Consider the following 115,343-nt stretch of genomic DNA (forward strand, 5'->3'; position numbering starts at 1 on the left):
GGATTTCGCAGCTAAAGGTCGGCAGATTTTGCCAGCTGATTTCCTGCGCCTGTCCCGAGGTGAACTCGACTTTCGCTCCTGCCGGTTCCGCCACGAAATTCAGGGTTTGCGCCTCTTTTGCCAGCTGGTTGTCGTAATCACCACTGCCCAGATCAAACAGCAATTGGTTGGTATCCGGCAAAACGTCCAGAATTTTGCTGATAAATTGCCCGCGCCCGTGGGACACCATGACCAGCGTGTTGTTCTTCTTCAAATCACGCAGGACGGCCAAAATACCCAACTTATTGCGACGGACAAACTGCTCTTTAGATGCTTCGTTCACCAGCGATACCCCACCTGACAGTTTTTATGATTGTAATGGTTTTAATTTGACTTAAAGGATGTGCATAACGGTTATCGGCAGGCCTGATGGAAGCTTGATGCTTTTTTCTCTTTATTGCGAAATCGCCGCCAATACAAAAATCGAAAAAAATTTCTAAAACCATCGAATAAAAATCACCACTCAAGTGTTTACTGACAAATCGGACACTTATGGGCCTTTCTTTATGCAAAACACTTCAGCTCCAACGCTGCGCCGTCGCTATGACGGCCTGACGATCACTCTGCACTGGGCCACCGCGCTCATTGTTATCTTCATGTTTGCCAGCGCGCATATTTGGGAATTGCTGGATCGCGGCACCCCGTTGCGCAAAGGGCTGCAATCCGTGCATATCTCCGTGGGCATCCTGCTGGCGGTGATCATTATCGGACGTTTGCTGTGGCGCTTATTCACCGTGAGCACCGGCCGCAGCAAGCAGGAACCTATTGCCATGCCGACGGCGATGAAAGCCGCGTCGCACCTGACCCATCTGGTGCTCTATCTGCTGCTGATTTCGCAAATAGTGCTCGGCTTTTTATTCCGCTGGGCGCAGGCCGAGCCGTTCTACTTCTTCGGTTTATTCCCGATCCCCGACGTTTTCGATTTCGACAGCGTGATGCCGCGCACCTTCGGCATGCTGCATAACAACGTGGCGTGGGCATTAATCATTGTGGCCGGGGTGCATGCTCTGGCGGCGCTATTCCACCATTACGTCTTACGCGACGGCACGCTGCGTCGCATGCTACCGGGCAGCCACGGACGCCCATAAAAAACAAAGCCAACACCTTGCTACTCAGGACCCTACAATGAAAAAAAATAATAATCTCACCACGCTCTCCGCCCTGTGCCTGTGCGCGGGCCTGTCGATGTTCTCAATCGCGGCCCACGCCATGGGCGATGACTCGGAGAAAACGCCGGACTGCCCGAAAGGTCAGGTTTATGACAGTAAAACCAAAAGCTGTATGGTAGAAAAAGGCAGTAAGATTTCCGATCAGGATAAGACCCAATATGCTTATCATCTGGCCAAAACCGGTCGCTTCCAGGAAGCCTTAAATCTGCTCGATACGCTGCAACAGCCCAACACCCGCGAAGCCTGGAATTATCGCGGCTATGCCACGCGTAAATTGGGGCGCACGGATGAAGGGATCGGCTATTATCAGCGTTCCATCACGCTCGACGGGCATTACGCCAAAGTGCGTGAATACCTTGGCGAAGCGTACATGATCAAAGGCCGTCCGGACTTGGCTAAGGCGCAGCTCGCCACGATTAAAGGGATTTGCGGCACCGGCTGTGAAGAGTATCGCGACCTGAATGCCGCGATCGAGGGCCACCCGGAATCATAAAATCGATTGACCACGAGGTAGTGAAAAATCACATCCACCGAGATCCGGCATGAATTAAGCCTCTGTCTGGCGCGTCTTTGGCGTTACGGCATGGTGTTGTCGCGAAAACGCGATGTGGCTGATGATTTAGTGCAATCGACCTGCGTGCGGGCGCTTGAGCGCAGCGCGCAGTTCGAAGAGGGGACGCGCATCGATCGCTGGTTATTTTCGATTTTGCATTCGATTTGGATCAACGAGCTTAGGGCGCAGCAAGTTCGTCAGGGACAGGGATTTGTGGATATTGATGAAGTGAGCACCTCGCATGAATCAGGTGATTTTGAGAGCCGCCGCTGGCAATTGCAGGTGATGCAGCAGGTCGGCGGCTTACCCGAAGCCCAGAGAAACGCGGTTTTTCTGGTGTATGTCGAAGGTTTTACCTATCAAGAGGCCGCCAATACGCTGGCTGTGCCGGTGGGAACCATCATGAGTCGGCTGGCAACCGCCAGACAAACCTTGGCGAAATCCGCCGTGACGCCTTTCCAACCACAACAGGGAGAGAAAAAATGACGCAAGAACGTCTGCCGATCCCTTTCCCTGATGAAGTGCTGGTGGCCTGGCTCGACAATCAACTGAGCGAAGCCCAGCGCGAACAGGTTGCTCAGCGATTACAGAGTGACGAAGTTTTGGCCGATCGCCTCAATCAGCTCTCTTACAGCAATCTGCCTTTCCATGAAGCCTATGAGCCTTTACTGTCCGAAGCGCCAATTGCCAGCTTGCAGGCCCGGCTGGATGCCATTCCAGATCCCGTTAGTGCGCCAAAAGTTGCGAATAAACAGGGCGTTAGCCGTCGCCACCTGCTGGCCGCCGCGGTGAGTTTCCTTGCAGTAGGGATTGCCGTCGGGCGCTACGCCGTGCCTTTTGCCGAGCCTGAGCAAGATCTCGGCTGGCGCAATCTGGTCGCAGAATATATGTCGCTCTATTCCGCCGACACGCTGGCTGATATCCATGAATCTCCAGAGCAGCAGCAACAAGAATTGCAGCGAGTGAACGCCTTGCTGGGCACCAGCCTGACTCCCGCCAGCCTTGTCCTACAGGGCGCGACGCTGAAAAATGCCCGTCTGCTCAACTATGACCAGTACAACATTGCGCAGATAACCTATCTCGACGCCACCCACGGCCCGATGGCCCTGTGCATCACTCGCTCATCCCAGCGTGGCGACACCGCCCAGCAAAGTGAAATCCGCCGGGGCATGAATGTTATTTATTGGCGCGCCAAAGGTTTTAACTACATGTTAATTGGGCATAATCCGGCCGACCAAATGGCCTTGCGTGGACAAATATTGTTGAGTGCGCTGAGTTGAGTGTGAGATGTTATATTTTTCTTTAGTATTATGGGGAACCCATAATAACTTAGTGGTTAATTTAATGAGTTATATTAAGCGGGGAGAGTGCTAAATAAGATCATTATTTATAACTATTGTGAATGTTTTAATTTAAGTTAACTTTTAAATCCATATCAATATTAATAATTATGGCTAGAGGATAAATAATTATAAAAAATGTTGGTGCCGCCTTGTTTTTAGTTATAGCTTATTGAGAATGGCTATCAGTTAACAGGGAGGGCAAGGCATGGATGTCAATGATAAGAAGCTGGACCCTAGGCAACAAAGTGTAAGGCAGAATATTTCATTTGCAGAAAAGAATGAGAAACTTTCTTATCGATATCTCTTTAAAATCCCTGTAGTCACTGTGGTATTTTTATCTATTATTTTATCAAACCAAATGGCATTTGAATGTTTTTTTCTCCCGCCATTCTTAATGAAAGGAGAGTGGATTTAATGGACCTTAACGATGAGAAATCTGTTCGTGAGTTAAATGTAATTATTTCAGATGAAAATGGTAAATTAATAGCAAAGTGCTTTTTTATAGTCCCTTTGGTTATTGGACTTTGTTTGTCATTTATTTTATCTAATCCGATGGCATTCGATTATTTTGAGGGGTTTTCACCAACTTACAGGGATATACTCGAGAGATTTGGCTTTAGCGGCCGCATTTCGCAGAATGCTAATATGTGGTTGTTGTATTATAGCTTTATTCTGATAAGCATATCGTCAATTGCTGTATTTTTTTATAACAAACCTAAGGTTGTTATAAAAGTCAATTATTCATTTAAGATAAGATTTAAAATGCTAAAGCGTAACATATGTTGTTTTATTATTGTGGTGCTTTCATTATTAGGATTCTACCTTGCACTTTCTGAAGATATCACATGCGGTTATCGTTGTTTTTCTTCACTTTTTATATCTGATGATAATAATTATTTCCTACATACTCTAATGTTTAGCATGTTACAAATTGGAGTTATTTCTTTTATGGCCCCATTCTTTACTCTTCCCGATTTTGTTAACAAAGCAGAGTAATCATATGGACTTAAGTTTGATGTGTTGTAATCAGGGGTTAAATATTTAGGAGAGGGTTTTATTATATATTGGTTGTGGATTAATAATGAGATGGTTGATTTCCAAAGAGTCATGCACCGTATTTGTTTGTATGTCTTTTAACAGTAACATTAATTTCAATTTTATAAGGATGTAAAATAATGATATTTAGTGAAAAGCAAAAAAATGATTTGGCCGAAATAGGCACCATTATCAGGGAGTATATTGACAATTCTATAGCAACAGACAGCACTACTTTATATACAGGAACTATTAAGTCCAGTATTGATGAGTTTATAAAAGATAATTATGGTGCTAACGATCTTGAAAGTGCAAAAAGTAGCATGGCATCAAAACTTCATATGGAGATCCTTGATAGAGAGATAAATGCAGCGAAGGCAACGCGCTATCAGGCCGAAATGAATAAGTATTCACCCTCAAACGGAGGGGTAGAGTCGACTTTATATGAAAATGAAAGGGCCAAATATAATTCCGCGTTGAATGATATTAAAAAGAACGATGCTAATATTAATAAATATACCTCAAATTTAAAGGGTCTATCTAGCGCTACAGCAAATGCGGCCTACAATACCCTTAAAAATACGGGGTCTATTCTTAGCTTACTTCAACTCGCTAACGCTTATGCAAAAGATGATCAAAATGACATTATGAAGACAGCCACTGCGCTTGGTGCGGGAATGGTTGCAGGAGTGTTATTTATGGGGGCGTGGGCTACTGCCCCAATAATAGGAGGATTAATTCCTATTATCGCAGGTGTGGCTGGAGGTGCTTTGATGAGTTACTTATGGGACAAACTTAATCTTGGTGAATTGATTGGGATGTATCCTGGCCAGTCATTTTTTGCTCCTTTGGCCAGTTTGTTCGGGTTTGATGATTTAGCCAAAAGACTAAATGACTGGAAGCGTGAAAACCGTAATGGCACATACTTTACCTATGTCTATGATCCATTGTGTTTGGACCTTGATGGTGACGGAATCGAAACCACAGCTACTAACGGTTATGCTGGAGCCTTATTTGATCACGACGGTGATGGAATCAGAACCAGTACTGGCTGGCTTAAATCTGATGATGGCTTGTTAGTTTCCGACCTGAATCAAGATGGCATGATCAATGACGGTTCCGAGTTATTTGGTGATCAGGGACTATCACAAAATGGTAGCCGGTTAGCTGATGGTTATAGTGCATTGAGAGAGTTTGACAGTAATCACGATGGCGTAATTAATAAAAATGATACTCATTTTGAAAAAATAAAAGTGTGGCGGGATCTTAATCAAGATGGTATCAGCCAGCCAGATGAGTTATTTATCCTCACTGAGTTACAGATTGCTCAACTAAATTTGGAACATCAACAAGTTAATACTAACCTTGATGGTGGCAATACGCTTGCTGCCTTAGGTAGCTATGAAAAAGCTGATAAATCGACCGGTATAATGGGGGATGTTAATTTTAGCTTTGATTCAGCATCCCGATTATTTACTGAAGTGATTTTACTGACTTCAGAGCAGAAAAAAGTAATCAATATAGCGGGTATGGGGTATTTAAGAGATCTTCGCGAAGCTGCTTTATTATCGACAGAGTTAAATCAGATCGTGGCTGAATATTCGCGTGCCAATACTAAAAATCAGCAACGAGAGCTTCTTCCTGCCTTAATTCTCGCTTGGGCAAAAACAGACCCTAAATTCAATGATAAAAATGAGATACTGCCTGCGTTCCAACAAACTGATTCAGAGGGAAGTGGGGTTGGTTTGACATCTATGGATGCTTTTTTACGGCCCGATACAATAGAAATATCCTCAGAAATAACTGACCAAATGAATCAGCTCAAGCCTCTGATTGCCATTATTAATTCATTTTCAGGTATGTCGGGGAGCAATTTGTATTACACCTCGGAAGAGGATGTAAAGTCGTTATGTCAAAAAACGCTCGCTACCTATGATGGGTTGGAATTTTTTATTTATAAGTCATTGTTGGTGCAAACTCGCATGAAGCCTTACTTAAAAAGTGTGAAAATTGTGATTGGCGATGATAATGTTAAACTTGACTTGCAAGGAACACTGGCATTATTTGATCGAAATTTTTCTAGTAATCCGAATAATACTACATTTGATCTTATTGATTTAATTTCTCTGGATTGTACATCTGCTCATATATTGCCATTAATTAAAAGGTTGCGTAGATATATTGATATCTATCGGGATAAAAATTTGTTAGATGATGTAGCATTTCGACGAGACTTGGACTTCTTTTCAGAAATAAATTATATCTTCGGTGATGAGCAATCCCATTTATTAGCAGGTACCAGTAAATCTGATTTATTAATAACCGATAGTGGTGACGAAAGGCTATACGGCGAAGCGGGCTGCGACCTGCTCGATGGCGGCGCCGGTAATGACGAGCTGCACGGCGGTGACAATGCCGATATCTATATATTCCAGCGCGGGCATGGGCAGGACATTGTTTATGAATATGCCCGGCCAGAAGAGAGCGCTAAAAACACCCTGCGTTTTGAAGGCGCGAAGGCTAATGACGCGAAGTTCTCATCCCAGGATGGCCATTTATTAGTCGGAGCCTACGGCGGTGATGATCTGGTGACCGTCAGTCATTATCTGACCCACGAGGCTTATCGGGGGATCAATTTTGTCTTCGACGACGCGATTCTAACCGAGGCAGACCTTGCGGCACTAGAAATAACCAATGCCGGGAGAGAGAGCGGAGACATTCAGACGGGCTGGTACGGGCGTGACGTGATGCAAGGCGGAGCAGGAGACGATAGGTTTGTAGGGGCCGAGGGTGACGACCATCTCAGTGGCGGTGATGGCGACGACACGCTATACGGCGAAGCGGGCTGCGACGTACTGGAAGGTGGTGCGGGGAATGACGAGCTGCACGGCGGTGACAATGCCGATATCTATATATTCCAGCGCGGGCACGGGCAGGACATTGTTTATGAGTATGCCCGGCCAGAAGAGAGCGCTAAAAACACCCTGCGTTTTGAAGGCTCGAAGGCTAATGACGCGAAGTTCTCATCCCAGGATGGCCATTTATTAGTCAGAGCCTACGGCGGTGATGATCTGGTGACCGTCAGTCATTATCTGACCCACGAGGCTTATCGGGGGATCAATTTTGTCTTCGACGACGCGATTCTAACCGAGGCAGATCTTGCGGCACTAGAAATAACCAATGCCGGGAGAGAGAGCGGAGACATTCAGACGGGCTGGTACGGGCGTGACGTGATGCAAGGCGGAGCAGGAGACGACAGGCTTGCCGGGGCCGAGGGTGACGACCATCTCAGTGGCGGTGATGGCGACGACACGCTATACGGCGAAGCGGGCTGCGACCTGCTCGATGGCGGCGCCGGTAATGACGAGCTGCACGGCGGTGACAATGCCGATATCTATATATTCCAGCGCGGGCACGGGCAGGACATTGTTTATGAATATGCCCGGCCAGAAGAGAGCGCTAAAAACACCCTGCGTTTTGAAGGCGCAAAGGCTAATGACGCGAAGTTCTCATCCCAGGATGGCCATTTATTAGTCAGAGCCTACGGCGGTGATGATCTGGTGACGGTCAGTTATTATCTGACCCACGAGGCTTATCGGGAGATCAATTTTGTCTTCGACGACGCGATTCTAACCGAGGCAGATCTTGCGGGGCGAGGAATCTCCTTTAACTAAAGATGAAGTGAACCCTTCTCACCCTCGTGAGGAGTGTTCACAAGCGAATTCTTAATCGACGATATATAACTAATTTACCTGAAAAACTACTTTGCTGAATTAGTTTAATAATTAAAGTTATTTTTAGCTGACGTAGCGTTAATGTTACATTGGTTGCGAAAGGTCGATATTTGGAATATCTAGCAACAACAATGTGTGTTTAATTTGTTAACACATTCCGCAGTAAATAAAACCCTTTCATTCTGTCAGGGATAATCGCTTATCTCTGTACGCATCAGGTTATTGATTTCACCAACTACAATGAAATCTGGGCATTTTTCACCTGAAAGACAAAACTAAACTTAAGAGATACAGACGTCATGAGAAAGTTACTCGTCATGATCCTCTGCCTTAACGCTATGGCGCTAACCCCGCGCGCGTTTGCAGCAGAAGAAGAAAAATCCGTCGATGTGTTACTGATCGGCGGAGGAATCATGAGTGCCACTCTGGGTACTTACCTCCAGGAACTTGAGCCAGACTGGTCGATCAACATGGTCGAGCGTCTTGATGGCGTTGCTGAAGAGAGTTCTAACGGCTGGAACAACGCCGGTACGGGCCACTCGGCATTGGCTGAGATGAACTACACGCCGGAAAAAGCCGACGGTTCAATCGATATCTCCAAGGCAGTCGAAGTCAACGAAGGTTTCCAGATTTCCCGCCAGTTCTGGTCTTATCAAGTTGAGAATGGCGTGCTGCACAACCCACGTTCATTCATCAACAGCGTGCCGCACATGAGCTTTGTATGGGGTGACGCCAACGTCGACTTCCTGCACAAACGCTACTTGGCTCTGCAAAAAAGCACCCTGTTCCGCGGCATGGAATACTCTCAGGATCCAACCAAAATTAAAGAGTGGATCCCGCTGGTCATGGAAGGTCGTGACCCGAACCAGAAAATTGCTGCGACCCGTATTCCAATTGGTACTGACGTTAACTTTGGTGAAATCACCCACCAGTTAGTGGCATCGTTGCAGAAAAATCAAAACTTCTCCCTGAGCCTTGGCCACGAAGTCCGCGACATCAAACGCAACCCAGACAACACCTGGAACGTGACCGTCGCTGACCTGAAAAACAACGGTAAAGAGAGCGTTGTGAAGGCGAAATTCGTGTTTATCGGTGCTGGCGGCGCGTCCCTGACCCTGCTGCAAAAATCCGGTATTCCAGAAGCTGACAACTACGGCGGCTTCCCGGTTGGCGGCCAATTCCTGGTGACTGAAAACCCAGAAATCGTAAACCGTCACTTGGCGAAAGTGTATGGCAAAGCCTCTGTGGGTGCGCCTCCGATGTCCGTTCCACACTTGGATACTCGCGTGTTCAACGGTAAACGCGTTCTGCTGTTCGGACCGTTCGCGACTTTCTCCAGCAAGTTCCTGAAAAATGGTTCTCTGTGGGATCTGTTCGGTTCCGTGAACTTCTCTAACATCGGCCCGATGACTGACGTCGGCATCGACAACTTCGATCTGGTTAAATATCTGATTAGCCAAGTTATGTTGAGCGACAACGACCGTTACGAAGCGTTGAAAGAGTACTTCCCAGACGCGAAGAAAGAAGACTGGAGACTGTGGACTGCGGGCCAACGTGTGCAGATCATCAAGAAAGACCCGAAAGAAGGCGGCGTGCTGCGTCTGGGTACCGAAGTGGTTAGCTCTAAAGATGGCAGCATCGCGGCGCTTTTAGGCGCATCACCGGGCGCATCGACTGCGGCTCCAATCATGCTGCACCTGATGGAAACCGTGTTTAAAGATAAAGTTGCTACCCCAGAATGGCAGACCAAACTGAAGCAGATCATTCCTTCATACGGCACCAAACTGAACGGCAACGTGGAAGCGACCGAGAAAGAACTGGGCTACACCAGCCGCGTTCTGCAACTCGACAACCCAACGCCAGCAGCGCAACCTGCTGAGCAGGCACCGGCGGCAGAAGCTGCTCCGGCTCCACAGGGCAATACCGAGAAGAAAGAACAGAAACAACCGGCCGATATCGCGCTGTAAGTTACGTTCTATTCTGATGCATGAAAACCGCCTTTAGGGGCGGTTTTTTGCTTTCTGGAATGCGGCTTCCAAAGAATGACAAAAATCTTCGGCTTTATTGGCGATGTCACTCCGAGGGGGGAATGATGCTGGGAATACAACACCGGAGGGACTTAGCAATCTATGGGAAATGTCAGCTCAAATAATCATCAGCAATGTGGCAGTTATGGTAGTATTTGTGATACTGAATTTAGTACCATGAATCACACTACTGAGGTGCCTATGCCTGTCCAGCCCGTCTATGCCAATGCCGCCGTCAGCATCAGCGACTTTAAAAAATCACCCAATGCCGTACTCAAAGAATCCAATGGCCAGCCCGTGGCCGTGTTAACCAATGGCCGAATTTCAGGCTATTACGTTTCCGCCGAAACATGGGAATCCCTTGCGGAATACCTCGAAGATATGGAGTTAGGCGAGCTGGTGCGTTCGCGACAGGCCAGCAAAAGAATTAAGGTCAATTTGGATGACTTATGAACTTGAAAGGTTTGATAAGTAGAGCGTTGTGTTGGTTTTGGCCGTGGGGAAACGCGAGCGGTCTGAAATTTATCAGACCGCCAAGCAGCGAATGTGATCAGTCCGCTTTACGCCCCAGCCCCCAGCAAACCAGTGCGGCAACCAACAGTGACGGTAGCGTAGCCCCGACGTCGGGCAGGAAATGCGCCATCAGGTGATACACCGCGATACCTATTACCCAAGCTGCAAGCGAGCGCATATTCAGATCGTGGTGAGCGTGGCGGCGCAAAATGAAGTGATGGGTCAACACCACGCCAAACAGTGGCGCAAACACCGAGCCAATCAGCAGCAGGAAGTTTTCATACTGGGTCAGCGGCACGCTCCAGGCGATTAGCGTGCACAGCAGGCCAATGCCTAGCGTCAGTTTGCCTATGCCAATAGGCAGCGAGGTGCCGGCGGACACCGCCGCCGAGTGAATATCCGCGAAGGCATTTTCATGTTCGTCGACCAAAATCAGCAATAGAGGAATGCCCAAGGCGACGCCCGAAAGGGCCAGCAGAAGGGCATTGGCGTCAGCCGAGTTGGTGACGAAAGCCAGCGTGTAGGCCACGCCGAGCGACATCATCCAGCAGCTGCCAAGGAAATACCCGCAGGCAGTTCCCCAGAAGTTCTGCCGCGCCGATTTGCCAAAGCGGGTGTAATCCGACACCAGCGGCAGCCACGAAAAGGCCATCGACACCACGATATCGCAGGCCAGCGCGAACGGCATCGAACCGTCTCCGGCTTTGTGCCACAGGGCGGCGAGGTCAGCGTGCTGGAATAGATAAACCGTCAGCCACGCGCAGCTTGCCATCAGCAGCCAGATACCCCAGCGGCGTAGTACTACGCGAATAAATGCCAGAGGGCCGCTGGCCGCCAGCAGTGTCGCCACCGCGCCAAAAATAAAGGTCCACAGGGTCGGATTCGCCCAAGGCGTGCCGCTTCCCCAAGCTCGCTGGGCCAGCAGGCTTGCTGCATCGCGCATCACCACGATTTCAAACGCGCCCCAGCCGACCAGCTGTATCAGGTTAAACAGCACGGGCAGGGCAACGCCGCGTTTGCCGAGAGTCAGCCGCAGCGAGGCCATCGACGATAGCCCGGTCTGCCCGCCAATCACGCCGACCAGCGCCAATAGCGCCACGCCCACCGCGCTGCCAAGCAAAATGGCCGCCAGCGAACCCGCCAGCCCAAGGCCCGGCGCCAGAATCGCGCCCGCCTGCAGCACCATCAGACCCATGCCGAGCGAGAACCACAGCGAGAATAAATCAGACCAGCCGAGCACCCGAGACTTCTCAGGAATCGACGTTTGAGGCGAGTAAATACTATTATCTTTCATGGGGTTAATTTCGTTATCACAGCGAACGGCTGTTATAGCATATTTGCCGCAGGTTCAGATGACAGAGGGTGAGGAAACGCACTTTTCGATGCTAAAAGCATTTTCTCTAAGGAAGAGTTGTCTGAGGAGGCAGTTGTCAACCGTAAGTTGACAACTGCGATGGACGGAAAAGAGTACTTAACCCAGCTTTATGCATTGTCTTGACCATTCCCCCCAACCCCTACTTCGAATGAATCACAATCACCCCGAGCTTCTCCAGCAAATGGCTTTGCTGCCAGTCGTCGATTTTCGCGCCGTCGAGATCCACCGTGCGCAGGTTGAGTTCGCCGAGGTCTGAGTTGGTCAGGTCGCAGTGGGTGACGTTAATGTCATTCCAGTTGAATTCGGTGAATTCGCCGCCGGAAAGGTCGGAGCCACTGAGGTTTGCGCCGCGCAGATTGGCGCCGCTCCAGCGGTTTTCCCACAGTTCACATTTCTCCAGCACCACCTTGCTGAAATTGGTGTAGCTGAAGTTGTTTTTGGTGAGAAAGGCGCTGCAAAACCAGCTGCGGGGGGTGATCATATTCATGAAATTAGCCCCGGCAAAGTCTGCGCCGGTCGCTTTGCATTCGCGCATTTCCAGCCCTAACGCCTGAATATATTTGAAATCCGCCATGGTCAAATCGCAGTGTTTAAAGCTGGCATCTTTCATTTGGGCGTTCTGGAAAGAGCAGCCTTTCTGGTTCTCATCATCATAAAAGCTGCAATTGAGGAAGGCGGTGTCGCTCAGATCTGCGCCGTCAAAACGGCATTGCAGAAAGCGGCAATCCTCTAAAATTTCACCGGTGAATTGCAACTGGCTGATGCGTTTCTGAATGAAGATCTGATTTTTTATCATGAGAGTTACCTGTAATTATTTACAGGTGTTATAACCTATGAACAGCAGAATTCACAATAATCTCATCACGATTTTGCTGATCCAGCGAGCTGTTACTATGCTCAAGGACTTAACGGAAATTAGGCAAAGGAACCCTTCAATGCGTCTTTCAAACCTCTTTTTGGCTATCAGTTTGGCATGCAGCTCGTACGTGGCAGTGGCGGAGACCCCTTCCACGGCGACCTCAAAGCAGGAAAATGTCATGAACAGTCCCGAACAAACGGTGAACCCTTTCTTTGAACGCAGCCCGTTGATTTATCAGGCTCCGCAGTTCGACAAATACAAAGAGAGTGATTACGCCCCGGCGATTGCCGAAGGTATTAAACAGAAGCTGGCTGAAGTCGATAAAATTGCTAATGACACGGCGCCGCCAACCTTTGAGAACACCTACGTGGCGCTGGAGAAATCCGGCGTGCTGCTGACCCGCGTATTGAGCGTGTTTGATGCGATGACCTCGGCCAATACCACTGACGGCCTGCAGAAAATTGATGAAGAGACCTCGCCAAAACTGGCGGCAATGTCGGACAGCATTCACCTCAACAGCAAGCTGTTTGATCGCCTGAAAACGGTTTACGAGCAGCGTAATTCCTTAAAATTAGATGCCGAGTCCCAGCGGCTGATTGAAGTGACATATAAAGATTTCGAGCTGGCGGGTGCCAACCTGTCTGATGCCGATAAAGAAAAACTCAAGGCCCTGAACCAGCAGGCGGCGACGCTCAGCACTCAATTCACCAATAAGCTGCTGGCGGCCAGCAAGGCGGGCGGGCTGACGGTGAAAGACCAGAAACAGCTGGCCGGTTTGAGCGAGGCCGAGCTTTCAGCTGCGTCTCAGGCAGCAAAAGATCGCAAGCTGACCGACGCGTGGCTACTGGTGTTACAGAACACTACCCAGCAGCCGTTGCTTCAGCCGTTGGAAGACCGCGACACCCGCAAAGCACTCTATGAGGCGTCGATTAATCGTGCCGAGCACGGCGATGCAAACGACACGCGCCAGCTGATTTCCAAGCTGGCGAAGGTCCGCGCCGAGCAGGCGCAGATCCTGGGTTTCCCTTCTTATGCTGCATGGAAATTGCAAAACCAGATGGCGAAAACGCCGCAGGCCGCGCTCGACTTCATGCATAAAATTGTTCCAGCCGCTACTGCTCGCGCTGAACGAGAAGCACAGGACATTCAGGCGCTAATTGATAAGCAAAAAGGCGGCTTCAAGCTGGCGGCATGGGACTGGCAGCACTATTCCGAGCAGGTGCGCAAAGAGAAATATGACCTCGACGACGCGCAGATCAAACCCTATTTCGAGCTGAACAATGTGCTGGAAAACGGCGTGTTTTATGCTGCCAACCTGCTCTACGGGGTGACTTTCAAAGAGCGCCATGACCTGCCGGTTTATAACCCTGACGTGCGGGTGTTCGAGGTGTTCGACAAAGATGGCCAATCCATGGCGCTGTTCTACGCCGATTATTACCAGCGCGATAACAAAGGCGGTGGTGCGTGGATGAGCAATTTCGTCGATCAGTCCAACCTGTTTGGCACCAAGCCGGTGATCTATAACGTCGCCAACTTCCAAAAACCGGCAGAGGGCAAGCCCGCGCTGCTGTCATGGGACGACGTGATCACCATGTTCCACGAGTTCGGCCACGCGCTGCACGGCCTGTTCGCCGACCAGCAGTATCCAAGTCTCTCCGGAACCGCGACCCCGCGTGACTTCGTTGAATTCCCATCCCAGTTCAACGAGCACTGGGCGAGTGATCCGAAAGTCTTCTCTCACTTCGCCAAGAATTACCAAACCGGCGAGGCCATGCCGCAGGCGCTGCGCGACAAAATCGAGAAAGCCAGCAAGTTCAATAAAGGCTATGAGATGACCGAGTTGTTGGCCGCTGCGCTGCTCGATATGCACTGGCACAGCCTGAGCGCCAGTGAGCCAGAGCAGGACGTGGATAAATTCGAAGCGGCTTCGCTGAAAAAAGACAATATCGATCTAGCCTATGTGCCGCCGCGCTACCGTTCCAGCTACTTCCAACACATCTGGGGCAATGGCTACGCCGCCGGTTATTACGCCTATCTGTGGACCGAAATGCTGGCCGATGACGCCTTCGCGGGTATCGAAGAGCAGGGCGGGCTGACCCGTGAAAACGGGCAGAAGTTCCGTGACCAAATCCTGTCTCGCGGCAACAGCGAAGACCTCGAAAAGCTCTATGAAACCTGGCGCGGCAAGGCTCCATCCATTGAGCCAATGCTGATAAATCGTGGGTTGAAAGAGGAGTAATGGATGGAAGGCCCGGAGTTATTTCTGGGCCTTTTTTTGATCTTGAAAAAACAATAAAATCAAAAGATTGTTTCTTTAATCTGCGGCGGCGAGACTTTATTAAACCGCCTCCCGCACCGCCAATCTATGCCCCAGCCAGAAGAACAGCAGGCCGGCGGCGGCGGAGGCGATGAGGACGATAAACATCACCGGCGGGGCTGCGTAACTGAGCAGGAAACCACAGAGGACGGGGTTGATGGCCCCGCCGAGGTTGCTCAGGTTTTGCATGCCGTAATAGCTGCCTTTCATATTGTCCGGCGCAATAAAGTCGATGAACATATATTCCGCCGGAATGACGATTAGCTCACCGAAGCTGAAAATCGCCATCGCAATCACCCAAATCAGTACCGATGGCCCAGCCAGCATAAATCCTGCCAGTCCAATCATGAAAAATACCGTGCCGAGGAACAGCCATCTGAGCAGGGTGGCCTGGCGCATGCGGCTGCTAAGGGCATACTGAAAAACAATCACAATCAGGGCGTTAGTGATCATCACCGCGCCGATCACCTTGTAGGCGAACACGGCGTCGGAGGTCAAAATCAGGTATTGCGAGAGGTAGCCGGTGAACTGGCCGAAGACAATCGAACCCAGCGTGCTGCCAAGGGTGAAGTAAATCAGGCGGCGGTCGTGGGCCAAAATACTCAGGGTTTGGCGCAAGTTCGGCTTTGGTAGCGGCTTCTGTTCGATTTCCGCCTGTGCCGGGCGATTGGGGATATTGCGAATGCCCCAGCTCAGGGTGATCACCGTGACCAGTGCCAATCCGCCGGAGATCAAAAACGGCAGCATTGGGCTAAAACCTGCCAGCCATACGCCAAGGGAAGAGCCGACCGCCCAGCCGACGTTAATCAGCGTGTAGTTCATTGAAAAGGCTTTCACCCGCTTCTCCACGGGTAACCAACTGGCAATACAGGCTTTTAGGGTGATACTCAGTAGCGCGTATGAGGAGTTGAGCAGCGCCAGTACCACTAGCACGCCAGTGATAGAGGGCAGGACCGGCAGCAGGAAAAAGCTGAGTGAGAAGAAGCTTATCGAGGCGGCGATCAGCGTTCGATGGTTAAATTTATCCACCAGATAGCCGCCGTACAGGCTGCTGAGGATGCCCAGGGCCAGACTAGCCCCCATTATCACGCCGACGCTTTTGGGCAGCAGATGGTAATGCTCGGTGAGATAGATGGTAATGAAGGGTAGCGTAATACCACGCCCAATGGTCAGGACCAATGAACTGGCGAGTAAAGCAAGAATAATCGGCGGCATTCCCTTCATTTTTTTAACGTTCATCCTTCAAATTTTTAACATCCAGACCAAACACTCTACTCTCATCTCGAGCATTTTTTGTGTCGTAAAAAAGTTAAAAATGAAGGTATTACGCATATAAAATGCTGCGTTTATTCCTTATTTTGGGGTGCAATGCCACGAAGTAATAAGGCAGCGACGTGGCGGGATAAATCCTCGGCCGTCAGCTTGGTTTTCCCCGCGATACGCTGGTTTTGCATGGCGGCAATCGGCAGCAGCGTCAGGCCAAACAGGGAGAGAAAGACCAGCTCCGGCTCAATGTCTGGGTTCAAATAACCCTGTTTTTGCCAGCCCAACATGCACTGGTGAACCGCTTTTTTTTCATTGTCGCCAAAACGCGCATCCATCCGCTCTTTCAGCAAACCGCTCTCGCTGAGCACTTCGCGTATCCACAGCGGCGCAAACCAAGAGTGCTTGACGGAAATGTCGATAAAACGCTGGGCCAGCGCGGTAATGGCTGCCACAGGGTCATTCGGGTGCGCTTCAAACAGGCTACCGACCGAGGCGCGAGCGGGGAGAAAACGCTCGTCGATCAGCACGTCCAGCAGCTGTTCGCGGGTATTGAAGTAGTAATGCAGCATGGCGGAGGTGACGCCAGCCTCGCGGGCAATGGCGCTCAGTGGGGTCTCGGCAATGCCTTGCTGGGCAAACATTTTCAGGGCGGTATCCAACAAAAGATCGCGCTTATCGGCGCTTTTACTGGTGCCTGCCGGTCGGCCCGGACGACGCGGTTGTTTCTCTGTCATGACTTTCCCTGAGAGGTGTAGGTGGATTCTGATTAAGACGTTTTACCACTTTTTGACGGCGATATATTCACTTTGATCCATTGACCAGATGATTGAGTTTCTCATATATTAATTATCCAGTTAATTAATTACAAGTCAGACTCCTTTTATGACACTAGAGACTCAATCCAGCCTGATCGGCAATGGACAAGCAGAGAAAGCCCCGGTGGCGAAGAGCCAGCCCTCTTTCCGCATTGTCTTTTTTGCGCTGATGATGGCAATGCTGCTGGCGGCGTTAGACCAGACTATCGTTTCTACCGCGCTGCCCACCATTGTCGGCGAGCTGGGCGGTCTGTCCGACTTGTCTTGGGTGGTCACGGCTTACCTGCTGGCATCGACCATTGTAGTGCCGCTGTACGGCAAATTTGGTGACCTGTTTGGCCGCAAAATCGTGCTGCAAACGGCGATCATTGTGTTTTGGGTCGGCTCGGCGCTCTGTGGTCTGGCGCAGAATATGACCGAACTTATCCTGATGCGTGCCTTGCAAGGGCTGGGCGGGGGCGGCCTGATGGTGGTTTCCATGGCGGCGGTGGGCGACATTGTTACTCCCGCCGAACGCGGTAAGTATCAGGGCTTTTTCGGCGCCGTATTTGGGCTGGCGACGGTGGTCGGGCCGCTGCTCGGCGGCTTCCTGGTGGAGCACTTCAGCTGGCGCTGGATTTTCTACATCAACCTGCCGTTGGGCATTGTGGCGTTGCTTATCATCGGTGCGGCATTCCAGTCGCGGGTAGAGCGCGTTAAGCATGAGATTGACTACATTGGCGCGGCGTATTTGGCGACCGCGCTGACCTGCATCATCCTGTTTACCAGCGAAGGCGGCACTGTATTGTCATGGTCAGACGGCCAACTGTGGTGCATTTTGGCCTTCGGCTTAGTCTCGGTGGCTGGCTTTATTTACGAAGAGCGGCTGGCGATTGAGCCCATCATTCCGCTGCATTTATTCCGCCAGCGCACCTTTATGCTGAGCTGCTTGATTAGCTTCATCATTGGTATGGCGCTGTTCGGCTCGGTGACTTTCCTGCCGCTCTATTTGCAGGTGGTGAAAGACTCGACGCCGTCCGAAGCGGGGATGCAGATGCTGCCGCTGATGGGGGGAATCATCTTCAGCTCGATTCTTAGCGGGCGGATTATCAGCAAGACCGGCAAGTATCGCATTTTCCCGGTGGCGGGCACCTTGCTGGCTTTCATCGGCATGATGCTGCTCGGCTCGCTGAAGCTTGATGCGCCGCTGTATACGCTTTACCTGTATATGGCGATGATTGGTCTGGGTATTGGGATGGTGATGCAGGTGCTGATCCTCGCCGCGCAAAACAGCGTCGAGCTGAAGATGATTGGCGTGGCGACCTCCAGCACCACGCTTTTCCGCTCAATTGGCGGCTCGATTGGCGTCGCCGGTTTTGGCGCGGTCTTCACCCACGTGCTGCAAAACAAGTTAGAAGCGCTGATCCCCTCTGGTACCCAGTTGCCACGGGCATTAGGAGCAAAGGCAGTGCACGAGTTGCCACCGGCGATCCGCGAGGACTATTTCCAAGCCTTTGGCTCGGCGATCCACTCGGTGTATCACATCGCCGCGGCGGTGATGATTGTCGGGTTCGGGCTGGCGTTGATGATGAAGGACGTGCCGCTGCGCGGGAAAGTGTCGAGATAAACCTGTGCTGCACCTCCCCTCCTGAAAGGGGAGGTATCAAACCCAGAGTCGCCCAACTTGCTCAATCAGGCAAAAGGCTTTTCGTGCTTGATGATTTTATCTATCACATCCAACACCCCTTCCTCATTGTTCGACCCAGCGACGTAATTGGCGGCGGCGGTTGCCGAGGCCATGGCATTCGACATTGAGAAGCCAAACCCGGCCTGTTGCAGCATTTCGATGTCATTGCCGCCGTCGCCGAAGGTGACGACTTCGCTGTCGTCTATGCCCCACAGCTCCTGCAAAATGCGCAGCCCGTTGGCTTTATGGCGGCCGGGAATGATCAGGTCGGCAGAGCCGTGGCCGCTGGAAACCGGGGTGACAATATGGCCCAGCTCGCGGTCGATGGAGGTCATCAGCTCCGCCAGATGTTCGTCGGAAATATTCAGGGCGAATTTGAAAATGGTGTCGTTGATTTCGCTGGTGCTGTCGATTTGAATCAGGTGATGGTAAAAACGTTTCATCTTCTGGTAAAAATCTTCAGGGCGGGAAGCGTGAATATAGGCGCTGTTCTTGCCGCAAATTACCGTGCGCACGCCGGGAATCTCATGCAGGAAATTGAGGATTTTCTCGACGGACTCGGCAGGGATTTCCGCCACCGACACGTCCTGCCCTTCATTTACAATATAAGCGCCGTTCTCGGCGACAAAGGCAATCTCAGAGGCGATTTCAGGGAAGAAGGATTTAAGCTGGAAATATTGGTTACCGCTGGCGACGACGAATTTAATACCCTGCTGTTTTAATTGGGTATATTGCGACAAAAAACGCGTTTTGTTGTATTTTTTATCATCATCGAGAAACGTGCCGTCCATATCCACTGCGATTAACTTTACTGACATAAATCCCTCTCGTTGCGCTCAAAATGTAACTTTCATCATAAAAGCTATCGTGTAAAGGTCAAACGAAATGGCCGCCGAAAAGGGTCTACGCTTATAGCTTGTTGCACGTCACCAATGCCAATTCACCGGCGAAATATCAGGGCAGGACAGCTCTGACAAATATAACTTCAGAGGTTCTCTATGTTGTACCGCCGTTTTGAACGAATTATTGATATCTTCCGCAAGGCGCCAGCGGACGCGCCACCCGACAAAGTGGGCGCTTTCTATCTCTATTATTTGCGTCAGGTTTGGCCGATGTTCGCCGCGCTGCTGGTGGTCGGGCTGGTGGCGTCATTAATCGAAGTGGCACTGTTCAGCTATCTCAGCCGTATTATCGATTTAACTAATAGCACGCCTCCGGCGCAGTTCTTCAGCTTGCACGGGCCGGAGCTGCTGTGGATGGCGGCGGTGGCGCTGATCCTGCGTCCGGTCTTCTTCGGGCTACATGACCTGCTGGTGCATCAGACGATCAGTCCGGGCATGACCAGCATGATCCGCTGGCAAAACCACAACTACGTGCTGCGCCAGAGTCTGAACTTCTTCCAGAACGATTTTGCCGGGCGCATCGCGCAACGCATTATGCAAACCGGTAACTCATTGCGTGACTCGGCGGTGCAGGCGGTGGACGCCATCTGGCACGTGCTGATTTACGCGGCCAGCGCACTGGTGCTGTTCGCCGAAGCCGACTGGCGGCTGATGATCCCGCTGATTATCTGGATTCTGGGCTATATTGCCTGCCTCTACTATTTCGTGCCGCGCGTGAAGGCTCGCTCGGTGGAGTCCTCCGAGGCGCGTTCCAAACTGATGGGCTGCATTGTCGACGGCTACACCAATATCACCACGCTCAAGCTGTTTGCACATACCGACCTCGAGCAGCAATACGCCCGCGATGCCATTACTGAGCAGACCCATAAAACTCAGATGGCCAGCCGCGTGGTGACCAGCATGGACGTAGCCATCACCACCATGAACGGCCTGCTAATTGTCGGGACTACGGGTCTGGCGGTGTGGCTGTGGACCCAGTCGCTGATTAGCGTCGGGGCTATTGCCCTGGCGACCGGGCTGGTGATCCGCATTGTTAACATGTCCAGCTGGATCATGTGGGTGGTGAACGGCATTTTCGAAAATATCGGCATGGTTCAGGACGGGCTGAAGACCATCGCCCAGCCGATCAAAGTGAGTGATAAGCCGGACGCAAAACAGCTGGACGTTCACAGCGGAGAGATTCGTTTCGATCAGGTGAATTTCAACTACGGCAAAGAGCGTCAAGTGATTGGTGGGCTGAATCTGAATATTCGTCCGGGCGAAAAAATTGGCCTAATTGGGCCGTCGGGTGCCGGTAAATCGACATTGGTGAACCTGCTGCTGAGACTGTATGACATTGACGGTGGGCGGATTTCTATCGATCAGCAGGATATTTCGCAGGTCACGCAGGAGAGCCTGCGGGCGCAAATTGGCATGATCACTCAGGACACGTCGCTGCTGCACCGCTCAATTCGCGACAACCTGCTGTATGGTCGCCCGGACGCCACGGATGAGGAGATTTGGCAGGCGATTCACCGCGCCCGCGCCGATGAGTTTATCCCCGAGCTGTATGACCCGCAGGGTCGTTCGGGTTTGGATGCTCACGTCGGCGAACGCGGCGTGAAGCTCTCCGGCGGCCAGCGCCAGCGTATTGCCATTGCCCGCGTGCTGCTGAAAAACGCGCCGATTCTGATTCTGGATGAAGCCACTTCGGCGCTGGATTCCGAGGTCGAGGCGGCGATTCAGGAAAGTTTCGAAGATCTGATGCAGGGCAAAACGGTGATCGCCATTGCTCACCGCCTGTCGACCATCGTCAAAATGGACCGTCTGGTGGTGCTGGAGAAAGGCAAAATTGTCGAAGCCGGCACCCACGCCGAGCTGCTGGCCCACAACGGCCTGTATGCCCGCCTGTGGCAGCATCAGACCGGGGGCTTTGTCGGCACCGATTAATATTGGTTTGAAATCTACACGTCAGGCTTTGCGATAAGGCAGAGCCTGACGCGCTTCCTCTTCCCACTGCAACACCGCCGCGCGCTCCTCTTGTAAGAAATTCTCCACTGCCGCCTGCAATCCGCCGTGCCGTAAATGGTGCCACGAATGGGTGATCACCGGCTCAAAGCCGCGCAGCAGCTTGTGTTCGCCCTGCGCCCCGGCGTCAAACCGCGCCAGGCCATGGGCAATTGCGTAGTCCATTCCCTGATAGAAGCAGGTTTCGAAATGCAGCCGGTCGAACTCCGCCAGACAGCCCCAGCAGCGGCCATAAAAGGTATCGCCGTCCACCAGACTAAAGGCCATCGCCACCGGCTGGCCGCTGAGGGTGGTGAGGACGACACGCAGGTTCTGCGGCATACGTTCGGCCAGCAGGCTGAAGAATTCCCGCGTCAGATAAGGCGCGCGGCCGCGCACCAGATAGGTATTGGCATAGCAGGTGTAGACGAAATCCCACTGCGCTTCAGTGACCTGCGCGCCCTCCAGCCATGCAAATTCAAAGCCCTGAGCCGCCACCAGTTCGCGCTCTTTGCGCATCTGTTTGCGTTTGCGCGAAGCCAGCGTGTCGAGGAAATCCTGAAAGTCGCGATAGCCGCGATTGTGCCAGTGATACTGCAAGCCGGTGCGCTGTAGCCATTCGCCTCGACCCGCAAACAGCGCGTGATTGCCCGCGTCTGTAAAGTTGATATGCGCGCCGGAGAGCTGCTGTTGGGCCAAGTAATCTGACAAATGGTCGAGCAGATGCGCCGCGGCGGCGGGGTCGCCCAGCAGGCGGGCGCCGGTCACCGGGCTAAAAGGCACTGCGCCGAGCCACTTCGGATAGTAACGAATGCCCGCCCCCTCGCTGGCTTCCGCCCATCCCTGATCGAAAACATATTCTCCGGCAGAGTGCATTTTGCGGTAGCCGGGAATGGCCGCCAGACAGCGTTCGCCCTCCATCCACAGCAGGTGTTCCGTCTGCCAGCCCGTGCGCGGCGTGATGCTGCCGCTCTCCTCCAAAGCAGAAAGAAAGGCGTGACGCTGGAAGGGCTGACCGGCGGGCACCATGGCGTCCCACTGCTCGGCGGGGAAATCGGCCAGACGGTTCAACGCGGTAATGGGCATGGCAATTCTCTCTGTCTTGGTAGCGAATTAAGGTTTTATCGGGTGGCCCTGCGGGTCAATCAGGGCGTCATCAAACTGCATCGACTCGGCAAAGCTAATGAAATTCACAATCGCCGGGGTTCTTTCCCACTGGCGGAACAGCATCACAATGCACGAGGGGATCTCCGGCGGCTGAATCGACCGGTAGACCACGCCGGGCAGGGAGATCACTCTCGACAGGCTGGCCGGGATCACGGCGATGCCGACGTTAAAGGCCACCTGCGCCAGTACGTCCACCAAGCCACCCGACGGATACTGCTGGCGAATCGAAAAGCCGCCGCGCCGCGCCACTTCGTGCATCCCTGAGGTCTGTTCGGCCATCACGAAGGCTTCTCCTGCCAACTGCAGAGGAGCAATGGGCTCGACAGCGTCCGCCAGCGGGTGAGAGGCGGGGAGCGCGAGGCAGAAATTATCTCGCTGGAGGGCGCGCATTTGCAGGCCGTCCGGCAGCGGCGTTGGGCCACGGACCAGCGCCACGTCCAGCGAGCCGTCGAGTAAATCCTGCGGCAGCGACACCATCGGCCTCTCGCGGGTCAGTAGCGCGACTTGCGGCCGCCGCTGCTTGTATTCGCACACCAGCTGGCCGAGCAAGCCTGACCACAAAGCTGAACCCACGTAGCCCAGCGCTACCTGCCCAATCTCACCCCGCGCGGCGCGCAGTCCGGTGTCCAGCGTGCGCTGTGCTTGCAGCAGAGTGGCGGCAGCTTCGTGACGAAATAATTCCCCAGCTTGGGTCAGATGAACAGCGCGTTTTGTGCGCACGAACAGCGGCGTGCCGACCATCTCTTCCAGTTGCTTGATTTGCACTGACAGCGTGGGGGCCGCGATATTCAGACTCTCAGCCGCCGCGGCGAAATGCAGCTGGTCGGCCACCGCCATAAAGTAGCGCAAATGTCTCAGCTCCACGGCATTCCTCCTAATAATTAGTCTTTACCTAATTATTCTAACGATCCTGATGATTGAAGTTAACAGTCTACGATCGCATCGTATTGCGATAGTTTGAGAAAAATGGAAACAAAAAATGATCAGGCAAATTGCCGTTTTTAGTGATGTACACGCCAACTTGCCGGCGTTAAAGGCCGTGCTGGAAGATATTGATACGCGACGCATCACCGAGATTTACTGCCTTGGCGACTTGGTAGATTTTGCCCCTTGGCCGAACGAGGTGATTGAACTGCTGCGCCAGCGCCAAATTCCCACGGTGATGGGCAATCATGATGACCGCGTGGCTTTTGACCGCCCGGTGACGCCAATGGCAAAGCATTCGCCTGAGGAGTGCGATGCGCGAGTAGAAGCTATCGCGCTGAGTAAAGCGACGATTAGCGCCGAAAACATGGCTTATCTGCGCGATTTACCCTTTAAGCGGCAGGTAGTGCTGGGGGAGGGAGATAAGGCAAAAAGCCTGCTGTTGGTGCATGCCAGTGCTAACGCCATTCACGAATATATCTATCAAGATCATAGTCCAAGCGCGTTAGCCGACATGTGCGCGGCCAATCATGCCGATGGTATGCTAATGGGCCACACGCATTGTGCCTATCTCCGGCAGCTCGCGACGGCGAGTGGGAAAAGCGTATTAATTGGCAATACCGGCGCCACCGGGCGAATAAAATTGGGGCAGCCTTTGGCAACCTATATGATCTGTACTTGGGAAGAGGGTGATATTTCAGCAGAGATTGTGGCAGTGGAATATAACGTGGTGGAAACGGCATCGGCCATTATTCATAGCCCAATCCCTGATTTCTACGCGAGGGAGTTAATAACTCACTCCCTCGGTTGAACCTGCTGAAATAATAAGTCACCTTGCAAGGTGACTTATTAAATGGCGAATTAGGTCGCCGTCGCTTCAGGATTGTCAGACAGTGAGATAAAGGTCTTGGTCTTGCTGTCGAATGCTTCAATCGAGCCAGACTCGATATCATAAACCCAGCCGTGCAGGTTCATTTGGCCCTTGGCTAATGCCAGCGCCACGCAAGGGTGGGTGCGCAAGTTACCCAACTGGGCGATGACGTTTTCATGCACCATGCCGTTAACGCGCGCTTGGGAAGTTTCATGCCCGGCGGAGTCATTGATGGCTTTCGCCGCATCCGCATAGCGCAGCCAGTGGGCCACGGCAGGCATGTGGTCGAGGCAGGAGCAGTTTGCCACGGCGGTCATCGCGCCGCAGTCTGAGTGACCGCACACCACGATATCGCGAATGCCGAGCGCCATCACGGCGTATTCGACGGTGGCGGACACGCCGCCAGGCTCAGGCCCAAAAGGTGGCACGATGTTACCTGCGTTACGAATAACAAACAGTTCGCCGGGCTCACGCTGGGTGACTAATTCCGGAACTAAACGGCTGTCGGAGCAGGATATAAAAAGGGTCTTAGGGTTTTGATTAGATGCGAGCTTTTTGAAAAGCTTAGAACGCTGTGGGAATGCGTCTTTTTGGAATCTTAAAAAACCTTCAATTACGTCTTTCATCATGAATTCCATATATATTAATTGCAGCGATGTTGCCACGAAAAACAGGGCAAATCAATCAGTGGCGAATATGTGTAATTATATGTCATTAACTGCATGGCCCGTCGCCGATTAATATCAGGATTTTCGTGATATTTTACTCTATTATTATCCATAAGAAGGTTGTGGCTTATTTGCGGTATAGCTTGCAGCAGGGTTTGCGCAATGCTCGCGGCACTTTTCGCGCAGCCATTCCGCCCTTTTTCTGTTGTTATTCCTTTATGAACGCTGAACGACTAGTCTTATGACATAAGAGGTCGTATCCCAATGTGAAGGAGTCTGTATGACAATCGAATATGCCGTCTTCGGTGGTGGGTGTTTCTGGTGTACCGAAGCCGTTTTTAAAGACGTGATTGGTGTCGAATCGGTTGAGAGTGTCTACACCGGTGGCCGCCGTCCAAACCCAACTTACGAGCAGGTATGCAGCGGCGCGACGGGTCACGCAGAAGCCATTCGCGTTGGCTTTGACCCAGAGAAACTGAGCTACGGCGACCTGCTGGATATCCATTTCGTGACCCATGATCCGACCCAGTTGAACCGTCAGGGCAACGACATCGGCACGCAGTATCGCTCGGTTTTATTCCCGGCAGATCAGCACCAGCAGGCCGAAGCCGAGGCTGCTATTCAGCGCGCCCAGGCCGACAACAGCCAGCCGGTGGTCACCACCATCGAGCCACTGGGTGAAGTCTATGTCGCCGAAGATTACCACCAGAACTACTGGGACGGCGCGGGCCAGCGCAATGGTTACTGTCTGGCAGTGATCCCTCCGAAATTGCAAAAGCTGCGTAAGAGCTATGCGGCTAAGGTGAAATCTCTGCAACAGCCGTGAATTTTTTTCGCCTAATGGCGTGAAAAAGCCGTAATGTGAAATTTATTAGCGCGCCCGTGGGGAAACCTACCGGCGCGTTTTTTCATTGTGAGAAAACATTTCACTCATGTTGTTGGGCAGGAGGACATGTTGTATAAACTTTCTGCTCTATAGGGTTTATAAAATATAAAAATTGAAGATTACTTATCCGAGGAAAATATAACATGAGTGAAAAAGTCGGTGTTCCACAGGCAACTTCCGATTTGCATGACTGGCTGTCCTATATTGATAGTCTCCACTCGCAAGTTATAGATATGAGTCTTAATAGAATTAAAGCAGTAGCTAATACTTTAGAGGTATTAAAACCTGCGCCATTTATTTTTTTAGTGGGTGGCACCAATGGCAAAGGCACCACCTGTCACACGCTGGAAAAAACGCTGCAACTGTCCGGCTATAAAGTGGGGGTGTTTAGCTCGCCTCACATGATCAATTACACCGAAACCGTGCGCATTCAGGGTAAAGAGCTGGCCGGAAGCGAGCACGTTGCCGCCTTTGTTGCCATTAACCATGCCCGTCAAGACACTACCCTCACACCATTTGAATTCAACACATTAGGTGCTTTCTGGCTGATGAAGCAGGCGCAGGTGGATGTGGCGATTATCGAAGTTGGTATGGGCGGGCGTGATGACGCGACCAATATCATCGAGCCAGACATTTCGGTGATAACCAACGTTGCGCTGGACCACGAAGACTGGCTGGGCAAAGACACCGAGGCCATCGGCGAGATCAAAGCCGGTATTTTCCGCGCCGGTAAACCGGCCATCATTGGGCAGGCGAGCGCGCCCGCGTCGCTGCTGGCCTACGCTCAGAAAATTGGCGCGGTGACCCATCAGCGCGACGCCAATTGGCAACTCGACGTAGAAGAAAATAAATGGTCATTCAGTGATGCCGCAGGCCAACTGACTGACTTAGCCATTCCTAAAATGCCGCTGGAAAACGTGGCGACAGCAATTGCCGCTCTGCGCGCCAGTGGATTAAATTTCACGCCTGCCGCTCTGCAAGAGGTTATTCTTCACGCCAATTTACCGGGTCGTTTCCAAATTATTGGCAATAGCCCAACCACTATTTTAGATGTCGCGCATAACCCACACGCGGCGGCTTATTTAGCGGAAAGATTACGCAAATTCCCAATTAAGGGAAATTACCGTTTTGTTATCGGCATGCTTATTAATAAAGATATTAAGGGTACCGTCGACCATTTAAAAACTTTATCTGATAAATGGTATTGCTGCGGGGTGCAGGCCGGGCCGCGAAGCACTAAGCCGGAAGATGTCGCGCAATATTTACCTCAGGCGCAAAAATTCGCCGATATTTTGGCGGGCTGGGAAGCCGCAAAACGCGATGTGCAAGAAGGGGATGTGATTGTGGTCTGTGGGTCATTCTTCTCCGTCGCGCCGGTGTTGAACGCGTTGAACTTAGAGTCTGAATAAACAGTTTGCCAGAATAAAAACGCCCGCAGGTTGAGATGCCTGCGGGCGTTTTTGCTTCTAATCACTCAGCGAATGTCTGCCAAACATCATCCGGAACATAGGTCGGGTTCTGCCCCGAGCGATGCAATGTCGGTAATAACAGGCTTTGCTCTCCGGGGCGATCTACCACTTCAACCGTCCCCGTGGTCGCGTTTCTGCGGAACAGCAAGTTTGACTTGCCGGCCAGCGTAATGGCTTTCACCGTGCTGCCGTCGGCTTTGGTTACCGGCAGGCCAGCGGTGATATACAGACCGGCTTCCACCGCGCAGTTATCTCCCAACGAAATACCCACCCCGGAGTTGGCGCCCAATAGACAGTTGGCGCCAATCGACACCACGTGCTTCCCGCCACCCGAGGTGCTGCCCATAATCGAGGCACCGCCGCCGATGTGCGAACCGCCCTGAATAGTGGCGCCAAGGCTGATGCGCCCTTCGACCATGCAAGGCCCGAGGGTGCCGGAGTTCATGTTGCAAAAACCCGCCGAAGAGACAAAAGTACCCGGCGCCAGATAAGCCCCGAGCATGATTTTGTTGGGATCGAGTAGGTAGACGTCGGTGGCTGGCACATAATCGACCATGCGCGGCAGCCTGAAAACGCTATACACCGTCGGCCTGCCCGGCGTATTTCTACTGACTTTTTGCAACTCTTTCAGTTGTTCCGGCAGGCAGGGGCCGTGAGAGGTCCAGGCCACATCGATCAACAGCTCGGTAAAACCGGCGAGGTTGGCCTGCCACGGCTTAATTTTGCGCTGGCTCAGCAAATGCAGGCGCAGGTACAGGTCGTGCAGGTCGCGGGGTGGCTGACGTAAATCAGCAATGGTGGTGTGGATGGCAATGCTTCGCACCCGACGCATTGTGTCGTGGTCCGGCGTTGCTAATTGGAATTGTGTTTGTGCTTCACTGGCGGAAAGATAACGTGTTTCTGAAATTTCTGTCACCGACTGCAAGGTTGTTTCGGCAAACCAACTATCCAGTACGACTCCATTCTCGGCAACCGTTGCCAGGCCGTGTCCACTGGCCCCTTGAGCAACATAATTGTCTGTCATGTGTTCTTGTTCTTTTGGTAAGGATAACGGAATTCACAAAATGGCAGGTTCGTCACAAAGAGAGAATAGGGCGCGATTAAAGAATTATGTAATCAGATGTGAGACACGGATTTTTATCAAAAAAGGGAACTAAAAACGATTTTTCGCCACGCTTTCGCCACCTTTTTAATGATTTTAACGGTTGGGGGCGGAAAAGTTGATTTTTGCCTTATAAGAGCAGATTAGCTTTACGAATTAGCTACCCCCTTTAATTTACTCGCCAATAAAAACCCCCGCTAAGAAGCAGGGGCATTTTTTAGTCTTCGTTGACGAATATCGAAACAGGCAGATTGAAGCGTTTTGCCAGCGCTTTCATGTGCTCCACCGTTAAATTCCTGTCGCCATTCAAAATGCGACTGACTAATGAGCGTTGGCCAATTTCATTCTCAAAATCGCTCTGCGTGAGTCCGTACTGATCCATTAAAACGCGTAACATGGAAACGCCCGGAGGCGTGGCCGCCAGCAAAGCGTTAAATTCAGCAAAATCGGGCGACTCATTTTCATAACGATCGATTTTGGCCGTTAACATCTCAATGAGCGGGTTGCTTGGATCAAATTCTACAAGGTACTCAGCAAGCTCAACGGCTTCTTTATAGTCAGCCTTAGACGTGCTGCCTCCTAAGAGAGGTACAATGCTAACCAACTGTTGTGAGGCTTTGATTGCTTCGCTAATCATGCTGGGTTCTCCCGATATTTCTTCACTAACTTATCGTATTCAGCGTGAGTGGATATTGATTTGATGAACAACCGCCCGTATTCAAAGTCAGCGAAGAACATTAACCTGAGGTTATTGCCGCCTACATCAACTACCCACCACTTATCTCTGTACTTCATCCTATCCAGACTGGGAAAAACCTCCCTCATCTCATCTGGATCACTAAAATTTCCTCGCTTGAACGCTCTGTAGACATCATTTAGCGCTTTAGCATCGTTGGGAAACTTTTGTGCTGCTTCATCAAATGGTCCCTTTGATACAACGTGCATGGCTCACTCCCTGTTCCAACTTGGAAACATGATAGCGCACTTTTTATACGTTTCCAAGTTGGAACATGTGTGGCTGAGCGACGCCTCACGTTGCTACGCAAATCTCGTCCTCAATCCTCTTTTACAAAGTCTACAAATACGTGGGTTTTCTGCGAGCAAATAATAATCCCCAACACATCGGGGATAATTATTTATGGCACCTATTTCACCGCAATATAAATACTAATACTTTGTTCACCCGAGTAATATTCAAAGTCAGTAGTATAAGCCCGCTGATATTGAGCTTCTTCGCTCTGGAAATAACGCCAGACTTCGCCCCATAAATCGATACAGGCTTGCGGCAATTCACCTTCGGCAGAGAAGACCAGATAATTACCCTCTTGAATCTCTACGGCTTCCAACTCAGAGTCGTCTTGTGTGGAAAGCGTATTCGCTGCGGCATAGACATCAAAGCTGCCATTGAAATCTGACTCATACCCCGAGTAAACCCCATAAACTTTCGATGTGGGTTGCAAGCGAGGTGCAGCCTGCGCGAAAAACTGCTGCCACAGCGGGCCGATTTTTGCGGTTTCAGCCTCCCTCTCATCCTGATTTTTTGTCCGTGTCTTAAAACCAAATACCGTAAATTTTTCAATCTGTTGGGTCTGCATATTCATTCCTTTATTGCACGGAGATAAAGTGAAACCAAAAGCAGATGATGACTTTTAAAATTATGGAAAGGAAGTGGGTAGAGCGTTGTGGGCCACGGCCTACAGCCGCCGTCGATTTGTCCCATTCTTTCCCATTATCTTAAGAATAATATAGAAGCTGCTTGCTGTGTTTTGCCCGCCCTGTCGGCGGGCTTTTTTATTCTCAATATCCCAAAAACAAAAAAGCCGCAGAGATAAACCTGCGGCTTTTAATTAATTCCAGATTAAGGAATTAGCGCATTGTCACGAACTCTTCAGCACCTGTTGGGTGAATTGCGACAGTGTTATCGAAGTCTTTCTTGGTGGCGCCCATTTTGATGGCTACCGCGAAGCCTTGCAGCATTTCGTCCATGCCGTAACCGATGCCGTGCAGGCCAACGATTTTCTCTTCTTTACCCACGCAGACCAGCTTCATGCGGCACGGCTGGCGGTGCTGGGTGACGGCGGTGTACATCGCGGTGAAAGCAGATTTGTACACTTTCACATTGTCTGCGCCGAATTTCTCAATAGCTTCCGGCTCGGTCAGGCCCACGGTGCCGATGGCAGGGTGGCTGAAGACCACGGTCGCGATGTTGCTGTAGTCCAGATGCTCGTCCGGCTTGTTGTTGAACAGGCGCTCGGAGAGACGACGGCCCGCCGCAACGGCGACTGGCGTTAGCTCGACGGCACCGGTGTTATCACCCACCGCGTAAATGCCTTTAACGCTGGTGTTCTGGAACTTATCGACGATGATGTAGCCTTTGTCGTTAGTTTTCACGCCAGTGGCTTTCAGATTGAAGTTGTCAGTTTCTGGCTCACGGCCAATCGCCCACACCAGGCTGTCGACTTCAAACTCTTTGCCATTTTCCAGTTTCAGGGTCAGGCTGCCGTCGGCATTTTTGACCACTTCTTTTGGAATCGACTCGGTATGCAGCGCCGGACCTTCGGTGTTCATCACTTCGACCAGCGTTTCAACGATCAATGGATCGAAAGTACGCAGCGGCGCGTGTTTACGCACGAACAGGTGAGTTTCTGCACCCAGCGCGTTCATCACGCCAGCAATCTCAACCGCGATATAGCCTGCGCCCACAACCGCAACGCGTTTTGGCATTTCAGTCAGGTCAAAGAAACCGTCTGAGTCGATACCGTATTCCGCACCCGGAATGTTCGGGTGGCTAGGGCGGCCGCCGGTGGCGATCAGGATGTGATCGGCAGTGATCTTCTCGCCGTTAACTTCCACAGTGTGATCGTCGATGAAGCGAGCAAAGCCGCGGATCACGTCCACTTTATTTTTACCCAGCACGTTGTCGTACGAGGTGTGAATACGGTCGATGTAGGCAGTACGGTTGGCGACCAGCGTCTTCCAGTTGAAACTATTGACCGTGGTATCGAAGCCATAATCTGGGCCGTAGTTACGGATTGCTTCAGCAATCTGCGCCGCGTGCCACATGACTTTCTTAGGAACGCAACCTACGTTGACACAGGTGCCGCCAAGCTCTTTTGCTTCGATCAGCGCACATTTTTGCCCATGCATGGCGGCACGGTTAATTGATGCGATACCGCCGCTGCCGCCGCCAATTGCCAGATAGTCATAATGTTTAGTCATCGGTTAGTCCGTTAGAGAAAGTGAATGGGCCTCAATGGGCGTCATGAATCTTAAAAAATTGCCTAAGAGTTTAACGTGAGAATTCGCTTTGTCGCAAAGGTTGCATCAATGATTGTAATAGGTGTGGAACGTTTTGATAGCCAGAGCCTTGGGGGAGGCGGCTCTGGCCAGGGGAGAGTGAGGCTGGCAGAATTTACTCTGGCACCACCCATTTCACCAACTGGTGGCCCGTGCCCGATGGCACCAGCGTTTCCAGCAGCCACGGCAGCACGTTGTTCATCTGCTGTTCCAGCTTCCACGGCGGGTTAATCACGATCATGCCCGAGGCGGTCATACCGCGCTGGTCACTGTCCGGACGCACACCCAGCTCGATTTGCAGAATGCGGCGAATGCCGGTGGCTTCGAGGTCGCGCAGCATCTTCTTGATTTGCTGACGCATGACTACTGGATACCACAGCGCGTAGGTGCCGGTCGCGAAGCGTTTGTAACCTTCCTGAATGCCTTTCACCACGTCCTGATAATCGGTTTTCAGCTCGTAAGGCGGGTCCATCAAAATCAAACCACGGCGTGACTGTGGTGGAAGTTGGGCCTTCAACTGCTGGTAGCCGTCTTCACGCACGACGCGGGCGCGGTTGTCTTTCTGGAACTCACTGCGCAGCAGCGGGAAGTCGCTCGGGTGCAGTTCGGTCAGGTGCAGTTTGTCCTCTTCACGCAGCAACTGGCGGGCAATCAGCGGCGAGCCTGGGTAGTAGCGCAGGCTCTCGTTGCGGTTGAAATGCTTGATGGCCGACATATAGGCCGCCAGTTCCGCAGGCTGATCTTCACGCTGCCAAATACGCGCGATGCCTTCCAAATATTCGCCGGTGCGCTCGGCGTGTTCGCCGCTCAGCAGGTAGCGACCAGCGCCCGCGTGGGTGTCGAGATACAGGAAAGGTTTCTCTTTTTCTTTCAGAGATTCGATGATCAGACTCTGAACAGTGTGTTTCAGGACGTCGGCGTGGTTGCCAGCGTGAAAACTGTGGCGGTAACTCAACATAGGTTTTACGTTTCCGAATAATGAATGTAGACAGTAAAATCAGTGGGTTACCGAAAGTTTATACTGTACTGGGAATGTGAAGAAGGCGGCCAGCTGTCGCGACGCGCCTTGAATGGGGCTTAGTATAAACTGTCTGGCGAAGAAATTGGCAAAAGCCTTACCTCATCGCCAGCGGCTTGGCCAGATTAGGAGGCGTTCGGGCAGGTGTCGGACACGCCGTTAAGGTTTTCCTGCTCGATTTTAAAGGTCACTTTTGGCGTCGCGGCGGACTTATCTAAGGTCAGGATAAAGATGCTGTCGAAATCCTTGCCCGGCCACTCCGGCACCACGCTTGGGTCGCCGCCGTTCTCTTTGACGATATTTTTCACGATTTTGTCGAGGTTCTTGTGCTCCCAGGAGACAAAAATCTTCGCGTCTTTGTACTTATCGTCCTGCAACTCTTTGGTTACGCCGTCAACGTCGTCGGCGTGAAACTGAATATTGATTGGCTGGTTGAGGCGCACGGCGGTGGGCATGATGGTGGAAAGCGGGCGCAGTGAGTTAGTTACCCAGCTTTTGCTCTTTCGGTCCTGCGGCAAAAATGTGGTCAGGATTGCCATAGCGCGGCAATAACACGCCCGGCAGCGCCAGCGCGCGGTTCAGCCCTTTGCAGGTCAACTGGCCGCTGCTGCTCGCCGGTTTTTCGCCGTGACGGACAAAAATCAGCGTTTCTTGCGCGCTGGCCATCTGGCTGGTTATCACCAGCGAGAGCAGGCCAGCGGCCAACATTCCTAACTTCATCGCTTTCATCATTTTATCCTTTGCTCTGTTTTTGTTGATTTGAGCACATCCTAACCCGCGCCCAGAGCCGGCGTGAATGCCAGCTGGCTTAATTTTCGTTACCGGTTGAAACAGCCAACATCGCGTCCAGCCATTGATTTTCGCCGAAACTGGCCTCATGTTAGAAATTACGCCATTTTTATTGCAATTCGAATTTATGACTGACGCGCGAAGATGCCGAATACCGCGCCGCGCATCAGACCCAAGGCGATAAGCGCACGACGCTATCGCCCTTAGCGACACAAAAAGGACTGGCCCCTATGACTGAACAGCAAAATCTGTCGAACAACCCGCTTCTGAAACCTTTTGTCCTGCCGCCGTTTTCTGCGATCCGTCCTGAACACATTGTCCCTGCCATCAAATCCGTGATTGAAGATTACCGCCAGACGGTGGAAGAGGTTGTGGCGCAATCCGGGCCTTTTAGCTGGGAAAACCTGTGCCAGCCGCTGGCGGAAAGTGACGATCGTTTTAGCCGTATCTGGTCGCCGGTCGGCCACCTGAACGCGGTAAAAAACAGCCCAGAGCTGCGCGAAGCCTATGAGCAATGTCTGCCGCTGATTTCTGAATTCAGCACTTGGATGGGCCAGCACGCGGGGCTTTATCAGGCTTATCGCGAGCTGAAAGAGGGCGCGAACTTCGACCAACTGACGCTGGCGCAGAAAAAATCTGTCGATAATGCGCTGCGTGATTTTGAGCTGTCCGGTATCGGTTTATCTCCAGAGAAGCAAAAGCGCTACGGCGAAATCTCGGCTCGCCTGTCCGAGCTGGGTTCGACCTACAGCAACAATGTGCTCGACGCCACCATGGGCTGGAGCAAGTTGATCACCGATGTGAAGGATTTGAAAGGCTTGCCGGAGAGCGCGCTGGCCGCTGCCAAAGCGCTGGCAGAGTCGAAAGAGCAAGAAGGCTGGCTGTTGACGCTGGATATCCCGAGCTACCTGCCGGTGATGACCTATGCGGAAAACCGTGAGCTGCGTGAAGAGATGTATCGCGCCTTCCTGACCCGCGCCTCGGATCAAGGCCCGAACGCCGGTAAGTGGGACAACAGCCAAGTGATGGCCGATGAGCTGGCGCTGCGCCACGAACTGGCCGAGCTGCTGGGCTTTACATCCTTTGCCGACCAGTCTCTGGCCACTAAAATGGCCGAAAGCCCGTCTCAGGTGATCGACTTCCTTAATGGTCTGGCGAAACGCGCCCGTCCGCAGGCCGAGCAAGAGCTGGCACAGCTTCGCGCCTTCGCCAAACAGCATTACGGCGTGGATGAGATGGAAGCCTGGGACCTGCCGTTCTACGGTGAAAAACAGAAACAGCACCTGTTCTCTATCAATGACGAACAGCTGCGCCCGTACTTCCCTGAGCAGCGTGCGCTGGAAGGCTTGTTCGAGGTGGTGAAACGCATTTATGGCATCACCGCCAAAGAGCGCAAAGACGTGGACACGTGGCACAAAGACGTGCGTTTCTTCGACCTGTTTGACGACAGCGGCGAACTGCGCGGCAGCTTCTACCTCGACCTCTATGCTCGCGAACACAAACGCGGCGGCGCGTGGATGAACGACTGCGCGGGCAGCCTGCGCAAAGCCAACGGCGAAGTGCAGAAGCCGGTGGCCTACCTGACCTGTAACTTCAACCGCCCGGTGGGTAACGGCCCGGCGCTGTTTACTCACAATGAAGTCACCACGCTGTTCCATGAGTTCGGCCACGGCCTGCACCATATGCTGACCAAAATCGACGTCTCGGGCGTTGCGGGTATCAGCGGGGTGCCGTGGGACGCCGTCGAACTGCCAAGCCAGTTTATGGAAAACTGGTGCTGGGAGCCGGAAGCGCTGGCGTTTATCTCCGGGCATTTCGAAACCGGCGAGCCATTGCCGACCGACATGCTGGATAAAATGCTGGCAGCCAAGAACTATCAGGCGGCGCTGTTTATCCTGCGTCAGCTGGAGTTCGGCCTGTTCGACTTCCGCATGCACGCCGAGTATGACCCTGCCAAGGGCGCGCAGATCCTGCAAACCCTCGCGGAAATCAAAAAGCAGGTCGCCGTGGTGCCATCGCCAAGCTGGGGTCGTTTCCCACACGCCTTCAGCCACATTTTCGCCGGTGGCTACGCGGCGGGTTACTACAGCTATCTGTGGGCCGAAGTGCTGTCTGCCGATGCTTACTCGCGCTTCGAAGAAGAGGGGATTTTCAACCGCGAAACCGGCCAGTCCTTCCTCGACAACATTCTGTCGCGCGGCGGTTCTGAAGAACCGATGGAGCTGTTCAAACGCTTCCGTGGGCGCGAGCCTCAGCTAGATGCTATGCTGCGCCATTATGGAATTAAGGAAAGCGTCACCTCGTGAGTGTCTGTTTAATCTGTGAAGAAGGCGCCTCTCAGGGCGCCTTATCTATTCTGGCCGAGCGCTGGAACCTGACCTCTGACCCCGACGCCAATATGGCGCTGGTGCTGACCCCTGAGCGTCTCGAACTGCGCAAGCTGGACGAGCCAAAGCTGGGGGCGATTTTCGTCGATTTCGTCGGCGGGACCATGGCGCACCGCCGCAAGTTCGGCGGCGGGCGGGGCGAAGCGGTGGCGAAAGCCGTCGGCGTCAAAGGCAGCTATTTGCCAAACGTGGTGGATGCCACAGCAGGCCTCGGACGCGACGCGTTCGTGCTGGCGTCACTGGGCTGCCACGTGCGCATGCTGGAGCGTAATCCGGTGGTCGCGGCGCTGCTCGATGACGGTCTGGAAAGAGGCTATCGCGATGCTGAAATCGGCCCGTGGCTGCGCGAGCGCATGACGCTGCTGCACGCGTCGAGCCTGACCGCCTTGTCGGAGCTGACGCCGAAGCCGGAAGTGGTCTACCTCGACCCGATGTATCCGCATAAGCAGAAAAGCGCGCTGGTGAAGAAAGAGATGCGCGTCTTTCAGGGGCTGGTGGGGCCGGACGAAGATGCCGATGGCCTGCTGGAACCGGCGCGCCGTCTGGCAACCAAGCGTATCGTGGTGAAACGGCCAGACTACGCCCCGCCGATGGCGGACATCGCCGCGCAGGCCGCGGTAGTCACCAAAAGCCACCGGTTTGATATTTATACGCCGCTCTGAGCCTTCATCGCATTCTGCGACACCATAAAAAAGGAGATGCTAAGCATCTCCTTTTCTTCATGTAACGCGGGACCGGCGGGATTAGTCGATGGCGGCTTCGTCTTCTTCGTCACGCAGAGGGACGATCAGCATATCGATGTGTACGGTGTTGATCAGCTGGCGCGCGGAGGACATCAGCTTGCTCCAGAAGTCCTGATGATGGCCGCACAGCACCAAATCGACGTCATATTTCTTAATAGCATCAACCAGCACCTGGGCTAAATCACCGCTGCCGCTCAGGGTTTCTGAAATCGGATAGCCGGCATTCTGGGACAGCTCGTTCAACGCGTGGTGAGTCTCTTCAGAAATGCGTTTCTGCATGTCTCCCAAATTCACGTCAATCAGGCCGGTGTACAGGTCGGAATAATTTACGTCAACATGAATGAGTGACACTTTGGCGTTATAAGGACGCGCCATAGAAACCGCTTTCTCTACCAGTACTTTGCTTTCAGGGGAAAGATCAACCGCAATGAGTATGTGTTTGTAAGACATGAGAAAACTCCTTCCATAAGTCAGTTAATAACCATTTCAGCATCATGCGAGTTCCATGTCTTAAGTATAGCGCTAAAACGGACAGATAAATCAAGCGCATCGCCCGCGTTTCTGGCAAGAGATAAATACTTCCCCACTTTTTTATATCGTTTCCTACACTCAATATTAGGGGGCCGACGCAATATGCCTGCGCCCCCGAGTTTCTGCACGAGTTAGGAGGGCGGGCGAGAGGTTGCCCGGGGGGTGTGATGTCATAAGAGGTTGGGCGGGGTCGCAAAGCGTCATCAATAAGGACAGCCCGTTTTTCTGATGGTTGTCCGCATGATGAACCCGTCTTGAGGGGGAGTTATGATCAGTCCCGTTGCGCTGTTTTGGGCTTTATGTTTTGTCTTCGTCGTGAATATGCTGCGCTATTACTCTTCTTTGCGGGCGCTACTGGTGGTGCTGCGTGACTGCGATCCGCTGCTCTATCAATATGTCGATGGGCGGGGTTTCTTCACCACTCATGGGCAGCCGAGTAAGCAAATTAGACTGGTGAGCTACATTTATGCTCAGCGCTATACCGACCATCACGACCCTGAGTTTATTCGCCGCTGTGAGCGAGTGCGCGGTCAGTTTATGTTAACCACGGCGCTGTGCGGGCTAATCCTCGTCAGTATGTTAGCGATGCTCATTTGGTTCTAATCTACAGGTTTTATTGTTCAGCTAAGGGAGGGGGTTTTGCTTTTCCAGCCAATAAAAAAGGCGACTTGCTATTAACAAGTCGCCTTTTGCATTTATTAACCTAACTCAAATCAACTTATCAAATTAGATAAGTTTCAGCGCGATCCAGTACAGGCTACCTGAAAGCACAATCGACACCGGCAGGGTTAAGATCCATGCCATGGCGATGCTTTTCACGGTTTTGCTCTGCACGCCGCCGCCGTCAACCAGCATGGTACCGGCAACCGCTGAAGAGAGTACGTGGGTGGTGGATACCGGCATACCGGTATAACTTGCCACGCCAATCGACAGTGCCGCGGTCAGCTGGGCTGACAGGCCCTGCGCGTAGGTCATGCCTTTCTTGCCAATCTTCTCGCCGATGGTGGTCGCAACGCGCTTCCAGCCAATCATCGTACCCAGCGCCAAGGCCAGTGCGACGGCAATAATGATCCACAGCGGCGCGTACTCTACCGTTTGCAGAATGTCGCCTTTCAGGTTGCCCAGGAAGCGTTTATCGGCTGAAGAGGTTTCGTCCAACTTCGCGGCTTTGTCTGCGGTATCGGCCACGCACATCAGCAGGCGGCGCATGTGGCTGCGCTGCTCTGGCGACAGGTCGCTGTAAGATTGCAGATTCGCCAGCAGTGATTGCGCGCGATCGATAGCGTCCAGCGCGTGTGAGCTATCGCAGTGGAACACTTTCTCTTTCTGCGTATCTGCGGCATCAGCCGCCGCTTCGTCCGGCGTTGGCACCAGCGGCGTCAGCGCCACCACGTGCGGCAGGGCGTCGCTGTGCTGCTGATAATATTGCTGCAAGTGAGTCACTGCGTCACGGGTACGCGCGATGTCGTAACCGGTGGCATTCATATTCAGCACGAAGCCCGCAGGCGCAACACCAATCAACACCAGCATAATCAGACCAATGCCTTTCTGACCGTCGTTCGCACCGTGTGAGAAGCTCACGCCGATAGCAGACAGGATCAGGCCGATACGGGTCCAGAATGGCGGCTTCTTCTTGCCGTCTTTCTTTTCACGCTCAGCAGGCGTCAGGTGAATACGCGCGTGTTTCTTGGTGCCGCTCCAGTAGCGACGCAAAATGAAGATCATCGCCCCCGCCATAATCATCCCCACCAGTGGAGAGACAATCAGCGACGCGAAAATACCTATCATTTTGGGAATGTTTAACGCATCGACCACCGAGCTGTGAGTCACTAATGCATTAGTCAAACCGACGCCGATGATGGCACCAATCAGGGTATGGGAGCTGGAGGCCGGAAGGCCAAAATACCAAGTGCCGAGGTTCCAGATGATGGCGGCGAGCAGCATGGAGAACACCATGGCCAGACCGTGGGTGGAACCGACATTCAGTAGCAGGTCAGTCGGCAAGAGGTGAACGATGGCATAAGCCACACTCAATCCGCCGAGAATAACGCCTAAGAAGTTAAATACCCCAGCCATAACGACCGCAAGTTGCGAGCGCATTGCACGGGTATAGATGACGGTAGCTACTGCGTTAGCCGTATCATGGAAGCCGTTGATAGCTTCGTAGAACAGCACAAACAGTAACGCGAGGATCAACAACGAACCGGTATGGATGTCTAACCCGGCAAATAAATGCAGCATAATTGTTACGCCAGTTTGTGGTCATGAACGCCGCGCATTATCTGCGAGAACGGGGCGACGGTAAAAGGAAAATATGACATTTTTTTGACTAAAAGCAGGTTGATTTTATAGCTTGTTCGAAGTAACTCTTTTCAAATCAGAAGGTTACTCCTCCATCTTTCATGACACATTTCGTTACCAGCGCCATCTATTTACTTTCCCGGCTGGCATCAGCTCCTTCCGCACCTTACAATCGCCGCCCGTGACAGGTTTCTGGCGACTATTTAGCCTGCTTTTCTGTCAAAAAAAGTACAGCAATCAGTACAACTTTAAACGTAGTTGAAGATCAGAAAAAAGTGAGGCCGATGTGGAACAGGTTGATGTAGTCGTGGTTGGCGCAGGCGCTGCGGGCATGTTTTGTGCCGCGCTGGCGGGTCAGGGTGGCCGCCGCGTTGTGCTGCTCGACAACGGCAAAAAAGCGGGCCGTAAAATCCTCATGTCAGGGGGCGGGCGCTGTAACTTCACCAATCTGTATGCCGAACCGGCGGCCTATCTTTCCAACAATCCGCATTTCTGCAAATCGGCGCTGGCGCGCTACACCCAGTGGGATTTCATCGACATGGTTAACCGCCATGGCATCGCGTGGCATGAGAAAACCCTCGGCCAGCTGTTCTGCGATGACTCGGCGCAGCAAATCGTCGCTATGCTGGAGAGTGAATGCGCGAAGGGCAAGGTGGAAATCCGCCTGCGCAGCGAAATCACCTCGGTGGTGAAAACCGAAACTGGCTTTGAAATCAATGTGAACGGCTCAACTGTAAGTACTCACTCACTTGTGGTGGCGAGCGGCGGGTTATCCATGCCGGGCCTCGGCGCATCGCCGTGGGGATATCGTCTGGCGGAGCAGTTTGGCCTGAAAGTGCTGCCAACCCGCGCCGGATTGGTACCCTTTACGCTGCACAAGCCGCTGTTGGACCATCTGCAGACCCTGTCCGGCGTTTCGGTGCCGTCGGTTTTGACTGCCGAAGACGGCACGGTGTTTCGCGAAAGCATCTTATTCACCCATCGCGGCATGTCCGGCCCAGCGGTTTTACAGCTTTCCAGCTACTGGCAGCCAGGCGAGTTTGTGAGCGTTAACTTACTTCCTGAGCTAGATTTAGCCGGCTTTTTGAACGATCAGCGCCAGCAGCACCCTAACCAAAGCCTGAAAAATACGCTGGCGATGCAGCTGCCGAAGCGTCTGGTTGAGTGTCTGCAAACCCTCGGCCAAATTCCCGATGTCACCCTCAAGCAGCTCAACGTGCCGCAGCAGGCAGAATTAGTTGAACAGCTACAAAACTGGCGCGTCCAGCCGAACGGCACCGAAGGCTATCGCACGGCGGAAGTCACCCTCGGCGGCGTCGACACCAAAGAGCTGTCATCCAAAACCATGGGCGCCACTAAAGTCCCCGGCCTGTACTTCATCGGCGAAGTGGTTGACGTCACCGGCTGGCTCGGCGGCTACAATTTCCAGTGGGCCTGGAGCTCGGCGTGGGCCTGCGCGCAGGAGCTGGTGCGCGCCGGATGATCATAAAATCGCACTGAGGTAGCTCAGCCCAGAACGTCGATTGGGTCGCTCATCTAATCAACTCCACGACGTGCTGGACTGAGTGGCACTCTTATTTTTAGTTAAGAGTGGCCTTTTCACGCATCAGCTTGGGGTCTTCGTTGGATATTTGCTTGTAAGCCAATACCGATGAAAAAGAGGCTAACAGGCAGCAGACGAAGGCAAAGAGAAATACGGCGGGATAGCCAAATAGTGACACAATGCCTCCGCCCACCAGTCCTGCAATTAAGATCCCTATATCAAAACAAGACTCATAGGTACTCAGCGCCAGACCGATATTTTCATCAGGCATACTTTTTAATGCCGGAAGGGCAAGCAAGGGGTAAATCATTGACAGGCCGAATCCTGTTAAGAAAGAGCCCAGCATTGCCTCGTAGGGATGAGATGAAAGTGCAATCAATAATAAACCAATGGCTTCAATGGCAATTGAAAACAGTGTCAGTTTTAAACCTGAACTGTCTGCTTTCCACCCCAAGGTTAGTCTTGAAACAACATAACCTACGCCAAATAGAGCTAAGGCGACGGCTGCCTGACTTCCCCATCCATTTTTAATAAAATAGAGCACGAGAAACGTCGTAATAGAGGCATAACCTATATTGGCCAGCGAGAATCCCGATCCCGCTTTCCATATTCTTTGGATCGCATAGGAAAGTTTCGCGTGATTTTTTTCGGGATGCGTTGCCACAGGTTTAATGATGGCGACGAGCAAAAGACCAAACGCAGGTAGAACCGTCATAGCAATAGCAGAAATAGTAATACCAGTGTGGTAATACGACCATGTACCTGCATAATTACCCAGCGCTAAGCCCAGGAACATGGCAATACCCACCCAAGACATAATTTTCCCGGCATGTTCTCGACCGACGAGGCCAATAGGCCATGTGCCACTGCAAGTAAAAATTAAGCTTTCGCCAATACCCATGAGTATTCGCGAAAAAATAATGACAGATAAAGCGACTTTAGCTGAATCAATAAAACCGAATGAAAATAAACATAATAGCCCCGCCAGCAAGGTGAGGGACAGTCCCAGCACCATACCTTTTCGTGGTCCATGATTGTCAGAATATCGACCAGCGGCTGCTCGAGAAAACAGTGTTGATAATGATTCAGTGGCGACAACCAGGCCAACATAAAAAGCGGAATAGCCCAAGGACTCATTAATATACAGAGGCAATGTCGCGAGGGATAATCCAAGTGTTGTTATAGCGATAAAAAGAATGCTCGCGACGCAGCTCGCAGCAACAATATTATTCTTTATCTTATACATGGCTATTTTCCTCATAAATGACCTTGTCCTCGTTAAGCGTTATTCGGCCTTCAAGAAATGCCCGAACAGCCCAATAGATCATCTTTTTTTCGGCCATAAGAATCGTTTCTTTCAGGTCACTCTCAGTCATTCCATTCGCTATTCTGTCGGGTTCCTGATCAATAATAGGCTTTGTTGATACCCATGGTTTAAAATCGAGAATTTCTCGTTGGGTTATATTATTTAAGGTTATATTTAATTTGCATTTGCGGGATGTGTGCCTGAAATAACGCGCTGTGTATTAGATGCATTTTTTTCAATAAGAATAACGCTGAGTCTCATTGTTGACTATTCCATTATTGATATGCAGTACTATTAATTTAATTTTCTATCAAGGTTATGACCGATGATAAATGATAATTGAAGAATAAATTCAACGTGGTGATTTGTAAATCCCTCTAACCGACCTTACACTAAAGAAAAAATGTCTTTAATACGTATAAGGTTATTATGGAAAGCCTTAAGGGGATGACCGCGTTCGTTTCTGCCGCTGAGCTTCTCAGTTATGCAGGTGCGGGCCGAGTTCTGGGTGTCTCTTCTTCCGCCATTGCTAAAAGTGTAGCCAGACTTGAGAACGAGCTGGGGGTTAGGCTGTTCTACAGAACAACCCGCAGTATTGGGCTAACGGAAGAAGGTGCGATTTTTTATGAGCGTTGTAAGCATATACTGGATGATATTTACGACGCACAGGCGATGATTTCGTCCACGCGGTCGCGTCCTAAGGGCAGACTGCGTGTGAGCGTGCCGCAGATCTTCGGCCACAATCTGCTTATGCCATTGCTACCTGAGTTCCTAAAGGTGTATCCAGAAATCGAACTCGATATCGATTTTGAGGATCGTGTGATTGATATAATTGGCGAAGGGATAGATATTGCGGTGAGAAGTGGGGAGCTCAGGGATACGCGATTGATTGGTCATCGGCTAGGGGAGCAGCATTTTGTTGTTTGTGGTTCTAAAAGTTATTTAGAAAAACAGGGTACTCCCCAGGACCCTACCGATCTCGTCAAACATAATTGTATCCATTTTAAATATCCCTCAAATGGTCTCCTCGCCCAATGGTCGTTTTCAGCGCCTAATACACACTTAAGTCTTCCCCGTAATCTTATCTTTAATAATACGGATGCCGGGTTACGCGCTGCCATTGATGGACTTGGTATTGCCCATTTACCTGTTTATGTTGCGGAAAGCGCGATAAAAAATAAACTTCTGCAACCGATACTCACCGAGTTTATGGTTCCCCTTGGTTCATTATCACTTATTTGGCCCTCTAATCGGCATCTGTCTCCCCAGGTCCGCGCTTTTGTAGATTTCATTATTAATGAAGTGCGTGCCAACCCAGCGATGTTCGAGCCAAAATGGCTGGAATAAATAACCGAAATTTCTTTTAGACCTTATTCGGAATATGCGCCGCGCTCAGTAAAAATTAAAAGGCTGCCGTTTGGCAGCCTTTGGTTAGCACACTGATTGGTTTTGACTTAACAGCTCCACGATGCTGGTCATATTTACCTGACCGAGATCCTGCGCCAAGGCCGAGTACGGCGATTTGGCTCATTATTGGGTAGGCTGATTAACATTTGCACAGCGGGCGGAACTAACCCAAACGATTATCCACTCAAATCTTCGTCATCTGAAGACAACTTTGATATTCATCATCGAATCGAATGGATACTCACCATGCCAAACCCATATAACTACGGAATGCCGAATAATAATTACATTTATCGGCCGCCCGAACCGCCTGCTCATCCGCAAAATTATATTTATCAGCAGCCCGCCCTGCCGAATAATCAGCAGATTTATCAACAACCTAATAATGGTAATTGGGGGCCGATGCCGGCCGCACCGCGTCCAGGCAATGTGCCGCTGCCGCCGGTGCATGTGCCGATGCCACCACCGCCGATTAACAGTCTCTATGCGTCGACCAGCAATCATCGGCAGTACGACTATGTGCCGATGCCACCGCCGCCGCACCCGAAAATCATTCCGCTGCCTGCCTATGAGCCGCCGCGCCCGAATAATTTACATCCGCTGGCCCAGCAGGAAGTCAGGCGCAATCCGCTACCTTCCACCAGCCGACCGCCTGCAGCTCCACCGGCGCAAAGCAGCTCGCGCCCTCGCGCCAACACCCTTGCCGCCACGCCGCCGAAGTTTGACGTGCGCGGCAATGATGTCGCCGCCACGCAGCGGGAGTCGCGTTGGGCAGTGCATTTATGGAGCAATATGAGCAGCAGTCAGACCAGCCTATTGGTCAACCATATGCACCAGATGATTGGCACCCTGCGCTCGTGCGAAAGCCGTTTCAGCGAATTCACTGCGGGCATGGACAAAGCGACGGTGGCCGATTTGCACCGGGGTTTAAGGAAGGCCGGGGAGCTGGAGCGCGAATTAAAAGATTGGTCGCGTTCAGGCGAAAGCAGCGCCGTGCTGGCTAACCGTTTGCAGGGCTCCATCAAGCAAACCATCGACGTGCTGGGTAGCGCGATGAACTACTACAAGCCCGCCGTCTCCCAGCAAATTCGCTCCCAATCGGTGTTTACCGATCGCGGCAGGCAGAAGATTCGTTCCGACCAGGTGCGCAGCAGCAGCCGCGAAAACCGCCACGCGGGGATTGTCGACACGTTGAACCGACGCCCCTCCACGGAGAACTTTTTCCCGCAGCGCATCAACCATGCAAAATCGAGCAATGAGCGCATCCCAACCTCTGACACGGCCAAGCGCTTTAAGGTCAGCGGCACGCCATTTATCGCCGGTGCGTCGGGGACGGGGCAGTTTGTTATTCAGCATCTGGAGATGTCGAAGCCCTTCGCCCAGTGTTCGTCGCAAGAGAAGCAAAGCCGGGAAAAAATCCTGATAATGTACGCCGCGCTGATGACGCTTTCCGGACATCACAGCGTTATGGAAACCCTGATGATCGGCAGAAAACTTGGCTATCTGGCGGACCTCCCCGATCCGCTGCAAGGCCCTGGCGGCTATGACAAATGCATGAAAGCCCTCGACTCGCGCCTGCGCAGCATGGGAATGGACGCCAACGTGAGATTGCGGGCTTAACAATGGGGCAGCTTCGCGATGGTGAAGCTGCCTTTTTCGCCATTTATCATCCCCTAACTACTTGTATGAGTATTGAAGCTATAGCTGATAGGTCATATTTTAGGCATATGAGACTTATAGGGAGAGGAAAATGGGGAACTTCAAACAACTCGTGGCGAAGCAGTCGCCCGAAAGCCAACAACGCATTGCAGAGAAAAGGGAACAGTTGCGAAGTGAAATAAAAAAGGCGCAGTTTCCTGCGCCTCTGGCGTGATGTTGACTCTACTCGCTTCTAGAAACTCACCTTCACCCCGACCCTGGCAATGATGAGCCATCGGCTGTCAGATCAAGCCCTGAGCCAGCCATCGCAGTGACGGCCGCGTTATCATCGGAAACTAGCATATTTTTGAGCGCCAGGGATTGGCCCCGCTGCTGATTAAGATACCTTCGCATTACTGCCATTGACCACCACGCGGAATGTGGGATGAAAACACCCGGCGCGCCGCAAAGATGGCCTACCAGGTAGTGCTGTCACGCAATATAGAGAATGGAGATAACGTCGGCAGTCAGGCGCGTCCTACCTGCTTGTAGGACGCATCTGAAGATAAGGAAAAGGATGATAAATCGGTAGGAAAGTGCCGTTTAGGCGGATTTCTGACAGTGATGCACGCCAATGTAACGCTCAAACTTGGCAGTTTTGAGTTGGCTCAAATCCACCAAGACCAGTCCGTCAATGCAGTTATTGAACGCCGGGTCTGAGCCGAAGTCGATAAACTGCACCCCGCCCGCCTCGCACAGCTCGGTGTACTGCTTGTACAGCGGCGGAATGGCGCAGCCCAGATTACTCAACATTCTTTTCAGGCGCTGAAGGTCTTCGGCATAGTCCTCGCCGGAGAACTGCGCCAGCACGTCGGGCAGCGAAGCCGGATAAGGGCGGCGCGAAGTCGCCAGCGGCAGGGTCGGAGCAAAGTAAATCCGGTAGAAGGCAATCAGCAGGTCGCGAGCCGCCAGAGGCAGGCCGCCGGAAATCGACACCGGGCCAAACAGATAGCGGGTTTGCGGATACTTCGCCAGATAGGCCCCAATGCCCAGCCACAGGTAGTCGAGGCCGCGTTTCCCCCAGTAGGCGGGTTGGATAAAGCTGCGGCCAAGCTCAATGCCCTGGGCTAAAATCGGGTCCATCTGATGGCCGTAATGGAACAGGCTCTGGCTATAAATAGTGTCGATGCCGTGCTCCTGCACGTGGTCGGCCGTCGGCATAAAACGGTAGGCGCCAACGATTTCCAAATCCTGCGGATCCCACAACACCAGGTGATAATAGCTGTCGTCATAGCTGTCGAGGTCGCGGCGACGGCCACTGCCTTCACCCACCGCGCGGAAGGCGATTTCGCGCAGACGCCCCAGCTCGCGCAGGATCGGCACATAGTCCTCGCCGTTGCGGCGATAAAGATAGATAAGCTTGCCGTCCGGCGTCTGCCCCAGCTTTTCACTGCCTTCCAGCGCCCGTTTCAGCACGGCGCGGTCTTCGGCGCGGGCAATGGCCGACTCTGACTGGAACAGCCCCTCTTTGCCTTGCCCAAGGCGATAAACGTGGCGACGAAAACGCTCGGCTAAATCATTGGCGTGGGTGTGTCCGTCGTGCCAACTGGCATAAGGAATCCGCGCGCCAATCTGCAATTTCAAACTGTTGCCGCGCTGGCGGAACATTTCCCGCACCAGCAGCAGCGAAGAGAGCGGGCGATAAACCAGCGAGCTGAGATAGAACAGCGCGCTGTTATTGCCACTGATGTGCACCGGCACAATGGGCGCGCGCACCTTGGCGGCCATGCGAATAAAACCGGTATGCCAGCGGCCGTCGCGCACCCCTTTCGAACTCAGGCGCGACACCTCGCCCGCCGGGAAGACAACCAGCACGCCCTGGTTTTCCAAATGCTCTTGCATCGCGGAGACCTGCGAGCGCTGTGTGCGATTGCCCATATTATCCACCGGAATCATCAGGCTGCTGATGGACTCCACGCGCGATAACAGGCGATTGGCCATCACCTTGACATCCGGACGCACCGAGGCCACGGCATGCAGCAATGCCAAACCGTCTAATGTACCAATCGGGTGATTCGCAATCACCACCACCGGACCGTAGCTTGGGATCTGCTCCAAATCGCGTTCGGCCAGTTCACAGCGAATATCGAAATATTCCAGCACCTGCTCGACCATATCCATGCCTTTTAGGTGGCGATGCTGGTCGGCAAGCTGGTGGAAGTCTTTCTCGTGGAACAGAGTTTTCAGCAGGCTAAGCTGCCATGACGGGGTTTTACGCTGCGGGTCGAGATCCTGAAGTACGGTGTCCATGCTAAACATAGGCTTGTCCTCCGGTGAAGTTAATCAGAACATAAGCAGCGCGGATGACAGTAAAATGGCAGGTAAGTGACAGAACGGGGAAGTTTGCCCTTTCTGCAAGGGCGGTCATCCACTTCTATACTTACTCCTCACTCACTGAATTCTGGAAATACCGAGGAGCAGAGATGAGCCAAGTTCAAAAAGCCTTATCGCCCGAAAACGCCGCTACCAATCGGCATATTGAAGATTTCCTGACCCAACTCAACAGCGCCGGAGGGAAACCGATGGAGCAGCTGGAGCCAAAAGAAGCGCGGCAGGTGCTGGTGGATGCGCAAAAGTCGGTGGAAGTGAACCTCAGTGGCATCGAAACCAGCGAAAAAGTGATTATTGTTGATGATCACTCGGTGACGCTGTCCATCGTTCGCCCGATTGGTCATAGCAAGAAGCTTCCGGCGTTTATGTTCTTTCACGGCGGTGGCTGGATCCTCGGTGACTTCCCAACCCATAAGCGTTTGGTCCGTGATTTAGTGGTCGGCAGCGGCGCGGTGGCGGTATTCGTTAACTACACGCCATCCCCCGAGGCGCAGTATCCGGTGGCGATCAACGAGGCTTACGCCGCGACTAAATGGGTGGCGGAGCACGGAGATGAAATCAACGTCGACAGCTCGCGGCTGGCAGTGGCCGGTAATAGCGTCGGGGGGAATATGTCCGCCGCCGTGGCCCTGATGGCGAAAGAAAAAGGCGCGCCGCATATCGCCTTCCAGCTGCTGCTTTGGCCGGTCACTGACGCCAATTTCGAGACAGAATCCTACCAGCGTTACCCTGAAGGCTTCTTCCTGACCCGTAATATGATGAAGTGGTTTTGGGACGCTTACACCACCGACGCCGGAAAACGCCAAGAGCTGCACGCCTCGCCGCTTCAAGCCAAACCTGAACAGCTCGCTGGCCTGCCTCCAGCGCTGATCCAAGTCGCCGAATATGATGTTTTACGCGATGAAGGGGAAGCTTATGGCCGCAAGCTCAATGAAGCCGGGGTGGAGGTCACTCTGGTCAGGTATGACGGGCTGATTCATGACTACGGGCTGCTCAACCCGCTGGCTGAAATTCCCGCCGTGAAAGTCGCGCTGGCCCAGGCCGCCGGCGCGTTGAGGCATTATCTGGAGTAGGGCCTTTTGCTCCTCCCCCTGACAAGAGGGAGGAGCAAAACCTAAAAACCATCAAACAGCGCCAGTCGTTACTCGCCCCATATGGTGCGCATCCACGAATTTTCCGTCGCGAACGGCATAGCAGGGACTGGTGCCTTCGATTTCAAACCCAAACTTTTGATACAGCGCCAGCGCCGCCTGGTTGTCGACAAACACGGTCAGCTCGATGCGCCGCACGTTAATCCAGTTATCGCAAAGGTCGGTGATGGTTTTCAGCAGCAGGCTGCCGACGCCTTGGCCGTGATAACTCGCGTCAACGCCCATGCCGAAAGAAGCAACGTGGCGGCGGCGCAGGTTTGGCTCAATTCTTAAGGTTATCTGCCCCACGATCCGATCGCCGTCGCACGCCACATAGCTGAAAAGGCTAGGGGATGTGTCGGCTAGCCGCTCTTCCCAGCGGGCGAGGGTCGGCAGAGGGAGTTGCAGGGTGTCGCTGTAGAGCTGAGTCTGGGCATAAAGATGATTAAGCTGCGCAGCATCGCTTGGTAATGAATGACGGACGCTGAACTGACTCGATTTGCCGGACTCGTTCTCGCTCATAGCAACTTCCTTTTTTTAGAGTGGATGTGGTGTTTACTGCTTGAATAACCTCTGAATTTATCCGTCTTTAAAAAAGAGTCAATCAATAGTTTGGCGAAAAAAAGTGCTTTACAAGTGCGAATGATAATGATTATTATTGTCATGTGTTCCGGAGATGGCCACACACCATGGTCAAACGGGTCTCCAGAATGCACGACATTGCTCACATTGCTTCCAGTGTTTCTTAGCCAGCCGGGTGCTGGCTTTTTTTTTATCCCTTTTTTCCCGTCATACTTCGCGCTGGTAGTGCGTTGGCTGCGGTTGCTCACCCCAGTCACATACCTATGTATGCTCCTGGGGACTCGCAACCTTGCCGCCTTCTCCCAACACGAATTATTTAGGGAAAATATTTGATTCCTTACTCTCCCAACTCTTAAAAATCTCCTACAAATCCTTTGAATTTAGCTGTCTACACTTGTTCATATTATTTGAACAGAGGAGTGAGATTTTTACGCTTTCTTATTCTCCGGCGTTGACTAGACTAGAGAAAACATTGAGGAGAGTTGAACATGATCTACTTACGCAAAGCAGAAGAACGCGGTCACGCAAACCATGGCTGGCTTGATAGCTGGCATACGTTCTCCTTCGCCGATTATTATGATGCGAACTTTATGGGTTTCTCCGCGCTGCGGGTGATTAACGAAGATTTTATCGATGCTGGCCAAGGCTTTGGCAAGCACCCGCATAAAGACATGGAAATTCTGACCTACGTGCTGGAAGGCACCGTGGAGCATCAGGACAGCATGGGCAACAAAGAGCAGATCCACGCGGGTGAATTCCAGATTATGAGTGCCGGTACCGGCGTGACGCACTCGGAGTACAACGGCAGCGCAGATAAGAAGCTGCACCTGTACCAGATTTGGATCATTCCTGAAAAAACAGGCATTGCGCCACGTTATGAGCAACGCCTGTTCGATGCGCCTCAGGGCCGCCAGCTGGTGCTGTCGCCAGATGCGCGCGACGGCTCGCTGAAAGTGTTCCAGGATATGGAGCTTTCTCGCTGGGCGCTGAAGAAAGACGAGCAGTCGGTCTATCAGATTTCGGCTGAGCGCCGCGTGTGGATCCAAGTGGTCAAAGGCACCGTTGAGATTAACGGCCAGAAAGCGTCAACCAGCGACGCCTTTGCTATCTGGGATGAAACCGCGCTGTCGATTCACGCCGACGTTGACAGCGAAATCCTGCTGTTTGACCTGCCGCCGGTGTGACGGCAACGTAAGCTGAAATCAGTGCCAGTGGCGCTGATAACTAACGAAAAGCGGCACTTAGGTGTCGCTTTTTTATTGCTCGCTCCCCTTTCTTTTGTTGACCCGCCTCTGATTGCCGCGACGTACAGTTATCCGTCAGGTGGAAACTTTGCTAAGATCACGACATCAACCCTTAACCCGTTCATTGGCTTTATCTAATTGAAAATATCCAAGAAAAAACGGCCAGTGCTGCAGGACGTTGCCGACAAAGTGGGCATCACCAAAATGACGGTCAGCCGTTATTTGCGCAACCCTGAGCAGGTTTCTGCCGTGCTGCAAGAGAAAATCTCCGCGGCGCTTGATGAACTGGGTTATATCCCGAACCGCGCCCCTGACATTCTTTCCAACGCCAAGAGCCGCGCCATCGGCGTGCTGCTGCCTTCACTGACTAACCAAGTGTTCGCCGAAGTGCTGCGTGGCATTGAAAGCGTCACCGATATTCATGGCTATCAGACCATGCTAGCGCACTACGGCTACAGCCCGGAGCGCGAGGAACAGCGGCTGACGTCGCTGCTCTCTTACAATATCGACGGGCTTATCTTGTCAGAGCGCAACCACACCCCGCGCACCCTGAAGATGATTGAAGTGGCGGGCATCCCAGTAGTGGAAATGATGGATTGCGTCTCGCCCTGCGTCGATTTAGCCGTCGGCTTCAACAACTATGAGGCGGCGCGGCAAATGACCCAGCAGATTATTGCTCGCGGGCATCGCCACGTGGTCTATTTCGGCGCGCGTCAGGATGAGCGAACGCTGATTAAGCAGCAGGGTTACGAACAGGCGATGCGTGAATCAGGGCTGGTGCCTTACAGCGTGATGACCAGCCGCTCGTCGAGTTATTCCGCCGGGGCCGAGCTGCTAAAGCAGGCGCAGCAGGACTGGCCGCAAATCGACAGTATTTTTTGTACCAATGATGACTTGGCGGCCGGGGCGTTTTTCGAATGCCAGCGTCAGGGTCTGCATATCCCTTCGCAAATGGCGATTGCCGGTTTCCACGGCCACAACATGGGGCAGGCGATGGAGCCACAGCTCGCCAGCGTGCTGACGCCGCGCGAACGCATGGGGCAAATTACCGCCGAGAGAATGCTGGCGAGGCTGCGCGGCGAGGCGGTGACGCCGAAGATGGTGGATGTAGGTTTCACCATCTCCGCTGGTGGTAGCATTTAGTCCTTTGGGCCTAGTTTGCTTGCCACTTTGAATCCGCGCTGTGCTCATAACCCTCACGTACTACGTGTACGCTCGGGTTCTTGCGCGCAGTCCGAATCCAAATTGGCTGCGCCACTGACGGCCCATCTTTGCATCTGTTGAGCTAAAATTTGTGCTGTTGCACAAATTTCATTCTATGAGCCTTATCACAGAACGCTATTTCTGCTGTTGTTTGAAGATTTAGACAACGCTATAAACGAGCTTCCGGGACGTTATCAGAGCAGTGCCCTGAGCGAAACCTGATTCGAAGTCTGTCTTAACTGGCAGCCTTCGAATCAGGTTTTTTTTTTGGCCGAAATTTGGCAAGTCAGTTCGCTGATTAGGATAAAAACGATGAATATCAAATCTCTGGCAGAAAATTTATTAAGGCTAGTCGGCGGCGAAAGTAACGTCGAGACGGTGGTGCACTGTGCGACGCGCCTGCGGTTTTCCCTGCGTGACAACGATAAAGCCGACACCGCCGCGATAGAACAGCTGGACGGCGTGATCACTACCGTGAGCGGCTCCGGCCAGTTCCAGATAGTGATTGGTAATCGGGTAGCCGAGGTGTATCGCGAGCTAGGGGAGATCTCCTCCGTGCTGGATGACAACACCAAAAGCCGCGAAAAACCGACCAAACGCAGCGGCAGCCGTATTGGGCAGCTGATCGACATCGTGTCGGCGATTTTCACCCCGCTGCTGGGAGCCATGGCCGCCGCTGGCGTGCTGAAAGGCTTGCTGAACATCGCTACTTCCCAAGGCTGGCTGGATAAAACCGAATCCACTTACATCATCCTGCAAGCCGCCTCCGACAGCCTTTTCTACTTCCTGCCAATCATGCTGGCCATTACCTCGGCGCGGCGTTTTCAGGGCAACGTCTTTGTGGCAGTGTCGATTGCCGGGGCGCTGATTTATCCGTCGATGATTGACCTGTTCACCCGTCAGGTGGAGGTGACGTTCTTCGGCATTCCGGTGGTGATGATGAAGTACACCTCGACGGTGGTGCCGATCATTCTGTCGGTTTACGTCATGTGTCACTTAGAGCGGCTGCTGAATAAATTCATTCACGAAACCGTGCGCAACATCATCACGCCGTTCCTGCTGCTGGTGGTGATGGTGCCGCTGACGCTGGTCACGCTGGGGCCGGTGGGGATTTACACCAGCGAGGCGGCGGCGGGCGTTTTCGTTGCCATCTTCAGCTATAACCCGATTATTGCCAGCGCGCTATTCGCCGCGCTGTGGCAGGTGTTCGTCATCTTCGGCATGCACTGGGCCTTTACGCCGGTGATCATCAACGACATTACCGTGCTGGGGCGCAGCACCTTAAAAGCCTCGACGGTACCGGCGGTATTTGCTCAGGCCGGGGCCGTGCTCGGCGTGATGTTCAAAACGCGTAATAAAAAGATGAAAGCGCTGGCGGGAAGTACCTTTATCACCGCGTTGTTTGGTATCACCGAGCCTGCGGTTTACGGCGTAACCCTAAAACTGAAGAAGCCCTTTGTCTGCGCGGTCATTGCCGCTGCGGTCGGCGGCGGCGTGGTGGGTTACTCCAACAGCGCGGCGATTTCCACCGGTATTCCAAGCTTGCTGACCCTGCCGATTTTCTATGGCGAAGGCTTCGGCGGGCTGATCCTCGGCATCGTGATCTCCTTCGTGATGGCGGCGGTACTGACCTATATCGTCGGCTTTGAAGACCCGATTGATGAGTCAGCTCCTGCGCCGTCACCCAGCGCTTCACCTGGGAAAAACGCGAAACCTCAGCCAGTTACCGATATGTCCGCCGATATCGCCGAAGACATTATGGTGCCCGTCAACGGGCGCGTGGTGGCGCTCGAGCAGGTCAACGACAAAGTGTTTTCCAGCGGCGTGGTGGGGGATGGCATCGCGATCCAGCCCACCGAGGGCAAGGTCTATTCCCCAGTCGATGGAGTCGTGACCGCCACATTTGATTCTGGCCACGCGCTGCATATTTTGTCCGACAACGGGGCTGAAATCCTGATCCACATTGGGCTGGATACCGTCCAGCTCAACGGCCAGCACTACGCCATGCACGTGAAGGAGAATCAGAGCGTGAAGCGCGGAGATTTACTGATCGACTTCGACCTTGCCGCTATCGAAAAAGCCGGTTTTGACACCATCACGCCGGTGATCATCGCTAATTCAGACCGCTATCAAACCTTCCATAAAACGCGTCTGCCTGCCGCCAATACCGGGGATGTCTTGTTGACGCTGTCTTGATGCTCAAAGGAGAAAAATTGTGAAATATTCGGAACTTAAACCTTTCCCGACAGACTTTTTATGGGGCGCTTCCACCTCGGCTTATCAGGTGGAAGGCGCATGGGATGAAGATGGCAAAGGGCCGTCGGTTATCGACGCCCGCCGCGAATACCCGGAAGGCACCACCGACTTTAAAGTTGCCAGCGATCACTATCATCGCTACAAAGAAGACATTGCGATGTTCGCCGAAATTGGCCTGAAGTCGTACCGTTTTTCCATCGCCTGGACGCGAATTATCCCCGACGGCAGTGGCGAAATTAACCCGGCCGGGATCGACTTCTACCATCGGCTGATCGACGAGATCCTCAGCCACGGCATTGTGCCGATCGTCACCATGTACCACTTTGATCTCCCGCAGGCGCTGCAAGAAAAAGGCGGCTGGTACAACCGTGAAACCGTGGATGCCTTCGCCCGCTACGCCGACGTGCTGTTTGATGAATACGGCAGTAAAGTGAAATATTGGCTGACCATCAACGAGCAAAACCTGATGATTTTGCAGGGCGCGGCGCTGGGCACGCTGGATGAAAAGCTGGTGAATCAGAAGAAAAACCTCTACCAGCAAAACCACAATATGCTGGTGGCGCAGGCCAAGGTGATGAATTCACTGCACAATAAGTTCCCGGGAGCGAAAATTGGCCCGGCGCCGAACATTGCGGTGATTTACCCTGCGACCTCCAAACCGGAAGATATTCTGGCGGCGTTCAACTACAACGCCATCCGCAACTGGCTCTATCTGGATATGGCGGCGCGCGGCGAATACAACACGCTGGCTTGGCGATATATGGAAGAGAAGGGCTATGCGCCGGAGATTTTGCCGGGGGATATGGAGATCTTGCGCAGCGGCAAGCCGGACTTCATCGCCTTCAACTACTACACCACCCAGGCGGTGGAAGCCAGCCGGGGCGACGGCACCGACGAAGTGATTCGCGGTGGCAATAAGCTGTTGAAATCAGGGGAAGATGGCGTGCATCGCGGCGCGGCGAATGACCACCTGCCGCGCACCCAGTTTGGCACTGAAATTGACCCGGTAGGTTTTCGCAACACGCTGCGTGAAATCTACGATCGCTACCACCTGCCGCTATTAATTACCGAAAATGGTCTGGGGGCCTTCGATAAGCTGGATGAGAATGGGGAAATAAACGACGACTACCGTATCGATTATTTACGCCGCCATCTTGAGCAAATGCAGCTGGCCATCACCGACGGCGTTGAGGTATTTGGCTATACGCCGTGGTCGGCGTTGGATCTAATTTCCACCCATCAGGGCTGTTCTAAGCGCTATGGATTAATTTATGTTAATCGTGACGAATTTGATTTAAAAGATCTGAAGCGTATTCGTAAGTTAAGCTCTTACTGGTATGCGGATGTGATTAAAAATAATGCGCTATAAGCGCGATTAAAGGCGTATAAACGCCATAAGCAGTCTGTTGTTGCCAATAAGGTGATAGCGCATTTCGCGTTATCGCCTTAATGCTTTTATAGGCAATAACCCTTTTAAAACCCTCGCTAAAGTAAGGATCTATCCGGCATGAGAAAACTGGGATGAGAGTCTTAAAAATACTCAGTAATAATGCGGTGATTGCCACGGAAGATGATCAACAAGAAGTGGTGGCGATTGGCCGTGGTATTGGTTTTGGCAAGCAGGTGGGAGACAGTCTGAATACCGCGGATATCGAGAGCCAGTTTGTGAAAAAGGCCAGCGGCATGACGGATATTCTGGCACAACTGACGGCGGCTATCCCCACGGAATGCTTATTTATTACTCAGGAAATTATCAAGTTAGCTAAAAGCCGTCTCAATATCGAGGCGCAAGAGACGTTGTTCTTCGCGCTAAGCGACCATATTAGTTTTGCGGTTGAGCGTTATAAAAAAGGCATTGAGATAAAGAACATCCTACTCTGGGATATTAAGCAGTTTTATCAGGCGGAGTTTGCCGTTGCCCTCGAGGCATTGGCAATGATTAACCAAAAATTACATTGTGAACTGCCCGAGGATGAAGCCGGTTTTATTGCTCTGCATCTGGCGAATGCGACCACCAACAATATGCAAAGCACCATGCAGAGTGCCAGCATGATTAAAGATATTCTTAACATCATCAAATATGATTTACGCATCAAGTACGATGAAAAGTCTATCGACTATCAGCGCATTATCACTCACCTGAAATTCTTCTCGCTGCGTTTATTAAACCGCACCGAAGTGAATCATGACGATAAAAGTATTTACGCCGGAATTCAGGACGCCATGCCCGTGGCTTATCAGTGCGCGTTAAAGATAAATGATTACGTGCTGAAGAATCACCGCTGTCAGCTGACCACGGATGAAATCATGTTTTTAACCATTCATATCAATCGCTTGAAGCCGGATTGATGTTTTGTTTTTGTCCCTCCATTATTTAGGGGAGGGTTGGGGTTGGCTGTATTGAGCGCGGAATTAAACCACTCCTCATCCCAGCCTTCTCCTCTGAGAGGAGAAGGAGCAAACCTTTTTCCTATTTCGCATTCAGCTTCTGCAATGCCGCTACGCAGCGATCTACCACGCCGTCGAATTTGTGGTCGATATTCACGCGCAGCACATCTGGCTCGTCTTCGCCCGGCTCTTCCAAGGCTTCGAATTGGCTTTTCAGCAAATCCAGCGGCATGAAATGCCCAGCGCGGGCTTTCAGGCGTTCCGAAATAACGTCAACGCTACCTTTTAAATACAAGAAAACCACGCCCTGATTGTCATCACGCAGCGCGTCGCGATAGCGACGTTTGAGCGCGGAGCAGACAATAATGCCGGTTTCGTTTTTATGGTACAGGCTGTAGGCCGCGTCGTTCAGGCGTTTGAGCCACGGCGCGCGGTCGTCATCGTTCAGTGGGTGGCCGCTGGCCATTTTCTGGATATTGGCGCGGGGATGAAGGTCATCACCGTCAATAAATTTAGCGTTGATTTCACGCGCCAGTGCTGCGCCTACGGTGGATTTACCGCTGCCTGACACGCCCATCAGAATGATGCTTTGTCCTGCCATAAGTATGATCTCTATCCCAAAATGAAAATTTCGACTGCGGAGTGAGTCCTAATATTAGCATGTTACCGGTATCATGATACCGGTAACAAATGGAGATGTGATTAATATCACAAAGGAATGCACTGCTGATTTAGCGGTCGCGACCTGTACCCGTTGCACTGTTAACTCCTACAACTTATTGAAAATCAAAAATAATGTACCGGCGTTTGATCACCTGCGCTGGAGAAAGCATTAAGGGGAAAAGATATGCCATTAGTTATTGTAGCCGTAGGCGTCGCGCTACTGCTGTTGCTTATGATCCGATTCAAACTCAACGGGTTTATCGCACTGATTCTGGTCGCGCTGGCGGTCGGCATCATGCAGGGTATGCCGGTCGATAAAGTTATCACTTCGATTAAAAACGGGGTTGGCGGCACGCTGGGAAGTCTGGCGCTGATCATGGGCTTTGGTGCCATGCTCGGTAAAATGCTGGCTGACTGCGGGGGTGCGCAGCGTATTGCCACCACGCTGATTAAGAAGTTTGGTAAAGAGTACATTCAATGGGCCGTGGTGCTGACTGGCTTTATCGTCGGCTTTGCGCTGTTCTATGAAGTGGGTTTCGTACTGATGCTGCCGCTGGTATTTACCATCGCCGCCGCCGCGCGCCTGCCGCTGCTATATGTCGGCGTGCCGATGGCGGCTGCGCTGTCCGTGACCCACGGCTTCCTGCCACCACACCCAGGTCCAACGGCGATTGCCACCATCTTCCATGCAGATATGGGTAAAACCCTGCTCTATGGCTCATTGCTGGCCGTACCGACGGTTATCATCGCCGGGCCGCTGTTTGCGCGCTTCCTCAAAGGAATCGACAAGCCGGTGCCAGAAGGCTTATTCAACCCGAAAACCTTTACTGAAGAAGAGATGCCAAGCTTCGGCGTGAGCGTCGCGACGTCGCTGGTGCCGGTGATCCTGATGGCTTTCCGCGCGGTGTGTGAGATGGTGCTGCCGAAGGGCCACGCTATCCTGCCTTACGCAGAATTCTTCGGTGACCCGGTGATGGCAACCCTGATTGCCGTGCTGATTGCTATCTTCACCTTTGGTCTGAACCGTGGCCGTACCATGACAGAAGTGATGGATACCGTGACTGACTCCATCAAAATCATCGCTATGATGCTGTTGATCATCGGCGGTGGCGGTGCGTTCAAACAGGTACTGGTAGACAGCGGCATCGAGCCATACATCGCTAACATCATGAACGGCAGCCACCTGTCGCCAATTCTGCTGGCATGGTCGATTGCGGCAGTGCTGCGTATCGCGCTGGGTTCGGCAACCGTGGCGGCCATTACCGCTGGCGGCATTGCGGCTCCGCTGATTGCCACCACCGGCGTTAGCCCTGAGCTGATGGTTATTTCCGTGGGTTCCGGCAGCCTGATTTTCTCTCACGTTAATGACCCAGGCTTCTGGCTGTTCAAAGAGTATTTCAACCTGACTATCGTCGAGACCTTCAAGTCATGGTCGGTGCTGGAAACCATCATCTCCCTCTGCGGCTTGGGCGGATGTTTGCTGCTGTCGATGGTGGTGTAAAACGTTATCTGTTGAAGTAAAAACAACAGGTTATCAATAAAAACGGCGAGCCATGTGCTCGCCGTTTTTTTATGGGGAAGACAAAAAACTCGCGTTGAACTCTTACCTTGTGAGAGTAAAGTTGCGGTTCAATGGAGATGAACATGAATAAACAACTATTCGAACAACTTCGGCAATCAGCTGAGGAAATGGTGGCGATCCGTAAGGGCGCGATGGCACCTACGCATGTCACTCGTGTGCTGATGCCTCTAGTGGGGAAAAAGGCTTTAAAAGCCTGATAAGATCAGAAGAATTGGAATAAAAAAGGCGAGCCATATACTCGCCGTTTTTTGTTGGTACGGAGTGAGAAGCTTATGCAAAGACGACTTTAATTGTGCCGGTGGTTTGTTTGGATTTAGCGACGACGATTTGTACATCTCGGCCCAGACGGCTCAAGCAATCGAGCATTTTAGCTTCGCTAATACCTCTGAACTGACCGCGTAATAAGCCTGATAACTTAGGCTGGCTCATGCCAAAAAGCTCGGCGGCTGCGACTTGAGTCAAACGTCTGCTTTTCATGATTTCGCCAATCTTTTGTGCCAACTGAGCTTTTACTAACATCTCTTCCGCATTAGGCAAACCAATGTCGGCGTAAACATTGCCGCTGCTTGCTTCGACGTCAATATGGTCATTCATTTTGCATCTCCTTTTGCATGAGCCTCTTTTCACTAAATCTTCAAATACGCCCTAACTCCATCCAGGAACATCTGGGTGGAAAGCATGATCAGCACCAGACCCATCAGGCGTTCGAGGGCGCTGACGCCTTTATCGCCGAGCAGGCGCAGGAACAGGTTTGACAGCAACAGGATGCACATCGACAGGCCCCACGCGATGAACAGTGCCAGCGTCAGGTGCGACATCTGATTCGGGTATTGATGCGAGAGCAGCATCAGCGTTGCCAGAATCGACGGGCCGGCCACCAGTGGGATTGCCATCGGCACCAGGAAGGGTTCTTCACCCGCCGGTAAGCCGGTGCTGCTTTTCTCTTCTGAAGGGAAAATCATCTTGATGGCGATCAGGAACAGAATAATACCGCCGGAAATCGACACCGTTTCTGTGCGCAGATTGAGGAAGGAGAGGATCTTCTCACCGGCAAACAGGAAAATAAGCATCAGGATCAGCGCGATCAGCATCTCGCGGATCAGCACCACTCGACGACGCTTAGGATCTAAATGTTTGAGCACCGACATAAAGATCGGCAGGTTACCTAGTGGGTCCATAATTAAAAACAGCAAAATAGTTGCTGAAATCATTTCGGTCATGACTACCTCAGAAGAGAGTTACCCCTATACCCGTGGGTATATAGGGATTATTTTTACCTGTTATATAAGTTGTGCTGCTAAAAAAGCCCGCACTATCGATTAAATTCACTTGCCACTTCTACACCATTTTGTAAGGTGGTATACCCGTCTTCGTTTGTTTCGAATAGGTACTGTCTTTTGCCTGTCACCCGAACGGTTTCCGGGACAAATCCTTTGTGTTGACAGGGTCGTCAGCGCTAAAAAATCAAACTCATTACGCAGCTATCACCTTTCAGGTCAGGACAGTAATTATGAAAAATGTAGGTTTCATTGGCTGGCGCGGTATGGTCGGTTCTGTACTCATGCAACGCATGATTGAAGAACGCGATTTTGACGCCATCCGCCCGGTATTCTTCTCTACCTCGCAACACGGCCAGGCCGCTCCGTCATTTACCGGGCAGCAGGGCACATTGCAGGATGCTTATGATCTCGACGCACTGAGTGCGTTGGACATTATCATTACCTGTCAGGGCGGCGATTATACCAATGAAATCTATCCGAAGCTGCGTCAAATCGGTTGGAATGGCTACTGGATCGACGCAGCATCCTCTTTAAGAATGAACGATGACGCGATCATTATTCTGGACCCGGTCAACAGCGCAGTAATTCATCAGGGTATCGACAAAGGTATTAAGACCTTTGCCGGCGGTAACTGCACCGTCAGCCTGATGCTGATGTCACTCGGCGGCCTGTTTGCCAATGACCTGATTGAGTGGGCCTCTGTCGCCACTTATCAGGCGGCATCTGGCGGCGGCGCGCGTCACATGCGCGAATTGCTGACCCAAATGGGCATGCTGCACAACAACGTGGCGAAAGAGCTGCAAGATCCGGCTTCGGCCATTCTGGATATCGAACGCAAAGTCACTGCGCTGACCCGCAGCGGTACTCTGCCAACCGACAACTTCGGCGTTCCTTTAGCGGGCGGTCTGATCCCTTGGATTGACAAGCAGCTCGACAACGGCCAGACCAAAGAAGAGTGGAAAGGTCAGGCTGAAACCAACAAAATCCTTGGTACTTCAAGCGTGATCCCAGTGGATGGCCTGTGCGTGCGCATCGGCGCGCTGCGCTGCCACAGCCAGGCTTTCACCCTGAAACTAAAAAAAGACGTGTCGATTCCAGAAATCGAACAGATGCTGGCTACCCACAATGACTGGGTTCGCGTGATCCCGAATGACCGTGAACTGTCGATGCGTGAACTGACTCCGGCCGCGGTCACCGGCACCATGAACACCCCGGTTGGGCGTCTGCGTAAGCTGAACATGGGCCCACAGTATCTCTCCGCCTTCACCGTGGGCGACCAGCTGCTCTGGGGCGCCGCTGAGCCTCTGCGCCGCATGCTGCGCATCTTGCTGTAACTCCTGATAATCCTCCCTCGGGGCACCAGCACGGTGTCCCGTTTTAACTCCTTTTATCAAGCACTTCACCCTGTTCCTGTCTCTCCTCCTAGCGCTTTCCCCTGAATTTCAAGACACCCAAAATTCCTCTGCTTATCCACCCTGCCTTTTAACGACCTTTGTCTATGCTTAGTAGATGACCCATTAGAATTTGAGAAGGGGGAAATAGCACATTTTTAGAAACTGTGAACATGAGCGTCGTCGAGCACGTTTAAGCAAAAAATAACGGCACGCGCATCACAGGGCGCATGAGAAAACGGGCGCACAATTTATTTGAGAAATAACATTAATCATCTGCCTGATGTCATTGAATTTATTGATTTAATTAATCATAGGACGAAATTCATGTCAGTACTTCCCGATCAGCACGTTATTAATCAGCTTATTTCTGGACACTACGCTGATCCTTTTTCCTTACTGGGGATGCACACCGTCGCGGCAGGTATTGAAGTTCGCGCTCTGCTGCCAGACGCTGATCAAGTGTGGGTGGTGGACGCCGACAAGGGTACGCAGGTGTGTGAGCTGCGCCGCTATGACGAACGCGGTTTTTTTGTCGGGTTAATACCACGGCGCAAGAACCCGTTTCGCTATCAGTTGGACGTGCGTTGGGGCGAAAATACCCATCGCCTCGACGACCCTTATCGCTTCGGCACTCTGTTGCAGGAGCTGGATATCTGGCTGTTGGCCGAGGGCACGCACCTCCGCCCTTATGAACAACTGGGCGCGCACCCGCAGGTGCTGGATGGCGTCGAAGGCGTGAGTTTCGCCGTCTGGGCGCCGAATGCCACGCGGATCTCCGTAGTGGGTGAGTTCAATTACTGGGACGGCCGCCGCCACCCGATGCGTCAGCGCCGCGAAAACGGCATTTGGGAGCTGTTTATCCCCGCCGTTAAGCAGGGCCAGCTCTACAAATATGAAATTATTGATTGCCGTGGCCATGTTTCGCTGCGCGCCGACCCTTATGCTTTTGAAGCCCAGATGCGCCCGGAGACGGCTTCTCTGGTGCGCCAACTGCCTGAAAAGGTGCCGTTTTCCGCCGAACGCAAGAAAGCCAATGCCTTTAACCAGCCCATCTCCGTTTACGAGGTGCATCTCGGCTCGTGGCGTCGCCATACCGATGATAATTTCTGGCTGAGCTATGGTGAGCTGGCCGAGCAGCTGGTCTCCTACGCCAAATGGATGGGCTTCACCCATATTGAACTGATGCCAATTAACGAGCATCCGTTCGACGGCAGCTGGGGCTATCAGCCGCTCGGCATGTATGCCCCGACCCGTCGCTACGGCACGCCGCAAGAGTTCAAAGCCTTTATCGACGCCGCCCACGACGCCGGGCTGAACGTGATCCTCGACTGGGTGCCGGGCCATTTCCCGAGCGACGCCCACGGGCTGGCGCAGTTCGACGGCACCGCGCTGTACGAATATGCCGATCCGCGCGAAGGTTATCATCAGGACTGGAACACGCTGATTTACAACTATGGCCGCCACGAAGTGCGCAACTATCTGGCGGGTAACGGTTTTTACTGGATTGAGCGCTACGGCATTGATGGTTTGCGCGTCGATGCCGTGGCGTCGATGATCTACCGCGACTACAGCCGCAAGCCGGGAGAGTGGGTGCCTAATCACTATGGCGGGCGGGAAAATCTCGAAGCGATCTCCTTCCTGCGCTACACCAACCAGACCATCGGCCGCGAGCTGGATGGCGCAGTCACGCTGGCGGAAGAGTCCACCGACTACCCCGGCGTCACCATGCCGCCGGACGCCAACGGCCTCGGCTTCCACTACAAGTGGAATATGGGCTGGATGCATGACTCCCTCAATTACATGCAGCTTGACCCGGTTCACCGCAAATATCACCACCACCTTATGACTTTCGGCGTGCTCTACGCCTACAGCGAGAACTTCATTTTACCGCTGTCGCACGATGAAGTGGTGCACGGCAAAGGCTCGCTACTCGACAGAATGCCGGGCGACACCTGGCAGAAATTTGCCAACCTGCGGGCCTATTACGGCTTTATGTGGGCCCATCCGGGCAAGAAACTGCTGTTTATGGGTTGTGAATTTGCCCAAGGCCGCGAATGGGATTTCAACAACAGCCTCGACTGGCATCTGCTGAATGACCAAAACGGCTGGCACAGCGGCGTGCAGCATTTAGTGCGCGATTTAAACCACGTTTATCGCCAGCAGTCGCCGCTGTATGAGCTGGATTTCAACCCGCGCGGTTTTGAATGGCTGGTGGTGGATGACCATGAAAACTCGGTGTTTGCCTTTGCTCGTCGCGACGAGCACGGCAACGAAATCATCGTGGTCAGCAACTTCACGCCGGTGCCGCGCTACGATTATCGCATCGGCGTCGGGCGTCCGGGGCGCTACCATGAAGTGCTGAATACCGATTCGCACTTCTATCGCGGCAGCAATGTCGGCAACGGCGGCGATATTTACAGCCATGCCCACCACCACCATCAGCGCGATCACTCCATATCGCTGACCATTCCTCCGCTGGCGACTCTCTATCTCAGGCGGGAGGATCTATGAATAAGCTCCAGCCCGGTAAATCGCAGCCGTTTGGCGCCACGTTGCAGCCAGATGGCGTCAACTTCAGCCTGTTTTCCGCCCACGCGGAGAAGGTCGAGTTGTGCCTGTTTGATGAAGCGGGCAGCGAGCAGCGCTTAACCTTGCCGGGGAGAACCGGCAACCTCTGGCACGGCTTTTTGCCAAACGCCAAGGCAGGGCAGCGCTACGGTTATCGGGTTTACGGGCCGTTTGAACCGGCGCGGGGGTTACGTTTCAATCCTAAAAAGCTGTTGATCGACCCAGCCGCTCGGGCGCTAGAAGGAGAGCTGCGGGACAACGCGCGGCTCACCGGCGGCATTGACGCGCCGGATGACAAAGACAGCGCGGTGGCCGCGCCAAAGTCAGTAGTGATCAATGACGCCTTTGACTGGGGAGATGACGCGCCGCCCGCCACGCCGTGGAGCGAAACGGTGATTTATGAGGCGCACGTTCGCGGTTTGACTCGCCATCATCCGGGCATTCCGGCGGCGCTGCGCGGCACTTACGCCGGGCTGGCGCATCCGGTGATGCTGCAATATCTCCAGCATCTGGGCATTACCGCCATTGAATTATTGCCGGTGCAGCATCACGCCGACGAGCCGCGCCTACAGCGGCTTGGGCTGAGCAATTACTGGGGCTATAACGTGCTGGCCCCTTGCGCGGTGGAACCACGCTACGCCAGCCGCCACAAAAACCTATCGGCATTGAACGAATTTAAAGCAGCGGTCAAAGCGCTGCATCAGGCGGGAATCGAAGTGATCCTCGACGTGGTGTTCAACCACAGCGCGGAGCTGGACGTCGACGGGCCATTTATCTCCTTCCGTGGCATCGATAACGCCAGCTGGTACTGGCTGCGCGAAGACGGCAGTGACGACAACGTGACCGGCTGCGGCAACGCGCTGCGTCTGGTGGATGACGAAACCATTGCCTGGACGGTGGACTGCCTGCGCTATTGGGTGCGGGAGTGCCACGTCGACGGTTTCCGCTTTGATTTAGCCACGGTGCTTGGCAGAACGCCGACCTTCGACACCCAATCGCCGCTGTTTGCCGCAATTCAGGCCGACGACGTGCTATCGGGCTGCAAGCTGATTGCCGAACCCTGGGACATCGGCCCCGGCGGCTACCAACTGGGGCATTTCCCCGCGCCTTTCGCCGAGTGGAGCGACCTGTGGCGCGATGACATGCGCAAATTCTGGCTGCACGGCAACCTGCCGCTGGGGCAGTTCGCCCAGCGCTTTGCCGCCTCCGCCGACCTGTTCAATCATGACGATCGCGCGCCTTATTCCAGCGTGAACATGCTTACCGCTCACGACGGCTTCACGCTGCGCGATCTGGTCAGTTTTAACGACAAACACAATCAGGCCAATGGCGAAGATAACCGCGATGGCCACAATGAGAATTACAGCCAGAACCATGGCGAAGAGGGGCTGAACGCCTCGCCTGCGGTGCAGCATCAGCGCGGGCTGAGCCAACGCGCTCTGTTGGCCACGCTGCTGCTGTCTCAGGGCACGCCGATGCTGCTGGCGGGCGATGAGCAGGGCCACAGCCAGCAGGGCAACAATAATGCCTACTGTCAGGATAACGCGTTGACGTGGCTCGACTGGAACCACGCCGATGAAAGCCTGACGGCGTACGTGGCGGCGCTGATTGCGCTGCGCAAAAAGATCCCCGCGCTGTCCCGTTCTTCATGGTGGCAGGCCGAGGGAGATGACGTTGAATGGCTGGACCAGCAAGGCCAGCCGATGAGCAATGAGGGTTGGGAGCATGGCCCGCAGCAGTGGCTGCAAATCCGCCTTTCGGGGCGCTGGCTGGTGGTTCTCAACGCATCGCTTAACGATGTTGATATGCAATTGCCCGCAGGGAACTGGCGCCCGGTTGCGCCATTCGCTGAGGGAGCACCGCCGGTCAGGGAGGGCGGAATGTGGTGTGCGCAAGCGAAAACCCTATCTGTACTGGAGAGCGGCGAATAAGTGATTAACAACCAATCGTCGGGCAACACCTTCGGCACAGCGCAACGTCAGCAGAGTGATGCAAGGAGTTCATCATGAGTAAAACAGAACATCGAGACCCGGTCATGCTGGCAAGACAGCTGCCGCTCAAGTCCGTGGCGCTAATTTTGGCCGGAGGACGCGGTTCGCGCTTGAAAGATTTAACCGCCACGCGGGCCAAGCCTGCGGTGCACTTTGGTGGCAAATTCCGCATCATCGATTTTGCCCTGTCGAACTGTCTGAACTCGGGCATTCGTCGCATCGGCGTAATCACGCAATATCAATCACATACCCTTGTTCAGCATATTCAGCGCGGCTGGTCGTTTCTCAATGAGGAGATGAACGAGTTCGTCGATTTACTCCCCGCCCAGCAGCGCCAAAGCACCGAGCATTGGTACAAAGGTACCGCCGACGCGGTGTATCAGAATCTGGACATTATTCGCCGCTATGAGGCGGAGTACGTGGTGATTCTGGCCGGGGACCACATCTACAAAATGGACTACTCGCGCATGCTGGTGGACCACGTGGAAAAAGGCGGCGATTGCACCGTGGCCTGTCTGGCCGTGCCGCTGGCGGAAGCCAGTGAATTTGGCGTGATGGACGTCAGCGAAGACTATCAAATCAAGAGCTTCCTCGAAAAACCGCAGGATCCGCCTTCTATACCGGGCCAGCCGGACATGGCGCTGGCCAGCATGGGGGTCTACATTTTTAATGCGGATTACCTTTTCCGCCTACTTGAAGAGGACATGGCGAGCGAAGAGTCCAGCCACGACTTTGGTAAAGATCTTATTCCGAAAATTACGCGTCAGGGCGCGGCCTGGGCCCATCCCTTCAGCCTCTCCTGCGTGACGCAAAACAGCGAGCAGCCACCGTACTGGCGCGACGTCGGTACGCTGGACGCTTACTGGAAAGCCAATCTGGATTTAGCGTCGGTGACGCCTGAGCTGGATATGTATGACCGCTCGTGGCCTATCCGCACCCATATGGAGCCGCTGCCGCCGGCCAAGTTTGTGCAAGACAGGTCGGGCAGCCACGGCATGACCATGAACTCTCTGGTAGCCGGGGGCTGCATTGTCTCTGGCTCGGTGGTGGTCAACGCCGTGCTGTTCCCGCGCGTGCGGGTGAACTCGTTTTGCAATATTGATTCGACAGTCTTGCTACCGGACGTCAACGTCGGTCGCTCCTGTCGTTTGCGTAAATGCGTGATCGACCGTGCCTGTCATATTCCTGAGGGCATGGTGATTGGCGAAAACGCCGACGAAGACAGTAAACGTTTTTATCGTTCAGAGGGCGGGGTCGTGCTCGTCACCAGGGCGATGCTCGCGAAATTGTAATACCCGGCATTTTGCAGCCCAACGCGTTGGGTCGGCCGGTAAGAAGTGAAAAGCTGATTAGATGAAATGAACGTGGTCCGGGACGGTCAAGAGGGAGAATATTGACGTCTGCCCCGATAATATTTGCTCGCCATTTCGGCCCTTATCCCGTGATGGCGGTGATGACTCAGGAGCGCGAATGCAGGTTTTACATGTTTGTTCAGAGCTGTTCCCCCTGTTGAAAACGGGCGGACTGGCTGACGTCGCGGGTGCGCTTCCCGCCGCACAAATTGAAGGGGGGACTGACGTTCGCGTCTTGATTCCGGCGTTCCCTGATATCAAACGCGGGCTGGGCGAGACGCAGGTCGTGGGGCAACTTGATACTTTTGCGGGGCAGGTGACGCTGCGCTACGGCGTCTATCAGGGCGTGGGAATTTATATTATTGACGTGCCCATTTTGTATGACCGCCCCGGCAGTCCGTATCACGATCAATCTTTATATGCTTACCCGGATAACCATCTGCGCTTTGCCCTGCTGGGCTGGATGGCGGCGGAGCTGGGTGCCGGGTTCGATCCGTCTTGGCAGCCGGATATTCTGCAATCCCATGACTGGCACGCCGGGCTGACGTCCGCCTACGTGCGCGCGCGTAATCTGCCGGTGAAAACCGTGTTTACGGTGCACAATCTGGCATTTCAGGGGCTGTTCGAAAGCCACCATTTGCAGCAGCTGCAAATCCCGCAAGAGTTCTTCCAGATGCACGGCTTGGAGTTCTTCGGCCAGATTTCTTACCTCAAGGCCGGGCTGTATTACTCCGACCACGTCACCACCGTCAGCCCAACCTACGCTAAGGAGATCACCCGGCCGGAGTTTGGTTACGGCATGGAGTCGCTACTGCTGGAGCTGGAGCGCGAAGGGCGTCTCACCGGTATTCTCAACGGCGTAGACGATGCTATCTGGCAGCCGCGCAATGATGTGCTGCTCTCGGCCCGTTACGACGCCGACGACCTGCGCTCCAAAGCCATCAACAAAGCCTATTTGCAGCGGGCGATGGGGCTGGACGTCGATGACTCGCGGCTGGTGTTCGCCGTGGTCAGCCGCCTGACCAGCCAAAAAGGGTTGGATCTGGTGCTGGAAGCGCTGCCCGATCTGCTGGAACGCGGCGGCCAATTGGCGCTGCTCGGCGCGGGCGATGCCGTGTTGCAGCAGGCATTTTTGGCAGCGGCGGCGGACAATCCGGGGCAGGTTGGCGTTCAGCTGGGTTATCACGAAGCGTTCTCGCACCGCATTATTGGCGGCGCGGATGTGATCATGGTGCCGAGCCGCTTCGAGCCTTGCGGCTTGACTCAGCTCTACGGCCTGAAGTACGGCACGCTGCCGCTGGTGCGTCGCACCGGCGGGTTGGCTGATACCGTGGTGGACTGCGCGCTGGAGAATCTGGCCGACGGCACCGCCAGCGGTTTTGTTTTCGAAGAGGCGAACGGCAAGTCATTGGGTAACGCTATTCGTCGGGCCTTTGTTCTCTGGAGCCGGCCAAAGCATTGGCGGCACGTGCAGCATCACGCCATGGGAATCGACTTCGGCTGGCAGGTTGCGGCTCAGGCCTATCTGTCTCTTTATCAACGCCTGTTGTCATAATGGCCGCGCAGCGGCATGACTTGATTGGGAACGAAACGCTATGACCTCACCGTTTAATTACACATCGCCTACTGTCAGTGTTGAAGCGCTGAAACACTCTATTGCCTATAAGTTGATGTTTATCATCGGCAAAGATCCGTCTATCGCTACCCAGCACGACTGGCTGAACGCCACGCTGTTTGCCGTGCGCGACCGTATGGTGGAGCGCTGGCTGCGATCCAACCGCGCGCAAACGTCGCAGGATGTGCGTCAGGTTTATTATCTGTCGATGGAGTTTTTGATTGGCCGCACCTTGTCTAACGCGCTGCTGTCGATGGGCATCTACGATGACATCAAGCAGGCGCTGGATGAAATGGGCTTTGACCTTGAGGAGCTGATCGGCGAAGAGAATGACCCCGGCTTGGGCAATGGCGGGTTGGGGCGTTTGGCGGCCTGTTTCCTTGATTCACTGGCGACGCTGGCGCTGCCGGGCCGTGGCTACGGCATTCGCTATGAATACGGCATGTTCGCGCAAAATATCATTAATGGTCAGCAGATGGAGTCCCCAGACTATTGGCTGGAGTACGGCAACCCGTGGGAATTCCAGCGCCACAGCACCCGCTACAAGGTGCGTTTCGGCGGGCGTTTGCAGCATGAAGGCAGCAAAACCCGCTGGCTAGAAACCGAAGAAGTTATTGCGCTGGCTTATGATCAGGTTATTCCCGGCTTCGACACCGACGCCACCAACACGCTGCGCCTGTGGGGTGCGCAGGCCAGTAACGAAATCAACCTCGGCAAATTCAATCAGGGCGACTACTTTGCGGCGGTGGAAGATAAAAACCACTCGGAAAACGTGTCGCGGGTGCTCTACCCGGATGACTCCACCTACTCGGGCCGCGAGCTGCGCCTGCGCCAAGAGTACTTTTTGGTGTCGGCTACCGTGCAGGACATCCTCAACCGCCACTACGTCACGCACCACACTTACGAGAATCTGGCGGACAAAATCGCCATCCACCTCAATGATACTCACCCGGTGCTCTCCATCCCTGAGCTAATGCGTCTGCTGATTGACGAGCATAAATTCACGTGGGAGCAGGCGTGGGGGACAGTGACGCAGGTCTTCTCCTACACCAACCACACCCTAATGAGCGAAGCGTTGGAAACCTGGCCGGTGGATATGATTGGCAAAATCCTGCCGCGCCATCTGGAAATTATCTTCCAGATTAACGACCACTTCCTCAAAGAGGTGGCGGTGAAAGTGCCGGATGACAGCGGCATTCTCTCCCGCGTGTCGATTATTGATGAAGGCAACGGCCGCCGTGTACGCATGGCGTGGCTGGCGGTGATTGCCAGCCATAAAGTGAACGGCGTGTCGGCGCTGCACTCGGAGTTGATGGTGCAGTCGCTGTTTGTCGACTTCGCCCACATCTATCCAGACCGTTTCTGCAATAAAACCAATGGCGTGACCCCGCGCCGCTGGCTGGGGCTGGCCAACAAGCCGCTGTCGAAAGTGCTGGATGACGCCATCGGCCATAACTGGCGTACGGACCTCAGCCAGCTGGAAGAGCTGAAACAGAATATCGACTACCCAAGCTTCCTCGAGGCGCTGCGCAAGGCCAAGCTGGAGAACAAAAAGCGGCTGGCGCTGTATATCGCTCAGAAGCTCGACGTGGTGGTGGACCCGAAAAGCCTGTTCGACGTGCAGATTAAGCGCATTCACGAGTACAAACGCCAGCTGATGAACGTGCTGCACGTCATCACCCGTTATAACCGGATTATCGAAGATCCCGATGCTGGCTGGGTGCCGCGCACGGTGATTTTTGCCGGGAAAGCGGCCTCTGCGTACTACGCGGCCAAGCAAATTATTCGCCTGATCAATGACGTAGCCGCGGTGATCAATGAAGATCCCCGCGTGCGCGACAAACTCAAAGTAGTGTTCATTCCGAACTACAGCGTGAGTTTGGCACAGATCATCATTCCGGCGGCGGATCTCTCTGAACAGATCTCGCTGGCGGGCACCGAGGCGTCCGGCACCAGTAATATGAAGTTTGCGCTCAACGGCGCGCTAACCATCGGCACGCTGGATGGCGCCAATGTCGAAATGCTGGAGCACGTCGGCGAAGAGAATATCTTTATCTTCGGCAACACTACCCCGCAGGTCGAGCAGCTGCGCCGCGACGGCTACAACCCGCACAGCTACTATGAGCAGGACGCTGAGTTGCATCAGGTGCTAACTCAGATTGCCACCGGCGTCTTCAGCCCTAATGAGCCAAAACGCTACAGCAATCTGTTCGACACGCTGGTTAACCTTGGCGACCATTATCAGGTATTGGCGGACTATCGCAGCTATGTCGATACCCAAGATAAAGTGGATGAACTCTACAAACAGCCCGAGGAGTGGACCCGCCGTACTCTGCTGAACATCGCCAACATGGGCTATTTTTCCTCCGACCGCACCATCCAAGAATACGCGGATGAGATCTGGAACATTAAGCCGATTAAGTTGTGATGAGGTAATTGGTAATTATCGGAACAACTTAGCTGGATGAATAAAAGGCACATGAAAATGTGTCTTTTATTATTTCGAGGCTTATCTAAAAGCCATTAAATTAAGATTAAATTGTATTGACGGCCTCTGAATAAAAGCTTAATTTTCACACAGCAGCCCAGCACTGTTCGTAGATAATAGTTAGGATCTACTCAACGGTTCTGGGCTTTTTCATATCAAAGGAACTGATAAGAATGAAAAAAACGGCAGTTATGATCGACGGCGGGTATTTTATTCGCCGCATAGATTATTTTTTGAGAAAGCATTTTTCTGGAATGACAATCGATGCGGCACAGCTAGTAAAAATCATTTGGCGTATCGTTAGATTTCACTTGGACTCCCCACACGGCAGACATGCCGAGCTAGAGCCTCTCGCGCTTTATCGTATCTATTATTATGACTGCCCACCTCTTGATAAGCAGATTAAATTTCCACTTCCTCTTGAAGGCCATAAAACACCTTCTACGAAAAACTTTAAAGCCCATGCTCCAAATGTTTTACGCAATGAATTACATGAAGAATTAAGGCGTAATCGCAAAACTGCTTTAAGAATGGGAGTGTTATCTACAACGGGCCAGTGGCAGGTAAAAGAAAGAAGGTTGAAGCAACTTATCAATAATGAAGTAAGTTGGAATGAACTCACCAACGATGATTTCTATTATGAATATAAGCAAAAAGCCGTCGATATAAAGTTAGGGATGGATATCACTATTTTGGCCCATGAAAAACTGGTGGATGTCATTATCCTGCTTGCAGGAGATGCTGATTTTGTTCCTGCTGCAAAGCATGCTCGAATCAAAGGCGTGGATTTTATTCTTGATCCAATGCATCAGAAGGTATCTGCATCATTATCGGAACATGTTGATGGTGTTCAGTCTAGCAACATCGTTGTCGCTATTGCGGATATCTGTAAGATTCAACCAACCCATAAACCCGAATGGTGGGAAGCACATGTTGATCGTAGAAGAGAGAAACGTAGCCAGCGGGCGAGTTAGCTGTTGTCTCAGAGATAAAAAAGGCATCCATCTGGATGCCTTTTTGCTTGCTAGCCCCAGTGATTAGGAGGCAAGCGAGATGTCTTTCTTCTGCTGCTTATTGGCTGCCAGCCACTCGGCGACGCGCGCCTGTTGGGCTTTGTCCAGCCACATGCCGAGCTTGGTACGGCGCCAGATGGCGTCGTCGAGTTCGCAAACCCACTCTTTCTCAACCAGATAGCGCAGCTCGGCTTCGTACAGACCGTGACCGAAATCTTCGCCCAGTGATTCAAGGCTGGTAGCGTCGGCGATAAACAACTCGGTCTGGCTGCCGTAAGTGTGGGTATAGCGGCGGGCCAGTGACTCAGGCAACCATTTGAAACGGTTACGCAAATTGGCGGCGTAAGTTTCACGGTCACCGCCGAGTTTACCACCCGGCAGCACGGCGTTTTTGGTCCACGCCGGGCCTGCTTTCGAATAGTATTTACCCAGTTTCTCCATCGCGTGCTCAGCCAGCTTACGGTAAGTGGTGAGTTTGCCGCCGAACACCGACAGCAGCGGCGCTTTGCCGTTTTGGTCATGAACGTCCAACGTGTAATCACGAGTCACGGCCTGTGGAGAATCTGATTCGTCGTCGCACAGCGGGCGAACGCCGGAGTAGCTCCAGACGATATCTTCGGTGGTCAGCTGTTTCTTAAAGTGGTCGTTATACACTTTCAGCAGATAGCTGGTCTCTTTCTCGTCGATCTGCACGTCTTTCGGATCGCCGTGGTACTCCACGTCGGTGGTGCCGATGATCGAGAACTCGTCCAGCCATGGAATAACGAACACAATACGGTGGTCTTCGTTTTGCAGAATATAGGCCTGCGGCTGATTGTGCGCACGTGGCACCACGATATGGCTACCTTTGATCAGGCGGATGCCGTATGGCGATTTCAGTTTCAGGCCGTCGTCGAAGAAGTGTTTCACCCAAGGGCCAGTCGCGTTGACCAGACCTTTGGCGCGCCAGGTGAAGGTTTTGCCGGTATCGACTTCTTCGGCTTCCACCATCCACATGCCGTCTTCGCGCCATGCGCGAGTAACTCGGGTGCGAGTACGAACTTCGCCGCCGCGTTCTTCCACTTCCTGAGCGTTAAGTACGACTAAACGCGCATCATCAACCCAGCAGTCAGAGTATTCGAAACCTTTGGTTAGCTCCGGCTTGAGCACGGAATCCGCGCCAAACTTCAGCCCTTTACTGGACGGCAGGCTGGTACGTTTGCCCAAATGGTCGTACATAAACAGGCCGATGCGGATCATCCAGGCCGGGCGCAGGTGAGGCTGGTGTGGCAGGCGGAAGCGCATTGGGAAGGCAATGTGTGGCGCAAGGCGCAGCAGCACTTCGCGCTCGGCCAGTGCTTCACTGACCAGGCGGAATTCATAATGTTCGAGGTAGCGCAGGCCACCGTGAATCAGTTTTGAGCTAGCTGAAGAGGTTGCGCAGGCCAAGTCTTGCGCTTCCAGCAGCAGAACGGACAGCCCGCGGCCAGCCGCATCCGTAGCGATGCCAGTACCATTGATACCGCCACCGATTACGATCAAGTCTTTGGTTTCCACGTCATCTTCCTCCAGATGTTCGTAATAGCTCTTTTATGTTCGTTTTCGCTCATGATTGTAATCGAGAAACAGCAAACAAGCCAAGCGTTAACCAAATAAAAACATTTAGGCGTGATGCAGGTAACATAATTTTGGCGATTTGGCGCAATCAGATTAAAGAATAGACAAAGATGGCAGGAATTCGCGCGGTGCTTTTCGTAATTGCTCGTTTAAGACGATAAAGAAGGGGGAACGGGGAGCCGGACGCGCAGGGCGCACGTCCGGATAGGGCGGATTTAGCAGAGTTCGAGCTGGACGTCGTACTTCTCAATCAGCTTCATCACGCTTTCTGGCGGCTTCTGATCGGTAAACATATAGTCAATCAGACTCATGTTGCCGAGGTTTACCATGGCGTTACGGCCAAATTTCGAGTGGTCGGTCACTAGCATTACGCAGCGCGAATTCTCAATGATGGCGCGCTTGGTGCGCACTTCGTGATAGTCGAACTCCAGCAGTGAGCCATCCATGTCGATGCCGCTGATGCCCAAAATGCCGTAGTCGAGACGAAACTGGGAGATAAAGTCCAGCGTCGCTTCGCCCATAATGCCGCCATCGCGGGTGCGCACTTCGCCACCGGCGAGGATCAAACGAAAATCCTCTTTGGCGGTGAGCAGGGTGGCAACGTTGAGGTTGTTGGTCACTACGCGCAGGTTTTTGTGATTCAACAGCGCGTGGGCCACGGCTTCCGGCGTGGTGCCGATATCAATAAACAGCGTCGCGCCGTCGGGGATTTGCGCCGCGACGCGCTGGGCGATGCGCGCTTTCTCTTCCGACCACATAATTTTACGGTCGTGATAGGCGGCATTCACCGAGCTGGAAGGCAGGGCAGCACCGCCGTGGTGGCGATGAATTTTGTTCTGCTCGGCGAGGTCATTCAGGTCGCGGCGGATGGTCTGCGGGCTGACGGCAAAGTGCTCAACCAGCTCTTCCGTACTCACATAACCCTGCTGGCGCACCAGTTCAATAATGGCATCATGGCGTTGTGTCTGTTTCACCGAAATCCCCTAATTCTGTTTTTTATGTGACGTACGGGTGTCAACAAAGGCCATGAGCAGGCCAAGCACCAGACCGAAAACGTGCGCGGCATTGGCGATAGCCAGCCCCATCACGTTGAAATAGCCCAGCACCAACCAGGCAATGGAAAATACCATTAGTCCGCGTGGCAGAGAAATACCGCGTTCCGGTTTTAACTCGCCGGTCAGCCAGACATACCCCATCAGGGCATATACTACGCCGGATAAGCCGCCAAACCAGATCCCGCTGAAAAGTGACTGTCCCCAGCCGCTGACCAGTGCCGAAACCAGGGTAATAGTGAACAGTTTGCCAGTGCCCAGACGCTTTTCCACTGGGCCGCCGAGGTACCACCACCACAGTAGATTAAACAGAATATGCAGCAGGGAGAAGTGCAGCAGCGCCGGGCTGAACCAGCGCCAAATCTCGAGATATTGGCTGCTGTCCATCGGCCATGCCAGCGTGCGCATGACATTTTCGTCGCCATAAATCTGTTGCAGAATATAGACCGCGATGCACAAGAACATCATCACCATGGTCAGCGGGCCTGCCTGACTGCGAATGCGCTGCCAGTAGGAGTAATGCTGATAGCTGAGGTTAGCGCCGGTGTTGCCGGTCTGCCAGCTGGCCGCCTGATAGCGCGGATGCAGCGGGTCTTCTAGAAAGAGGGCTAATTGCTGCTCGACTTCCGGTAGCCGGGCTTCATCTTCCAGCCAGATCTGCACTTCCTGACTTTCATTTTTGACCTGCAGTTTTATCCCTTGAGTTGCCATGTAATCGACAAAGGCCAGCGCCAGGCGGGGGTTGTTCAGGCTGAGAATGCGCACCATATTATTCAGCTGGTCCTGTAGTAGTTTGATTTTTAAAAGACATTTGTAGGGTAAACCTTTTCTGCCAGCGTTTAGAGAGTCGATTATAACGTCAGCGGACAAGGTTGTTGTCGAAAAATCAAATTATGCAGGAGGGATAACAGAGTGAAGAAAATTCCCGCGTCCCTGCGGGAGAGTTGTTGCGCCTTGAAATCAGCTGTTTTGCGTCAGTTTGCTGTAGCTGGTCATCAGGTTGCGATAATCAGGAATGTGGCTGGAGAACAGCGCGCCCAGCCCTTCCACATCGTTACGCCAGTCGCGGTGTAGCTCACAGGCCACGCCGAACCAGGTCATCAGCTGTGCGCCCGCATTGGACATGCGATCCCATGCCGAATGGCGAGTCATTTCATTGAAAGTGCCGGAAGCATCGGTGACCACGAAGACCTCGAAGCCTTCCTCAATGGCGGACAGCGCCGGGAAGGCCACGCACACTTCGGTGACTACGCCGGCGATCAGCAGCTGTTTCTTGCCCGTGGCTTTGATGGCTTTGACGAAATCTTCGTTATCCCACGCATTAATCTGCCCAGGGCGTGCGATATAGGGCGCATCTGGGAACTGGCTTTTCAGCTCAGGCACCAGCGGGCCGTTTGGACCCTCTTCAAAACTGGTGGTTAAGATGGTCGGCAGCTTGAAGTAGCTGGCGATATCGGCCAAGGCCAGCACGTTATTTTTGAATTTATCCGGGTCGATATCGCGCACCAGAGAGAGCAGGCCGGTTTGGTGATCGACTAACAGCACGGCGACATCATCTTTGTTCAAACGTTTGTAAGCTACGGTCATGGGGTACTCCTTTGAGGTAAAAATGCCCGAGGGCGTTAAGCCAACCTGAGACGTGGCGCCAGCATTCTGCTGCCAGCGCCCGTCATCGGGTTAGGAATGCATCTGACCAAATCGGCCACTGTTGAAATCGTCGATAGCCTCTCTGATCTCTTCCTGCGTGTTCATGACGAAGGGTCCGTGGCCCACGATTGGCTCATCAATAGGCTCGCCGCTGAGCAACAAGAACACCGCGTCGGTATTGGCTTCCAGCTCAATGCTGCTGCCCTGCGGGTCGAACTGCACCAACTGCGCTTCGCGTACCACGTCATTGCCGTTGATGAGCAAGGTGCCGTGCAGCATCACCAGCATCAGGGTTCTGCCTGCTGCAACGTCGAAACGCGCCTTACCGTTTTGCGTCATGCGCACGTCCCATACGTCCAGCGGCGAAAAGGTATGCGCCGGGCCGCGTTGGCCGTCGAATTCCCCGGCAATCACCCGCAGATACCCGGCGTTATCCGGCAAATTAACCGCCGGAATGTGTTTGTCGGTCAGCGTCTGGTAGCCGGGCTGGGTCATTTTGTCTTTGGCGGGCAAATTGACCCACAGCTGCACCATTTCCAGCCCACCGCCCTGGCGGGAGAAGGCCTCGGAATGGAACTCTTCGTGCAAAATGCCCGAACCGGCGGTCATCCACTGTACGTCGCCAGGGCCGATAACGCCGCCCGCGCCGGTGGAGTCGCGATGTTGCACTTCACCTTGATAGACGATGGTGACCGTCTCAAAGCCACGGTGCGGGTGCTGCCCGACGCCGCGCGGCTGGCCATCGTTTGGGGTGAACTGCGCCGGACCCGCGTAGTCGAGCAGCAGGAACGGACTGACATGCTTGCCGTGGCTGCCATAACTGAACATCGAACGGACCGGGAAGCCATCGCCAACCCAGTGCTGGCGCGGTGCGCTATACGTGCCGAGGATTTTCTTCATCATCATCTCCAGTCAAAAAAGGGGGCCAAAACGACGTTGCCTTGGCTGATGGAAAGATGATAGATCTGCAACGATTGGTCCGGTAGATGCTAAAATTGTCCGCAGTGTTCTATTAATAGAACGATATGGAGAGCGCGATGCGCGATTTGAACGATCTCTATTATTTTGTCGAAGTGGTGAATCATCGCGGCTTCTCGCCAGCCGGGCGCGCCTTGGGCATGCCGAAATCCAAGCTGAGCCGACGCATTGCGCTGCTTGAGGAGAGGCTGGGGACGCGGCTTATTCAGCGTTCCACCCGGCGTTTTACCGTCACCGAGGTGGGGCAGGTTTACTATCAGCATTGCCGCGCAATGCTGATTGAGGCCGAGGCGGCGGACGAAGCTATTGCTCTGCGCTACGCCGAGCCGCGTGGCGTGGTGCGAGTGACCTGCCCGGTGGCGCTGCTGGATTCGCGGGTGGGTGAGATGCTGGCCGAGTTTATGGTGCAGTACCCGCTGGTGGATGTGCATCTGGAAGCCACCAATCGGCGTGTTGATGTGGTAGGAGAGGGCATTGACGTGGCGATCCGCGTTCGGCCGCCGCCGCTGGAAGACAGTGAGCTGGTGATGCGCGTATTGGCGGACCGTGCGCAGTGCTTAGTGGCCAGCCCCAAGCTATTGGAAAAACAGGGATTACCCTTGACTCCCGCTGATCTTATCGGTTGGCCAAGCTTGGATTTGGGCGTGCCGCAAAACGACCACGTTTGGACGTTGAATGGGCCGGACGGCGAGCAGGCGGCGATTCGCCATCAGCCGCGTTTAGTGACGCGCAGTATGCCTGCATTGCGGGCTGCGGCGGTGGCTGGCGTAGGGATTGTGCAGTTGCCGACCATGATGCTGACGGAGCAGATTGCCCGAGGGGAGCTGATACAGGTGCTGCAGGGTTGGCAGCCGCGACGCGAAATTATTCATGCGGTTTTCGCGTCACGACGAGGACTTTTGCCTTCCGTCAGGGCACTGCTCGACCTGCTGGCCGAGCGTTTTTCGAACCTGAAAGAAGACTAAAGCCTGTTACAGACCTTCGAGCGCCTGCTCAAGGTCTGCCACCAGATCTTCCACATCTTCGATGCCAATACTGATGCGCACCAAGCCGTCAGTGATGCCGCTCAGACGGCGGACTTCTGGCGAAACCGCGCTGTGCGTAGTGGTTGCCGGGTGACATGCCAGAGAGTCGGTATCGCCGACGGAAACGGCCTGAGTGATCAGCGTCAGCTTGTCGAGGAAGGTGCGCGCTGCTTCACGGCCGCCGCGCAGTTCAATTGCCATGATGCCGCCGAACAGTTTCATCTGACGCGCTGCAATCTCATGGCCCGGATGGCTTTTCAGCCCCGGATAGAACACCTGCGACACCGCCGGATGCGCATGCAGTACTTCGGCAATATGCGCCGCGCCGACGGAGCTGGCTTCAACGCGCAGTGGCAGCGTTTTCAAACCACGGATCAATAAAGCGGCTTCGAACGGGCTTAAACAGCCGCCGAACTGCTTCAGACACAGCACGCGAATTGGGTCGATCAGCGCTTTGCTACCCACCACGATACCGCCGGTGGCGTCGCCGTGACCGCTGATATATTTGGTGGCGGAGTGCAGGGAGATGTCGATCCCCATATCTAACGGACGGGTCAGGTAAGGGGTGGCGAAGGTGTTATCCACCACGCTGACAGCACCAGCCTGCTTGGCGATACGGGCAATTTCTGCAATATCGGCAATACCCAAAACGGGGTTGGCTGGGGTTTCCACAAACACCATTTTGGTCTGCGGCGTCAGGGCGGCTTGCAGATCTTTGGTGTCCGCCACGTAAATCGGTTTGATGCCGTAGCGCGGCAGCAGGTTGCGGATCACACCCTCGGTGCCGCCATACAGCGTACCCACGTGGATGATCTCATCGCCCGGCGACAGCAGGGCAAACAGCACGGCGCTGATGGCCGCCATGCCGCTGGCACAGGCCACGGCACTTTCGCCGCCTTCCAGCGCCGCCATTTTCTGCTCAACAACCGCCACGGTTGGGTTTGCGAAACGGCTATAGGAGTAGCCCGGCTCTTCGCCGCTGAAGCGACGCGCGCCGCTGTCAAAGTCATCGTAAGAGAAAGATGAGGTCGCGGTGATTGGCGTAGTGATCGCGCCAGTTAAAGGGTCAGGCTGTTGACCCGCGTGCACGGCAAGCGTACGCATACCCAATTGGCGGGTGTTTTCCAGATGTTTCATCTTCATATCCTGTAAAAATCAGGGATAAATTATATCAATACTTATAAGCAGTAGCTGTTTTCGCTTAAGAACATTTGGCACTCAGGACCAAACCAAACGATATATCCCCAGCGCCACACGTGTTCGTTATATGTAGAGAAGCCGCCGCCATATTGGCAGCGACTTAAACTGGGGGAATATTTGGGGTGACCGGCGACTCAGCCGAATGGGGAAGCAGGGGAGATTAGGCTTCTACATCCTGAGGGAAGGTGTTTGACCAGGCTTCGAAACCGCCGTCGATGCTATAAACCGATTCAAAACCCTGAGTCAGCAGGTATTGCGCGGCGCCGCGGCTGCTAATGCCGTGATAGCACATCACCATCACTGGGGTTTTGGTGTCGGCGCGTTCCATAAACGCCAGCATGCTTTCATTGCTGAGGTGGAATGCCCCCGGAGCATGGGCCGCACCAAAGCTTTGCGGGTCGCGGATATCTACCATGACCGCGTCGCCCTGTTTCAGGCGGGTGTGCGCTTGTTCAACGCTGATCGATTCAAATTGTTCCATTCTGGCGAGCCTCAATAATCAGTTATCGGCATATTCTACCTAATTATTTGCTCACCAAGACCAGACAAACCACAGGGTTAAGACTTAAACCAGAATCACTCTCACGCCTTTTTGACGCAATTGTTCAAGGATTTCAACGTCCGCCTCCTTGCCGGTGATCAGCACATCGATTTGCTCGGTGCGGCTAAATAGCATTCCCGCGCGCTGGCCGACTTTGCTGCTATCAACCAGAACTGCCAGCTTGCCGACGTAATTGAGCATTTTCTGTTCGGCCATGGCGGTCAGCATGTCGGTTTTATACAGGCCGTCGGTGGTCAGGCCCGCGCCGCTGGTGAACATCCAGTGCCCGGCATACAGGCTCGCATCGCCATCTTGTGGCGCGAGGGTGATGGACTGACTCTTGTTGTACTGCCCACCCATGATGACCACGCTTTCGTGCTCTTGCTCAATCAGGTAGTTAGCCAGTGGCAGATAGTTGGTGATCACCTGAATATCTTTGCCACACATTTCGCGGCCCAGCAGAAATGCCGTCGAGCCACAGTTGATCACTACACTTTCACCCGGTTCGCAGAGCTGCGCTGCCGCCTGAGCGATGCGTTTTTTCTCATCGAGATTGTGAGTCTGGTGGATATTGAGCGGCGTCCAGTTCTCCCGTGGCGAACTGACGGCTTCGGCACCGTTGCGAACTTTGCGCAATTTCCCCAGCTCATTGAGTTTGGTGATATCACGGCGCGCGGTGGCCGGAGAAATATCGAAGCTGTCGATCACATCGGAGACAGAGATCTGGCCCTTACGTTGTAAGAGGTTAAGGATCGCGTTGTGACGTTGGGGTTCAGTCATGATTGCTCCGCAAGGGAAATGATTATTGCGTGATTATAATCGAGTGATTCAATCATTCATACACCCTTAGTTTTGTTACACCTCTTTGTTGGAAAAGGCAGGGAGGTCGCCCCTGCCTGTATCCAATATGATTAAAGGAATGATTTGAAAGGTAAATCTGTTTCAGAAGTGAAGCAGTCATCGAAGCCACGCGGGTAGTGGTATTCGAAATTATCTTTATCATTTGGATAAGTAAATTTGCCGCCAACCTGCCAAATAAATGGCTTAAAGTCATATTTCAGTCGGTCTTTTTTCATATTCCACAGCATGCGGATTTCTTGCGGGTCAGCCTGGAAGTTTGACCAAATATCATGGTGGAAGGGGATAACTACCTGAGTTTTAAGAGATTCTGCCATCCGCAAAATATCAACGCTGGTCATTTTATCCGTTACGCCACGCGGGTTTTCGCCATAAGAGCCGAGCGCTACGTCCACCTGATGCTCATTGCCATGTTTGGCGAAATAGTTGGAATAGTGGGAGTCGCCGCTATGGTACAGATTGCCGCCTGGCGTTTTGAACAGGTAGTTCACCGCGCGTTTGTCCATCATATCTGGCAACACGCCTTCGGCTTTTTGGTCTGCTGGCAGCGTGATTAGCACGGTGCGGTCGAAGGAGTCCAGCGCGTGGATTTCCACATCTTTGATTTTCACCACTTTGCCCGGGGTCATCACGATGCAGCGTTCAGCCGGTACGCCCCAGCTCATCCAGAGATCCACGCAGGTCTGTGGGCCGATAAACGGCACGTCTGATGAGCAATTCTGCATGACGGCGGCGGCGACGTTAACGTCAATGTGATCGTTATGATCGTGGGTAGAGAGCACGGCGTCGATCTCTCTAATAGCAAAGGGATCAAGCACAAATGGCGTGGTGCGCAGGTTCGGCTGGAGCTTTTTCACCCCCGCCATACGCTGCATCTGATGGCCGGTTTTCATCAGCGGGCTGCTGTGATTTTGCTTGCCCACGCCGCACCATAAATCGACGCAAATATTCGCCCCACCCTCTGATTTCAACCAGATCCCGGTACAGCCGAGCCACCACATCGCGAAGGTCCCCGGCGCGACGCGCTCTTGCTCAATCTCTTCATTAAGCCAGGTTCCCCACTCTGGGAAAGTATTCAGTATCCACGACTCGCGGGTAATGCTTTGAACTTTACTCATGGTTTGACCCTCTTCATGACACCAATGTGTCGATATTTTTAGTCTGAATGATTTTTGGTGATTACATATGATTGCTATGCGCAGAACTTAGCACCAATAAATCATCGATACAAGATGGGTTTTGAGAGTTTATCTGTTGGTCGAGCCAACCTTTGAGCTTGAAAGCCAAGAGTTAACTGACTGAGGTAATTGCTGGTTATTGTTATATCTTTATGAATTTAAAGCTTTAAATGTAATTTTTGTTTTATCGTGGATATTCTTGAAGCGGATATCTTGCGAGGAGTATCACAAATAATCATCTTCAATCTTTTAATGATTTATTGTGAGCGTTACTGTGCATCCGTCCTTACAGTATTTGTGACTATCGCTTTGCGTGATCTTCTCAAAGCGTGTCTCTCGAAGGTTAACGGAGAGTCTTATGGAATTCCTCTACACCGTATTCACCGTATTTTTTAATCAAGTCATGACCAATGCCCCGCTGCTGCTGGGTATTGTCACCATGCTGGGCTACATCCTGCTTAGGAAAAGCGTGAGTGTCGTCATCAAGGGCACCATCAAAACCATCATCGGTTTTATGTTGCTACAGGCCGGCTCGGGGATTTTGACCAGCACGTTCAAACCCGTGGTTGCCAAGCTTTCTGAAGTGTATGGCATTAATGGCGCCATTTCTGACACCTACGCCTCAATGATGGCAACGGTTGAAAGAATGGGTGAAGCCTACAGCTGGGTGGGCTATGCCGTACTAATCGCCCTGGCTCTCAACATTCTGTATGTCGTTTTCCGCCGTATTACGGGCATTCGCACCATCATGCTGACCGGCCACATCATGTTCCAGCAGGCCGGGCTTATCGCCGTGTTCTTCTTTGTGATGGGGTACCCGATGTGGACCACCATTTGGGCGACGGCGTTTCTGGTCTCGCTCTACTGGGGCATTACCTCCAACATGATGTACAAACCCACTCAGGCCGTGACGGAAAACAGCGGCTTCTCGATTGGGCACCAGCAGCAATTCGCCTCATGGATTGCTTATAAAATCGCCCCTTATCTGGGTAAAAAAGAAGACAGCGTCGAGAACCTCAAGCTGCCGGGCTGGTTGAATATCTTCCATGACAATATCGTCTCGACGGCCATCGTGATGACGATTTTCTTCGGCATCATCCTCTGCTCGTTTGGGCTTGATACCTTGCAACTGATGGCCGGTAAAACCCACTGGACTATCTATATCCTGCAAACGGGCCTGATGTTTGCGGTCGCTATTTTCATCATTATTCAGGGCGTGCGCATGTTCGTCGCTGAATTAACCGAAGCCTTTAACGGCATCTCCCAACGCTTAATTCCCGGTGCGGTTTTAGCTATCGACTGCGCGGCAATTTACAGCTTCGCGCCCAACGCCGTGGTTTGGGGCTTTATGTGGGGCACCATCGGGCAGCTGATCGCCGTGGGCATCCTGTTCGCGCTCGGCTCATCCATCATGATCATTCCTGGCTTTATCCCGATGTTCTTCTCCAATGCCACCATTGGCGTGTTTGCGAATCACTTTGGCGGCTGGCGCGCGGCGTTAAAAATCTGTCTGGTGATGGGCATGTTGGAGATCTTCGGCTGCGTCTGGGCAATCAAACTGACTGGCCTGAGTGCCTGGATGGGCATGGCCGACTGGTCAATTCTGGCACCGCCACTGATGCAGGGCTTCTTCAGTATCGGCATGGCCTTTATGGGCGTCATCGTGGTGGTCGCACTTCTTTATATGTTCTTCGCCGGTCGCACTCTGCGCGCCGAAGAAGATGCTGAAAAACAGGCACTTAATCAGCCTGCTTCTCACTAAGTTACACACTCTTATTCATCTATTTCACATTGACCGGAGATTTTCACATGACAGTACGAATTCTAGCGGTATGCGGTTGTGGGCAAGGCAGTTCAATGATCATGAAAATGAAAATTGGCCAGTTCCTCACTCAAGAGGGTGTTGACCACACCATGAACAGCTGCGCAGTGGGTGAGTACAAATCTGAACTGAGCGGGGCGGATATCATCGTGGCTTCAACCCACGTAGCTGATGAAATCACCGTGAGCGGCAACAAATACGTTGTCGGCGTGCGCAATATGCTTTCTGCGGCAGATTTTGGTCCGAAAGTGATGGAAGTGATTAACGCGCACTTCGCCAGCGATCTGAAGAAGTAAGGAGAGCGCCATGAAATTACGTGATTCTCTGGCTGAAAATGACTCGATTCGCCTGAACGCCGACGCTGAGACTTGGCAGGAGGCGGTGAAAATCGGGGTGGATATGCTGGTAGAGGCTGGCGTGGTTGAACCGCGCTACTACCAAGCCATTCTCGATGGCGTGGAGCGTTTCGGCCCTTATTTCGTGATTGCGCCCGGTCTGGCGATGCCGCACGGCCGCCCTGAAGAGGGCGTACTCAAAACCGGCTTTGCGCTGGTCACCTTGAAAACACCTCTGGTCTTCAACCATGAGGACAACGATCCGGTAGACATCCTGATCACCCTCGCGGCGGTGGATGCCAATGCCCATCAAGAAGTCGGCATTATGCAGGTGGTGAACCTGTTTGAAGACGAAGAGAACTTTGATCGCTTGCGTGCCTGCACCACGGCTCAACAAGTGCTGGATTTAATAGATAAAACCTCCGCAGCTTCTGAGGCTGCGTTGACTGACTCAATGTAAAGGGAACATACCATGTCTAAAACATTACCGATGTTGCAGGTTGCGCTTGATAACCAGTCGATGGATGACGCCTACAAAACCACGCGCCTGATAGCTAATGAAGTCGACATTATCGAAGTGGGTACCATTTTGTGCGTGGCGGAAGGGGTTCGCGCCGTCCGTGATTTGAAAGCACTGTATCCAGAAAAAATCGTATTAGCCGATGCCAAAATTGCTGACGCAGGGAAAATTTTGTCGCGCATGTGCTTTGAAGCCAATGCCGATTGGGTGACGGTTATCTGCTGTGCTGACATCAATACCACCAAGGGCGCGTTGGAAGTCGCAAAAGAGTTTGGCGGCGACGTGCAAATTGAACTGACAGGCTACTGGACGTGGGAACAGGCTCAGGAGTGGCGCGCTGCCGGAATTCAGCAAGTGGTGTATCACCGCAGCCGTGACGCACAGGCCGCCGGCGTAGCCTGGAGCGATGCCGATATTACGGCAATTCAACGCCTGTCCAGCATGGGCTTTAAAGTCACCATCACCGGTGGTCTGGCGCTGGAAGATCTGCCGCTGTTTAAAGATATCCCGGTGCACGTCTTTATCGCTGGTCGCAGTATTCGTGATGCGAAAGACCCGGTCGAGGCCGCTCGCCAGTTCAAAAAATCAATCAGCCAGCTTTGGGGCTAAGGACAGCGCAATGATGCACAAAGCCGTTCCACTCGGTATTTATGAAAAGGCCCTGCCTGCGGGGGAAGACTGGTTCGCACGCCTGAAAATGGCCAAAGAGCTAGGCTTTGATTTCGTCGAAATGTCGGTCGATGAAAGCGATCACCGATTGGCGCGGCTGGACTGGAGTCGCGAACAGCGAATGGCGGTGGTAGATGCCGTTGCCCGCACCGGTGTTCGCATTCCTTCCATGTGCCTCAGTGCGCATCGCCGTTTCCCACTTGGGTCCGAAGATGATGCCACCCGCGCGCAGGGGCTGGAGGTCATGCGTAAAGCCATCGTGCTGGCGCAGGACCTTGGCATTCGAGTTATCCAGCTTGCGGGCTACGACGTCTATTATCAGGAAGCCAATGACCACACCCGCGAGCGTTTCCGCGCTGGCCTGAAAGAGGCCGTGGAGATGGCAAGCCGCGCGCAGGTCACGCTGGCGATGGAAATCATGGATTACCCGCTGATGAATTCCATTAGCAAAGCTTTAGGCTACGCCCACTATCTGAACAATCCGTGGTTCCAGCTCTATCCCGACATCGGCAACTTATCGGCGTGGGATAACGACGTGCAAATGGAACTGGCGAGTGGCGCAGGCCATATCGTGGCGGTACACGTTAAAGACACTCAGCAGGGCGTGTTTAAAAATGTGCCTTTCGGCCAAGGCGTGGTGGAGTTCGAACGCTGCTTCAAGACGCTGCTCGACACCGGCTATCGCGGCCCCTATTTGATTGAAATGTGGAGCGAAACCGCGATCGACCCAGTTAAAGAGGTGCGCGAAGCTCGCGCATGGGTGGTAGATAAAATGCAGAAAGCCGGGTTAAACGTGGAGGCCGCAGTATGTTAGAGCAACTGAAAAGACAGGTTTTCGACGCCAATATGGCGCTGCCTGCGCGGGGTTTAGTCACCTTTACTTGGGGCAATGTCAGCGGCATCGACCGGACCTCCGGCCTGATGGTGATCAAACCCAGCGGCGTAGAGTATGAAGTGATGAGTGCCGACGACATGGTAGTGGTGAATATGCTGGGTGATGTGGTCGAAGGGCATTTCAAACCTTCTTCTGACACGGCAACCCATCTCGCGCTCTATGCCCGTTACCCAGAGCTGGGCGGCATTGTTCACACGCACTCAACCTATGCCACTTCATGGGCGCAGGCCAATGCACCTATTCCCGCGCTGGGTACCACTCATGCTGACTACTTCGCGGGGGCGATCCCCTGTACTCGACCACTCAGCCGAGCTGAAGTGACGGGTGAATATGAGCTGGAAACGGGCCACGTGATTGCCGAAACGCTGGGGGACGCTGACCCCTTGCATATGCCCGGCATTCTGGTTTCGCAGCATGGCCCCTTCTGCTGGGGAACCACGCCTGAAATGGCGGTACACAATGCCGTGGTGCTGGAAGAAGTGGCAAAAATGGCGTGGATAACCGGCACCCTTAACCGGCAATTACCGCCGATGGATGACTATCTTCTGAACAAACATTTTACTCGCAAACATGGCCCGGACGCTTATTACGGCCAGAATTAGCGCTGTTGCTTGGCCTCCAGCCGTAATATTTACCAACAAATCCCTAAGCTTATCGCGCCCTCGCGATGAGCTTTTTTGTCCTATTGGGTTTATACCTATAGTTGATCCCAGATCACAGATTTCGCTTTCATGCAGAACAGACTTCTTCTCCCGTAGTGTAACGAAAAGGAAAGAGCTGCCTTATGACCAAGCCCACTCTCAAGCAGGACGTTTTTTTGGCGGCGCTAACCCGCCAATGGCAAGCCTTCGGGCTCACTTCCGCCAAGGACATGACTTTACATCAATGGTGGCATGCCGTTAGCGCCGCCGTCGCCGAACAGCTTCCCCCCCAAAACGACACCGTTCCCGCCAGCAAAAAGCGCCAGAAGATAACGCGCCATGTGAACTACATTTCCATGGAGTTTTTGGTGGGGCGTTTGACGGGTAACAACCTGATTAACCTAGGTTGGTTCGACACCGTCGCTGACGTGCTGAAGCAGTTTGATATTAACCTCAGCGACTTGCTGGAAGAGGAAATTGACCCGGCTCTGGGCAATGGGGGCTTGGGGCGATTGGCCGCCTGCTACCTCGACGCCATGGCCTCCGTCGGCCAGCCTGCGATTGGCTATGGGTTGAACTATCAATACGGTTTGTTCCGCCAACGCTTTGTCGATGGGCAGCAGAAAGAGTCGCCGGACGATTGGCATCGCAACCAATATCCGTGGTTCCGCCACAACAGCTCGCTGGCCGTCAGCGTGGGTATCGGCGGGAAAATCGTCAAGAACGATGCCGGCGTTAGCCGCTGGGAGCCGGAGTTTACCCTGCGTGGCGAGGCTTGGGACTTGCCGGTGATTGGCTATCGCAACGGCGTCACCCAGCCGCTGCGCCTGTGGGAAGCCACCCACCCGCACCCCTTTGATTTGGAGAAATTCAACGACGGTGAGTTTCTTAAAGCCGAACAACAGGGCGTGGATGCCGCCAAACTGACCAAAGTGCTGTACCCCAATGATAACCATCAGGCCGGCAAACGCCTGCGCCTGATGCAGCAATATTTCCAGTGCGCCTGCTCGGTGGGCGATATGCTGCGCCGCCACCACTTCCTTGGGCGGAAAATTGCCGAACTGCCGGACTATGAGGTGATTCAGCTCAACGACACCCACCCCACCATCGCCATCCCCGAAATGCTGCGTGTGCTGCTCGATGAGCACCAGCTTAGCTGGGATGATGCCTGGCACATCACCAGCCGCACCTTTGCTTATACCAACCACACATTGATGCCAGAAGCGCTAGAAACCTGGGATGAAAAGCTGGTGCGCAGCCTGCTGCCGCGACACTTCCAGATAATCAAACAGATCAACGCCAACTTTAAGAAAGTGGTCGACAAACAGTGGCCGGGCGACGAACAGGTGTGGGCCAAACTGGCGGTTCATCATGACAAGCAGGTGCGCATGGCGAACCTGTGCGTGGTGGCCGGGTTTGCCGTCAACGGCGTCGCCGCGCTGCATTCTGATTTAGTGGTGAAAGACCTGTTCCCCGAGTATCACCAGCTGTGGCCGGAAAAATTCCACAATGTCACCAACGGCATCACGCCGCGCCGCTGGATTAAACAGTGTAATCCGGCGCTTTCGGCGCTGATCGATAAGCGTCTTGAGACGGACGCGTGGGTGACCGATCTCAGCTTGCTAAAGCAGCTGGAAAGCGGCGTAAAAGACAAAAAATTCTGCAAAGAGTACCGCAAGATAAAGCATGACAATAAAGTGCGCCTTGCCGAGTACGTCTGGCAGCGGCTGGGGATCAAACTCAATCCGAACGCCATCTTTGACGTGCAGATTAAGCGCCTGCATGAGTACAAACGCCAGCATCTGAATCTGCTGCACATCTTGTCGCTGTATAAGCAAATTCGCGAGAATCCAAAACTGGATATCGTCCCCCGCGTTTTCCTGTTCGGCGCGAAAGCCGCTCCGGGCTACTACTTGGCGAAAAACATCATCTATGCCATCAATCAAGTTGCCGAGGCGATCAACAACGATCCGATCGTCGGCGATCGCCTGAAAGTGGTGTTTATCCCCGACTATTCTGTGTCGGTGGCGGAGTTGATGATCCCGGCCGCCGATGTCTCAGAGCAGATTTCCACCGCCGGTAAAGAGGCGTCGGGCACCGGCAACATGAAGCTGGCGCTCAACGGTGCGCTGACGATCGGCACGCTGGACGGCGCCAATGTTGAGATTGCCGAGCAGGTGGGGGATGAGAATATCTTTATCTTTGGTCTGGACGTTGATGGCGTTAAGGCGCTGCAAAAGAAAGGCTATAAACCGCAGAGCGTGGTGAAAAAGGATAAACATCTCAAAGCCATTCTCGACGAACTCGCCAACGGCTTCTTCACCAAAGGGGATAAACACGCTTTTGATTTGATGCTTAATAGCTTCAAAGAGGGCGGCGACCCTTATCTGGTACTGGCCGATTTTGCTGCCTATTGCGAGGCGCAGAAAAACGTCGATGCACTTTACCGCGACGCCGACGAGTGGACCCGCCGCGCTATTCTCAACACGGCTCGCGTCGGCATGTTTAGCGCCGACCGCTCGATTCACGATTATCAGCAACGCATCTGGCAGGCCAAACGGTAGGAGCAGGAATGGAGGGCAAGCAACTCGAACACGCGGCACAGCAGGCAGGTATTGTAGACAGTTTTATCAATATGCAGGATGAAGTGCAGTCAGTTTCTGATGAAACCAAGCAGGCGCTGCTCTCCGCCATGGGGCGCGCCGAGCAGGATCTTAGCTCGGCGTCGCCACTGCCCGCCGTGCTGGTGTTTCATGAGCACCAGCCGGTGGAGCTAGCGCCGCAATATTCGTCGGATTTGCACTGGCAGCTAACCTTGGAAAATGGCGATGTTTCCTCCGGGGAGCATGTCGCCAACCAGCCGCTGCGTTTGCCGAAAAACCTGCCGACGGGGTATCACCAGTTAACCCTCAGCCACGGCAAGAAACAGTGGGGCTGTCGCATCATTATCGCGCCGTCTCGCTGTTACGAGCCGCAGGCCGTACTCAATGGCGAGAAGCTTTGGGGCGCGACGGTTCAGCTTTACACCCTCAGGTCAGAAAAGAACTGGGGCGTGGGGGATTTCGGCGACCTCAAGCAGATGCTGGAGCAGGTCGCCCAGCGCGGCGGGGCATTTATTGGCCTCAACCCAATTCATGCGCTCTATCCGGCCAACCCGCTTAGCGCCAGCCCCTACAGCCCATCGTCGCGGCGCTGGCTGAACGTCACTTATATTGATGTTAGCCAAGTGCCTGAATTTATTGAAAGCGAAGAAGCCCAGAGCTGGTGGAGAGAACCGGAAACCCGCGATGCGCTGCATCAGGCGCGCAGCCGGGAATATGTCGACTATGCGCAAGTGATGAAGCTGAAATCTGACGGGCTAAAACTGGCGTGGAAGACCTTTGTCGACACGCCGGAGGCCAGTCAGCGCAAGCGTGACTTTCGCAGTTTTGTTCATTTGGGCGGCGAAAGTCTGTATCAGCTTGCTGTTTTCGACGCCCTGCATATTCATCTGCGGGATTTGGACTTGGGCCTGTGGGGCTGGCCTGTGTGGCCGGAAACCTACCGCGACATTAACAGCCCCGACGTGGTGGCTTTTCGCGAGCGCTACGCCGACGAAGTAGAGTTCTATTTATGGTTGCAGTGGTTAGCCCACGAGCAATTTTCTGACTGTTATGAAACCAGCGTTGAGCTGGGAATGCCCATAGGTTTATACCGCGATTTGGCCGTTGGCGTGGCCGAGGGCGGGGCTGAAACCTGGTCTGACCCCAACCTCTACTGTTTGCGGGCGACGGTCGGCGCGCCGCCGGACCTGCTCGGGCCGCAGGGGCAGAACTGGGGGCTTCCGCCGATAGATCCCCACGTAATGCAAGAGCGCGCCTATCAGCCATTTATCGATTTACTGCGCGCCAATATGTCGCAGTGCGGTGCGCTGCGCATCGATCACGTGATGGGGCTGCTGCGGCTGTGGTGGATCCCCGCCCACGAACATGCGGCGAAAGGGGCTTATGTGCGTTATCCCCTGCAAGACCTGCTCGGCGTGCTGGCCTTAGAAAGCCAGCGCCACCGGTGCATGGTGATTGGCGAAGATTTGGGTATCGTGCCGCAAGAGATTGTCGCCAGCCTGCGCGACAGCGGCGTTTACTCCTACAAAGTGCTCTATTTCGAGCAGGAGAAAAAAGGCGTTTATCGCGCGCCGGGAGAGTACATCACGCAGGCGATGGCCACGGTAACCACTCATGATTTACCGACTCTGCGCGGCTATTGGGAAGGGGGCGATCTCACGCTCGGTGAGAAGCTGGGGATTTACCCGGATGCCAGCGTGCTGGCGCGGCTGCGCGCCGAGCGGGAAACCAATAAGCAGAACCTGCTGGATGCGTTGCATCGTCAGGGCTGCGTAGCGAAAAGCGTCGGAAAACAGGCCAGCCGGATGTCGATGACCCCAGCGTTAAATCGCGGTTTGCAGCGATATCTGGCGGGCAGCGCCAGCGCCTTACTGGGCCTGCAACCTGAAGATTGGCTGGACATGGCGACGCCGGTCAACGTGCCCGGCACCAATACGGAATACCCCAACTGGCAGCGCAAACTGACTCACAGCCTCGAGGAGATGTTTAGCGACGAGTGGGTCAATCGGCTGATAAAGGATTTGGACCGAAGGCGCAAAAAGGCATGAAAAAAGGGTTCAACTTAGCTGAACCCTTCTGTTTTCTAGCCTTGGCAAGCTGTTCTATTAGTAGAACGAGTGCTCGCCGCGCTGGTGTTCGGTCAGGTCACGAACGCCTTTCAGCTCTGGGAAGTTTTCCAGCAGTTCTTTCTCGATGCCGTCTTTCAGGGTGACATCAATCATTGAACAGCCGTTACAGCCGCCGCCGAATTGCAGAACCGCGATGCCGTCATCGGTGATTTCCATCAGAGAGACGCGGCCGCCGTGGCTGGCAAGCTGTGGGTTGATACGAGATTGCAGTTGATATTCAACGCGTTCCATCAGCGGCGCGTCGTCAGAAACTTTACGCATTTTCGCATTAGGGGCTTTCAGCGTGAGCTGTGAGCCAAGCTGGTCGGTAACAAAGTCGATTTCAGCATCAGCCAGATAAGGCTTGCTCAGCTCGTCGATGTAAGCGGACAGCTTTTCGAATTTCAATTCAGTATCCGTTGCTTCCACCGCGTCAGGTGGGCAGTAGGACACACCGCACTCCGCGGTCGGCGTACCGGGGTTGATCACGAATACGCGGATCTGGGTGCCTTCTTCTTGGCTTGCCAACAGTTTGGCAAAGTGCGCTTGGGCAGCATCGGTAATAAGAATCATAACATTGGCTCAATAGTTGACTACTCCAGTTGGTTATAATACGCCCTTTACTTAGCCGACTACAAGGTGCGACAAACGCACCAAATCTGTAGCGAGGCAATCCCCTGATTTCTCAGTAACTTACTGATTTCACATAATGTGCTACCCGTTGTAACAACATCATCAAGCAGCGCAACATGCTTGCCGTGGAAGTTTTCGCGGCAAATAAAGGCTCGGCGTAGATTCATTTTTCGTGCTGATTCGGAAAGCCGTTGCTGCGGCGGCGTGGCGCGAATTCGCTGCAAAGCATAGGGGTGAAATTGGCATTGCAACCAGTGAGCCAGCGGCGCGGCCAGCAATTCGCTCTGGTTATAGCCACGTCCAAAGTAGCGTCGGCGATGTAAAGGCACGCTGAGCAAAATATCCGGGCGAACCAACTCGCCGGCCCGAAACCGCGCCAGCCAGCGAAACAGCAGCAGCCTGGCGAGCGGTATGGCCAGCTCGGGCTGTTTGGCGAATTTCAGACGCATCACTAAGCCGCTGAGTGGCGCAATGTAGTCACTCACTTGCACCAAGGCGTCCCACGGCGGCGGCTTGCGCAGGCAGCGCCCGCAGTCGAGTTTGGCGTGGCTGCTGGATAGGCCGCAGCGCGGGCAGCAGGGCGGCGGCACGGGGAGGTATTTGACGCAAACGCTACAGATGCCGTGCCGCGCAAGATGCAGCGGCTGTTGGCATAGCCAGCACTGCGCCTGAATTGTTATCCTTAACATCACTTTTCCCTCAGTGGATTTCGAAACCCAACGGACATTACCCTATGAATAAGCTCTACTGGCAGACCTTTGGTGAAGGCGATCTCGATCTTGTGCTGCTTCACGGATGGGGGCTGAGTGCGGAAGTCTGGCGTTACACCGCCGAGCGACTCGCGCCGCATTTTCGGCTGCACCTGGTCGACCTGCCGGGCTATGGCCGCAGTGAAGGTTTTGGGCCGATGAGTATTGAGGAGATGGCCGACACCGTGCTGGCCGCCGCGCCAGAAAAAGCCGTGTGGCTAGGCTGGTCGCTGGGCGGGCTGGTCGCCAGCCAGATTGCCCTGAGTGCGCCAGCGCGCGTCGAAAAGCTGATCACCGTGGCCTCTTCCCCCTGTTTTGCCGCCCACGACGAGTGGCCGGGGATTAAGTCCGAAGTGCTGCACGGTTTCCAGCACCAGCTGAGTGAGGATTTCCAGCGCACGGTGGAGCGTTTTCTGGCCCTGCAAACGCTGGGCAGCGACAGCGCCCGTCAGGATGCCCGCATGTTGAAGTCGGTTGTGCTGGGCCAGCCGATGCCGTCGGTAGAGGTGCTCAATGGTGGATTAGAGATTTTGCGTCAGGTGGATTTGCGTCAGGCTATGTGCCAACTCAGCGTGCCGATGCTGCGAATTTATGGCGCGCTCGACGGTCTGGTGCCGCGCAAAATTGTGCCGTTATTGGATGCCCTGTGGCCGGAAAGCGAGTCGCATATCATTGAAAAATCGGCCCATGCGCCTTTTATTTCTCACCCAGAAGCCTTTTGTGAGCAGATAAAGCAGTTCGCTGTCACACATTGAAATTTCATGTAAATATTTTATACATTTCTACTGGATATTTTTTGGGCGTGACTAATACTTAGGCAGATAATACCGAACAGTGATTGTCGGGCCAGCCTATGGCTCGGTGACATCACGCCGCGTTTCTGGGGGATTTTGGTGTCAGGCCAGGAAGGTTACGCCAGCGCGGGTTTCATCGTCGGTATTGTCATGGGAGCTTTATCAAAATAATCACTCTTAGAGGTAACTTCATGAAATCTTATAAAATTATGGCAGCAGTCGTTCTGGCAGGCGTATTCTCAACCAGCGCAATGGCGGCAGAGTTGATCACTAAAGAAGTGGCACAAGAGAAAGGTTTGGTTAGCCTGGGTACCATCACGACCAGCAATGAATACACTGCACCAATGGACGCGCGCGAAGAGCTGTCCAAGCAGGCTGATGAGAAAGGCGGCAAATACTTCGTGATCATCGGTGGTCAAGAGAAGAAGAAAATCAGCGCAACGGCTGAAGTCTTTAAAGACAAATAAGTTTTTAACGGCAAATAAGTTTTACGGTCTTCACGAGAAGGGTGCCTAAGGGCGCCCTTTTTTATGGAGCATTCTTCAGGTTAAGTTCGCGGGCGGGTTGTGTATCATTAGCTGACTACCCTTTATTGCAGTGGGGTTTTTGCTGCTTTGAATAATAAGGAAGCTAAACGATGAGTTTGCCGCGTGCCCATGACCTGATTTGGATTGCCGACCGTTCGGCGCTGGAAAGTGATCAAGCCTTGCCCGAGTGGGTAAGCCACTGGCGGACGCATTTACCGCTGGTGGTGCGTCGGGGGCAGCGTGCTGATGGCGCAATCGCCGTGGGAATTCGTGGTATGACGCGCACTCAGCGGGCGACGGCCTGGGTGGCACCTTCCTCCATCGTGCGTACCGTGACGCCGGAATCGCTAGTCGCCAATCCGGTGTCATTACTGCATTCACGCTTTATTTCCCTGCCTCCAATGCAGTCGCTGATCACCTTCGCCAGCCTGAAATGGCCGTGGACATGGGGTGTGATCGGTAGCTGCGCCTACACTATGGCCAGTGATATCCCGGCGATGCACGCCGACAGCAATCTCGACTTGCTGATCCGCTGTGACCAGCCGGTATCGCCAGAGGCGTTCCGTGAGTTGAGCAATACTTTGCAGCAGCTGCCGTGCCGCACCGATGTACAAATCGTGACGCCGCAGGGCGACTTTGCCCTCGGCGAGTGGTTGCAGGGCGGTGAGGTGGAATTAGAAACGGACGCGGGCTTGGTGCAAGTCCGCGATCCGTGGCAATCGCTGAGTTAAGAGGGGATTAGCCGGTAGCTGACGGTCAGACATTTTTTGCCGTCTGCACAACTTTTGCAGCTGCCGCTGAGGCAGCTGTTATCAGGTTCAACGGCCTCCAGCTTTCTCATCGCTACCAGTTTGTCGAGCATCGCCTGCACCAGCGGCTGCGGCGCTTTCAGTTGCAGGCTCAGCTGGCGTGCATCGGCCATTCCGGCCAGTGCGACGTTATCGCGAACGGCTATCAGAGAAGTCATCTCAACTCCTTAATGGCAATCGTTAACTGCCGGCTGGCAGCAGGCGGCGACGTTGCGCGGTTTCAGCGTGACGGTCACGCGGCTGCGCATTTTCCTCAGCGCCACCAACACCAGCGCATTAAAAGCAATCACGGTGAGAATGATGCCCAGACTGCTGGCCGGATGCTGGCTAAAGGTGGCGGTCTGGAAGAACAGGGTTGCCAGCGAATAGGCCACGTTCAGCCCCCAGGCGATGGAGAAGGACATCCATCCACGGCTGGTTTCGCGAGCGATGGCCCCCATGACCGACACGCAAGGCACATACAGCAGCACAAAGATCAGGTAGCTATAAGCTGAAATCGCCGTGCCAAATTTACTGCTCATCACGCCCATCGAGGTGGCAGCCATTTCGCCGTCGCCCTTGCTGGCTTCAATCGGGTTCGACAGCACGCTCAGGCTGAAGGTGTCTTTCAAACCCTGCCAAGTTTCGTGTACCGCGCCATTCAGTTCATCCAACAGGTTGAAGTTGGCGGCATCAAACTCCTGCGTGGTGATGTGCTCGGCGGTATATAAGGTGTTGAGCGTGCCGACCACCACTTCCTTTGCCATCGCGCCCGTCACCAGTCCGACCGTCGCCTGCCAGTTGTCTTCGTGAACGCCCATCGGTTTCAGCAGCGGGGTTAGCACTTTACTGACGCTGGCCAGCGCCGAGTCATTAATGTTGTCCACCGCCTTGCCGCTAAAGGAGAAACTGTTCAGCGCGCCGATACAAATACTTGCGATAACAATGACTTTACCCGCGCGCAGCACAAAACTTTTCAGGCGCTGCCAGGTTTGCAGCAGCAGGCTTTTCAGATGCGGAATGTGGTAAACCGGCAGTTCCATCACGAAGGGAGAAGCTTCACCGCGCATGATGGTGTATTTCAGCACCAAGCCGGTGAGAATGGCGACCACAATGCCGAGCAGATAGAGCGAGAACACCACGGAGGCGCCGCTCTGGCCAAAGAACGCGGCGGAGAATACGGCAAAAATCGCCAGACGCGCGCCGCAGGACATAAAGGGCGCCATCATGACGGTCATCAGCCTTTCGCGCGGCGCGTCCAAGGTGCGCGCGCCCATAATCGAAGGCACATTGCAGCCGAAGCCGACGATCAGCGGCACGAAGGATTTGCCCGGCAGCCCCAAGGCCTGCATCAGTCGGTCCATCACGAACGCGGCTCGCGCCATGTAGCCGGAGTCTTCGAGGAAGGAGAGGAACAGGTACATCATGCCAATTTGCGGCACCAGGGGCAGCACGGTGTTGATACCGCCGCCAATCCCCTGCGCGAGGAAAATCGTCAGCCACTGCGGGAAGTGCAGGGTGAAGCCAACCCACTGCATGCCCTGAATGAAGACAGCCGCCGAGCCGATATCGAAAATCGGCTGCAGCGCGCCACCGATGTTAATCGCCAGCAGGAACATCAGGTACATCACCAGCAGGAAAATCGGCACGCCGAGGAAACGGTTGAGGATCACCCGGTCGAGAAGTTGCGTCATGCGATTCGGCGCGGTCAGGTGTGAATTACTTACCGCCTCGCACAGATTGACGATGCTCTGATAGCGCGCATCGGCGATCAGCAGCGCCGGGTCTTCATGCTGCTGGCTGACCAGCCTTTGGCGCACGGCGGGCAATAGCGCGGCGGCTTGCGGGGCGTGAGTCTGGCTATAAATGTCGCCTTCCAGCATCTGCAAGGCCAGCCAGCGGCGCTGTTGTAATGGCAGAGTGTCGGGCATGGCGTCGGCCATGGCGTCCACTTCCTGCTGTAAAATCGGCGGGTAAATCACCCGAGAGAGGTCAGAGGCGGCAGGGCGGCTATCAATGCATTTTTTCAGCTCGCTGATGCCGCTGGCGCGGGTAGAAATCAGCGCAATGACCGGGCAACCCAGCCGTTTTTCCAGAGCAGAAATATCAATAGTGATGTTCTGGGTCTGGGCAATATCCAGCATATTCAGCGCCACAATGCAGGGAATGCCAAGCTCCAGCAGTTGCAGCGTTAAGTAGAGGTTTCGCTCCAGATTCGAGGCATCCACCACGTTGATTATCAGGTCGGCGTCGCCGCTGAGAATGTAGTGGCAGGCAATTTGTTCGTCGAGCGAGGTTTGCTCGGAGATGGTGGTGAGCGAGTAGGTGCCGGGTAAATCAACCAGCGTGACCTGATGCCCGGCCGTGGAGAACTGGCCTTCTTTGCGCTCGACGGTGACGCCTGCCCAATTCCCCACGCGTTGACGTGCGCCAGTTAATTGGTTGAAAAGGGTGGTTTTGCCGGAGTTCGGATTACCAATTAAGCCAATAGTCAGTGCTTTCATACGTTGATTTCTACGTGAGAGAAGAGAGCGGCGCGGGCATTAAATTAAAGCGAGCCCGCGCTGAAAAAATCATCAGGCCTGAATTTCCAGCTTTAGCAGGTCGAGGTCTTTTTTGCGCACGACCAGACTGGTGCGACGGGTTTCGATTTGTACCGGATCACCCATGGGCGCTACGCGGATAATATTGAACAGAGAGCCGGGCAGCATGCCCAGTGACAGCAGTTTCTGCCGATAAGCCGGGCTGATTTCATGTGAAAAGCCGGTAATTTTATAAGCACGTTGAGAGAGTAGTTGCATAGGTCCTCGCGAAGCGTTCAGGCGGAATGGGGACGGCGATAGCGCCGTGCTTCCTTGCCCGGTTATTACCCCCTGACTGGGGTAAATCGTTGCGAAATAGGGTCTGGTTGGTGTCCGGCGAAGCCTTGCCAGACTAATTACTTTTAGAAGTAAAAATGCGAATAGTTATCATAATTAGTACGCACGAAGAGAGTTAAAAAAGGGACATTCCCTAAAAGACTCCCTTCGCGATGGGGCTATCCTATTCCTCTGTTAGGGCAGATTTATTGATTTAACTCAGTGATTACGTGATTAGTAATCATTCAAGAAGTAGGGGTATTGGCGGGAATAATAAAAAAGCCGCTGAAATTCAGCGACTTTGAGTAAGAGCAGAAATTGGCGCTTTTAGTGCTTTTTACCAAAGGCGGCGGCGAGGGCGTCGCCCATCGCGCTGTTGCCCGCAGGCGTAGACGCCGCGCGTCCGGCCGGTTTGTTCGGCGCACCGCGCTTTTGCGCGTCACGGCCGCTGCCACCGGCAGGGGCCGCCGAACCGCCACCGCGACGAGCCGAGGTTTCGCCCGGCTGCTCGTCAAGACGCATGGTCAGGGCGATACGCTTACGCTGCAAGTCCACTTCCATCACTTTCACTTTAACGATATCGCCCGCTTTGACCACGGTGTGTGGGTCATCGACAAACTTATTCGCCAGCGAAGAGATGTGCACCAGACCGTCCTGATGTACGCCGATATCCACGAAGGCGCCGAAGTTGGTCACGTTAGTCACCGAACCTTCCAGCACCATGCCCGGCAGCAGGTCATTCATGGTTTCAACGCCGTCAGCAAAGGTCGCGGTTTTGAACTCAGGGCGCGGATCGTGCCCCGGCTTTTCCAGCTCTTTGATGATGTCGGTCACCGTCGGCACGCCGAACTGCTCGTCGGTGAACTCGCTGGCTTTCAGGCCGCGCAGGGCGTTGGAGTCGCCCATCAGCTCTTTCAGCGCCAGATTGGTGGCCGCCAAAATGCGCTGCACCACCGGGTAAGTTTCCGGGTGAACGGTTGAGGCATCCAGAGGGTTATCGCCGTGGTTGATACGCAGGAAGCCCGCGCACTGTTCAAAGGCTTTTGGCCCCAGGCGGCTCACTTTCAACAGCTGCTCACGGTTGCGGAACTGGCCGTTTTCGTCGCGCCAGCTAACAATATTCTGCGCCATCATGCGCGTCAGGCCCGCGACGCGAGTCAACAACGGCACCGATGCGGTATTGAGGTCAACGCCCACGGCGTTCACGCAGTCTTCCACCACGGCATCGAGTTTCTTCGCCAATTGGGTCTGGCTGACGTCATGCTGGTACTGGCCGACACCAATGGATTTCGGATCAATTTTCACCAGCTCGGCCAGCGGGTCTTGCAGGCGGCGGGCAATAGAAACCGCGCCACGAATAGACACGTCGAGGTCGGGGAACTCCTGCGCCGCCAGCTCAGAGGCTGAATAGACCGACGCGCCCGCCTCGCTGACAATCACTTTCTGCGCTTTCACTTCTGGGAACTGTTTTTGCAGGTCGAGGAAGAAACGCTCGGTTTCGCGAGAAGCCGTGCCGTTGCCGATAGCCACCAGTTCAACATTGTGTTTGATGCACAGCGCCGCAACCTGCTGGGCCGCTTTCGCCGCCTGACCGGTGTGTGGGTAAACGGTGTCAATGCCGACCAGCTTGCCGGTGTTGTCGACTACCGCCACTTTCACGCCGGTGCGCAGGCCGGGGTCGAGGCCCATGGTGGCGCGCATTCCGGCCGGAGCGGCCATCAGCAGGTCGTGCATGTTGCGGGCGAAGACGTTAATCGCTTCGTCTTCGGCGCGCTCGCGCACCGTGCTCATCAGCTCGGTTTCAAGGTGCAACAGCACTTTGATGCGCCATGTCCAGTTGACCACAGCGCGACGCCAAACGTCGGCTGGCGCATTGTTCAGGCGCAGCCCGAGGTGCTCAATGATCAGCTGTTCGGCATAGCTCTCTTTTGGCGCTTCGTCATGCTGCGGATCGGCGTTCAGCGCCAGTTGCAGCACGCCTTCGTTGCGACCACGGAACATCGCCAGCGCGCGGTGAGAAGGGACTTTGGAAATCGGTTCGTGATGGTCGAAGTAGTCGCTAAATTTCGCGCCTTCCTGCTCTTTGCCATCGACCACGCGAGAGACTAAGTGGGCATTCTTCCACAGGTAGTCGCGAACTTTGGCCAACAAGCTGGCATCTTCGGCGAAACGCTCCATTAAGATGTAGCGCGCACCGTCAAGGGCGGCTTTGGTGTCGGCGACGCCTTTTTCTGCATCAACGAATTTGGCTGCGGTGGCGTCCGGCTCGTTTTGCGGCTCATTCCACAGCAGGTCGGCCAGCGGCTCGAGGCCAGCTTCAATGGCGATTTGCCCGCGAGTCCGGCGCTTAGGTTTATACGGCAGGTATAAATCTTCCAGCTCGGTTTTACTCAGCGTGGTGTTAATCGCTTTGGCGAGGTCATCGCTCAGTTTGCCCTGCTCCTCAATGGATTTGAGAATGGTTTGGCGGCGATCTTCAAGTTCACGCAGATAGCCCAGACGGCTGTCCAACTGACGCAGTTGGGTATCATCCAACCCACCGGTGACTTCCTTACGATACCGCGCAATAAATGGCACGGTATTACCTTCATCCAGCAGACGCACCACGGAAGCAACCTGCTCCGGGCGAACCTGCAATTCAGTTGCGATAATGCGGCTCAGTTGATCATTCATAGGCTTTTCATTCGTTGAGTGACATAAAAACTGGGGGACAGTTATACGTTTTGAGGGTGAAAAATGCCAGTTATCTGGCCCTTCTCACCGGCGTTTTGAGAGTCATGGAAGGTTTACGAACTTGGCGCTTGTTCATCATAGTTGATTTCATTCACATACCACATGGCTTCGCCCACCGGGGTTTGCACCACGGCGCTGTCGCCCACCTCTTTCTTCAGCAGGGCGCGGGCCATCGGCGAGTCGATAGAAATGTAATCTTTGCGGCCAAAAATTTCGTCATAGCCGACGATGCGAAAACGCTTGGTGTCGCCGTCGTCATTTTCGATATCAACCCAGGCCCCAAAGAACACTTTGCCTTTTTGCTGCGGCGAGTAATCGACAATGCGCAGTTGCTCAAGGCACTTGGTCAGATAGCGCACCCGGCGGTCAATCTCGCGCAGGCGCTTCTTATTATATTGGTAATCGGCGTTTTCACTGCGGTCGCCAAGGCTGGCAGCCCAGGTGACTTTCTTGGTCACTTCGGGCCGCTCTTCGCGCCAGAGGAAGTCCAGCTCTTGCTTAAGTTTGTTATAACCTTCGCGGGTAATCAGTTTGGTTTTCATATTCTGTTCACGAGTGAGTCTGTGCGCCAAAGGGGGATATTTTCATAGCCGGGTTGCAGGCTCAAGATTGCTAGAGCAAATTAGCCGGAAAGAGGTAAAGTGGCAATCATGCTGATTTATGTTAACGGGGGCGTGAGTAGCCGCTGAAAATTGTTGATAAATTAGGAAAAGCATAATCTTTGTAACAATTTCGACTAGAATATATACCATTAATAGCTGTCTGTTTTAGCACGAATTTCTAACAATACAGACTTCGGGTATTCATGCCTTTGGGAGTAATAAAAATGCAAGAGAATCATAAGATTCTGGTTGTTGATGACGATATGCGCCTGCGGGCTCTTTTAGAACGTTACCTGACCGAACAAGGTTTTCAGGTACGCAGCGTAGCGAACGCCGAACAGATGGATCGCTTGCTGACTCGTGAATCATTCCACCTGATGGTGCTGGATTTAATGCTTCCTGGCGAAGACGGCCTGTCCATTTGCCGCCGCCTGCGCAGCCAAAGTAACCCGATGCCAATCATTATGGTTACCGCGAAAGGTGAAGAAGTTGACCGTATCGTTGGTCTGGAAATCGGCGCCGATGACTATATTCCTAAGCCATTTAACCCGCGTGAATTGCTGGCCCGTATCCGCGCCGTGCTGCGCCGTCAGGCTAATGAACTGCCGGGCGCGCCTTCTCAAGAAGAAGCGGTGATCTCCTTCGGTAAGTTCAAACTGAACCTCGGCACCCGCGAGATGTTCCGTGAAGATGAGCCTATGCCATTGACTAGCGGCGAGTTTGCCGTGTTGAAAGCCTTGGTTAGCCATCCGCGTGAGCCGTTATCTCGCGACAAGTTGATGAACTTGGCCCGTGGCCGCGAATACAGCGCCATGGAGCGTTCCATCGACGTGCAAATCTCCCGCCTGCGTCGCATGGTGGAAGAAGATCCGGCACACCCACGTTACATCCAAACCGTTTGGGGCTTGGGTTATGTCTTTGTACCGGACGGCAGTAAGGCATGAGACGAATACGCTTTTCACCGCGTAGCTCGTTTGCCCGAACCCTGCTGTTGATCGTCACCTTGCTGTTCGTCAGCTTGGTGACGACCTATTTGGTCGTGCTGAATTTCGCCATTCTGCCGAGTCTGCAACAGTTCAATAAGGTCTTGGCTTACGAAGTGCGTATGCTCATGACCGATCAGTTGCAGCTGGAAGATGGCACGCTGCTGGCCGTTCCTCCGGCATTCCGCCGCGAAATCTACCGCGAGCTGGGGATTTCCCTCTATACCAACTCTGCCGCTGAAGAGAGCGGGCTGCGTTGGGCGCAACATTACGAATTCCTCAGTCAGCAAATGGCGCAGCAGCTCGGTGGCCCAACCGATGTTCGCGTCGAAGTGAACAAGAATACCCCGGTCGTGTGGCTGAAAACCTGGCTGTCGCCTGACATCTGGGTGCGCGTACCGTTGACCGAAATTCATCAAGGCGACTTCTCCCCGCTGTTCCGCTACACCTTGGCGATTATGCTGTTAGCCATAGGCGGCGCATGGCTGTTTATCCGTATTCAAAACCGACCCTTGGTGGAACTCGAACACGCCGCATTGCAGGTGGGTAAGGGGATAATCCCGGCCCCGCTGCGCGAGTACGGCGCGTCTGAGGTGCGTTCGGTGACCCGCGCGTTCAACCAGATGGCCGCCGGCGTGAAGCAGCTTGCCGACGACCGAACCTTGCTGATGGCCGGTGTCAGCCACGACCTGCGCACGCCGTTGACCCGTATTCGTTTAGCGACGGAGATGATGAGCGACGGCGATGGCTACCTCGCGGAGTCCATCAACAAGGACATCGAAGAGTGCAATGCCATTATTGAGCAGTTCATCGATTATCTGCGCACCGGGCAGGAGTTGCAGACCGAAGAGTGCGATCTCAACTCGATTCTCGGCGAAGTGATTGCCGCCGAAAGTGGATACGAGCGTGAAATCGATAGCGATTTGGTCAGCGGCGAAGTGCTGGTCAATGTGCATCCGCTGTCTATCAAACGCGCCGTGGTGAATATGGTGGTGAACGCCGCCCGCTACGGCAACGGCTGGATAAAAGTTAGCAGCGGCAAGGAGTTGCAGCGCGGTTGGTTCCAGGTTGAAGACGACGGCCCCGGCATTGAACCAAGCCAGCTGAAGCACCTGTTCCAGCCATTTGTTCGCGGCGACAGCGCCCGTACTACCAGCGGCACCGGACTAGGTTTAGCGATTGTGCAGCGCATCATCGATGCCCACGCCGGTTCGCTAGATATCGGCCGCAGCCCGCGCGGTGGACTCCGCATTCGGGCATATTTACCCCTGCCGGTGGAGAAGGCAGTTGTGACTTCACTTCCGCAGAAAACCGTTTGAGTTAAGGGGGTATAGCCCCTTGCTCCTCAAGCCTTAAGTTCAAATTCAAAACCGTGGGCGTCGGCCCACACCGACCAAGGGAGGCGTAAACGCGCCTCCCTTGGAACCCTGCGTTTTTTATTGCTGTGAGATCGAGGCTTCGCAGGGTTGGAATGGACGTGTTTCAGTCACCATAATGACAGCCGCGAAAAGCCGCCGCTTAGGCGGTTCCCTCGCTGCGGGATTACAACCCGCGCAAAAAAGGCGCGGTTTTCCACCTCTTGCTCGGCGTCATTTCTGAACGCGGCCTACTGGCATTTACGCCGAACCGTTTCATTCAATTCGCAAAACAAACCTGAACCTACTGAAAAGGGACGATTGAAAAGCCTCAAAACCGCGCTCAAAAATGGCGCCGAATGAATGGTTCGAGACCAAAGGCTCGAAGCCTGAAATTCGGGAACCGCCTAAGCGGCGACATTTTGCGGTGTGAACTGAAGTGACTGAAACATGTCCCTCCAACAAGCGAAGCGCGCAGTAAAAGAGCCGGGGATTCTCAAGGGGCGCGGCGATAGGCGCCCCTTGAGGCCGGTGTGGCGGCAGCGCACGACCTTGACCTTAAGGCCGGTGTGGGCCGGCGCCCACGACCTTGACCTTAAATTTGCTAAAGCTTTTTAAAGCTTTGGCCCCGCCGCGACCAACCGCGCTCCCGCCTCGGTATCCGTGTACTTATCAAAGTTAGTCACGAACTGCTGTGCGAGGTCGTGGGCCTTCTCTTGCCATTGCTCGACGGAACCGTAGGTGTTGCGCGGGTCGAGGATGTGGGTATCGACGCCCGGCAGTGCGGTTGGCACGGCGAGGTTGAATACTGGCAGAGTGAAGGTTTCGGCGTCATCGATGGTGCCATTCAGGATGGCGTCGATGATGGCGCGGGTGTTCTGGATAGAAATGCGTTTGCCCGTGCCGTTCCAGCCGGTGTTCACCAGATAGGCTTGAGCTCCGGCAGCTTCCATACGTTTTACCAGCACTTCGGCGTACTGTGTCGGGTGCAGCATCAAGAAGGCTGCGCCGAAACAGGCGGAGAAGGTTGGGGTGGGCTCGGTGACGCCGCGCTCGGTCCCTGCCAGCTTGGCGGTGAAGCCAGAGAGGAAGTGATATTGGGTCTGATCGGCAGTCAGGCGTGATACCGGCGGCAGAACGCCGAACGCGTCTGCGGTCAGGAAAATCACCTTGGTCGCGTGGCCCGCTTTCGACACTGGCTTGACGATGTTTTGGATATGGTAAATCGGGTAGGAAACGCGGGTGTTCTCGGTTTTCGAGTTATCGTCGAAGTCGATTTTACCGGCGGCATCTACCACCACGTTTTCCAACAGCGCGTCGCGGGTGATGGCGCCATAAATGTCTGGCTCGGCTTCTTTACTCAGCTTGATGGTTTTGGCGTAGCAGCCACCTTCAAAGTTGAACACGCCGTCGTCATCCCAGCCGTGCTCGTCGTCGCCAATCAGCTGGCGTTTCGGGTCGGTGGAGAGAGTGGTTTTGCCGGTGCCGGACAGGCCGAAGAATACCGCCACGTCGCCTTTTTCGCCGACGTTGGCGGAACAGTGCATGGAGGCAATACCTTGCAGCGGCAGCAGGTAGTTCATCACCGAGAACATGCCTTTTTTCATCTCGCCGCCGTACCAGGAGCCGCCAATCAGCTGAATGCGCTCGGTCAGGTTAAACGCGACAAAGTTTTCAGAGTTCAGACCTTGCTGCTGCCAGTTCGGGTTGGTGCATTTCGCGCCGTTCATCACGATGAAATCCGGCTCGAAGTTTTCCAGCTCGGCGTCCGTTGGGCGGATGAACATGTTTTTCACGAAATGCGCCTGCCAGGCCACTTCGGTAATAAAGCGGACTTTCAGACGTGAATCCGCGTTGGCGCCGCAGAAGGCGTCGATGATGAACAGGCGTTTAGAAGAGAGTTGCTGAGTCACCAGCGCTTTCAGCTCGCTCCACACTTCCTGGCTGAGCGGCTTATTGTCATTCTTCCCTTTGCCCTGATCGGCCCACCAGACGGTGTCTCGAGTGGTGTCATCGCGCACAATGTACTTATCTTTTGGCGAACGACCGGTAAAGATTCCGGTATCAACATTCACCGCGCCCAGCTCAGTGACTTGACCACGCTCAAAACCTTGCAGACCGGGTGCTGTCTCTTCTTTGAAGAGCAGGTCGTAATCCGGGTTATAAACAATTTCGCGGGTATCCTTGATACCGTAGGTGGCCAGTTTTTCTTTGCTGAGATGGTGGGTCGGCATGTCCCTGCTCCTAGATCGGATGGTCAAATCTGAACGGCTTTGTGGCCGCCATGTAAAATGAAATGCACTGCAATTGTAAAGATTTATGGCTTTTTATCTGCGGTTTTCTTCAAAGAATGGCATCTATGGCGGGTTTTTTGGCAGTTCTGAGAGACAGTGCACGAAGACGGTGTAACGAAAGTAAAGTAATTGAATGAAGCCGGAGCAATGTCAGACATTGCTCCGTATTTGATGGTGTTTATGGCGTTTAGTGAACGGCGCTGTCGGCGTCCGGCAGATTGCCGCTGGCTTTGTAGGTTGCCAGGTCCATGGCGTCGAACGCGTAATCGCTGCCACAGTAATCACAGTGCATTTCGATTTTGCCATCTTCTTCCAGCATCTCGAGCACTTCTTCGCCCGGCAGGGTCATCAGGGCATCTGCACAACGCTCACGGGAGCAGGTGCAGCGGAAGCAGACGTCTTGCGGTTCGTAGACCGTCACTTCTTCCTGATGATACAGGCGGTACAGCACTTCGGTGGCTGGCAGGGTGAACAGCTCTTCCGCTTTGATGGTGGTGGTCAGCTGTGACAGGTGGCTGAACTCTTCCGGGTCAGTCTCTTGCGCAGGCAGCACTTGCAGCAGCAGGCCGCCCGCCGCGGCTTTACCCTCGGACTCGCCGGTACGGATAAAGATGCGCGTTGGCAGCTGCTCTGAACGTAGGAAGTAGTTTTCCAGACATTCCGCCAGCGTTTCGCCTTCTAAATCAACCACGCCCTGATAGCGCTCACCTTCCGTTGGGGAAATGGTGATCACCATGTAGCCGTTGCCAATCATCTGCTTCAGCGAGCTGTCGGCGGCGATATCGCCTTGCAGACGGGCCACGCCGCGCATCTCTTGCTTGTTGTTGCCGTTAATAACCGCCAGCTTCAGTGGGCCATCGCCCTGAAGTTGTACGGTGATGTCGCCATCAAACTTCAGCGTGGCGGTCAGCAGGCTGGTCGCCACCAACATCTCACCCAGCAAGGTGCGAACTTCTGCCGGATAGTCGTGGCCAGCGACGATTTGCTCAAACGTCTCGCTGAGGGAAACCAGTTCACCGCGCACAGCGTGGTTTGTGAACAGGTAGCGGTGTAATTGGTCATGATTGGACATACTGTTCTCTCTACTTAAGCGACTTTCCGTTTATTCGGCATCGCCATATTTAAATTTAATCAGGTTGCGGCGCTCCTTCTTATCAGGGCGCCGATCAGGATGTGGCATGGCATTCATTTTACGCGCCTCAGAGATTTTCTCTCGGCTGGTAATGCTTAGTTCAGTTTCCTGATAAAGCTTTTGCGCCTCTTCGGCGCTTCGCCGCTGGGTTGTCAGGTCCAGAACCACGACGGTTTTTTCATCATTTCCCTGACGCAGTTTGATTTCGGCATTCACTTCAACCAGCTTACTCGGCTTGCCGCGCTGGCCGTTGTAATGCACTTTGCCGCCATCAATCATCTCACGCGCTAAGGCTCGCGTTTTGTAAAACCGCGCGGCCCACAGCCATTTGTCGAGGCGAACCCCGTTGTCATCCTCTGGCGTTTTGCCTTTCATATTTCTCCCCTAGGTCAGCAACGATCGGCTTTCCCGGCCTGTCACGGGCTGAATGGACGGCAGCAGGCTCAGGTAGTCACTGATCGAAGGATGGGCCTCAAACGCTTTGTTCGCCAGCGTAGAGTCGGGATTTTCTATACCCAGACAATAGCGGATACCAAAGGTTTTTGCCGCATTGAGGATGGGTTCTCCATCATCCACAAACAGGGTGCGCTGTGGATCAAAACCGGTTTTCTGCTGCACCGCCTGCCACAAACGCTGATCTTCCTTTGGATAACCAAATGTGTGGGTAGAAAGTAATAAATCAAGGTGCTGGTCCAAACCGGTGTGTTGGCACTTGACCTCAAGGCTGTGCGGATGGGCGTTGGTCAGCAAAATGGTCTGGCGGCCGCTGGCGCGTAAATGCTGCAAAAAGGGCAGGGTGTCGTCGCGCAGGCGCGCCCTGTGGCCGACCTCGGTGGTCATCTGGTAAATATCCAGATCCAGCTTGTTGCACCAATAGTCAAAGCAGTACCAGTTCATGGTGTGCTGGACAGCAAGGTATTCGGCGTGAATATATTGCCGCGCTTCTTCGAAACTCAGGCTGCGCTGTTGGCTCAGCGCCTGCGGGACATCTTGCAGCCAAAACTGGCTGTCGAAGGCGAGATCCAACAGCGTGCCGTCCATGTCCAGCAGCAGGGTATCAATGTTATTCCAGTCAAACTCCGGTGGCATACAGGCTCCATATCTCCACGGTGAACGACTTGAGTGCCGTTGCTGGGAGAGAAATATTATAAAGGGCAGAGGAAAGCGGCAGGGTAGCACATCCTTCCCTCACGCCGCCGAGGCTGGCGTGAGGGAAGTCAGGTGTTCATTGTAACCTGAAAAGATTAATTCAGCGTGTGAGGCGCGGGCGTTACGATGGTCGGATTGAAGCAGTTGTTGTAGTAGTGCTGGATGTCATTCATCCGATGTTTGTCTTTCAACATGCGTTTTGCCAACAGCACGGCGTTCACCACTAAGCAAACCACTAACAGAATCAACAACAAGCTGGTGCCCAAATAGCGCCATAGCGTCGAGATATCCGGCTCGCTGTGCAGTGAAATATGCCGCGTGCCGTTGGCGTCAACGTTGATGCTGGTGATCACTCCTTGGGCAGTGAATGGCGTATGCAGCAGCATGGAAGAGAGATTCTGCAACTGTTTCCACTGGTTTAACGGGCTATAGGCATAGAGGGAAACCGGCGGGGCAGGCTGGTCGACCAACTGTTTGCCTTCATCATTGCTGATTAAGAAGCCGCCCGGCGGTGGGCTATTGAGCGCCTGTGCCGCGCGGCGTGTTTCCAGCGCGAAGAATGACGAAGTGGCGGTATTCACCAGTTCGCTCAGCGACTGGGCGCTTACCGGGCGTAGTAACACGTTCATGCCTTTCAGGGTGCCAGATTTGGCGCGCTTAACCAGCGTTGCCCAGTTGTCGGCATTGCCCAGATTAACCAGCGCGTTTTTCAGCCGCACACAATCATCGCTGTTACTGCACAATGTCTGCGTTTTCAACACGATATCTGAGAAGTCGTCCAGCAGGATCATGCCCGATTTTTCAATCGCGGTGGCGAGCTGTGGGTTGATGTTCTGCTCGGTGCCACTGTCGTTTGGATGCAGCTGAGTATTCACCGTGGTGAGCAGCGCGGTGGCAGCGTCGATGGATTCTGATTCCGGTATTGGCAGCGGCGCGGCTTCGTTCCAGTAAATGCCAGAGCAGTCAAATGGCATGAAGCTGGTCGGCGCGGCGCGGGCGCTCTCTGGCGGCACATAGCACATGCCGGTGCCCTGAACTTTTAGCGTGTCGCCAACCCGCAGCGGCGTTTTCTCCAGCGCTTGCACGCTGTTAACCTGGGTGCTCTGCGCGCCTTGCAGCCACGCGACGCTGAGTTTCAGAGGTAATCCGAGTGGGACATAAATCAGCAAAACCAGCAGTAGCACCAAGGCACTGGCAGCCAGCACCAGATTCTTACCCCACTGTTGCAGCGGGAAATTTTTCACTTCGTCATGCAGCGACAGGTAACTGCCCTGACGCACCACTTGGCTGTTCATATAGACTTCAACATCGGTCGGCTGACCCAGATCGCGGGCAATGAACGGCTGCCAGTGCGGCGGATAGATCAGGTCTACCGCGCCCAAAGAAATATTGCTGATATCACCCTGTTTCGACTCGCCAAACAGGCCCCAGCGCTTAGGCTGGCCGCGCAGACAGTGGATCTCTTTGCGATGCTTGCCCAGGCGTTCAGCCAAGTAGCGCCAGCTTACCCAACCCGCCAGCACTACCGCCAGAGCCAGCGTCCACGGCAGGATCACCGCCGGTCCTACCAGAGTAATAAACAGCAGCAGCATAATGGCCGAGATAGCAATGGCTTCGCGCACGCCGTTGGAGCGCGTCAGGGCGTGCTCTTCGCGGGTTTCATGGCGAACTTTGACCAACTGAATGTGTTCACTCTCTTCATGGCGAATCGAGGCGTTTTGCGGAGGAGTCGGGATAACGGAAGGGGCCGGGGCCGAGCGTTCGTAAATATGATTGACCAGCGAATGGCCGTTGAGCGAGATAACCAAGGGGACAGTCTGGGTTTTAATCAGCTCAACGTGGTTTTCCTGCGCGATGTACTGTTCCCAAAACGGCGGCAGATGCACTTCGGTCGTTTCGAGGAAATATCGCCATTTATTGGGATCTTCGCTGGCGACGCCGTAACGGGTGATCGCCCGCGTGACCGCGTAGACGTTTTCACTTTTGGCGGTGAGCGTCAGTTTATCTCGCAAAACCATCAGGTTACTGCGATGAGTAATTGGCGTTTGGCTCAGTTTTTCGTGTTGACGCAAATATTGCTCGACGGCATCTCTTTCATGCTGCGTAAGCTTGCGCTGATTGGGTTTGCTGAAATGCACGGTTGAAGATGCAGTATTGCGACGTCGGACGATAAACCAGAAGAATACGCCTGCGGCAATTGCGGTGATACACAATAAGAATAGTGTCACGATTACTGTGCTCATCCGATCCCCTGATTAAGATGATTTGTATCAACACGCTGTGAATTCATAAGTGCAAATAGTCTATCAAAACAAAGATTTAACAATGAAATCCATCAGCACGATTTAAAACTGTGCCGGGAAGGATTAATTCATGGGTTGTTTTTAGCGGCTCTCTTTTGTGAGCCGAATGTGGCGTATACCGCCTACTTATCACGTAAAAACAGCCACTTTGGATCATACCAATATTCTTAACGAAGCGGGTATCGGTATAATCCTATTTTTATGCGTCGTGCTTTTTGTTAATGGGTGTTTATATAAATTGCGACGTAAATCACCTAGTTATTTCTGCGAAATTGTTCAGCTTTGTTGAGGTTGCCGAATTTATGTCGCACAAATATTGCGATGAAGGTTCGCATTAACGCACAATGCCATCAAGTGACAATGAACTGAAACCCATTGCGACACCGTGTCAGGTGAACAATAAATTGGGGAAACCATGGATAAGCACCTGCAAAAACCTGAGATTCTAAAAGTGGAGACTGTTGCCAGCTCTCGCTTATTTACTATCGAATCCGTCGATCTCTCCTTCAGTAATGGCGTGCAGCGCGTGTATGAGCGTATGCGCCCCTCTAATCGCGAAGCAGTGCTGATTGTGCCAGTTATCGGCGATGATCTGCTGCTGATTCACGAGTACGCCGTGGGTATCGACAGCTATGAGCTGGGTTTTCCAAAAGGACTGATTGATCCGGGCGAAACGGTATTTGAAGCCGCCAACCGTGAGCTGATGGAAGAGGTGGGCTACGGGGCTAACCAGTTAGAGTTTCTCTCGAAGCTGACCATGGCACCCTCTTATTTCTCCAGCCGGATGAATATCGTGATTGCCAAAGGGTTGTACCCGCAAAGTTTGGAAGGCGATGAGCCGGAGCCTTTGCCGCAAACGCGCTGGCCGATTGCCCGCATGCTGGAACTGCTGAAAGAGCCTGATTTCAATGAAGCGCGTAACGTCAGCGCGCTGTTCCTCGCTCACGATTTCCTGACGCGAAACGCGATGTAAGCCGCTGACTTTACTTAGCCGCTTTCTCCCAGCAATAGACATAAAAAAAGCCGGTCATGCATGATGCAGACCGGCTTTTTTGTTTCAGGCGTTAGGCCATTAGAACAGCTCGTGTTCCTGACCGTTGTCCATGATCGTTGTCCCCACCTCGTGCACGGCGTGCTCGGTTGGCTGGGTTCCTTCGATAAAGTACTCAGGACGGCTGGCACCGCCGCCATCAGACAGTTTGCCCGTCTGCTTGTCGATAGTGACGGTCACGATACCCGGCGGAGGTGTCTGCTTCTGCACAGGTACGCCTTCCAGCACGGCTTTCATGTAGTCATCCCACGCTGGCTGAGCACTCTTCGCGCCGCCTTCCGCCCCTGAGATCTGGTCAGGAATCGCGCCAGAAGCCGTGGTGCGGCCGAGGTCGCGACGGTGATCGTCAAAACCAATCCACACTGAGGTTACAACATCCGGGCCATAGCCAGAGAACCAGGCATCTTTTGAGCTGTTGGTTGTACCGGTTTTACCGCCAATGTCGTTACGCTTCAGGTCACGACCCGCGCGCCAGCCGGTGCCCATCCAACCTGGTTCACCAAAGATATTGGTGTTCAGCGCATCGCTGATCAGGAAGGAGAGCGGGGTGCTGATCACGTGCGGCGCATACTGGTCTTCACCCGCAGGCTGTTGGCCTGCTGGGACTTGCTCCAGTTTTGGCATCGGCACGCTGTTGTTGTTATTGCCTTCGCTGGAAACCGCCACGTTTTCGACGTTGTCGTCAGATAGCACGGCTGATTTCTGCGTGTCGCCGTAAATCACCGGAATATTACAGGTGCGGCAGGCAATTTTTGGTTTCGCTTCAAACTGGACCTGACCTGACTCATCAACGATTTTGGTGATGAAGTAAGGGTCAACCAGATAACCGCCGTTGGTCAGAGCCGCATAGCCACGAACCACCTGCAACGGAGTGAAGGAAGCAGAACCCAGCGCCAGCGACTCGGAGTGAACGATATTGGCCGCCGGGAACCCAAAGCGCAGCAGGTATTCCGCCGCGTAGTCCACGCCCATTGCACGCATCGCACGCACCATGACCACGTTCTTAGACTCACCCAGACCCTGACGCAGGCGGATCGGCCCAGCATAGGTTGGAGGGGAGTTCTTCGGACGCCAATCTTGACCGGCACCGGCATCCCAACGAGTGATAGGCATGTCGTTAAGAATGGTTGCCAGCGTCAGGCCCTTGTCCATCGCCGCGGTATACAGGAACGGCTTGATGTTCGAACCTAACTGGCGCAGAGCCTGCGTCGCACGGTTGAACTTGCTCTGGTTGAAGTCAAAACCGCCGACCAGCGCTTCAACAGCACCGGTATTCGGGTTGAGGGAGACCAGCGCCGAGTTGACATCAGGAACCTGCGCCAACCACCAAACGTCACCGACTTTACGCACCCAAATCTGCTGGCCCGGCTGCACCACGTCAGAGACTTTCTTCGGCGTCGGGCCTTGGCTGTTGTCAGTACGGTAAGGACGCGCCCAGCGCATGCCGCTAAACGGCAGAGAAATCACCGCGCGGTTGGCCATGGTCGCCGTTGCCTGCTCGCCGTCAACCTGAGTCACTACGGCTGGGAACAGCGGGCCGTAGACTGGCAGGGTTTTCAGCGACTGAACGATTTTCTGCTCATCCCACGGCGTTTCACCCACTTTCCACAATTGGTTCGATGGGCCGCGATAGCCGTGGCGCATGTCATAGTTCAGCACGTTGGTGCGCACGGCCTCTTGCGCCGCCAACTGGGTTTTCTTGGTGATGGTGGTGTAAACCATGTAGCCGTCGTTATAGGCGTTGTCGCCATAACGTTTCACCATTTCCTGACGAACCATCTCGGTCAGGTAAGGGGCTGAAAACTCAATGTGCGGGGCGTGGTAATTGGCAACCAGTGGCTCAGCGCGAGCCTGATCGTACTGGGCCTGCGTGATGTATTTCTCATCCAGCATACGGGCCAGAACGGTATTACGACGGGCCAACGAGCGATCGTGAGAATAGAGCGGGTTGAAGGTTGATGGCGCTTTTGGCAGACCGGCAATCACTGCCATCTCACTCAACGTCAGCTGATTCACCTCTTTGCCAAAATAGACCTGTGCCGCAGCGCCCACGCCGTAAGCGCGATAGCCCAGATAAATCTTGTTCAAATAAAGCTCAAGGATCTCATCCTTGTTCATCATTTGTTCAATGCGGATAGCCAGAAACGCTTCTTTGATTTTACGGGTCAAGGTGCGTTCAGGGCTTAAGAAGAAGTTACGCGCCAGCTGCTGAGTAATGGTACTCGCACCTTGGGACGCATGGCCGGAGACCAGCGCCACGGAAGCCGCACGGAAAATACCGATAGGGTCAACGCCATGGTGCTCGTAGAAACGGCTGTCCTCCGTCGCAATAAAGGCATGCACCAGCTCCGGTGGGATCTGGTCGAGTTTCAGCGGGATACGACGTTTTTCACCGTACTGGGCGATCAAATCGCCGTCAGCACTATAAACCTGCATAGGTGTTTGCAAGCGCACGTCTTTAAGCGTGGCAACGTCAGGAAGCTGTGGCTCGATATATTTGTACAAGCCAAATATCGAGGCTGCTCCCAGCAAAATGCAACACACTGCAAGAATCAAAAAATACTTTACGAACTTCACCTGAGATTTCCCATTTAGTGGCAATTGGGCAGTTTATAAACAACCGCGCGGTAGTATAAAGGCAAGCCTACGACATGGATACGTTCTTTTATGAACTTGACGATATGGAGATCAGACGCAAATGCGATCACAAGCATGGCAGGTAGGCCTGGATATTCAAGCTGGTTTTGCCCGAGCGATCGCCGTCCAACGGCGACATTACGGTTGGCAACTGAGGCAGTGGTGGGAGCATCCTCTGCCCCCACTTTCTTTACGCGGGGGGATTTTACATGAGACCACGGCGCTTTCAGCTATTTTATCGAATTGGCGCAGCACCCTTCCTGTAAAAATTTCGTTGCGAATTTGCCTTCCTGCTCATCGG

At 53.6% G+C, this 115,343-nt stretch carries 97 protein-coding genes and 1 pseudogene (2 of these 98 running past the window's edge); 52 read left to right on the forward strand and 46 right to left on the reverse strand.

The window, feature by feature from the left end; all coding sequences use genetic code 11:
- Window positions 1-322, reverse strand: partial view of a flagellar brake protein gene (locus tag ACT3RR_RS12410; protein WP_353503678.1) — the 5' end (the start) only. Its footprint begins 422 nt before the window's first position; 322 of the gene's 744 nt are visible here — the first part of the coding sequence; it begins with the start codon at window positions 320-322; the stop codon falls past the left edge of the window.
- Between the two features lie 223 nt (window positions 323-545).
- Between ACT3RR_RS12410 and ACT3RR_RS12415 the strand changes: the two genes are divergently transcribed.
- The 9 genes from ACT3RR_RS12415 (at window position 546) to ACT3RR_RS12455 (ending at window position 10,353) form a co-directional block, all read left to right on the forward strand.
- Entirely contained in the window at window positions 546-1,127 is a 582-nt protein-coding gene (locus ACT3RR_RS12415; protein WP_496200414.1) for a cytochrome b, read from the forward strand.
- A 37-nt stretch (window positions 1,128-1,164) separates the two neighbouring features.
- On the forward strand, window positions 1,165-1,701 hold the full coding sequence (locus ACT3RR_RS12420) for a tetratricopeptide repeat protein (protein ID WP_496200415.1): 537 nt from the start codon (window positions 1,165-1,167) through the stop codon (window positions 1,699-1,701).
- A 90-nt stretch (window positions 1,702-1,791) separates the two neighbouring features.
- A complete protein-coding gene (locus ACT3RR_RS12425; protein WP_034794021.1) occupies window positions 1,792-2,247 on the forward strand; it encodes a sigma-70 family RNA polymerase sigma factor in 456 nt (151 codons plus the stop codon).
- The gene (locus ACT3RR_RS12430) at window positions 2,244-3,041 is read left to right on the forward strand and encodes an anti-sigma factor family protein (protein WP_486031700.1); all 798 of its coding nucleotides are present in this window, start codon (window positions 2,244-2,246) and stop codon (window positions 3,039-3,041) included. Before ACT3RR_RS12425 ends, ACT3RR_RS12430 begins: the two co-directional genes overlap by 4 nt.
- A gap of 268 nt (window positions 3,042-3,309) precedes the next feature.
- Window positions 3,310-3,519, forward strand: coding sequence for a hypothetical protein (locus ACT3RR_RS12435; protein WP_353503674.1), 210 nt, complete (start codon window positions 3,310-3,312; stop codon window positions 3,517-3,519).
- Window positions 3,519-4,100, forward strand: coding sequence for a hypothetical protein (locus ACT3RR_RS12440; RefSeq protein WP_353503673.1), 582 nt, complete (start codon window positions 3,519-3,521; stop codon window positions 4,098-4,100). Before ACT3RR_RS12435 ends, ACT3RR_RS12440 begins: the two co-directional genes overlap by 1 nt.
- 179 nt (window positions 4,101-4,279) lie before the next feature.
- Complete coding sequence (locus tag ACT3RR_RS12445) at window positions 4,280-7,813, forward strand: calcium-binding protein (RefSeq protein ID WP_496200416.1); 3,534 nt, start codon at window positions 4,280-4,282, stop codon at window positions 7,811-7,813.
- Between the two features lie 359 nt (window positions 7,814-8,172).
- A complete protein-coding gene (locus tag ACT3RR_RS12450) occupies window positions 8,173-9,840 on the forward strand; it encodes a malate:quinone oxidoreductase (protein WP_496200417.1) in 1,668 nt (555 codons plus the stop codon).
- A 261-nt stretch (window positions 9,841-10,101) separates the two neighbouring features.
- Window positions 10,102-10,353: a type II toxin-antitoxin system Phd/YefM family antitoxin gene (locus ACT3RR_RS12455; protein WP_485980364.1), complete on the forward strand. Its 252-nt coding sequence runs from the start codon at window positions 10,102-10,104 to the stop codon at window positions 10,351-10,353.
- A 97-nt stretch (window positions 10,354-10,450) separates the two neighbouring features.
- Here the strand turns inward: ACT3RR_RS12455 and cytX are convergent, their stop codons facing one another.
- Together cytX and ACT3RR_RS12465 are read right to left on the reverse strand one after the other, a co-directional pair.
- Complete coding sequence (cytX, locus tag ACT3RR_RS12460; protein WP_496200418.1) at window positions 10,451-11,707, reverse strand: putative hydroxymethylpyrimidine transporter CytX; 1,257 nt, start codon at window positions 11,705-11,707, stop codon at window positions 10,451-10,453.
- 220 nt (window positions 11,708-11,927) lie between these two features.
- Window positions 11,928-12,584 (reverse strand): Qnr family pentapeptide repeat protein, encoded by a 657-nt coding sequence (locus tag ACT3RR_RS12465; RefSeq protein ID WP_485903010.1) that lies wholly within the window; start codon window positions 12,582-12,584, stop codon window positions 11,928-11,930.
- A 139-nt stretch (window positions 12,585-12,723) separates the two neighbouring features.
- On the opposite strand from ACT3RR_RS12465, the gene dcp reads away from it, so the two are divergent.
- Complete coding sequence (gene dcp, locus ACT3RR_RS12470; RefSeq protein ID WP_496200419.1) at window positions 12,724-14,886, forward strand: peptidyl-dipeptidase Dcp; 2,163 nt, start codon at window positions 12,724-12,726, stop codon at window positions 14,884-14,886.
- A gap of 99 nt (window positions 14,887-14,985) precedes the next feature.
- Here the strand turns inward: dcp and ACT3RR_RS12475 are convergent, their stop codons facing one another.
- Window positions 14,986-16,188 (reverse strand): MFS transporter, encoded by a 1,203-nt coding sequence (locus tag ACT3RR_RS12475; protein ID WP_496200486.1) that lies wholly within the window; start codon window positions 16,186-16,188, stop codon window positions 14,986-14,988.
- A 122-nt stretch (window positions 16,189-16,310) separates the two neighbouring features.
- Window positions 16,311-16,964: a TetR/AcrR family transcriptional regulator gene (locus tag ACT3RR_RS12480; protein ID WP_353503667.1), complete on the reverse strand. Its 654-nt coding sequence runs from the start codon at window positions 16,962-16,964 to the stop codon at window positions 16,311-16,313.
- Window positions 16,965-17,112: 148 nt separating this feature from the next.
- Between ACT3RR_RS12480 and ACT3RR_RS12485 the strand changes: the two genes are divergently transcribed.
- Entirely contained in the window at window positions 17,113-18,651 is a 1,539-nt protein-coding gene (locus ACT3RR_RS12485) for an MDR family MFS transporter (protein WP_496200420.1), read from the forward strand.
- Between the two features lie 65 nt (window positions 18,652-18,716).
- Here ACT3RR_RS12485 and ACT3RR_RS12490 read toward each other — a convergent pair whose 3' ends face one another.
- Complete coding sequence (locus ACT3RR_RS12490) at window positions 18,717-19,529, reverse strand: Cof-type HAD-IIB family hydrolase (protein ID WP_353503665.1); 813 nt, start codon at window positions 19,527-19,529, stop codon at window positions 18,717-18,719.
- A 180-nt stretch (window positions 19,530-19,709) separates the two neighbouring features.
- Between ACT3RR_RS12490 and ACT3RR_RS12495 the strand changes: the two genes are divergently transcribed.
- A complete protein-coding gene (locus ACT3RR_RS12495; RefSeq protein ID WP_496200421.1) occupies window positions 19,710-21,542 on the forward strand; it encodes an ABC transporter ATP-binding protein in 1,833 nt (610 codons plus the stop codon).
- A gap of 21 nt (window positions 21,543-21,563) precedes the next feature.
- On the opposite strand, the gene ACT3RR_RS12500 is transcribed toward ACT3RR_RS12495, so the two are convergent.
- Window positions 21,564-22,685 (reverse strand): GNAT family N-acetyltransferase, encoded by a 1,122-nt coding sequence (locus ACT3RR_RS12500; protein ID WP_496200422.1) that lies wholly within the window; start codon window positions 22,683-22,685, stop codon window positions 21,564-21,566.
- Between the two features lie 27 nt (window positions 22,686-22,712).
- Window positions 22,713-23,630: a LysR substrate-binding domain-containing protein gene (locus ACT3RR_RS12505; protein ID WP_496200423.1), complete on the reverse strand. Its 918-nt coding sequence runs from the start codon at window positions 23,628-23,630 to the stop codon at window positions 22,713-22,715.
- A 115-nt stretch (window positions 23,631-23,745) separates the two neighbouring features.
- On the opposite strand from ACT3RR_RS12505, the gene ACT3RR_RS12510 reads away from it, so the two are divergent.
- Entirely contained in the window at window positions 23,746-24,501 is a 756-nt protein-coding gene (locus ACT3RR_RS12510) for a metallophosphoesterase family protein (protein WP_485903017.1), read from the forward strand.
- Window positions 24,502-24,551: 50 nt separating this feature from the next.
- On the opposite strand, the gene ACT3RR_RS12515 is transcribed toward ACT3RR_RS12510, so the two are convergent.
- Window positions 24,552-25,187, reverse strand: coding sequence for a carbonic anhydrase (locus tag ACT3RR_RS12515; protein ID WP_353504042.1), 636 nt, complete (start codon window positions 25,185-25,187; stop codon window positions 24,552-24,554).
- A 322-nt stretch (window positions 25,188-25,509) separates the two neighbouring features.
- Between ACT3RR_RS12515 and msrA the strand changes: the two genes are divergently transcribed.
- Both msrA and folC read left to right on the forward strand, forming a co-directional pair.
- The gene (gene msrA, locus ACT3RR_RS12520) at window positions 25,510-26,055 is read left to right on the forward strand and encodes a peptide-methionine (S)-S-oxide reductase MsrA (RefSeq protein WP_353503660.1); all 546 of its coding nucleotides are present in this window, start codon (window positions 25,510-25,512) and stop codon (window positions 26,053-26,055) included.
- 203 nt (window positions 26,056-26,258) lie between these two features.
- Complete coding sequence (gene folC / locus ACT3RR_RS12525; protein ID WP_496200424.1) at window positions 26,259-27,524, forward strand: bifunctional tetrahydrofolate synthase/dihydrofolate synthase; 1,266 nt, start codon at window positions 26,259-26,261, stop codon at window positions 27,522-27,524.
- A gap of 61 nt (window positions 27,525-27,585) precedes the next feature.
- On the opposite strand, the gene ACT3RR_RS12530 is transcribed toward folC, so the two are convergent.
- The 7 genes and pseudogenes from ACT3RR_RS12530 to ACT3RR_RS12560 all read right to left on the reverse strand — a co-directional run bounded on the left by ACT3RR_RS12530 (window position 27,586) and on the right by ACT3RR_RS12560 (window position 33,733).
- The gene (locus ACT3RR_RS12530; protein WP_496200425.1) at window positions 27,586-28,608 is read right to left on the reverse strand and encodes a DapH/DapD/GlmU-related protein; all 1,023 of its coding nucleotides are present in this window, start codon (window positions 28,606-28,608) and stop codon (window positions 27,586-27,588) included.
- 295 nt (window positions 28,609-28,903) lie between these two features.
- A complete protein-coding gene (locus ACT3RR_RS12535) occupies window positions 28,904-29,323 on the reverse strand; it encodes a helix-turn-helix domain-containing protein (RefSeq protein ID WP_034793985.1) in 420 nt (139 codons plus the stop codon).
- Window positions 29,320-29,631, reverse strand: coding sequence for a type II toxin-antitoxin system HigB family toxin (locus ACT3RR_RS12540; protein ID WP_034793981.1), 312 nt, complete (start codon window positions 29,629-29,631; stop codon window positions 29,320-29,322). The genes ACT3RR_RS12535 and ACT3RR_RS12540 overlap by 4 nt, the downstream gene beginning before the upstream one ends.
- Before the next feature lie 200 nt (window positions 29,632-29,831).
- Window positions 29,832-30,281 (reverse strand): GyrI-like domain-containing protein, encoded by a 450-nt coding sequence (locus ACT3RR_RS12545; protein ID WP_353503657.1) that lies wholly within the window; start codon window positions 30,279-30,281, stop codon window positions 29,832-29,834.
- A 271-nt stretch (window positions 30,282-30,552) separates the two neighbouring features.
- Window positions 30,553-31,905, reverse strand: coding sequence for a glutathione-disulfide reductase (gorA, locus tag ACT3RR_RS12550; protein ID WP_353503656.1), 1,353 nt, complete (start codon window positions 31,903-31,905; stop codon window positions 30,553-30,555).
- 193 nt (window positions 31,906-32,098) lie between these two features.
- Window positions 32,099-32,941, reverse strand: a complete 843-nt coding sequence (locus tag ACT3RR_RS12555) for a 23S rRNA (adenine(2030)-N(6))-methyltransferase RlmJ (protein WP_100936460.1) — start codon at window positions 32,939-32,941, stop codon at window positions 32,099-32,101.
- A 185-nt stretch (window positions 32,942-33,126) separates the two neighbouring features.
- A pseudogene (locus ACT3RR_RS12560) lies at window positions 33,127-33,733 on the reverse strand (histidine phosphatase family protein).
- 287 nt (window positions 33,734-34,020) lie between these two features.
- On the opposite strand from ACT3RR_RS12560, the gene prlC reads away from it, so the two are divergent.
- Together prlC and rsmJ are read left to right on the forward strand one after the other, a co-directional pair.
- Window positions 34,021-36,096 (forward strand): oligopeptidase A, encoded by a 2,076-nt coding sequence (gene prlC, locus ACT3RR_RS12565; protein ID WP_496200426.1) that lies wholly within the window; start codon window positions 34,021-34,023, stop codon window positions 36,094-36,096.
- Window positions 36,093-36,839 (forward strand): 16S rRNA (guanine(1516)-N(2))-methyltransferase RsmJ, encoded by a 747-nt coding sequence (gene rsmJ / locus ACT3RR_RS12570; RefSeq protein WP_034793967.1) that lies wholly within the window; start codon window positions 36,093-36,095, stop codon window positions 36,837-36,839. The genes prlC and rsmJ overlap by 4 nt, the downstream gene beginning before the upstream one ends.
- A gap of 81 nt (window positions 36,840-36,920) precedes the next feature.
- On the opposite strand, the gene uspA is transcribed toward rsmJ, so the two are convergent.
- The gene (gene uspA, locus ACT3RR_RS12575) at window positions 36,921-37,370 is read right to left on the reverse strand and encodes a universal stress protein UspA (protein ID WP_353503652.1); all 450 of its coding nucleotides are present in this window, start codon (window positions 37,368-37,370) and stop codon (window positions 36,921-36,923) included.
- 348 nt (window positions 37,371-37,718) lie between these two features.
- Between uspA and uspB the strand changes: the two genes are divergently transcribed.
- On the forward strand, window positions 37,719-38,054 hold the full coding sequence (gene uspB / locus ACT3RR_RS12580) for a universal stress protein UspB (RefSeq protein WP_034793963.1): 336 nt from the start codon (window positions 37,719-37,721) through the stop codon (window positions 38,052-38,054).
- A gap of 123 nt (window positions 38,055-38,177) precedes the next feature.
- Here uspB and pitA read toward each other — a convergent pair whose 3' ends face one another.
- Window positions 38,178-39,692: an inorganic phosphate transporter PitA gene (gene pitA, locus ACT3RR_RS12585; protein ID WP_485903023.1), complete on the reverse strand. Its 1,515-nt coding sequence runs from the start codon at window positions 39,690-39,692 to the stop codon at window positions 38,178-38,180.
- 346 nt (window positions 39,693-40,038) lie between these two features.
- Here pitA and ACT3RR_RS12590 point away from each other — a divergent pair, with 346 nt between their 5' ends.
- On the forward strand, window positions 40,039-41,235 hold the full coding sequence (locus ACT3RR_RS12590) for an NAD(P)/FAD-dependent oxidoreductase (protein ID WP_496200427.1): 1,197 nt from the start codon (window positions 40,039-40,041) through the stop codon (window positions 41,233-41,235).
- A gap of 97 nt (window positions 41,236-41,332) precedes the next feature.
- Here ACT3RR_RS12590 and ACT3RR_RS12595 read toward each other — a convergent pair whose 3' ends face one another.
- Window positions 41,333-42,541 carry an MFS transporter gene (locus tag ACT3RR_RS12595; RefSeq protein WP_486031662.1) on the reverse strand — a complete coding sequence of 403 codons (1,209 nt, stop codon included), beginning with the start codon at window positions 42,539-42,541 and terminating at the stop codon, window positions 41,333-41,335.
- A gap of 489 nt (window positions 42,542-43,030) precedes the next feature.
- Here ACT3RR_RS12595 and ACT3RR_RS12600 point away from each other — a divergent pair, with 489 nt between their 5' ends.
- Together ACT3RR_RS12600 and ACT3RR_RS12605 are read left to right on the forward strand one after the other, a co-directional pair.
- Window positions 43,031-43,948 (forward strand): LysR family transcriptional regulator, encoded by a 918-nt coding sequence (locus ACT3RR_RS12600; protein WP_496200428.1) that lies wholly within the window; start codon window positions 43,031-43,033, stop codon window positions 43,946-43,948.
- Between the two features lie 306 nt (window positions 43,949-44,254).
- Complete coding sequence (locus tag ACT3RR_RS12605; protein ID WP_496200429.1) at window positions 44,255-45,628, forward strand: hypothetical protein; 1,374 nt, start codon at window positions 44,255-44,257, stop codon at window positions 45,626-45,628.
- Window positions 45,629-46,249: 621 nt separating this feature from the next.
- Here ACT3RR_RS12605 and ACT3RR_RS12610 read toward each other — a convergent pair.
- Window positions 46,250-47,965, reverse strand: a complete 1,716-nt coding sequence (locus tag ACT3RR_RS12610; RefSeq protein WP_496200430.1) for a lysophospholipid acyltransferase family protein — start codon at window positions 47,963-47,965, stop codon at window positions 46,250-46,252.
- Between the two features lie 164 nt (window positions 47,966-48,129).
- On the opposite strand from ACT3RR_RS12610, the gene ACT3RR_RS12615 reads away from it, so the two are divergent.
- Window positions 48,130-49,110, forward strand: coding sequence for an alpha/beta hydrolase (locus ACT3RR_RS12615; protein ID WP_353503645.1), 981 nt, complete (start codon window positions 48,130-48,132; stop codon window positions 49,108-49,110).
- A gap of 51 nt (window positions 49,111-49,161) precedes the next feature.
- Here the strand turns inward: ACT3RR_RS12615 and ACT3RR_RS12620 are convergent, their stop codons facing one another.
- Window positions 49,162-49,689: a GNAT family N-acetyltransferase gene (locus tag ACT3RR_RS12620; protein ID WP_353503644.1), complete on the reverse strand. Its 528-nt coding sequence runs from the start codon at window positions 49,687-49,689 to the stop codon at window positions 49,162-49,164.
- A 548-nt stretch (window positions 49,690-50,237) separates the two neighbouring features.
- On the opposite strand from ACT3RR_RS12620, the gene ACT3RR_RS12625 reads away from it, so the two are divergent.
- The 5 genes from ACT3RR_RS12625 to licT all read left to right on the forward strand — a co-directional run bounded on the left by ACT3RR_RS12625 (window position 50,238) and on the right by licT (window position 56,801).
- On the forward strand, window positions 50,238-50,933 hold the full coding sequence (locus tag ACT3RR_RS12625; RefSeq protein WP_496200431.1) for a pirin family protein: 696 nt from the start codon (window positions 50,238-50,240) through the stop codon (window positions 50,931-50,933).
- Window positions 50,934-51,137: 204 nt separating this feature from the next.
- The gene (gntR, locus tag ACT3RR_RS12630; protein WP_353504041.1) at window positions 51,138-52,136 is read left to right on the forward strand and encodes a gluconate operon transcriptional repressor GntR; all 999 of its coding nucleotides are present in this window, start codon (window positions 51,138-51,140) and stop codon (window positions 52,134-52,136) included.
- Window positions 52,137-52,508: 372 nt separating this feature from the next.
- Window positions 52,509-54,392 carry a beta-glucoside-specific PTS transporter subunit IIABC gene (locus ACT3RR_RS12635; protein WP_496200432.1) on the forward strand — a complete coding sequence of 628 codons (1,884 nt, stop codon included), beginning with the start codon at window positions 52,509-52,511 and terminating at the stop codon, window positions 54,390-54,392.
- Window positions 54,393-54,411: 19 nt separating this feature from the next.
- Window positions 54,412-55,821, forward strand: coding sequence for a glycoside hydrolase family 1 protein (locus ACT3RR_RS12640; RefSeq protein WP_496200433.1), 1,410 nt, complete (start codon window positions 54,412-54,414; stop codon window positions 55,819-55,821).
- Window positions 55,822-55,973: 152 nt separating this feature from the next.
- Window positions 55,974-56,801, forward strand: a complete 828-nt coding sequence (gene licT, locus ACT3RR_RS12645; RefSeq protein WP_496200434.1) for a BglG family transcription antiterminator LicT — start codon at window positions 55,974-55,976, stop codon at window positions 56,799-56,801.
- A 121-nt stretch (window positions 56,802-56,922) separates the two neighbouring features.
- Here licT and ACT3RR_RS12650 read toward each other — a convergent pair whose 3' ends face one another.
- Window positions 56,923-57,441 (reverse strand): gluconokinase, encoded by a 519-nt coding sequence (locus ACT3RR_RS12650; RefSeq protein WP_353503639.1) that lies wholly within the window; start codon window positions 57,439-57,441, stop codon window positions 56,923-56,925.
- Between the two features lie 246 nt (window positions 57,442-57,687).
- Between ACT3RR_RS12650 and gntT the strand changes: the two genes are divergently transcribed.
- Together gntT and ACT3RR_RS12660 are read left to right on the forward strand one after the other, a co-directional pair.
- Window positions 57,688-59,004 carry a gluconate transporter gene (gntT, locus tag ACT3RR_RS12655; RefSeq protein WP_353503638.1) on the forward strand — a complete coding sequence of 439 codons (1,317 nt, stop codon included), beginning with the start codon at window positions 57,688-57,690 and terminating at the stop codon, window positions 59,002-59,004.
- A gap of 143 nt (window positions 59,005-59,147) precedes the next feature.
- Window positions 59,148-59,282, forward strand: coding sequence for a hypothetical protein (locus tag ACT3RR_RS12660; RefSeq protein ID WP_496200435.1), 135 nt, complete (start codon window positions 59,148-59,150; stop codon window positions 59,280-59,282).
- 73 nt (window positions 59,283-59,355) lie between these two features.
- Here ACT3RR_RS12660 and ACT3RR_RS12665 read toward each other — a convergent pair whose 3' ends face one another.
- Both ACT3RR_RS12665 and ACT3RR_RS12670 read right to left on the reverse strand, forming a co-directional pair.
- Entirely contained in the window at window positions 59,356-59,679 is a 324-nt protein-coding gene (locus tag ACT3RR_RS12665; protein WP_154145695.1) for a helix-turn-helix domain-containing protein, read from the reverse strand.
- Between the two features lie 32 nt (window positions 59,680-59,711).
- A complete protein-coding gene (locus tag ACT3RR_RS12670; RefSeq protein WP_034793928.1) occupies window positions 59,712-60,305 on the reverse strand; it encodes a YhgN family NAAT transporter in 594 nt (197 codons plus the stop codon).
- 290 nt (window positions 60,306-60,595) lie between these two features.
- Here ACT3RR_RS12670 and asd point away from each other — a divergent pair, with 290 nt between their 5' ends.
- From asd to ACT3RR_RS12705, 7 genes are all read left to right on the forward strand, one after another.
- Window positions 60,596-61,699 carry an aspartate-semialdehyde dehydrogenase gene (gene asd, locus ACT3RR_RS12675; RefSeq protein ID WP_034793925.1) on the forward strand — a complete coding sequence of 368 codons (1,104 nt, stop codon included), beginning with the start codon at window positions 60,596-60,598 and terminating at the stop codon, window positions 61,697-61,699.
- Window positions 61,700-62,083: 384 nt separating this feature from the next.
- Window positions 62,084-64,270: a 1,4-alpha-glucan branching protein GlgB gene (gene glgB, locus ACT3RR_RS12680; protein ID WP_496200436.1), complete on the forward strand. Its 2,187-nt coding sequence runs from the start codon at window positions 62,084-62,086 to the stop codon at window positions 64,268-64,270.
- Entirely contained in the window at window positions 64,267-66,258 is a 1,992-nt protein-coding gene (gene glgX, locus ACT3RR_RS12685; RefSeq protein ID WP_496200437.1) for a glycogen debranching protein GlgX, read from the forward strand. Before glgB ends, glgX begins: the two co-directional genes overlap by 4 nt.
- Window positions 66,259-66,332: 74 nt before the next feature.
- On the forward strand, window positions 66,333-67,610 hold the full coding sequence (glgC, locus tag ACT3RR_RS12690; protein ID WP_353503633.1) for a glucose-1-phosphate adenylyltransferase: 1,278 nt from the start codon (window positions 66,333-66,335) through the stop codon (window positions 67,608-67,610).
- Window positions 67,611-67,788: 178 nt separating this feature from the next.
- On the forward strand, window positions 67,789-69,225 hold the full coding sequence (glgA, locus tag ACT3RR_RS12695) for a glycogen synthase GlgA (protein ID WP_353503632.1): 1,437 nt from the start codon (window positions 67,789-67,791) through the stop codon (window positions 69,223-69,225).
- Between the two features lie 40 nt (window positions 69,226-69,265).
- Complete coding sequence (gene glgP / locus ACT3RR_RS12700) at window positions 69,266-71,713, forward strand: glycogen phosphorylase (RefSeq protein WP_353503631.1); 2,448 nt, start codon at window positions 69,266-69,268, stop codon at window positions 71,711-71,713.
- Window positions 71,714-71,946: 233 nt separating this feature from the next.
- The gene (locus ACT3RR_RS12705; protein ID WP_496200438.1) at window positions 71,947-72,747 is read left to right on the forward strand and encodes an NYN domain-containing protein; all 801 of its coding nucleotides are present in this window, start codon (window positions 71,947-71,949) and stop codon (window positions 72,745-72,747) included.
- 63 nt (window positions 72,748-72,810) lie between these two features.
- On the opposite strand, the gene glpD is transcribed toward ACT3RR_RS12705, so the two are convergent.
- From glpD to ACT3RR_RS12730, 5 genes are all read right to left on the reverse strand, one after another.
- Window positions 72,811-74,322 carry a glycerol-3-phosphate dehydrogenase gene (gene glpD, locus ACT3RR_RS12710; protein ID WP_496200439.1) on the reverse strand — a complete coding sequence of 504 codons (1,512 nt, stop codon included), beginning with the start codon at window positions 74,320-74,322 and terminating at the stop codon, window positions 72,811-72,813.
- A gap of 275 nt (window positions 74,323-74,597) precedes the next feature.
- Window positions 74,598-75,356 carry a DeoR/GlpR family transcriptional regulator gene (locus ACT3RR_RS12715; RefSeq protein ID WP_034793903.1) on the reverse strand — a complete coding sequence of 253 codons (759 nt, stop codon included), beginning with the start codon at window positions 75,354-75,356 and terminating at the stop codon, window positions 74,598-74,600.
- A gap of 9 nt (window positions 75,357-75,365) precedes the next feature.
- Complete coding sequence (gene glpG / locus ACT3RR_RS12720; RefSeq protein WP_485903034.1) at window positions 75,366-76,202, reverse strand: rhomboid family intramembrane serine protease GlpG; 837 nt, start codon at window positions 76,200-76,202, stop codon at window positions 75,366-75,368.
- A 192-nt stretch (window positions 76,203-76,394) separates the two neighbouring features.
- Complete coding sequence (ycaC, locus tag ACT3RR_RS12725) at window positions 76,395-77,021, reverse strand: isochorismate family cysteine hydrolase YcaC (protein ID WP_496200440.1); 627 nt, start codon at window positions 77,019-77,021, stop codon at window positions 76,395-76,397.
- Between the two features lie 90 nt (window positions 77,022-77,111).
- Window positions 77,112-77,981, reverse strand: a complete 870-nt coding sequence (locus ACT3RR_RS12730; RefSeq protein WP_496200487.1) for a pirin family protein — start codon at window positions 77,979-77,981, stop codon at window positions 77,112-77,114.
- 137 nt (window positions 77,982-78,118) lie between these two features.
- Between ACT3RR_RS12730 and ACT3RR_RS12735 the strand changes: the two genes are divergently transcribed.
- Complete coding sequence (locus tag ACT3RR_RS12735) at window positions 78,119-79,024, forward strand: LysR family transcriptional regulator (protein WP_485903036.1); 906 nt, start codon at window positions 78,119-78,121, stop codon at window positions 79,022-79,024.
- Window positions 79,025-79,030: 6 nt separating this feature from the next.
- Here ACT3RR_RS12735 and ACT3RR_RS12740 read toward each other — a convergent pair whose 3' ends face one another.
- From ACT3RR_RS12740 to ulaG, 4 genes are all read right to left on the reverse strand, one after another.
- Window positions 79,031-80,221 carry a trans-sulfuration enzyme family protein gene (locus ACT3RR_RS12740; protein ID WP_353503625.1) on the reverse strand — a complete coding sequence of 397 codons (1,191 nt, stop codon included), beginning with the start codon at window positions 80,219-80,221 and terminating at the stop codon, window positions 79,031-79,033.
- Between the two features lie 223 nt (window positions 80,222-80,444).
- The gene (gene glpE, locus ACT3RR_RS12745) at window positions 80,445-80,765 is read right to left on the reverse strand and encodes a thiosulfate sulfurtransferase GlpE (RefSeq protein WP_034793888.1); all 321 of its coding nucleotides are present in this window, start codon (window positions 80,763-80,765) and stop codon (window positions 80,445-80,447) included.
- 84 nt (window positions 80,766-80,849) lie between these two features.
- On the reverse strand, window positions 80,850-81,605 hold the full coding sequence (gene ulaR, locus ACT3RR_RS12750; RefSeq protein ID WP_353503624.1) for an HTH-type transcriptional regulator UlaR: 756 nt from the start codon (window positions 81,603-81,605) through the stop codon (window positions 80,850-80,852).
- Between the two features lie 131 nt (window positions 81,606-81,736).
- Window positions 81,737-82,801: an L-ascorbate 6-phosphate lactonase gene (gene ulaG / locus ACT3RR_RS12755; protein WP_353503623.1), complete on the reverse strand. Its 1,065-nt coding sequence runs from the start codon at window positions 82,799-82,801 to the stop codon at window positions 81,737-81,739.
- Between the two features lie 418 nt (window positions 82,802-83,219).
- Here ulaG and ulaA point away from each other — a divergent pair, with 418 nt between their 5' ends.
- From ulaA to malQ, 8 genes are all read left to right on the forward strand, one after another.
- Window positions 83,220-84,623: a PTS ascorbate transporter subunit IIC gene (ulaA, locus tag ACT3RR_RS12760; RefSeq protein WP_496200441.1), complete on the forward strand. Its 1,404-nt coding sequence runs from the start codon at window positions 83,220-83,222 to the stop codon at window positions 84,621-84,623.
- Between the two features lie 47 nt (window positions 84,624-84,670).
- On the forward strand, window positions 84,671-84,979 hold the full coding sequence (gene ulaB, locus ACT3RR_RS12765; RefSeq protein ID WP_034793878.1) for a PTS ascorbate transporter subunit IIB: 309 nt from the start codon (window positions 84,671-84,673) through the stop codon (window positions 84,977-84,979).
- 10 nt (window positions 84,980-84,989) lie between these two features.
- Complete coding sequence (ulaC, locus tag ACT3RR_RS12770; RefSeq protein ID WP_034793876.1) at window positions 84,990-85,478, forward strand: PTS ascorbate transporter subunit IIA; 489 nt, start codon at window positions 84,990-84,992, stop codon at window positions 85,476-85,478.
- Between the two features lie 12 nt (window positions 85,479-85,490).
- Window positions 85,491-86,147 carry a 3-keto-L-gulonate-6-phosphate decarboxylase UlaD gene (locus ACT3RR_RS12775; protein WP_034793873.1) on the forward strand — a complete coding sequence of 219 codons (657 nt, stop codon included), beginning with the start codon at window positions 85,491-85,493 and terminating at the stop codon, window positions 86,145-86,147.
- Between the two features lie 10 nt (window positions 86,148-86,157).
- Window positions 86,158-87,021 (forward strand): L-ribulose-5-phosphate 3-epimerase, encoded by an 864-nt coding sequence (locus tag ACT3RR_RS12780; RefSeq protein ID WP_154145688.1) that lies wholly within the window; start codon window positions 86,158-86,160, stop codon window positions 87,019-87,021.
- On the forward strand, window positions 87,015-87,704 hold the full coding sequence (locus ACT3RR_RS12785; RefSeq protein WP_185689053.1) for an L-ribulose-5-phosphate 4-epimerase: 690 nt from the start codon (window positions 87,015-87,017) through the stop codon (window positions 87,702-87,704). Before ACT3RR_RS12780 ends, ACT3RR_RS12785 begins: the two co-directional genes overlap by 7 nt.
- Window positions 87,705-87,886: 182 nt before the next feature.
- A complete protein-coding gene (gene malP / locus ACT3RR_RS12790) occupies window positions 87,887-90,307 on the forward strand; it encodes a maltodextrin phosphorylase (RefSeq protein ID WP_496200442.1) in 2,421 nt (806 codons plus the stop codon).
- Between the two features lie 8 nt (window positions 90,308-90,315).
- Complete coding sequence (gene malQ / locus ACT3RR_RS12795; protein WP_496200443.1) at window positions 90,316-92,394, forward strand: 4-alpha-glucanotransferase; 2,079 nt, start codon at window positions 90,316-90,318, stop codon at window positions 92,392-92,394.
- 57 nt (window positions 92,395-92,451) lie between these two features.
- On the opposite strand, the gene nfuA is transcribed toward malQ, so the two are convergent.
- Both nfuA and gntX read right to left on the reverse strand, forming a co-directional pair.
- Complete coding sequence (gene nfuA, locus ACT3RR_RS12800) at window positions 92,452-93,027, reverse strand: Fe-S biogenesis protein NfuA (RefSeq protein WP_353503616.1); 576 nt, start codon at window positions 93,025-93,027, stop codon at window positions 92,452-92,454.
- Between the two features lie 59 nt (window positions 93,028-93,086).
- A complete protein-coding gene (gene gntX / locus ACT3RR_RS12805) occupies window positions 93,087-93,776 on the reverse strand; it encodes a DNA utilization protein GntX (protein WP_353503615.1) in 690 nt (229 codons plus the stop codon).
- Window positions 93,777-93,820: 44 nt separating this feature from the next.
- Here gntX and bioH point away from each other — a divergent pair, with 44 nt between their 5' ends.
- The 3 genes from bioH to ACT3RR_RS12820 all read left to right on the forward strand — a co-directional run bounded on the left by bioH (window position 93,821) and on the right by ACT3RR_RS12820 (window position 95,888).
- The gene (bioH, locus tag ACT3RR_RS12810; RefSeq protein ID WP_496200444.1) at window positions 93,821-94,591 is read left to right on the forward strand and encodes a pimeloyl-ACP methyl ester esterase BioH; all 771 of its coding nucleotides are present in this window, start codon (window positions 93,821-93,823) and stop codon (window positions 94,589-94,591) included.
- Window positions 94,592-94,821: 230 nt separating this feature from the next.
- Entirely contained in the window at window positions 94,822-95,097 is a 276-nt protein-coding gene (locus ACT3RR_RS12815) for a YdgH/BhsA/McbA-like domain containing protein (protein ID WP_034793855.1), read from the forward strand.
- Between the two features lie 170 nt (window positions 95,098-95,267).
- Window positions 95,268-95,888 carry a malonate decarboxylase holo-ACP synthase gene (locus tag ACT3RR_RS12820; protein WP_353503613.1) on the forward strand — a complete coding sequence of 207 codons (621 nt, stop codon included), beginning with the start codon at window positions 95,268-95,270 and terminating at the stop codon, window positions 95,886-95,888.
- Here ACT3RR_RS12820 and ACT3RR_RS12825 read toward each other — a convergent pair.
- The 5 genes from ACT3RR_RS12825 to greB form a co-directional block, all read right to left on the reverse strand.
- A complete protein-coding gene (locus ACT3RR_RS12825; protein WP_353503612.1) occupies window positions 95,885-96,124 on the reverse strand; it encodes a FeoC-like transcriptional regulator in 240 nt (79 codons plus the stop codon). The two genes, ACT3RR_RS12820 and ACT3RR_RS12825, sit on opposite strands and share 4 nt — an antisense overlap.
- A 9-nt stretch (window positions 96,125-96,133) precedes the next feature.
- A complete protein-coding gene (gene feoB / locus ACT3RR_RS12830; protein WP_496200445.1) occupies window positions 96,134-98,449 on the reverse strand; it encodes a Fe(2+) transporter permease subunit FeoB in 2,316 nt (771 codons plus the stop codon).
- Window positions 98,450-98,521: 72 nt separating this feature from the next.
- Window positions 98,522-98,746 carry a ferrous iron transporter A gene (feoA, locus tag ACT3RR_RS12835; RefSeq protein ID WP_353503610.1) on the reverse strand — a complete coding sequence of 75 codons (225 nt, stop codon included), beginning with the start codon at window positions 98,744-98,746 and terminating at the stop codon, window positions 98,522-98,524.
- Window positions 98,747-99,130: 384 nt separating this feature from the next.
- Window positions 99,131-101,476 carry a Tex family protein gene (locus ACT3RR_RS12840; protein ID WP_496200446.1) on the reverse strand — a complete coding sequence of 782 codons (2,346 nt, stop codon included), beginning with the start codon at window positions 101,474-101,476 and terminating at the stop codon, window positions 99,131-99,133.
- 113 nt (window positions 101,477-101,589) lie between these two features.
- Window positions 101,590-102,078 (reverse strand): transcription elongation factor GreB, encoded by a 489-nt coding sequence (gene greB, locus ACT3RR_RS12845; protein WP_353503608.1) that lies wholly within the window; start codon window positions 102,076-102,078, stop codon window positions 101,590-101,592.
- Between the two features lie 284 nt (window positions 102,079-102,362).
- Here greB and ompR point away from each other — a divergent pair, with 284 nt between their 5' ends.
- Window positions 102,363-103,082 (forward strand): osmolarity response regulator transcription factor OmpR, encoded by a 720-nt coding sequence (gene ompR / locus ACT3RR_RS12850; RefSeq protein WP_009635740.1) that lies wholly within the window; start codon window positions 102,363-102,365, stop codon window positions 103,080-103,082.
- Window positions 103,079-104,440, forward strand: coding sequence for a two-component system sensor histidine kinase EnvZ (gene envZ, locus ACT3RR_RS12855; protein ID WP_396131873.1), 1,362 nt, complete (start codon window positions 103,079-103,081; stop codon window positions 104,438-104,440). Before ompR ends, envZ begins: the two co-directional genes overlap by 4 nt.
- Before the next feature lie 650 nt (window positions 104,441-105,090).
- Here the strand turns inward: envZ and pckA are convergent.
- From pckA to ACT3RR_RS12880, 5 genes are all read right to left on the reverse strand, one after another.
- A complete protein-coding gene (gene pckA / locus ACT3RR_RS12860) occupies window positions 105,091-106,710 on the reverse strand; it encodes a phosphoenolpyruvate carboxykinase (ATP) (protein ID WP_496200447.1) in 1,620 nt (539 codons plus the stop codon).
- Window positions 106,711-106,957: 247 nt separating this feature from the next.
- On the reverse strand, window positions 106,958-107,842 hold the full coding sequence (hslO, locus tag ACT3RR_RS12865) for an Hsp33 family molecular chaperone HslO (protein WP_353503605.1): 885 nt from the start codon (window positions 107,840-107,842) through the stop codon (window positions 106,958-106,960).
- Window positions 107,843-107,872: 30 nt separating this feature from the next.
- Window positions 107,873-108,277: a ribosome-associated heat shock protein Hsp15 gene (hslR, locus tag ACT3RR_RS12870; protein WP_353503604.1), complete on the reverse strand. Its 405-nt coding sequence runs from the start codon at window positions 108,275-108,277 to the stop codon at window positions 107,873-107,875.
- A 9-nt stretch (window positions 108,278-108,286) separates the two neighbouring features.
- Window positions 108,287-108,991: a GMP/IMP nucleotidase gene (gene yrfG, locus ACT3RR_RS12875; RefSeq protein WP_496200448.1), complete on the reverse strand. Its 705-nt coding sequence runs from the start codon at window positions 108,989-108,991 to the stop codon at window positions 108,287-108,289.
- Window positions 108,992-109,146: 155 nt separating this feature from the next.
- Entirely contained in the window at window positions 109,147-111,294 is a 2,148-nt protein-coding gene (locus ACT3RR_RS12880) for an intracellular growth attenuator family protein (protein ID WP_353503602.1), read from the reverse strand.
- A gap of 475 nt (window positions 111,295-111,769) precedes the next feature.
- Between ACT3RR_RS12880 and nudE the strand changes: the two genes are divergently transcribed.
- The gene (nudE, locus tag ACT3RR_RS12885) at window positions 111,770-112,327 is read left to right on the forward strand and encodes an ADP compounds hydrolase NudE (RefSeq protein ID WP_353503601.1); all 558 of its coding nucleotides are present in this window, start codon (window positions 111,770-111,772) and stop codon (window positions 112,325-112,327) included.
- 99 nt (window positions 112,328-112,426) lie between these two features.
- On the opposite strand, the gene mrcA is transcribed toward nudE, so the two are convergent.
- Window positions 112,427-114,982, reverse strand: coding sequence for a peptidoglycan glycosyltransferase/peptidoglycan DD-transpeptidase MrcA (gene mrcA, locus ACT3RR_RS12890; protein WP_353503600.1), 2,556 nt, complete (start codon window positions 114,980-114,982; stop codon window positions 112,427-112,429).
- Between the two features lie 121 nt (window positions 114,983-115,103).
- Between mrcA and pilM the strand changes: the two genes are divergently transcribed.
- Window positions 115,104-115,343: the beginning of a pilus assembly protein PilM gene (pilM, locus tag ACT3RR_RS12895; RefSeq protein ID WP_353503599.1), read on the forward strand. It continues 621 nt past the right edge of the window; the window shows 240 of its 861 coding nt (coding positions 1-240); the start codon lies at window positions 115,104-115,106; its stop codon lies off the right edge, out of view.

This window comes from Ewingella sp. AOP8-B2-18, from assembly GCF_052376015.1.
Classification (GTDB): Bacteria; Pseudomonadota; Gammaproteobacteria; order Enterobacterales; family Enterobacteriaceae; genus Ewingella; species Ewingella allii.

Bases quoted from the DNA above. Each gene is read 5' to 3' on its own strand.
- ACT3RR_RS12415 (WP_496200414.1), top strand. From the start codon at position 546: ATGCAAAACACTTCAGCTCCAACGCTGCGCCGTCGCTATGACGGCCTG.
- ACT3RR_RS12420 (WP_496200415.1), top strand. From the start codon at position 1,165: ATGAAAAAAAATAATAATCTCACCACGCTCTCCGCCCTGTGCCTGTGC.
- ACT3RR_RS12425 (WP_034794021.1), top strand. From the start codon at position 1,792: ATGGTGTTGTCGCGAAAACGCGATGTGGCTGATGATTTAGTGCAATCG.
- ACT3RR_RS12430 (WP_486031700.1), top strand. From the start codon at position 2,244: ATGACGCAAGAACGTCTGCCGATCCCTTTCCCTGATGAAGTGCTGGTG.
- ACT3RR_RS12435 (WP_353503674.1), top strand. From the start codon at position 3,310: ATGGATGTCAATGATAAGAAGCTGGACCCTAGGCAACAAAGTGTAAGG.
- ACT3RR_RS12440 (WP_353503673.1), top strand. From the start codon at position 3,519: ATGGACCTTAACGATGAGAAATCTGTTCGTGAGTTAAATGTAATTATT.
- ACT3RR_RS12445 (WP_496200416.1), top strand. From the start codon at position 4,280: ATGATATTTAGTGAAAAGCAAAAAAATGATTTGGCCGAAATAGGCACC.
- ACT3RR_RS12450 (WP_496200417.1), top strand. From the start codon at position 8,173: ATGAGAAAGTTACTCGTCATGATCCTCTGCCTTAACGCTATGGCGCTA.
- ACT3RR_RS12455 (WP_485980364.1), top strand. From the start codon at position 10,102: ATGCCTGTCCAGCCCGTCTATGCCAATGCCGCCGTCAGCATCAGCGAC.
- cytX (WP_496200418.1), bottom strand. From the start codon at position 11,707: ATGAAAGATAATAGTATTTACTCGCCTCAAACGTCGATTCCTGAGAAG.
- ACT3RR_RS12465 (WP_485903010.1), bottom strand. From the start codon at position 12,584: ATGATAAAAAATCAGATCTTCATTCAGAAACGCATCAGCCAGTTGCAA.
- dcp (WP_496200419.1), top strand. From the start codon at position 12,724: ATGCGTCTTTCAAACCTCTTTTTGGCTATCAGTTTGGCATGCAGCTCG.
- ACT3RR_RS12475 (WP_496200486.1), bottom strand. From the start codon at position 16,188: ATGAAGGGAATGCCGCCGATTATTCTTGCTTTACTCGCCAGTTCATTG.
- ACT3RR_RS12480 (WP_353503667.1), bottom strand. From the start codon at position 16,964: ATGACAGAGAAACAACCGCGTCGTCCGGGCCGACCGGCAGGCACCAGT.
- ACT3RR_RS12485 (WP_496200420.1), top strand. From the start codon at position 17,113: ATGACACTAGAGACTCAATCCAGCCTGATCGGCAATGGACAAGCAGAG.
- ACT3RR_RS12490 (WP_353503665.1), bottom strand. From the start codon at position 19,529: ATGTCAGTAAAGTTAATCGCAGTGGATATGGACGGCACGTTTCTCGAT.
- ACT3RR_RS12495 (WP_496200421.1), top strand. From the start codon at position 19,710: ATGTTGTACCGCCGTTTTGAACGAATTATTGATATCTTCCGCAAGGCG.
- ACT3RR_RS12500 (WP_496200422.1), bottom strand. From the start codon at position 22,685: ATGCCCATTACCGCGTTGAACCGTCTGGCCGATTTCCCCGCCGAGCAG.
- ACT3RR_RS12510 (WP_485903017.1), top strand. From the start codon at position 23,746: ATGATCAGGCAAATTGCCGTTTTTAGTGATGTACACGCCAACTTGCCG.
- ACT3RR_RS12515 (WP_353504042.1), bottom strand. From the start codon at position 25,187: ATGAAAGACGTAATTGAAGGTTTTTTAAGATTCCAAAAAGACGCATTC.
- msrA (WP_353503660.1), top strand. From the start codon at position 25,510: ATGACAATCGAATATGCCGTCTTCGGTGGTGGGTGTTTCTGGTGTACC.
- folC (WP_496200424.1), top strand. From the start codon at position 26,259: ATGAGTGAAAAAGTCGGTGTTCCACAGGCAACTTCCGATTTGCATGAC.
- ACT3RR_RS12530 (WP_496200425.1), bottom strand. From the start codon at position 28,608: ATGACAGACAATTATGTTGCTCAAGGGGCCAGTGGACACGGCCTGGCA.
- ACT3RR_RS12535 (WP_034793985.1), bottom strand. From the start codon at position 29,323: ATGATTAGCGAAGCAATCAAAGCCTCACAACAGTTGGTTAGCATTGTA.
- ACT3RR_RS12540 (WP_034793981.1), bottom strand. From the start codon at position 29,631: ATGCACGTTGTATCAAAGGGACCATTTGATGAAGCAGCACAAAAGTTT.
- ACT3RR_RS12545 (WP_353503657.1), bottom strand. From the start codon at position 30,281: ATGCAGACCCAACAGATTGAAAAATTTACGGTATTTGGTTTTAAGACA.
- gorA (WP_353503656.1), bottom strand. From the start codon at position 31,905: ATGACTAAACATTATGACTATCTGGCAATTGGCGGCGGCAGCGGCGGT.
- ACT3RR_RS12555 (WP_100936460.1), bottom strand. From the start codon at position 32,941: ATGTTGAGTTACCGCCACAGTTTTCACGCTGGCAACCACGCCGACGTC.
- prlC (WP_496200426.1), top strand. From the start codon at position 34,021: ATGACTGAACAGCAAAATCTGTCGAACAACCCGCTTCTGAAACCTTTT.
- uspA (WP_353503652.1), bottom strand. From the start codon at position 37,370: ATGTCTTACAAACACATACTCATTGCGGTTGATCTTTCCCCTGAAAGC.
- uspB (WP_034793963.1), top strand. From the start codon at position 37,719: ATGATCAGTCCCGTTGCGCTGTTTTGGGCTTTATGTTTTGTCTTCGTC.
- pitA (WP_485903023.1), bottom strand. From the start codon at position 39,692: ATGCTGCATTTATTTGCCGGGTTAGACATCCATACCGGTTCGTTGTTG.
- ACT3RR_RS12595 (WP_486031662.1), bottom strand. From the start codon at position 42,541: ATGTATAAGATAAAGAATAATATTGTTGCTGCGAGCTGCGTCGCGAGC.
- ACT3RR_RS12600 (WP_496200428.1), top strand. From the start codon at position 43,031: ATGGAAAGCCTTAAGGGGATGACCGCGTTCGTTTCTGCCGCTGAGCTT.
- ACT3RR_RS12605 (WP_496200429.1), top strand. From the start codon at position 44,255: ATGCCAAACCCATATAACTACGGAATGCCGAATAATAATTACATTTAT.
- ACT3RR_RS12610 (WP_496200430.1), bottom strand. From the start codon at position 47,965: ATGTTTAGCATGGACACCGTACTTCAGGATCTCGACCCGCAGCGTAAA.
- ACT3RR_RS12615 (WP_353503645.1), top strand. From the start codon at position 48,130: ATGAGCCAAGTTCAAAAAGCCTTATCGCCCGAAAACGCCGCTACCAAT.
- ACT3RR_RS12620 (WP_353503644.1), bottom strand. From the start codon at position 49,689: ATGAGCGAGAACGAGTCCGGCAAATCGAGTCAGTTCAGCGTCCGTCAT.
- ACT3RR_RS12625 (WP_496200431.1), top strand. From the start codon at position 50,238: ATGATCTACTTACGCAAAGCAGAAGAACGCGGTCACGCAAACCATGGC.
- ACT3RR_RS12635 (WP_496200432.1), top strand. From the start codon at position 52,509: ATGAATATCAAATCTCTGGCAGAAAATTTATTAAGGCTAGTCGGCGGC.
- licT (WP_496200434.1), top strand. From the start codon at position 55,974: ATGAGAGTCTTAAAAATACTCAGTAATAATGCGGTGATTGCCACGGAA.
- ACT3RR_RS12650 (WP_353503639.1), bottom strand. From the start codon at position 57,441: ATGGCAGGACAAAGCATCATTCTGATGGGCGTGTCAGGCAGCGGTAAA.
- gntT (WP_353503638.1), top strand. From the start codon at position 57,688: ATGCCATTAGTTATTGTAGCCGTAGGCGTCGCGCTACTGCTGTTGCTT.
- ACT3RR_RS12660 (WP_496200435.1), top strand. From the start codon at position 59,148: ATGAATAAACAACTATTCGAACAACTTCGGCAATCAGCTGAGGAAATG.
- ACT3RR_RS12665 (WP_154145695.1), bottom strand. From the start codon at position 59,679: ATGAATGACCATATTGACGTCGAAGCAAGCAGCGGCAATGTTTACGCC.
- ACT3RR_RS12670 (WP_034793928.1), bottom strand. From the start codon at position 60,305: ATGACCGAAATGATTTCAGCAACTATTTTGCTGTTTTTAATTATGGAC.
- asd (WP_034793925.1), top strand. From the start codon at position 60,596: ATGAAAAATGTAGGTTTCATTGGCTGGCGCGGTATGGTCGGTTCTGTA.
- glgB (WP_496200436.1), top strand. From the start codon at position 62,084: ATGTCAGTACTTCCCGATCAGCACGTTATTAATCAGCTTATTTCTGGA.
- glgX (WP_496200437.1), top strand. From the start codon at position 64,267: ATGAATAAGCTCCAGCCCGGTAAATCGCAGCCGTTTGGCGCCACGTTG.
- glgC (WP_353503633.1), top strand. From the start codon at position 66,333: ATGAGTAAAACAGAACATCGAGACCCGGTCATGCTGGCAAGACAGCTG.
- glgA (WP_353503632.1), top strand. From the start codon at position 67,789: ATGCAGGTTTTACATGTTTGTTCAGAGCTGTTCCCCCTGTTGAAAACG.
- glgP (WP_353503631.1), top strand. From the start codon at position 69,266: ATGACCTCACCGTTTAATTACACATCGCCTACTGTCAGTGTTGAAGCG.
- ACT3RR_RS12705 (WP_496200438.1), top strand. From the start codon at position 71,947: ATGAAAAAAACGGCAGTTATGATCGACGGCGGGTATTTTATTCGCCGC.
- glpG (WP_485903034.1), bottom strand. From the start codon at position 76,202: ATGGTGCGCATTCTCAGCCTGAACAACCCCCGCCTGGCGCTGGCCTTT.
- ycaC (WP_496200440.1), bottom strand. From the start codon at position 77,021: ATGACCGTAGCTTACAAACGTTTGAACAAAGATGATGTCGCCGTGCTG.
- ACT3RR_RS12730 (WP_496200487.1), bottom strand. From the start codon at position 77,981: ATGAAGAAAATCCTCGGCACGTATAGCGCACCGCGCCAGCACTGGGTT.
- ACT3RR_RS12735 (WP_485903036.1), top strand. From the start codon at position 78,119: ATGCGCGATTTGAACGATCTCTATTATTTTGTCGAAGTGGTGAATCAT.
- ACT3RR_RS12740 (WP_353503625.1), bottom strand. From the start codon at position 80,221: ATGAAACATCTGGAAAACACCCGCCAATTGGGTATGCGTACGCTTGCC.
- glpE (WP_034793888.1), bottom strand. From the start codon at position 80,765: ATGGAACAATTTGAATCGATCAGCGTTGAACAAGCGCACACCCGCCTG.
- ulaR (WP_353503624.1), bottom strand. From the start codon at position 81,605: ATGACTGAACCCCAACGTCACAACGCGATCCTTAACCTCTTACAACGT.
- ulaG (WP_353503623.1), bottom strand. From the start codon at position 82,801: ATGAGTAAAGTTCAAAGCATTACCCGCGAGTCGTGGATACTGAATACT.
- ulaA (WP_496200441.1), top strand. From the start codon at position 83,220: ATGGAATTCCTCTACACCGTATTCACCGTATTTTTTAATCAAGTCATG.
- ulaB (WP_034793878.1), top strand. From the start codon at position 84,671: ATGACAGTACGAATTCTAGCGGTATGCGGTTGTGGGCAAGGCAGTTCA.
- ulaC (WP_034793876.1), top strand. From the start codon at position 84,990: ATGAAATTACGTGATTCTCTGGCTGAAAATGACTCGATTCGCCTGAAC.
- ACT3RR_RS12775 (WP_034793873.1), top strand. From the start codon at position 85,491: ATGTCTAAAACATTACCGATGTTGCAGGTTGCGCTTGATAACCAGTCG.
- ACT3RR_RS12780 (WP_154145688.1), top strand. From the start codon at position 86,158: ATGATGCACAAAGCCGTTCCACTCGGTATTTATGAAAAGGCCCTGCCT.
- ACT3RR_RS12785 (WP_185689053.1), top strand. From the start codon at position 87,015: ATGTTAGAGCAACTGAAAAGACAGGTTTTCGACGCCAATATGGCGCTG.
- malP (WP_496200442.1), top strand. From the start codon at position 87,887: ATGACCAAGCCCACTCTCAAGCAGGACGTTTTTTTGGCGGCGCTAACC.
- malQ (WP_496200443.1), top strand. From the start codon at position 90,316: ATGGAGGGCAAGCAACTCGAACACGCGGCACAGCAGGCAGGTATTGTA.
- nfuA (WP_353503616.1), bottom strand. From the start codon at position 93,027: ATGATTCTTATTACCGATGCTGCCCAAGCGCACTTTGCCAAACTGTTG.
- gntX (WP_353503615.1), bottom strand. From the start codon at position 93,776: ATGTTAAGGATAACAATTCAGGCGCAGTGCTGGCTATGCCAACAGCCG.
- bioH (WP_496200444.1), top strand. From the start codon at position 93,821: ATGAATAAGCTCTACTGGCAGACCTTTGGTGAAGGCGATCTCGATCTT.
- ACT3RR_RS12815 (WP_034793855.1), top strand. From the start codon at position 94,822: ATGAAATCTTATAAAATTATGGCAGCAGTCGTTCTGGCAGGCGTATTC.
- ACT3RR_RS12820 (WP_353503613.1), top strand. From the start codon at position 95,268: ATGAGTTTGCCGCGTGCCCATGACCTGATTTGGATTGCCGACCGTTCG.
- ACT3RR_RS12825 (WP_353503612.1), bottom strand. From the start codon at position 96,124: ATGACTTCTCTGATAGCCGTTCGCGATAACGTCGCACTGGCCGGAATG.
- feoB (WP_496200445.1), bottom strand. From the start codon at position 98,449: ATGAAAGCACTGACTATTGGCTTAATTGGTAATCCGAACTCCGGCAAA.
- feoA (WP_353503610.1), bottom strand. From the start codon at position 98,746: ATGCAACTACTCTCTCAACGTGCTTATAAAATTACCGGCTTTTCACAT.
- ACT3RR_RS12840 (WP_496200446.1), bottom strand. From the start codon at position 101,476: ATGAATGATCAACTGAGCCGCATTATCGCAACTGAATTGCAGGTTCGC.
- greB (WP_353503608.1), bottom strand. From the start codon at position 102,078: ATGAAAACCAAACTGATTACCCGCGAAGGTTATAACAAACTTAAGCAA.
- ompR (WP_009635740.1), top strand. From the start codon at position 102,363: ATGCAAGAGAATCATAAGATTCTGGTTGTTGATGACGATATGCGCCTG.
- envZ (WP_396131873.1), top strand. From the start codon at position 103,079: ATGAGACGAATACGCTTTTCACCGCGTAGCTCGTTTGCCCGAACCCTG.
- pckA (WP_496200447.1), bottom strand. From the start codon at position 106,710: ATGCCGACCCACCATCTCAGCAAAGAAAAACTGGCCACCTACGGTATC.
- hslO (WP_353503605.1), bottom strand. From the start codon at position 107,842: ATGTCCAATCATGACCAATTACACCGCTACCTGTTCACAAACCACGCT.
- hslR (WP_353503604.1), bottom strand. From the start codon at position 108,277: ATGAAAGGCAAAACGCCAGAGGATGACAACGGGGTTCGCCTCGACAAA.
- yrfG (WP_496200448.1), bottom strand. From the start codon at position 108,991: ATGCCACCGGAGTTTGACTGGAATAACATTGATACCCTGCTGCTGGAC.
- ACT3RR_RS12880 (WP_353503602.1), bottom strand. From the start codon at position 111,294: ATGAGCACAGTAATCGTGACACTATTCTTATTGTGTATCACCGCAATT.
- nudE (WP_353503601.1), top strand. From the start codon at position 111,770: ATGGATAAGCACCTGCAAAAACCTGAGATTCTAAAAGTGGAGACTGTT.